The sequence below is a fragment of the Pseudomonas multiresinivorans genome, assembly GCF_012971725.1.
Classification (GTDB): Bacteria; Pseudomonadota; Gammaproteobacteria; order Pseudomonadales; family Pseudomonadaceae; genus Pseudomonas; species Pseudomonas multiresinivorans.
Map to the genome: position 1 here is coordinate 114,821 of NZ_CP048833.1, position 111,539 is coordinate 226,359.

108 protein-coding genes, 1 other RNA gene and 1 pseudogene (2 of these 110 running past the window's edge) are annotated in these 111,539 nt (G+C 66.2%); 56 read left to right on the top strand and 54 right to left on the bottom strand.

Features of this window, described 5'->3' with window-relative positions; translation table 11 throughout:
* Positions 1–590: the 5' end (the start) of a flavin monoamine oxidase family protein gene (locus G4G71_RS00510; RefSeq protein WP_169934985.1), read on the bottom strand. The gene continues 898 nt to the left of window position 1, outside the view; 590 of the gene's 1,488 nt are visible here — the first part of the coding sequence; the start codon lies at positions 588–590; the stop codon falls past the left edge of the window.
* Between the two features lie 191 nt (positions 591–781).
* On the opposite strand from G4G71_RS00510, the gene G4G71_RS00515 reads away from it, so the two are divergent.
* Positions 782–2,185 carry an adenosylmethionine--8-amino-7-oxononanoate transaminase gene (locus G4G71_RS00515; protein WP_169934986.1) on the top strand — a complete coding sequence of 468 codons (1,404 nt, stop codon included), beginning with the start codon at positions 782–784 and terminating at the stop codon, positions 2,183–2,185.
* A gap of 79 nt (positions 2,186–2,264) precedes the next feature.
* Positions 2,265–2,984, top strand: coding sequence for a 16S rRNA (uracil(1498)-N(3))-methyltransferase (locus G4G71_RS00520; RefSeq protein WP_169934987.1), 720 nt, complete (start codon positions 2,265–2,267; stop codon positions 2,982–2,984).
* A 161-nt stretch (positions 2,985–3,145) separates the two neighbouring features.
* On the opposite strand, the gene G4G71_RS00525 is transcribed toward G4G71_RS00520, so the two are convergent.
* The 10 genes from G4G71_RS00525 to pilG form a co-directional block, all read right to left on the bottom strand.
* A complete protein-coding gene (locus tag G4G71_RS00525; protein WP_169934988.1) occupies positions 3,146–3,757 on the bottom strand; it encodes a LysE family translocator in 612 nt (203 codons plus the stop codon).
* 74 nt (positions 3,758–3,831) lie between these two features.
* Complete coding sequence (locus G4G71_RS00530; RefSeq protein ID WP_169934989.1) at positions 3,832–4,632, bottom strand: AraC family transcriptional regulator; 801 nt, start codon at positions 4,630–4,632, stop codon at positions 3,832–3,834.
* Positions 4,633–4,639: 7 nt separating this feature from the next.
* Positions 4,640–5,125, bottom strand: coding sequence for a chemotaxis protein CheW (locus G4G71_RS00535; RefSeq protein ID WP_169934990.1), 486 nt, complete (start codon positions 5,123–5,125; stop codon positions 4,640–4,642).
* A gap of 11 nt (positions 5,126–5,136) precedes the next feature.
* Complete coding sequence (locus tag G4G71_RS00540; RefSeq protein WP_054907836.1) at positions 5,137–6,171, bottom strand: chemotaxis protein CheB; 1,035 nt, start codon at positions 6,169–6,171, stop codon at positions 5,137–5,139.
* Positions 6,164–14,593 (bottom strand): Hpt domain-containing protein, encoded by an 8,430-nt coding sequence (locus G4G71_RS00545; protein WP_169942443.1) that lies wholly within the window; start codon positions 14,591–14,593, stop codon positions 6,164–6,166. The genes G4G71_RS00540 and G4G71_RS00545 overlap by 8 nt, the downstream gene beginning before the upstream one ends.
* A gap of 24 nt (positions 14,594–14,617) precedes the next feature.
* Positions 14,618–15,481 (bottom strand): CheR family methyltransferase, encoded by an 864-nt coding sequence (locus tag G4G71_RS00550; protein WP_169942445.1) that lies wholly within the window; start codon positions 15,479–15,481, stop codon positions 14,618–14,620.
* A 62-nt stretch (positions 15,482–15,543) separates the two neighbouring features.
* A complete protein-coding gene (locus G4G71_RS00555) occupies positions 15,544–17,592 on the bottom strand; it encodes a methyl-accepting chemotaxis protein (RefSeq protein WP_054907828.1) in 2,049 nt (682 codons plus the stop codon).
* An 83-nt stretch (positions 17,593–17,675) separates the two neighbouring features.
* Positions 17,676–18,212 carry a chemotaxis protein CheW gene (locus G4G71_RS00560; RefSeq protein WP_169934991.1) on the bottom strand — a complete coding sequence of 179 codons (537 nt, stop codon included), beginning with the start codon at positions 18,210–18,212 and terminating at the stop codon, positions 17,676–17,678.
* Positions 18,213–18,266: 54 nt separating this feature from the next.
* Positions 18,267–18,632 carry a twitching motility response regulator PilH gene (gene pilH / locus G4G71_RS00565; RefSeq protein WP_024766237.1) on the bottom strand — a complete coding sequence of 122 codons (366 nt, stop codon included), beginning with the start codon at positions 18,630–18,632 and terminating at the stop codon, positions 18,267–18,269.
* A 46-nt stretch (positions 18,633–18,678) separates the two neighbouring features.
* Positions 18,679–19,086 (bottom strand): twitching motility response regulator PilG, encoded by a 408-nt coding sequence (gene pilG, locus G4G71_RS00570; RefSeq protein WP_015475142.1) that lies wholly within the window; start codon positions 19,084–19,086, stop codon positions 18,679–18,681.
* A 282-nt stretch (positions 19,087–19,368) separates the two neighbouring features.
* On the opposite strand from pilG, the gene gshB reads away from it, so the two are divergent.
* From gshB to G4G71_RS00605, 7 genes are all read left to right on the top strand, one after another.
* Positions 19,369–20,331, top strand: coding sequence for a glutathione synthase (gshB, locus tag G4G71_RS00575; RefSeq protein ID WP_054907827.1), 963 nt, complete (start codon positions 19,369–19,371; stop codon positions 20,329–20,331).
* 56 nt (positions 20,332–20,387) lie between these two features.
* Positions 20,388–21,281, top strand: a complete 894-nt coding sequence (locus G4G71_RS00580; RefSeq protein WP_169934992.1) for an energy transducer TonB — start codon at positions 20,388–20,390, stop codon at positions 21,279–21,281.
* Positions 21,282–21,356: 75 nt separating this feature from the next.
* Positions 21,357–21,926, top strand: a complete 570-nt coding sequence (locus G4G71_RS00585) for a YqgE/AlgH family protein (protein WP_169934993.1) — start codon at positions 21,357–21,359, stop codon at positions 21,924–21,926.
* The gene (ruvX, locus tag G4G71_RS00590) at positions 21,923–22,360 is read left to right on the top strand and encodes a Holliday junction resolvase RuvX (RefSeq protein ID WP_169942447.1); all 438 of its coding nucleotides are present in this window, start codon (positions 21,923–21,925) and stop codon (positions 22,358–22,360) included. Before G4G71_RS00585 ends, ruvX begins: the two co-directional genes overlap by 4 nt.
* Positions 22,361–22,511: 151 nt before the next feature.
* A complete protein-coding gene (gene pyrR, locus G4G71_RS00595; protein WP_024766241.1) occupies positions 22,512–23,024 on the top strand; it encodes a bifunctional pyr operon transcriptional regulator/uracil phosphoribosyltransferase PyrR in 513 nt (170 codons plus the stop codon).
* A 45-nt stretch (positions 23,025–23,069) separates the two neighbouring features.
* Positions 23,070–24,074 carry an aspartate carbamoyltransferase catalytic subunit gene (locus G4G71_RS00600; protein WP_037013504.1) on the top strand — a complete coding sequence of 335 codons (1,005 nt, stop codon included), beginning with the start codon at positions 23,070–23,072 and terminating at the stop codon, positions 24,072–24,074.
* Complete coding sequence (locus tag G4G71_RS00605) at positions 24,071–25,342, top strand: dihydroorotase (RefSeq protein ID WP_169934994.1); 1,272 nt, start codon at positions 24,071–24,073, stop codon at positions 25,340–25,342. The genes G4G71_RS00600 and G4G71_RS00605 overlap by 4 nt, the downstream gene beginning before the upstream one ends.
* A gap of 267 nt (positions 25,343–25,609) precedes the next feature.
* Here the strand turns inward: G4G71_RS00605 and G4G71_RS00610 are convergent, their stop codons facing one another.
* From G4G71_RS00610 to pilT, 5 genes are all read right to left on the bottom strand, one after another.
* On the bottom strand, positions 25,610–26,779 hold the full coding sequence (locus G4G71_RS00610) for a trans-sulfuration enzyme family protein (protein ID WP_169934995.1): 1,170 nt from the start codon (positions 26,777–26,779) through the stop codon (positions 25,610–25,612).
* Entirely contained in the window at positions 26,776–28,149 is a 1,374-nt protein-coding gene (locus G4G71_RS00615; protein WP_169934996.1) for a pyridoxal-phosphate dependent enzyme, read from the bottom strand. The genes G4G71_RS00610 and G4G71_RS00615 overlap by 4 nt, the downstream gene beginning before the upstream one ends.
* Before the next feature lie 206 nt (positions 28,150–28,355).
* A complete protein-coding gene (locus G4G71_RS00620; RefSeq protein ID WP_024766756.1) occupies positions 28,356–28,760 on the bottom strand; it encodes an NINE protein in 405 nt (134 codons plus the stop codon).
* A 69-nt stretch (positions 28,761–28,829) separates the two neighbouring features.
* On the bottom strand, positions 28,830–29,975 hold the full coding sequence (pilU, locus tag G4G71_RS00625; RefSeq protein WP_024766757.1) for a type IV pilus ATPase PilU: 1,146 nt from the start codon (positions 29,973–29,975) through the stop codon (positions 28,830–28,832).
* A gap of 104 nt (positions 29,976–30,079) precedes the next feature.
* Positions 30,080–31,114, bottom strand: a complete 1,035-nt coding sequence (pilT, locus tag G4G71_RS00630) for a type IV pilus twitching motility protein PilT (protein ID WP_024766758.1) — start codon at positions 31,112–31,114, stop codon at positions 30,080–30,082.
* A gap of 73 nt (positions 31,115–31,187) precedes the next feature.
* On the opposite strand from pilT, the gene G4G71_RS00635 reads away from it, so the two are divergent.
* The 13 genes from G4G71_RS00635 (at position 31,188) to G4G71_RS00695 (ending at position 41,385) form a co-directional block, all read left to right on the top strand.
* Positions 31,188–31,877: a YggS family pyridoxal phosphate-dependent enzyme gene (locus tag G4G71_RS00635; RefSeq protein ID WP_169934997.1), complete on the top strand. Its 690-nt coding sequence runs from the start codon at positions 31,188–31,190 to the stop codon at positions 31,875–31,877.
* 17 nt (positions 31,878–31,894) lie between these two features.
* The gene (gene proC, locus G4G71_RS00640; RefSeq protein WP_169934998.1) at positions 31,895–32,725 is read left to right on the top strand and encodes a pyrroline-5-carboxylate reductase; all 831 of its coding nucleotides are present in this window, start codon (positions 31,895–31,897) and stop codon (positions 32,723–32,725) included.
* Positions 32,726–32,738: 13 nt separating this feature from the next.
* On the top strand, positions 32,739–33,332 hold the full coding sequence (locus G4G71_RS00645) for a YggT family protein (RefSeq protein WP_169934999.1): 594 nt from the start codon (positions 32,739–32,741) through the stop codon (positions 33,330–33,332).
* Positions 33,333–33,382: 50 nt separating this feature from the next.
* Positions 33,383–33,673 (top strand): DUF167 domain-containing protein, encoded by a 291-nt coding sequence (locus G4G71_RS00650; protein WP_169935000.1) that lies wholly within the window; start codon positions 33,383–33,385, stop codon positions 33,671–33,673.
* Between the two features lie 118 nt (positions 33,674–33,791).
* A complete protein-coding gene (locus G4G71_RS00655) occupies positions 33,792–35,759 on the top strand; it encodes a dynamin-like GTPase family protein (protein WP_169935001.1) in 1,968 nt (655 codons plus the stop codon).
* A gap of 98 nt (positions 35,760–35,857) precedes the next feature.
* The gene (metX, locus tag G4G71_RS00660; protein ID WP_054907817.1) at positions 35,858–36,997 is read left to right on the top strand and encodes a homoserine O-succinyltransferase MetX; all 1,140 of its coding nucleotides are present in this window, start codon (positions 35,858–35,860) and stop codon (positions 36,995–36,997) included.
* Between the two features lie 10 nt (positions 36,998–37,007).
* A complete protein-coding gene (metW, locus tag G4G71_RS00665; RefSeq protein WP_024766763.1) occupies positions 37,008–37,628 on the top strand; it encodes a methionine biosynthesis protein MetW in 621 nt (206 codons plus the stop codon).
* Positions 37,629–37,662: 34 nt separating this feature from the next.
* Positions 37,663–38,085 carry a DUF4426 domain-containing protein gene (locus G4G71_RS00670; protein ID WP_054907816.1) on the top strand — a complete coding sequence of 141 codons (423 nt, stop codon included), beginning with the start codon at positions 37,663–37,665 and terminating at the stop codon, positions 38,083–38,085.
* Complete coding sequence (gene rdgB / locus G4G71_RS00675; protein WP_169935002.1) at positions 38,082–38,675, top strand: RdgB/HAM1 family non-canonical purine NTP pyrophosphatase; 594 nt, start codon at positions 38,082–38,084, stop codon at positions 38,673–38,675. The genes G4G71_RS00670 and rdgB overlap by 4 nt, the downstream gene beginning before the upstream one ends.
* Positions 38,672–39,862 (top strand): radical SAM family heme chaperone HemW, encoded by a 1,191-nt coding sequence (hemW, locus tag G4G71_RS00680; protein ID WP_169935003.1) that lies wholly within the window; start codon positions 38,672–38,674, stop codon positions 39,860–39,862. The genes rdgB and hemW overlap by 4 nt, the downstream gene beginning before the upstream one ends.
* A gap of 5 nt (positions 39,863–39,867) precedes the next feature.
* A complete protein-coding gene (locus G4G71_RS00685) occupies positions 39,868–40,707 on the top strand; it encodes a glycosyltransferase (protein ID WP_169935004.1) in 840 nt (279 codons plus the stop codon).
* 57 nt (positions 40,708–40,764) lie between these two features.
* On the top strand, positions 40,765–41,088 hold the full coding sequence (locus G4G71_RS00690) for a DUF3392 domain-containing protein (protein ID WP_017520106.1): 324 nt from the start codon (positions 40,765–40,767) through the stop codon (positions 41,086–41,088).
* Between the two features lie 42 nt (positions 41,089–41,130).
* Positions 41,131–41,385, top strand: a complete 255-nt coding sequence (locus G4G71_RS00695; RefSeq protein WP_017520105.1) for a hypothetical protein — start codon at positions 41,131–41,133, stop codon at positions 41,383–41,385.
* A 183-nt stretch (positions 41,386–41,568) separates the two neighbouring features.
* Here the strand turns inward: G4G71_RS00695 and G4G71_RS00700 are convergent, their stop codons facing one another.
* From G4G71_RS00700 to G4G71_RS00720, 5 genes are all read right to left on the bottom strand, one after another.
* Positions 41,569–42,915 carry a DUF1329 domain-containing protein gene (locus tag G4G71_RS00700; protein WP_169935005.1) on the bottom strand — a complete coding sequence of 449 codons (1,347 nt, stop codon included), beginning with the start codon at positions 42,913–42,915 and terminating at the stop codon, positions 41,569–41,571.
* A 168-nt stretch (positions 42,916–43,083) separates the two neighbouring features.
* Positions 43,084–43,755 (bottom strand): tRNA (guanosine(46)-N7)-methyltransferase TrmB, encoded by a 672-nt coding sequence (gene trmB / locus G4G71_RS00705; RefSeq protein ID WP_240964990.1) that lies wholly within the window; start codon positions 43,753–43,755, stop codon positions 43,084–43,086.
* Between the two features lie 134 nt (positions 43,756–43,889).
* Positions 43,890–44,696, bottom strand: coding sequence for a thiazole synthase (locus tag G4G71_RS00710; RefSeq protein WP_037013526.1), 807 nt, complete (start codon positions 44,694–44,696; stop codon positions 43,890–43,892).
* Positions 44,697–44,756: 60 nt separating this feature from the next.
* Complete coding sequence (gene thiS, locus G4G71_RS00715; protein ID WP_024766770.1) at positions 44,757–44,957, bottom strand: sulfur carrier protein ThiS; 201 nt, start codon at positions 44,955–44,957, stop codon at positions 44,757–44,759.
* Positions 44,958–45,057: 100 nt separating this feature from the next.
* A complete protein-coding gene (locus tag G4G71_RS00720; RefSeq protein ID WP_169935007.1) occupies positions 45,058–45,426 on the bottom strand; it encodes a DUF423 domain-containing protein in 369 nt (122 codons plus the stop codon).
* Between the two features lie 32 nt (positions 45,427–45,458).
* On the opposite strand from G4G71_RS00720, the pseudogene mtgA reads away from it, so the two are divergent.
* A pseudogene (mtgA, locus tag G4G71_RS00725) lies at positions 45,459–46,182 on the top strand (monofunctional biosynthetic peptidoglycan transglycosylase).
* On the opposite strand, the gene G4G71_RS00730 reads toward mtgA, so the two are convergent.
* The 5 genes from G4G71_RS00730 to ftsY all read right to left on the bottom strand — a co-directional run bounded on the left by G4G71_RS00730 (position 46,179) and on the right by ftsY (position 50,943).
* Positions 46,179–46,793: a hypothetical protein gene (locus tag G4G71_RS00730; protein WP_169935008.1), complete on the bottom strand. Its 615-nt coding sequence runs from the start codon at positions 46,791–46,793 to the stop codon at positions 46,179–46,181. The pseudogene mtgA and the gene G4G71_RS00730 sit on opposite strands and share 4 nt — an antisense overlap.
* A 94-nt stretch (positions 46,794–46,887) precedes the next feature.
* On the bottom strand, positions 46,888–47,742 hold the full coding sequence (rpoH, locus tag G4G71_RS00735; protein WP_045213023.1) for an RNA polymerase sigma factor RpoH: 855 nt from the start codon (positions 47,740–47,742) through the stop codon (positions 46,888–46,890).
* A 110-nt stretch (positions 47,743–47,852) separates the two neighbouring features.
* Positions 47,853–48,863 (bottom strand): permease-like cell division protein FtsX, encoded by a 1,011-nt coding sequence (gene ftsX, locus G4G71_RS00740; protein ID WP_169935009.1) that lies wholly within the window; start codon positions 48,861–48,863, stop codon positions 47,853–47,855.
* Positions 48,863–49,534, bottom strand: coding sequence for a cell division ATP-binding protein FtsE (ftsE, locus tag G4G71_RS00745; protein WP_017520095.1), 672 nt, complete (start codon positions 49,532–49,534; stop codon positions 48,863–48,865). Before ftsE ends, ftsX begins: the two co-directional genes overlap by 1 nt.
* Positions 49,531–50,943, bottom strand: coding sequence for a signal recognition particle-docking protein FtsY (gene ftsY, locus G4G71_RS00750; protein ID WP_169935010.1), 1,413 nt, complete (start codon positions 50,941–50,943; stop codon positions 49,531–49,533). The genes ftsE and ftsY overlap by 4 nt, the downstream gene beginning before the upstream one ends.
* A gap of 192 nt (positions 50,944–51,135) precedes the next feature.
* Between ftsY and G4G71_RS00755 the strand changes: the two genes are divergently transcribed.
* From G4G71_RS00755 to G4G71_RS00770, 4 genes are read left to right on the top strand one after another with little or no spacing between them, the layout of a single operon-like run.
* Positions 51,136–52,506 (top strand): M16 family metallopeptidase, encoded by a 1,371-nt coding sequence (locus tag G4G71_RS00755; RefSeq protein WP_169935011.1) that lies wholly within the window; start codon positions 51,136–51,138, stop codon positions 52,504–52,506.
* Positions 52,499–54,016: a M16 family metallopeptidase gene (locus G4G71_RS00760; RefSeq protein WP_169935012.1), complete on the top strand. Its 1,518-nt coding sequence runs from the start codon at positions 52,499–52,501 to the stop codon at positions 54,014–54,016. Before G4G71_RS00755 ends, G4G71_RS00760 begins: the two co-directional genes overlap by 8 nt.
* Positions 54,016–54,624 carry a 16S rRNA (guanine(966)-N(2))-methyltransferase RsmD gene (rsmD, locus tag G4G71_RS00765; protein WP_169935013.1) on the top strand — a complete coding sequence of 203 codons (609 nt, stop codon included), beginning with the start codon at positions 54,016–54,018 and terminating at the stop codon, positions 54,622–54,624. Before G4G71_RS00760 ends, rsmD begins: the two co-directional genes overlap by 1 nt.
* A 3-nt stretch (positions 54,625–54,627) precedes the next feature.
* The gene (locus G4G71_RS00770) at positions 54,628–55,182 is read left to right on the top strand and encodes a hypothetical protein (RefSeq protein ID WP_169935014.1); all 555 of its coding nucleotides are present in this window, start codon (positions 54,628–54,630) and stop codon (positions 55,180–55,182) included.
* Between the two features lie 5 nt (positions 55,183–55,187).
* Here G4G71_RS00770 and G4G71_RS00775 read toward each other — a convergent pair whose 3' ends face one another.
* Positions 55,188–56,183 carry a tetratricopeptide repeat protein gene (locus G4G71_RS00775; RefSeq protein WP_169935015.1) on the bottom strand — a complete coding sequence of 332 codons (996 nt, stop codon included), beginning with the start codon at positions 56,181–56,183 and terminating at the stop codon, positions 55,188–55,190.
* 76 nt (positions 56,184–56,259) lie between these two features.
* Positions 56,260–56,613, bottom strand: coding sequence for a hypothetical protein (locus G4G71_RS00780; protein WP_169935016.1), 354 nt, complete (start codon positions 56,611–56,613; stop codon positions 56,260–56,262).
* Between the two features lie 108 nt (positions 56,614–56,721).
* Between G4G71_RS00780 and G4G71_RS00785 the strand changes: the two genes are divergently transcribed.
* Positions 56,722–57,717, top strand: coding sequence for a hydrolase (locus G4G71_RS00785; RefSeq protein ID WP_169935017.1), 996 nt, complete (start codon positions 56,722–56,724; stop codon positions 57,715–57,717).
* 82 nt (positions 57,718–57,799) lie between these two features.
* Positions 57,800–58,216 carry a GNAT family N-acetyltransferase gene (locus tag G4G71_RS00790; protein WP_169935018.1) on the top strand — a complete coding sequence of 139 codons (417 nt, stop codon included), beginning with the start codon at positions 57,800–57,802 and terminating at the stop codon, positions 58,214–58,216.
* A gap of 105 nt (positions 58,217–58,321) precedes the next feature.
* On the opposite strand, the gene G4G71_RS00795 is transcribed toward G4G71_RS00790, so the two are convergent.
* Complete coding sequence (locus G4G71_RS00795) at positions 58,322–58,975, bottom strand: TetR/AcrR family transcriptional regulator (protein ID WP_169935019.1); 654 nt, start codon at positions 58,973–58,975, stop codon at positions 58,322–58,324.
* Between the two features lie 245 nt (positions 58,976–59,220).
* Between G4G71_RS00795 and G4G71_RS00800 the strand changes: the two genes are divergently transcribed.
* The 6 genes from G4G71_RS00800 to ggt all read left to right on the top strand — a co-directional run bounded on the left by G4G71_RS00800 (position 59,221) and on the right by ggt (position 65,923).
* Complete coding sequence (locus G4G71_RS00800) at positions 59,221–60,651, top strand: coniferyl aldehyde dehydrogenase (protein WP_169935020.1); 1,431 nt, start codon at positions 59,221–59,223, stop codon at positions 60,649–60,651.
* A 35-nt stretch (positions 60,652–60,686) separates the two neighbouring features.
* Positions 60,687–61,232, top strand: coding sequence for a twin-arginine translocation pathway signal protein (locus G4G71_RS00805; protein ID WP_169935021.1), 546 nt, complete (start codon positions 60,687–60,689; stop codon positions 61,230–61,232).
* Between the two features lie 39 nt (positions 61,233–61,271).
* On the top strand, positions 61,272–62,867 hold the full coding sequence (locus tag G4G71_RS00810) for a GMC family oxidoreductase (RefSeq protein WP_169935022.1): 1,596 nt from the start codon (positions 61,272–61,274) through the stop codon (positions 62,865–62,867).
* Between the two features lie 350 nt (positions 62,868–63,217).
* A complete protein-coding gene (gene coaD, locus G4G71_RS00815) occupies positions 63,218–63,697 on the top strand; it encodes a pantetheine-phosphate adenylyltransferase (RefSeq protein WP_024767001.1) in 480 nt (159 codons plus the stop codon).
* 147 nt (positions 63,698–63,844) lie between these two features.
* Complete coding sequence (locus G4G71_RS00820; protein ID WP_017521427.1) at positions 63,845–64,096, top strand: YfhL family 4Fe-4S dicluster ferredoxin; 252 nt, start codon at positions 63,845–63,847, stop codon at positions 64,094–64,096.
* Between the two features lie 123 nt (positions 64,097–64,219).
* Entirely contained in the window at positions 64,220–65,923 is a 1,704-nt protein-coding gene (ggt, locus tag G4G71_RS00825; RefSeq protein ID WP_169935023.1) for a gamma-glutamyltransferase, read from the top strand.
* A gap of 11 nt (positions 65,924–65,934) precedes the next feature.
* Here the strand turns inward: ggt and G4G71_RS00830 are convergent, their stop codons facing one another.
* From G4G71_RS00830 to nudE, 6 genes are all read right to left on the bottom strand, one after another.
* Positions 65,935–67,782, bottom strand: a complete 1,848-nt coding sequence (locus G4G71_RS00830; RefSeq protein WP_169935024.1) for a Na/Pi cotransporter family protein — start codon at positions 67,780–67,782, stop codon at positions 65,935–65,937.
* A gap of 70 nt (positions 67,783–67,852) precedes the next feature.
* The gene (locus G4G71_RS00835; protein ID WP_169935025.1) at positions 67,853–68,191 is read right to left on the bottom strand and encodes a multidrug transporter; all 339 of its coding nucleotides are present in this window, start codon (positions 68,189–68,191) and stop codon (positions 67,853–67,855) included.
* A gap of 83 nt (positions 68,192–68,274) precedes the next feature.
* Positions 68,275–68,853 (bottom strand): lysophospholipid acyltransferase family protein, encoded by a 579-nt coding sequence (locus G4G71_RS00840; protein ID WP_169935026.1) that lies wholly within the window; start codon positions 68,851–68,853, stop codon positions 68,275–68,277.
* A 95-nt stretch (positions 68,854–68,948) separates the two neighbouring features.
* On the bottom strand, positions 68,949–69,761 hold the full coding sequence (mutM, locus tag G4G71_RS00845; protein ID WP_169935027.1) for a bifunctional DNA-formamidopyrimidine glycosylase/DNA-(apurinic or apyrimidinic site) lyase: 813 nt from the start codon (positions 69,759–69,761) through the stop codon (positions 68,949–68,951).
* Positions 69,762–69,878: 117 nt separating this feature from the next.
* A complete protein-coding gene (cysQ, locus tag G4G71_RS00850; protein WP_169935028.1) occupies positions 69,879–70,697 on the bottom strand; it encodes a 3'(2'),5'-bisphosphate nucleotidase CysQ in 819 nt (272 codons plus the stop codon).
* Complete coding sequence (gene nudE / locus G4G71_RS00855; RefSeq protein WP_169935029.1) at positions 70,697–71,263, bottom strand: ADP compounds hydrolase NudE; 567 nt, start codon at positions 71,261–71,263, stop codon at positions 70,697–70,699. Before nudE ends, cysQ begins: the two co-directional genes overlap by 1 nt.
* A 126-nt stretch (positions 71,264–71,389) precedes the next feature.
* On the opposite strand from nudE, the gene yrfG reads away from it, so the two are divergent.
* Positions 71,390–72,052 carry a GMP/IMP nucleotidase gene (yrfG, locus tag G4G71_RS00860; protein ID WP_169935030.1) on the top strand — a complete coding sequence of 221 codons (663 nt, stop codon included), beginning with the start codon at positions 71,390–71,392 and terminating at the stop codon, positions 72,050–72,052.
* Positions 72,053–72,098: 46 nt separating this feature from the next.
* Here yrfG and lysM read toward each other — a convergent pair whose 3' ends face one another.
* Positions 72,099–72,536: a peptidoglycan-binding protein LysM gene (lysM, locus tag G4G71_RS00865; protein WP_037018714.1), complete on the bottom strand. Its 438-nt coding sequence runs from the start codon at positions 72,534–72,536 to the stop codon at positions 72,099–72,101.
* Between the two features lie 149 nt (positions 72,537–72,685).
* Between lysM and G4G71_RS00870 the strand changes: the two genes are divergently transcribed.
* The 5 genes from G4G71_RS00870 (at position 72,686) to G4G71_RS00890 (ending at position 78,373) form a co-directional block, all read left to right on the top strand.
* Entirely contained in the window at positions 72,686–73,585 is a 900-nt protein-coding gene (locus G4G71_RS00870) for a LysR family transcriptional regulator (RefSeq protein WP_169935031.1), read from the top strand.
* A gap of 93 nt (positions 73,586–73,678) precedes the next feature.
* Positions 73,679–74,515, top strand: coding sequence for a formate dehydrogenase accessory sulfurtransferase FdhD (gene fdhD, locus G4G71_RS00875; protein ID WP_169935032.1), 837 nt, complete (start codon positions 73,679–73,681; stop codon positions 74,513–74,515).
* A gap of 29 nt (positions 74,516–74,544) precedes the next feature.
* On the top strand, positions 74,545–76,866 hold the full coding sequence (locus G4G71_RS00880) for an FdhF/YdeP family oxidoreductase (RefSeq protein WP_169935033.1): 2,322 nt from the start codon (positions 74,545–74,547) through the stop codon (positions 76,864–76,866).
* Positions 76,867–77,306: 440 nt separating this feature from the next.
* A complete protein-coding gene (locus G4G71_RS00885; RefSeq protein WP_038803491.1) occupies positions 77,307–77,813 on the top strand; it encodes a hypothetical protein in 507 nt (168 codons plus the stop codon).
* A gap of 122 nt (positions 77,814–77,935) precedes the next feature.
* Positions 77,936–78,373 carry a glycine zipper domain-containing protein gene (locus G4G71_RS00890; protein ID WP_169935034.1) on the top strand — a complete coding sequence of 146 codons (438 nt, stop codon included), beginning with the start codon at positions 77,936–77,938 and terminating at the stop codon, positions 78,371–78,373.
* 59 nt (positions 78,374–78,432) lie between these two features.
* Here the strand turns inward: G4G71_RS00890 and G4G71_RS00895 are convergent, their stop codons facing one another.
* Positions 78,433–78,972 (bottom strand): DUF2087 domain-containing protein, encoded by a 540-nt coding sequence (locus tag G4G71_RS00895; protein ID WP_240964859.1) that lies wholly within the window; start codon positions 78,970–78,972, stop codon positions 78,433–78,435.
* A 276-nt stretch (positions 78,973–79,248) separates the two neighbouring features.
* Between G4G71_RS00895 and G4G71_RS00900 the strand changes: the two genes are divergently transcribed.
* Entirely contained in the window at positions 79,249–79,614 is a 366-nt protein-coding gene (locus tag G4G71_RS00900) for a hypothetical protein (RefSeq protein WP_169935035.1), read from the top strand.
* Between the two features lie 99 nt (positions 79,615–79,713).
* Here the strand turns inward: G4G71_RS00900 and G4G71_RS00905 are convergent, their stop codons facing one another.
* The 3 genes from G4G71_RS00905 to G4G71_RS00915 all read right to left on the bottom strand — a co-directional run bounded on the left by G4G71_RS00905 (position 79,714) and on the right by G4G71_RS00915 (position 82,418).
* Positions 79,714–80,148: an acyl-CoA thioesterase gene (locus G4G71_RS00905; protein ID WP_169935036.1), complete on the bottom strand. Its 435-nt coding sequence runs from the start codon at positions 80,146–80,148 to the stop codon at positions 79,714–79,716.
* A 7-nt stretch (positions 80,149–80,155) separates the two neighbouring features.
* A complete protein-coding gene (locus G4G71_RS00910) occupies positions 80,156–81,313 on the bottom strand; it encodes an iron-containing alcohol dehydrogenase (RefSeq protein ID WP_169935037.1) in 1,158 nt (385 codons plus the stop codon).
* 310 nt (positions 81,314–81,623) lie between these two features.
* Positions 81,624–82,418 (bottom strand): thymidylate synthase, encoded by a 795-nt coding sequence (locus tag G4G71_RS00915; protein ID WP_169935038.1) that lies wholly within the window; start codon positions 82,416–82,418, stop codon positions 81,624–81,626.
* A 210-nt stretch (positions 82,419–82,628) separates the two neighbouring features.
* Between G4G71_RS00915 and G4G71_RS00920 the strand changes: the two genes are divergently transcribed.
* From G4G71_RS00920 to G4G71_RS00950, 7 genes are all read left to right on the top strand, one after another.
* Positions 82,629–83,135 (top strand): sugar dehydrogenase complex small subunit, encoded by a 507-nt coding sequence (locus tag G4G71_RS00920; RefSeq protein ID WP_169935039.1) that lies wholly within the window; start codon positions 82,629–82,631, stop codon positions 83,133–83,135.
* Between the two features lie 2 nt (positions 83,136–83,137).
* On the top strand, positions 83,138–84,727 hold the full coding sequence (locus tag G4G71_RS00925) for a GMC family oxidoreductase (RefSeq protein ID WP_169935040.1): 1,590 nt from the start codon (positions 83,138–83,140) through the stop codon (positions 84,725–84,727).
* The gene (locus G4G71_RS00930; RefSeq protein ID WP_169935041.1) at positions 84,724–86,004 is read left to right on the top strand and encodes a cytochrome c; all 1,281 of its coding nucleotides are present in this window, start codon (positions 84,724–84,726) and stop codon (positions 86,002–86,004) included. The genes G4G71_RS00925 and G4G71_RS00930 overlap by 4 nt, the downstream gene beginning before the upstream one ends.
* Before the next feature lie 122 nt (positions 86,005–86,126).
* The gene (locus G4G71_RS00935) at positions 86,127–88,514 is read left to right on the top strand and encodes a tetratricopeptide repeat protein (protein WP_169935042.1); all 2,388 of its coding nucleotides are present in this window, start codon (positions 86,127–86,129) and stop codon (positions 88,512–88,514) included.
* A gap of 74 nt (positions 88,515–88,588) precedes the next feature.
* A complete protein-coding gene (locus G4G71_RS00940; RefSeq protein ID WP_169935043.1) occupies positions 88,589–88,906 on the top strand; it encodes a DUF2388 domain-containing protein in 318 nt (105 codons plus the stop codon).
* A 111-nt stretch (positions 88,907–89,017) separates the two neighbouring features.
* Complete coding sequence (locus tag G4G71_RS00945; protein ID WP_024765733.1) at positions 89,018–89,344, top strand: DUF2388 domain-containing protein; 327 nt, start codon at positions 89,018–89,020, stop codon at positions 89,342–89,344.
* A 95-nt stretch (positions 89,345–89,439) separates the two neighbouring features.
* Positions 89,440–89,661: a hypothetical protein gene (locus tag G4G71_RS00950; RefSeq protein ID WP_169935044.1), complete on the top strand. Its 222-nt coding sequence runs from the start codon at positions 89,440–89,442 to the stop codon at positions 89,659–89,661.
* A gap of 188 nt (positions 89,662–89,849) precedes the next feature.
* Here G4G71_RS00950 and gcvP read toward each other — a convergent pair whose 3' ends face one another.
* From gcvP to G4G71_RS00970, 4 genes are all read right to left on the bottom strand, one after another.
* Positions 89,850–92,726 carry an aminomethyl-transferring glycine dehydrogenase gene (gcvP, locus tag G4G71_RS00955; RefSeq protein ID WP_169935045.1) on the bottom strand — a complete coding sequence of 959 codons (2,877 nt, stop codon included), beginning with the start codon at positions 92,724–92,726 and terminating at the stop codon, positions 89,850–89,852.
* Positions 92,727–92,801: 75 nt separating this feature from the next.
* Positions 92,802–93,191, bottom strand: a complete 390-nt coding sequence (gene gcvH / locus G4G71_RS00960; RefSeq protein WP_024765736.1) for a glycine cleavage system protein GcvH — start codon at positions 93,189–93,191, stop codon at positions 92,802–92,804.
* 66 nt (positions 93,192–93,257) lie between these two features.
* The gene (gcvT, locus tag G4G71_RS00965; protein WP_054907775.1) at positions 93,258–94,340 is read right to left on the bottom strand and encodes a glycine cleavage system aminomethyltransferase GcvT; all 1,083 of its coding nucleotides are present in this window, start codon (positions 94,338–94,340) and stop codon (positions 93,258–93,260) included.
* 112 nt (positions 94,341–94,452) lie between these two features.
* Positions 94,453–96,072: an ABC transporter permease gene (locus tag G4G71_RS00970; RefSeq protein ID WP_169935046.1), complete on the bottom strand. Its 1,620-nt coding sequence runs from the start codon at positions 96,070–96,072 to the stop codon at positions 94,453–94,455.
* A gap of 176 nt (positions 96,073–96,248) precedes the next feature.
* Here G4G71_RS00970 and G4G71_RS00975 point away from each other — a divergent pair, with 176 nt between their 5' ends.
* The gene (locus G4G71_RS00975; protein ID WP_024765738.1) at positions 96,249–96,587 is read left to right on the top strand and encodes a hypothetical protein; all 339 of its coding nucleotides are present in this window, start codon (positions 96,249–96,251) and stop codon (positions 96,585–96,587) included.
* Positions 96,588–96,603: 16 nt separating this feature from the next.
* Here G4G71_RS00975 and G4G71_RS00980 read toward each other — a convergent pair whose 3' ends face one another.
* From G4G71_RS00980 to G4G71_RS01005, 6 genes are all read right to left on the bottom strand, one after another.
* On the bottom strand, positions 96,604–97,605 hold the full coding sequence (locus tag G4G71_RS00980) for an extracellular solute-binding protein (RefSeq protein ID WP_169935047.1): 1,002 nt from the start codon (positions 97,603–97,605) through the stop codon (positions 96,604–96,606).
* Between the two features lie 290 nt (positions 97,606–97,895).
* Entirely contained in the window at positions 97,896–99,113 is a 1,218-nt protein-coding gene (locus G4G71_RS00985) for a 2-octaprenyl-3-methyl-6-methoxy-1,4-benzoquinol hydroxylase (protein WP_169935048.1), read from the bottom strand.
* A 50-nt stretch (positions 99,114–99,163) separates the two neighbouring features.
* Complete coding sequence (locus G4G71_RS00990) at positions 99,164–99,646, bottom strand: DUF4442 domain-containing protein (RefSeq protein WP_169935049.1); 483 nt, start codon at positions 99,644–99,646, stop codon at positions 99,164–99,166.
* Positions 99,647–99,650: 4 nt separating this feature from the next.
* Positions 99,651–100,835, bottom strand: coding sequence for a 2-octaprenyl-6-methoxyphenyl hydroxylase (ubiH, locus tag G4G71_RS00995; protein ID WP_169935050.1), 1,185 nt, complete (start codon positions 100,833–100,835; stop codon positions 99,651–99,653).
* A 1-nt stretch (position 100,836) separates the two neighbouring features.
* Positions 100,837–102,171, bottom strand: coding sequence for a Xaa-Pro aminopeptidase (gene pepP / locus G4G71_RS01000; RefSeq protein WP_169935051.1), 1,335 nt, complete (start codon positions 102,169–102,171; stop codon positions 100,837–100,839).
* 8 nt (positions 102,172–102,179) lie between these two features.
* On the bottom strand, positions 102,180–102,734 hold the full coding sequence (locus G4G71_RS01005; protein ID WP_169935052.1) for a UPF0149 family protein: 555 nt from the start codon (positions 102,732–102,734) through the stop codon (positions 102,180–102,182).
* A gap of 182 nt (positions 102,735–102,916) precedes the next feature.
* Between G4G71_RS01005 and G4G71_RS01010 the strand changes: the two genes are divergently transcribed.
* The 4 genes from G4G71_RS01010 (at position 102,917) to G4G71_RS01025 (ending at position 104,301) form a co-directional block, all read left to right on the top strand.
* Positions 102,917–103,126: a TIGR02449 family protein gene (locus G4G71_RS01010; RefSeq protein WP_017521390.1), complete on the top strand. Its 210-nt coding sequence runs from the start codon at positions 102,917–102,919 to the stop codon at positions 103,124–103,126.
* Positions 103,123–103,452, top strand: a complete 330-nt coding sequence (locus G4G71_RS01015) for a cell division protein ZapA (protein WP_169935053.1) — start codon at positions 103,123–103,125, stop codon at positions 103,450–103,452. The genes G4G71_RS01010 and G4G71_RS01015 overlap by 4 nt, the downstream gene beginning before the upstream one ends.
* Positions 103,453–103,483: 31 nt before the next feature.
* Positions 103,484–103,662: non-coding RNA, 6S RNA (gene ssrS, locus G4G71_RS01020), on the top strand.
* Positions 103,663–103,671: 9 nt separating this feature from the next.
* On the top strand, positions 103,672–104,301 hold the full coding sequence (locus tag G4G71_RS01025; protein ID WP_169942452.1) for a 5-formyltetrahydrofolate cyclo-ligase: 630 nt from the start codon (positions 103,672–103,674) through the stop codon (positions 104,299–104,301).
* 24 nt (positions 104,302–104,325) lie between these two features.
* On the opposite strand, the gene G4G71_RS30020 is transcribed toward G4G71_RS01025, so the two are convergent.
* On the bottom strand, positions 104,326–104,460 hold the full coding sequence (locus G4G71_RS30020; RefSeq protein ID WP_128082560.1) for a hypothetical protein: 135 nt from the start codon (positions 104,458–104,460) through the stop codon (positions 104,326–104,328).
* 308 nt (positions 104,461–104,768) lie between these two features.
* Here G4G71_RS30020 and G4G71_RS01030 point away from each other — a divergent pair, with 308 nt between their 5' ends.
* Together G4G71_RS01030 and G4G71_RS01035 are read left to right on the top strand one after the other, a co-directional pair.
* Positions 104,769–105,230 (top strand): EVE domain-containing protein, encoded by a 462-nt coding sequence (locus G4G71_RS01030; protein ID WP_169935054.1) that lies wholly within the window; start codon positions 104,769–104,771, stop codon positions 105,228–105,230.
* A 44-nt stretch (positions 105,231–105,274) separates the two neighbouring features.
* Positions 105,275–107,113, top strand: a complete 1,839-nt coding sequence (locus G4G71_RS01035) for a sensor domain-containing diguanylate cyclase (protein WP_169935055.1) — start codon at positions 105,275–105,277, stop codon at positions 107,111–107,113.
* 113 nt (positions 107,114–107,226) lie between these two features.
* Here G4G71_RS01035 and G4G71_RS01040 read toward each other — a convergent pair whose 3' ends face one another.
* The 3 genes in view from G4G71_RS01040 to G4G71_RS01050 are tightly spaced (at most 3 nt apart) and all read right to left on the bottom strand, a layout consistent with a single transcriptional unit that may run on beyond the window.
* Complete coding sequence (locus tag G4G71_RS01040) at positions 107,227–108,351, bottom strand: ABC transporter permease (RefSeq protein WP_169935056.1); 1,125 nt, start codon at positions 108,349–108,351, stop codon at positions 107,227–107,229.
* Between the two features lie 3 nt (positions 108,352–108,354).
* Complete coding sequence (rbbA, locus tag G4G71_RS01045) at positions 108,355–111,090, bottom strand: ribosome-associated ATPase/putative transporter RbbA (RefSeq protein ID WP_169935057.1); 2,736 nt, start codon at positions 111,088–111,090, stop codon at positions 108,355–108,357.
* On the bottom strand, positions 111,087–111,539 hold the 3' portion of the coding sequence (locus G4G71_RS01050; protein ID WP_169935058.1) for an HlyD family secretion protein. The gene runs 621 nt beyond the window's last position; only the last 453 of its 1,074 coding nucleotides appear in the window; the start codon falls outside the window, past its right edge; the stop codon is at positions 111,087–111,089. The genes rbbA and G4G71_RS01050 overlap by 4 nt, the downstream gene beginning before the upstream one ends.

Here is a 111,539-nt window from a genome sequence, read left to right on the forward strand (position 1 = left end):
AGCAGCGACAGGCGCGACGGCTCGTCGTAATGCGAACGGATGCGCTGGTTGACCAGCAGGCGCGCGGTCGGCGACAGGTTCAGCTTGTCCAGCCAGCGCGCGGCGGTGAGCTGGTCGAGGGCGAACAGGGTCTTGTTCGCCAGCGGGTTGAGCGGGTCGTCGATGGAGGCGGACAAATCGTTCAGCGACTTCTCGAAGCGCTCAAGGTCGGCGGCAACGGCCGGCATCTTGGTCTTCAGGTCTGCGCTGGTGTAGTAGAGACCGTCGATCAGGTAACTCGGGGTACGGACGAACTCCGGTGCCGGCACCGAGTTCACTTTCAGGGTGTCCAGGTAGCCGTTGAGGGTCGGCTGGGCCTTCTTGTTGCCGATCCACTCGCTGGTGGCCAGGCCCGAGCGGCCGCCCACCTGCGGCTTGGCTTCCAGCAGGGTCACCTGCCAGCCTGCCTGCTGCAGCTCGTACGCCGCGGAGAGGCCGGCGAGTCCGCCGCCCACCACGATGGCGGTCGGTTGTTTGTCCTTGCCCAGCGCCACTACGCTGAACACGCCCAGAGCGAGCAGCGCGGCAGCGCGCAGCCATCCCATTTTCATCGCCAGACTTCCCCGAATTGGTGCAAAGGCGCGAAGCATACGTGAGCGCCCGAATGCCGAATAGCTGTCTTGGTCGGCTGCCTACAACATGTGTCGTAGGACGTGTCCTTGTTCATCTCAGGAGCATTGAATAGGCTTGCCGACCAGAGCGAGCCGACCGTCAGAAGAGCCATCAATTTAAGGAGCCGGCCATGGGCCTGAATGCCGAGTGGATGCAGCGCGATCTCGAGGTGCTGTGGCACCCCTGCACCCAGATGAAAGACCACGAGCGCCTGCCGGTGATCCCGATCCGCCGCGGCGAGGGCATCTGGCTGGAGGACTTCGAAGGCAAGCGCTACCTCGATGCGGTCAGCTCCTGGTGGGTCAACGTCTTCGGCCACGCCAACCCGCGCATCAACCAGCGCATCAAGGACCAGGTCGACCAGCTGGAGCACGTGATCCTCGCCGGCTTCAGCCACCAACCGGTGATCGAACTCTCCGAGCGCCTGCTGCGCCTGGCGCCGGCCGGCTTCTCCCGGGTGTTCTATGCCGACAGCGGCTCGGCCGGCATCGAAGTGGCGCTGAAGATGAGCTACCACTACTGGCAAAACCTCGGCCAGCCGGAGAAAAAGCGCTTCATCACCCTGACCAACAGCTACCACGGCGAGACCGTGGCGGCGATGTCGGTGGGCGACGTGGCACTGTTCACCGAGACCTACAAGTCGCTGCTGATGGACACCATCAAGGTACCGACCCCCGACTGCTACCTGCGCCCCGAGGGCGTGAGCTGGGAAGAGCACTCGCGGACGATGTTTGCCGCGATGGAGCAGGCGCTGGAGCAACACCACAAGGAAGTCGCGGCGGTGATCGTCGAGCCGCTCGTGCAGGGCGCCGGCGGCATGCGCATGTACCACCCGGTCTACCTCAAGCTGCTGCGCGAGGCCTGCGACCGCTACGGCGTGCACCTGATCCACGACGAGATCGCCGTCGGCTTCGGCCGCACCGGCACGATGTTCGCCTGCGAACAGGCTGGCATCACCCCGGACTTCCTCGTCCTCTCCAAGGCGCTGACCGGCGGTTACCTGGCGATGAGCGCCGTGCTCACCACCGACAAGGTCTACCAGGCGTTCTACGACGACTACAGCACCCTGCGCGCCTTCCTCCATTCGCACACCTACACCGGCAACCCGCTGGCCTGCGCCGCCGCCCTGGCGACCCTGGACATCTTCGAGCAGGACAACGTCATCGAGGCCAACAAGGCCCTGGCGACGAAGATGGCCAGCGCCACCGCGCACCTGGCCGACCACCCGCACGTTTCGGAAATCCGCCAGACCGGCATGATCCTCGCCATCGAGATGGTCCAGGACAAGGCGACGAAAACCGCCTATCCCTGGCAGGAGCGCCGCGGCCTGCAGGTCTTCCAGCACGGCCTGGAACGCGGCGCGCTGCTGCGCCCGCTGGGCAGCGTGGTGTATTTCCTGCCGCCGTACATCATCACCCCTGAGCAGATCGACTTCCTCGCCGAGGTCGCCAGCGAAGGCATCGACATCGCCACCCGCGACAGCGTGAGCGTGGCGGTCAGCGAACGCTTCCCCGATCACCGCGATCCGGGCTGAAAGCAGCGGCAGACTTCAGGCGACAGGCTGCAGGCGATACACTAGTGCGCCTTTAGCCTGCCGCCTGTAGCCCTGAAAAATGCGCCTCTCCCGCTTCTTCATCGACGCCCCGCTCTCCCTCGGCCAGCACGAGCTGCCCGAAGCCCAGGCCCATTACATCGGTCGCGTGCTGCGCCACAGCGCTGGCGATGCCGTGCAGCTGTTCGACGGTTCGGGCCAGGAATACCTGGGCGAGCTGATCGAAGTGGGCAAGAAGAACGTCCGCGTGGAGCTGCGCGAAGCGTTCGCCGGCCAGGCCGAGTCGCCGCTGCGCGTGCACCTCGGCCAGGGCCTGTCCCGTGGCGAGCGCATGGACTGGGCGATCCAGAAAGCCACCGAACTGGGCGCCAGCGAAATCACCCCGATCGTCAGCGAGCGCTGCGAAGTACGACTGAAGGACGAACGCGCCGACAAGCGCATGGCCCACTGGCGCCAGGTGGCGATCAGCGCCTGCGAACAATGTGGCCGCTCGGTGCTGCCGGTGCTCAATGCACCGGTCACCCTCGCCGAATGGCTGGAGAGCTGCGAAGCGCAGCTCAAGCTGGTGCTGCACCCGGTGGCCGAACCGCTGACCAGCCATGACAAGCCAGCGAGCCTGGCCTTCCTGATCGGCCCGGAAGGTGGGTTGAGCGATGCGGAAGTGGAGCAGGCGAAGTCGGCTGGATTCCATGCCGCGCGACTGGGGCCGCGTGTGCTGCGGACCGAGACCGCTCCGGTGGTAGCGCTGAGTGTGGCGCAGCAGTTGTGGGGCGACTTCTAGGTCGAGGCTCCGCGCCGGCCCGCTCTCGAAGAGAGAGGGTAAGCCGGCAACTTCGATGCCATGCGGGTTCGCGAGCAAGCTCGCTCCTACAGGCGCCGGTAAGCAGGCTGTGCTCTTCGTAGGAGCGAGCTTGCTCGCGAACAGCCCAGACTCCCAGCGACTCAGATTCCCCGCAACGCCAATCCCGCCAGCACCAGCAACACCACACCACAAAGCGCATGGCTCACCCGGTGCCAGCGCGGCGAGGCATTGCGCCGCAACCAGTCGACCAGCCCCGCGCAGAGGAAGCAGCAGAGCACCGAGGCAGTCATGAAGCCGGCGAAGAACACCAGCGAATCCGCCAGCAAAGGCACTCCATCGACCAATCCGGCCATGGCGCCGCCCAACGCGCCCCAGTAGACGATGTTCTTCGGGTTGGACAGCGACAGCATGGCTCCGGACGCGAAAGCCCCGGCGTGGTGCTCGCCAGTGTCCCCCTCCTCTACCACGCCGACCTCGCGTGCATCACGCAGGCTCTGCACACCCAGCCAGGCCAGGTACGCGGCGCTGGCCAGGGTCAGCGGCAGGCGCAAGGTTTCATGGCCAAACAACAGCGCCAGCCCGGTCAGGCCGATCAGCGCCCACACCGCGTCGCCGATCAGCGAGCCGAACTGCACCAGCAGCGCCGGGCGAAAGCCGCCCTTCAGGCCACGGCGCAGGGTTTCGGCGAGCACGGCGCCAGGAGACAGGCAGAAGACGATGCCGAACAGCAGCGCGGCGAAGAACAGGGTCATGGATCAGCTCTCGAACAGGGTGACGTTGAGGCAAGTTTGCCTGGGCACAGGCCCTCGCACTTGAACCGGATTGCTCAGCGCAGGGCGCGCTGGAAGCTGCCCGGCGCCACGCCATAGGCCGCGCGGAAGTGCCGGTTCAGGTGGCTCTGGTCGGCAAAGCCCAGCTCGTGGGCCACCTCGGTGGCCGGCAGGCCGGCGCGCAACAAGGCCTGGGCGCGGCGGGTGCGCAGTTGCATTGCCCACTGCCGGGGGCTCAGGCCGACCTGCTTCTGGAAGCTGCGCAGCAGGTGGAAACGCGACAGGCCGATGTAGTTCGCCATCTCGTCGAGGCTGGGTTGCCGCGCCAGGTCAGCCGCCAGCCAGCCCTGCAGGTCCGCGATCCGCCCACCGTTCTCGACAGCAGGCTGCGGCAGGCGCACACCCATGGCACGGGCGATCTCGGCGAGCAGCAGCGTCAGGCGTTCCTCACCGCGCTGGCGAATGAAGGTGTCGTCGCCCAGCGCCCGCTCCACCGCATCGGCCATGGCGCCGGCCAGGGCCGGCAGGCGCCCGGTGGGGCGTTCGAACTCCAGGCGCTGCAGGCCGAGCATCGCCGCCAACTGATCCGGGGCCACATAGAGGCTGACAAATTGCCAGGGCTGGCCTTCGGCAACGCCGCCGCCCTGGATCTGGCCGGGGTTGTAGCAGGTGACGCAACCGGGGCCGGCGTCGAAGGTGCGGCCATCCAGCCAGACGCTTTCCTCGCCGCGCAGGTTGGCGCTGATGACGAATTCGTCGTGGCTGTGGCGCTCGAAACGGTGACCGCCAAGGGTGGCGCCGGCGACCTCGAAGCCGGGTTGATCCCCCAGCTGGGCAAGGCGCAGGCCACCGTTCATGGCCGGCTCAGATCAGGCCGGAGTCGGCCAGCTTCTGCTCCAGCGCGGCCAGGTCGGGGATGCGCGCCTGGGCGTCGCCCAGGTCAACGGCGTCCAGCTCCAGCGGCGCCAGCGGCACGTCGAGACGCTTGAGGTCGCTGCCGACCTTCAGCGAACGCGGGATGCCCTGCACCAGCAGCGCGAAGAACTTCACATTGGCTCGGCCGCCCAGGGCGTTGACCACGATCACCCGCGCGCCGGAGCCGACTTCGGCCTGGCCGTCGGAGGCCGCCTCGAAGGACAGCAGCGGCAGGCGCAGGTCGCGCCAGGCCACCTGCCCCAGGTACCAGGACGGCAGGCCGTCCACCGGGTGCGGGGCGCGGTAGGTGATCAGCTCGGCCACGGCCACGTTGGGCAGCAGCAGGTTGCGGTCGGCCAGCGGCACCAGCAGGCCGGTCAGGCTGCTGGGGGCGGCATTGGCAACGCCGGCATTGGCGACGGGGAGATCACTCATCGGGCCTTATCTCACTGCGTGACTGCGCCGACGCATTGCTCGGCGAGGTGATTGACCAGCGCCGCCGCGAGTTCGCGCGGGTCGCCGGAGAGAGTGCTGTAGCCGCCTTCGCGCAGGCTGTCGGGCATGCTGGAGCAGGCGCAGCTGTCGGCGCGCTGGGTCCAGATCGGCGCGCCCTGGCGGCGCACGTAGGCCGCGGCGGCGCTGCCGTCGCTGCACATGCCGCTGAACACGATCACGCCGCAGCGCTCACCGTATTGCTGCGCGAGATTGAGCATCATCTGGTCGATGGACGGGCTGTAGGGTTCCGGCCAGCTGCGGTCCTGCACGTGCATGCGCGCCGAATCGTCGAAGCCCAGCTCGCGGGAAATCGGCACCACCACCACTTCGCCGCAGCGCACCGGATCGCCATCGCGCACGCTGTTGACGTGCCACTGGCTGTGGCGGCCGACGGCTTGGGGCAGGTTCGCTTCGAACGAGGCATCGATGTGCTGGGCATACAGGAAGCCCACCGGCAGGCCGCCGGGCAGCGCATCGAGGAAGGTCTTCACCGCGGCCGGGCCGCCCAGCGAGGCGGCGAGCAGCCAGACCTGCGCGGCGGGCTCACCAGCCTTGAGCGGCGAAGCGGCGAGGTCATCGGGCAGCGTCACGCGGGTGGGCCGCTGCGCTTCGTCGAGCAGCGCTGCGAGGCTGCGGCCCACGCCGGCGCTGGGGTCACCCACCAGCTTGCGCAACTTGGACACCAGTCGGCGTTCCCAGCGCGGGTAATGTTCGGAATGCCGCTCCGGCGCGTGGCCTTCGCCGAACAGCACGGGTACGCGCGACTGCTCCAGCAGGTTGTCCACCAGCGGCGAGTCTTCCTGCTGCGCCAGGTCCACCAGCCACAGGTCGGTCTCGCAGGCGTCCAGCTGGTCGCTCTCAAGGCGCGCCGGATCGGCGTTGAGCACCACCTGGTAACCGTGGCCGGCCAACGCCTGTGCCAGCACGTGGCGCTGCAGCGAGGTGTCGGCGATCACCGCAATGCGCGGCGTGCTCTGCTCAGACATGGGCCTTCACCAGCTTGTGGATATTCTCCAGCAGCTCGGATTCCTGGTACGGCTTGCCCAGGTACTGGTTGACGCCGATGGCCAGGGCACGGTCGCGGTGCTTCTCGCCGGTACGGGAGGTAATCATGATGATCGGCAGGTCCTTCAGCTGTTCATCGTGGCGCACCAGCGTGGCCACCTCGAAGCCGTCCATGCGCGGCATCTCGATGTCCAGCAGCATGATGTCGGGCTTGTGGTCCTGCAGCTGGGCGATGGCGTCCACCCCGTCCTTGGCGGTGAGCACGTTCATGCCGTTGCGCTCCAGCAGGCGGCTGGTGACCTTGCGCACGGTGACCGAGTCGTCCACCACCATGACCAGGGTCGGGCGCTGGTGCTCGATTTCCGCCACGCTCGGGCCTGCCAGCTGGCGGCGCGGCGCGTGCTGGATGAGCTGAGCGTGGAGCACACGGATGGTCGCCAGCAGGTCGAGAATCACCACCACGCGACCGTCACCGAGGATGGTCGCACCGGAGATGCCACTGACGCCGGCGAATTGCGCACCGAGGCTCTTCACCACGATCTCGCGCGAGCCGGCCAGGGCGTCCACCTGCACTGCCACGGCGTGGTCCGCCGAGCGCACCAGGATCACCGGCAGCGGCAGCGACTGACCGACCAGCTTGGGATGCTGGCCGTTGTTGAGCAGGTCGCCGAGGTATTTCAGTTCATAGCTCTGGCCGGCGTATTCGAAGCTCGGCGCGGCGCCGGACTCGTCGGCGGCGGCCTGTTCGTAGAGTGCCTCCAGCTCGTACGGGGAGACCCGCACAATGCCTTCGATGGTGTTCAGCGGCAGGGCGTAGAGGTCCTCGCCGGAAAGCACCATCAGCGCGCGGTTCACCGACACGGTGAACGGCAGGCGGATATCGAACTTCGTCCCCTCGCCAACGCTGGACTGGATGCTCATGGAGCCACCGAGCTGTTTCACCTCGGAGTTCACCACATCCATGCCCACGCCCCGGCCGGAAATCTGCGTGACCTTCTCGGCGGTGCTGAAGCCGGCCTCGAGGATGAACTGCAGCACCTCGTGGTCATTCAGCTCGCTGTCGTCGGTCATCAGGCCGCGCTCGATGGCCTTGCGGCGCACCGCTTCCAGGCGGATGCCGGCGCCGTCGTCGGCCAGGGTCAGGAGGATGTCGCCACCCTCGCGGCCCAAGGTCAGGCGGATGGTGCCCTGCTCCGACTTGCCGGCCATGCGGCGTGCTTCGCCGGACTCGATGCCGTGGTCGACCGCGTTGCGCAGCATGTGCTCCAGCGGCGCGACGATGCGTTCAAGCACGGTACGGTCCATCTCGCCTTCGGCGTTGCTGACCACGAACTCGACCTGCTTGCCCAGCTCGCTCGCCACCTGGCGGACGATCCGCCGCAGGCGCGGCACCAGGCGGTCGAACGGCACCATGCGGGTGCGCATCAGGCCTTCCTGCAGCTCCGTGTTGACCCGCGCCTGTTGCAGCAGCAGGGTCTCGGCGTCGCGGTTCTTCGCGGCCAGGGTTTCCTTGAGGTCGAACAGGTCGGAAGCGGACTCGAACAGCGCGCGGGAGAGCTGTTGCAGCTGCGAGTAGCGGTCCATTTCCAGCGGGTCGAAATCTTCATAGCCGGCGCGCTCGGCGTCGGCCTGGTGGCGCGAGAGGATCTGCGCCTGGGTTTCGGTATCCAGGCGCCGCAACTGGTCACGAACCCGCTCGATGGTCGCGTCCATTTCGCCCAGGGTCGAACCGACGTCGCTCACCTGCTGCTCGACGCGGCCGCGGAAGATGGAGGTCTCACCGGCGAGGTTGACCAGCCCTTCGAGCAGTTGCGCGGGTACCTTCACCAGTTCCTGCGGCGCACGGCGCGCAGCGGCTTCCTGGGCGGCTTCCTGGGCACGGCGAACGAAGGGCAGCACCACCGGCGCATCGAGGCGCTGCGGTACGGCAGCGGCCATGATGGCTTCCGGCAGCACCGGCAGGTTCACCGGGGCCGGCTGTTCGGCGAGCGGTTCTTCGTCGATGGATTCCTCGAACTGGCTTTCGGCGCTCTCGACCTCACCCAGGTGCAGGCGCAACTGGTCGACCTCGGCCTGCAGGCCTTCGAAGCCGGACTGCACGTCCAGCAGCAGGCTTTCCGGCCAGGGCGCGCCCTGCTGCTGGGCTTCGCCCAGGTGCTGTTCGAGGTCGTGGGCCAGGTCGCCGAGGCTGGTCTGGCCGGCCAGGCGCGCACCACCCTTGAGGGTATGCAGAATGCGCAGCAGCTCATCCAGCGCACCGTTCTCGCGCTCGGCGTCCCAACGTCCCAGCGCCTGCTCCATGCCTTCGAGCAGGTCGTCGGCCTCTTCCAGGAAGATATCCAGGATGTCGGCTTCCGGGCCTTCGGGCGCGGCGTGCTGGGAGCTGATCGCGTGCAGGCTGACGCTGCTGGGGATGCTCAGCTGTTCTTCGGGGTTGGCACGAAATCGGTGGATCGCGTCAATCAGCGATTCACCTCCCGGCACCCGGCGGTGCTGTTGGACGGCCTCGAGCATCTCGGCGAGACGGTCGTGGCAACGCTGCAGCAATTCGAAGAGCGTCGGGCTGGCGCGCAGGCGCCCGCCGCAGAGGCCCTCGTAGAGGAATTCCAGTTCGTGGGAGAGGTCGCCGATGGGGCGAATCTCGGCCATCCGCGCACCGCCCTTGAGGGTGTGCAGGTCGCGTTGCAGCGCTTCCAGCTCGACACTGTTGTCGGGGTTGGCCATCCAGCGCGTCAGTGCGCCGGAGGAGCTTTCGAGGATGTCGAAGCCTTCCTCGAGGAAGATTTCCACCAGTTCCTGGTCGCGGTCCGGGTCAAGCTCGTACTCGCTGTCCTGCACGCCTGTCGCCTCGAGGGCAGGCGCCGCGGCAGCGATGACAGGCTCGATGGCAGCCGGCTCCTCGGCGATCCCGGCTTCGGCCTCTTCGAGGAAGCTCTGCAGGTCGATCTCTTCGGGCGCAGCGGCCGATTCCGGCTCGGCTTCGGATTGAAGCTCGGTGCTTTCGAGATCGATGCTCTCAAGATCGGTGCTTTCGAGATCGGTCGCTTGGAGCTCCTCGGCGCTAGCGGCCAACGGCTCGGCCTCGGCGGGCAGTTCCAGTTCGATATCGGCATCGTTCGGGGCAGTAGTTTCCAGTAGCCCCTCGGCCTCGCTCTCATCCGCCGCAGCGTCCAGCTGCGGTTGCGCGGCCAGCGCCTGCGGTGCATCCAGGCCGGCGGCCGGATTCTGGCGGAAGGTGCGGATGGTCTGCACCAGGTCCGCCGGGTCGGTCAGCGCCTGGCCGGCCTGCAGCTGATCGAGCTGGGTCGCCAGGCGGTCGTGGCAGGTGCGCAGCAGGTCGCCCAGCGGCTGGCTGTGCTGGAAGCGATGGTCCAGCAGGCCTTCATAGAGTGATTCGAGTTCGTGGGACAGATCGCCGATCTCGCGGATTTCCGCCATGCGCGCGCCGCCCTTGAGGGTGTGCAGGTCGCGTTGCAGGGTCGAAAGCGCAGCGAGGCCCTCGGGCGAGGCCAGCCATTGGTCCAGCGCCTGGCCGGCGTTGTCGAGGATGTCGACCGCCTCTTCGAGGAAGATCGCCACCATTTCCTCATCCAGCGCGCGCGGCGGTTGCTGCGGGGCGGGATGGGCGTGCGGGGTTTCGGCGGTGATGACGTCATCGTCATCGTCGTCGGCGGCGCCACGCGGGGCACCGTCGTTATCGCTGCGCGGCGACCAGCTCAGGCCGTCGGGCAGGTTGTCGTCGTCCACCGGACGGCTGTCGACGAGGAATTCCTCGTCTTCGGCGGGGAAGTCATCGGCGGTCAGGCTTTCCAGGTCGACGAACTCGACTTCCGGGGCGTCTTCCGATGGCTCGTCCTGGACGGCGGGCACCGGTGCGTCCAGCAGGCGATGCAGCGCTTCGACCTGTTCCGGGCGGGCGCTGACCTGCAGCGCCGCAGCCACCTGATCCATCATGCCGATCAGCGCCTCATGGGCGGCCTCGGCGGCGGAGAAGAAGGCGTCGCCGGTTTCCAGGCGACCCTGGCGCACGGCGCCATAGACTGCCAGCAGCGCATCGGCGAGTTCCGCCATCTGCGGCAGCTCGGCCATCTGCGCACCACGGCTGAGGGTTTCCAGCTCGTCGTAGAGGGCGCCCAGTTCGTGGCGCTCCTGCGGGTGCTCGCGCCAGCGGCGCAGCAGGTCCTCGGCGTCGAGCAGGATGTCCATGCCCTCGGCGAGGAACATGCCGATCAATTGCGGATCGTTGCCGCTGCCTTCGCCGCTTTCACCGCGGCGCTTGGCTTCGGCAGCCTCCAGGCGCTCCTGGTGAACCTGCGCGATGCGCGCCAGCAGTTCCGGGCTGCCTTCGATGGGCGCCAGCGGGCGACCTTCGACGAGCTGGTCGAGGCCGACGCGGAACAGGCCTTCGGCGGCGTGCAGCAACTCGGCCTCGCGCAGGTCGACCTGCAGCAGGTTGGTCTTGAATTCCTTCACCAGCCGCTCCAGCGGCGTGGCAATTTCGGCGATCGGCAGGATGCCGGCCATGTGCGCGCTGCCCTTGAGGGTGTGCAGGGCGCGTTGCAGGTCGTCGGTCACTGGTTGCGGCAGCTGCTGCGCGCAATCGGCGAGGAAGCCGACCAGGGTTTCCAGGTGGGCTTCGGCTTCGTTGCGGAATATCTCCAGCAACTGCGGATCGAGGCTCTCGTCGAGCCCTTCGTTGGCCGCCTGGGCAGCGATCTCCTCGACCTCTGCCAGCTCGGGGGTGATGTCCTCGACCTGCGGCGCCGACTCCGGCAGCCCGCCACCGGGCGGCGGCACCGGCTGCCCCTTGGCCAGGGCGTGGGCGGTAGCGGCCAGGCGGTCGACGTCGTCGCGCTGGCGCTGGGTGCTGGCGGCGTATTCCTCGACCAGTTCGGGCATCAGCGCGACCACGTCCTGGACCACCTGCAGCACGGCTGGCGAGGCGGCAATGCTGCGGTCGAGCACGCGGTTGAGCAGGTTCTCGATGGACCAGGCCAGCTCGCCGATCACCAGCGCGCGGACCATCCGACCACTGCCCTTGAGGGTGTGGAAGGCGCGGCGAATCTCGGTCAGCGAGTCGCGGTCGTCAGTGTTGGCCAGCCAGGTCGGCAGGTGCTCGCCGATGGTTTCCAGCACTTCGCCGGCTTCTTCGATGAAGACTTCGCGCAGCTCTTCGTCGATGGGCTCTTCGTCGGCGGGCGGCGGCAGCAGGCTGGGCGGCACGTCCTGGGCCGGCGGGTTGATCGCCGAGACCGGGGCAGCCATGACTTCGGCCAGGGACAGCGGTTTTTCCGGAGCTTCGGCAACCGGCTCGGGCTCGGCCGGCGGGCTGGGCAGCTCGACTTCCGGCAGGTCCAGCTCGGCGATGTTCTCGTCGCTCCAGGCTTCGGCCTGGACGGCGGGCGCCTGGGGCTCGACCAGCGGTTCCAGCGCTTCCAGCTCAAGTGGCGCGTCGAGGCTGAAGTCGACGCCAGCGTCCAGCGCGGTCGGTTCGCTCAGCTCGCCCAGGGTCCAGTTGTCATCGCTGGCCAGCGAGGTTTCGGCGCTGGACGGTTCATCGGTGGCAGGCTGGGCGTCGAAGCTCAGGTCGTCCAGGGTCGCCAGCGGTGCGGGTTCGACCGCTTCCAGGCTGGCGAAGCTTTCGTCCAGCTCCAGCGACGGTGCGGGCGACTCGGCAGTCGGCTGGCTCAGGTCGATGCTGAACCAGTCTTCCTCGGCGGGCTTGTCGCCGGCCGGGGTCAGCGACTCCATGTCCCAGGTCAGCTCGTCCACCGGAGCCGGAGTGGCCTCCAGCGTCGGCAGGCGGGCGAAGTCGTCGAGCAGTTCCGGAGTGGCCGGGGCTTCGCTCGGGGTGCCGGACAGGTCCAGCGATTCCCAGGATTGTTCGGTCGTTGCGGGTTCCGCCTGCACGGGCTCGTCGAATCGCGGCGTCTCGGTCAGCGGGAGGGCATCATCCAGGCTCCAGCTCAGCTCATCGGCCAGCGGTTGCGCGGGCGCCTCTTCCAGCGTTTCGAGAGTGAACTCGATGCTGTCGGCCTTGTGGCTGTCGTCCAGCGACCAGCCTTCATCGGCCAGGGTGGTGTCGGTGATCGGTGCGGCCGGCTCCAGTTCGATATCCCAGCTGAGGCTTTCCGGCTCCAGGGTCGCGCCGGGCAGTTCAGCCGAGGCAGCCAGCGGTGTAGCCTCGTCAAGGGTCCAGCCGCCCGGTTCGGCGCTGGGCTCGGTGGCGGGCAGGCCGGAGTCCAGCTCCAGGGGTTCGAAGGTGAAGCTCGCTTCGGCTTCGCCAGCAGGCTGGGCTTCGAGTTCGGCCGGGAGGTCGAAGTCGGCCGGCAGTGCGGGTTGCTCCCCGGCGACAGGCTCGACAACGGGCTCCAGCGATTCGAAGGTGAAGCTTTCTTCACTGTCCGCAACAGGTTGGGGCGTATCGAGGTCGGCAAGGTCCAGGACCGGTTCGTCCACCGGAGCCAGCTCTTCTGTCGGGGCAAGCTCGGCAGGCTGTTCGAACGCCGGCTCCTCGGTCGGGGCGACGTCGAAGCTCGCGGGCTCGAAGCTGTCGGCGATTTCCACCGGCGCGGCCAACTCAGGGACTTCTTCCACCGGGACCGCTTCGCTCGGCTCGGCCAGCGGCTGCGCGGCCAGGACGTCGATCTCGTCGAGCGGGTTGTCCAGGGGCGCAGGGATATGGGCGCTCGGCTCGGCGTCGAGGATCGACGGGCGCGGCTTGAGCGAATAGCCCAGGCTGTCCAGGCTCTCCTCGGCGACGTCGAGGATCATGTCGCCCTGGGTGTTGTGGTCTTCCGACAGGCGCTCTAGGTAGTACTCGACGCTGGTGATGGCGTCGGCCAGGGTATCGAGGCTGTGCCAGTCCGGCACGGCCTGACGCACCAGCAGTTGTTCCTGGATGTAGCGATTGCAGTTTTCCAGCAGTTTCGCCGCACGTTCCTGGGAGATCATCGCCAGTCCGCCGCGAACCTGGGTCAGCAGCTCCGGCACGCGGGCCAGGTGCTCGTGGTTCCATTGCGAGGCGATGAACTCGATGATCGCGTCCTTGGCCAGTTCCAGGCCATTGCGCGCTTCCTTGATCACCACCTGGTGGATCTGCTCGACGTCGGTGGTCGGCAGGACGTTTTCTTCGCTGCCCGGCTCCTCGCTCGGGCCGACCATGCCAGCCAGGGTCGCTTCGACATACAGCAGCGCACCGGCGACATCCATCAGGGTGGCGTCGTTGGGTTGGCGCTGGCCGTGGGCGAGCGCGCTGACTACCTCGATCTGGTCGAGGATGACCTTGCGCGGCTGGCCGAAGCCCAGCACGGCAAGGGTGTCGGCAATCTGCTTGAGCGGCGCCAGCAGGCTACCCAGCTCATTCACGCCACTGCGGTCGCTGCGCACGAAGAGGTCGAGGCTGTCCTTGACCCGCACCAACTCCTCGCACAGAGCGCCGACGACCGAGCGCATGGCGTCGCGGTCCGGGCCGGCGAGACGGGCGCGTTCCTCGTCCACCAGGGCCGCGCCCGGCAGGGCGTCGTCGAGGCGGTACTCATCCTTCACCGCCCGCACGCGCGGCGACTGGTCGGAGGCCTTGGCGACGTAGAACAGCAGGTTCTTGATCAGTTCTTCCGGCGCCGCCTGGTTCATGGCGTCGGCGCCCTGGTCGACCAGGCGCTTGAACTCGCGGTCGACCTGGCGCAGCAGGTTACGCACCGAGGTGCCGTTGGCGATGCTGCCATTGGCCAGGCCTTCGATCATCGCCGAAGCGATCACCCACAGGCGGCCCAGCGGGGCGTCCTTGCACAGCGATTCCAGGCGGGCGAACACGCGCGCCAGATAGCCCAGGTTGGTCGGCAGGTCCTGGTTGCGGATGACGCCGACCAGGGCGACCTGCAGCATCTGCCGCAGCTTGCGCAGCAGCGCCGGCAGTTCGGCGGTACGCAGGCGCGCCAGGGCGTCCACCGGCAGCACCGGCGAGGACTGGGAAAGGTCGGGGGAGAACAGGCTGGTTTCCGACAGCAGCTTCTCGCCGCGGGCGGTGCGCAGGTCGTTGAGCAGCGGCAGCACGACCAGCGGCAGGTCGCGGCGGGCGCTCTGGATACGTTCCAGGTACGCCGGCAACTGCAGGATCGCCTGCATCAGCACTTCCAGCGCTTCGCTCTGGCTGGATGTCTTGCCGTCGATCAGCGCCTGGGTCAGGTACTCCATTTCCTCGGCGAGCAGGGCCGCGCCGTAGAATTCCACCATCTGCAGAGTGCCGCGCACCTGGTGGATATAGGCCAGGCAAAAGCCCATCCGCGTCGGGTCCTGGGGATTCTCGACGTAGGATTCGAGGGCTTGCCGCGCCTGCTTGAGCGTTTCGGCAATCTCGCCTTTTACCCATTCCAGGGCGACATAATCGTGCCGATCACCCATAGCCACTCCACTCATGTGTCTGTGTCATCCCTTCCGGGTAAAGGCCAGAACGCGCTCATCGGCGACCGGTTCGAGCAGCGGGTGGTGCCAATCGGCCACCTCGCCCACTCCGATCACCAGCAGTCCCCCAGGCGCCAGCCGCTCGGCCAGGCGATTGAGGATGTCCCGCCGCCGCCAGCGGCGGAAATAGATCAGCAGGTTCTGGCAAAAAATCACGTCCATGCCGGACATTGGCGCCTTGGCCAGTTCCAGCACATTCAGCCGGGCGCAACAGACGCGCTCGGCGAGATCGGGTATCACTGCGTATCGACCGTCATCCTGCGCGCTGAAGTAGCGCGTGGCCAGTTCCGGGTCGATATCCTCCAGCTTGCGTGCCGCGTAGCGCGCCTCGCGCGCCCGGTTCAGGGCATTGAGGCTGATGTCGGTGCCGGTCACGCCGAACAGCGGCGCCAGACCTGCGTCTTCGAGTACCTTGGCGGCCACCATGGCGAGGGAATAAGGCTCCTCGCCACTGGAACAGCCGACGCTCCACAAGGCCAGCGGCCGGCTCGGGCCGACCTGTTCGAGGCGCTGGCGGAGGAAGCCTTCCAGCACTTCGAATGAAGCCTTGTGACGAAAGAAACGGGTTTCCTGAACGGTGAGGCGGTCCAGCAGGTTCGACCACTCGACGGCGCCGCGCGGGCCATCGGTGACCTGTCGGTAGTAGGTGCCGTAGTCGGCGATGCCCAGTTCGCGCATCCGCGCGCCCAGGCTGGTCTGCAGGAAGGCGCGGCGTTGTTCGTTGACGACGACACCGGTCCGGTCTTCCAACAGTGCCTGCCAGTCGCGGAAGTCCGCGGCCGACATGTCGGCCAACGGCTGCAACGACCAGACGCCACTTGCCTGCATGTCGCGCCCCTCGCTCAAGACTGTCATGCGCTACCCGGTGAAGAGCAGCGCACCTCCTCTGCTCAGGCCTGTTCGGCGGTGTCCGGCAGTTTGAAGCCGGATACGGAGTGACGCATCTCGCCGGCCATCTTGGCCAGGTTGCCAATGCTGCGCGCGGTGGCGGTGGTACCGGCGGAGGTCTGCGAGGTGATCTCCTGGATCACGTTCATGGTGTTGGAAATGTGGCCGGCGGATGAGGCCTGCTGACGGGCGGCGTTGGAAATGTTCTGGATCAACGCTGCCAGGGTCTTGGATACCTTCTCGATCTCTTCCAGCGACACACCGGCGTCCTGCGCCAGGCGGGCACCGCGTACCACCTCGGAGGTGGTCTGTTCCATCGAGATCACCGCTTCGTTGGTGTCGGTCTGAATGGTCTTCACCAGCGCTTCGATCTGCTTGGTCGCCGCGGAGGAACGTTCCGCCAGTCGCTGTACTTCGTCCGCTACCACGGCGAAGCCGCGGCCCGCGTCGCCCGCCATGGACGCCTGGATCGCGGCGTTCAGTGCGAGGATGTTGGTCTGGTCGGCAATGTCGTTGATCAGGCTTACGATGTCACCGATCTCCTGGGACGATTCACCGAGGCGCTTGATCCGCTTCGAGGTGTCCTGGATCTGCTCACGGATGTTGTCCATGCCGGTGATGGTGTTGTGCACCACTTCGTTGCCCTTGTTGGCGATGGCTACGGAACGTTCCGCTACCGCCGAGGACTCGGAGGCGTTCGCCGATACCTGGTCAATGGACACGGCCATTTCGTTGATCGCGGCGGAGGCGCCGGCGATTTCCTGGGCCTGGTGCTCGGAAGCCTCGGCCAGGTGCATGGCGGTGGCCTGGGTTTCCTGGGCGGCGGCGGCCACCTGCACGGCTGTCAGGTTGATGGTTTCCACCAGCTCGCGGAGCTGGTCGATGGAGTAGTTGATGGAGTCCGCGATCGCACCGGTGAAGTCCTCGGTCACGGTCGCGGCTACCGTCAGGTCACCGTCGGCGAGGTCGGCGATTTCGTCGAGCAGTCGCAGAATCGCCGCCTGGTTACGTTCGTTCTTCTCGGCGGTCTCGGCCAGTCGGCGGTTGGTTTCACGCACCATCACCAGGCCGATGAGGATGATCGCGCCCAGGGCGAGGATGCCCAGCGCAACGCTGGCGACCTGGTTGAACACACGGCCTTCGGCCAGGTTCTCGAAGCCGTTGGCCAGGTTGGAGGCCTTGTCGAGCAGGGTCTGCGAACCGCCGAAGATGGTGTTGGCAGCCTCACGGACCTGGAACAGTTCCGGGGAGGTCTCGAGGATCTCGTCCACCGAGCCGGAAACGAATTCGAAGAGTTCGGCAATCTCGTTGAGGCGGTCAACGGCCTCGGCGTTGGTCACCTTGGAGATGCTCATCGCCGCGTTGCCTTCCTTCATGCCCTTGAGTACGCGGCCGAAGAGGCTGGCGTCACGGCCGAAGCTGTCGGCGGCCTGCACGGAGTTCTCGTCACCGGCCAGCACCTTGTTCACCGAGCCGAGGATACGTTCGGCCAGCAGCGACTGGCGCTGGGCTACCGCGACCTGGTCGGCCGGGGCGCCGTTCTCCAGGAGGATGTCGACGACCTCTTCGTACTCCACCTGCAGCTGCGGGATGGTTTCGGCGAGGGTTGCGGCCACCTGGTGCAGGGACAGTACGGTCTGTTCGCTGGCGAGGATGGAGTCGGCGTTCTTGCGCAGGGTGTCCCAGTCCTTCTGCACATCCGCCATCTGCGGTTGTACCGAATCCGGGCTCGGCGGCAGGCCGGTGCTTTCGTCACCCTTGGAAAGGATGTTCCAGCGCTTCTCGAAGTCGTTGCGTGCTTCCTTGAGCAGCTTGAACGCCTCGCCCTTGCCCGCCGCGGCTTCCGTGGCGTTCTTGGCGATACGCTGGGACAGCACGCGCAGTTCGCCGGCATGGCCGATGTACTGCTTGTCGTGGTCCGCCTGCTTGTTCAGGTAAGCGAAGTTGGCGAACAGCAAGACGATCGCCACGATCAGGACCACGAAGAGTCCGAGGATCAGCGAGCTGCTACGCGCCCCCGAGAAAAGACTGCCTGCCTTTATATTTTTCATATTCGGCCCCCGCCTGGACCCACCACGATTACGGTTTCCATGTCACAACAAGGGCCGGCAATGCCGGCCCAACCGGTCAAACTCTAGCTGGCGACATCCAGGAACCCCGGGTGCTCAGCCAGCGCATGCGGACTGAACACGAGCCAGGGTTGCTCCCGATGGAAGACGCCATGAATAAAGGGCTGCAGGACCGCTTCGAGGGGCGGCAACTGCTCGGAGAAGGTATCCACCGGGAAGTGCTGCATGCCGAACACCTCATCGACGATGAGGCCGGCGAAGACTTCCTGGTGTTCCACGACGAGCACGCGCCGCTGCTTGCGCAGAGGCGACAGCTCCGCGCCGAGGAAGCCGCACAGGTCCATGATCGGCAGCAGGCGGCCGCGCACGTTGGCGACCCCCTTCACCCAGTCACGGACGCCGGGCAGCAGTGTGTAGCGCGGCTCGTGAAGAACCTCGCCGACCTCCCCCATGGGCGCGACGAACAGGCGCCCAGCCATGCGAAAGCCGATGCCGTTCCAGCTCTGCACCACCTCGCGCTGGGCGGGCAGGCCCGCAGCCAGCTGCCGACAGCGCTGATCGATCTGGACGAGAACCTCGAAAGGACTCTGGACTTCCGCCATGCCGGCCCTGGCCTTCTCTAATAATTATGTTCGGTACGTGCAGGTACGGCTGTATCAGCCGGCCAGCACCGAATTGATGGTCTTGAGCAGTGTCTCTTCGTCCACCGGCTTGGTCAGGTAGTCGCGAGCGCCCTGGCGCTTGCCCCAGACCTTGTCGGTCTCCTGATCCTTGGTGGTGACGATGATCACCGGAATGGCGCTGGTTTCCGGGTCCTTGGACAGCTGACGGGTCGCCTGGAAGCCGTTCAGGCCGGGCATGACGATGTCCATCAGGACGACGTCGGGCTTTTCCTGGCGAGCCAGGGCCACGCCATCGGCGCCATTTTCGGCCTTGAGTACCTGGTGCGAGTGCTTTTCCAGCATCGCGGTCAGCTTGTACATCTCGGTCGGCGAGTCATCAACAATCAGAATTCGAGCCATTGTGGTCCCCATACGGAATAGGCGTCACCGGCGCTCGCGCCGGACTTCAGGAAGCGTGCTCCACCGGGGTGAAGTCGGGCACATGGGTCTTGATCGCGCCGAGCAGTTCTTCCTTGCTGAAGGGCTTGGTGAGGTACTGATCGGAACCGACGATGCGACCCTTGGCCTTGTCGAACAGACCGTCCTTGGAGGACAGCATGATCACCGGCGTGGATTTGAAGGCACTATTGTTCTTGATCAGGGCGCAGGTCTGATAGCCATCCAGGCGCGGCATCATGATGTCGACGAAGATGATGCTGGGATGGGTATCGGCGATCTTGGCCAGCGCGTCGAAGCCGTCGATGGCTGTAATGACATCGCAGCCGACCTTCTTCAGCAGGGTTTCAGCCGTGCGACGAATCGTCTTGGAATCGTCGATCACCATTACTTTCAAACCGTCGGAATGCTGTTCCATGTTCGCCCTTACCATCTCGGTGAGTCGTTTTTTCCGCTTTTTATTTCAGTGCGCTAGCGCCCTGCCACCGTCGGGCTGCGACCCAATCGTGGGAACCTTTTACCACAATCGTCAGAATCTTTACCACGCCCAGCAAATTCAGGCCATAAGACCCGGAACAAGCAGGCTTTTTCCTTGACCGAGCGCACATCCAGCGCCACCCTGAGCGTCCATTTTCAGCCTTTTCGGCGCGGCTCTGCGTCGCAGCCCCAAGCCCAACAGACTCCCCCAGGAGGACATCCCATGAGCGTACGCCTCGGGATCGTGATGGACCCCATCGCGCAGATCAGTTTCAAGAAGGACAGCTCGCTGGCCATGCTGCTGGCTGCCCAAGCCCGTGGTTGGCAGCTGTTCTATATGGAACAGCAGGATCTTTACCAGAAAGAGAACGTCGCCCGCGGCCGCATGCGCCCGCTCAAGGTGTTCTACGATCCGGCCCACTGGTTCGAACTGGAAGAGGAAGTCGACCAGCCGCTGTCGGAGCTGGACGTGATCCTGATGCGCAAGGACCCGCCCTTCGACAACGAGTTCGTCTACTCCACCTACCTGCTGGAACAGGCCGAAGCCGCCGGCACGCTCGTGGTCAACAAGCCGCAGAGCCTGCGCGACTGCAACGAGAAATACTTCGCCACCCTCTTCCCGCAGTGCGCGCCGCCGACGGTGGTGAGCCGCCGGTCCGACATTCTGCGCGAGTTTGCATCACAGCATCGTGACATCATTCTCAAACCCCTGGACGGCATGGGCGGATCGATGATCTTCCGCCACCGCGAAGGCGACCCGAACCTCTCGGTGATCCTCGAGACCCTGACCCGCCACGGCCAGGAACAGGTCATGGCGCAGCGCTACCTGCCGGCCATCAAGGACGGCGACAAGCGCATCCTGATGATCGACGGCGAGCCGGTGGAATATTGCCTGGCGCGCATCCCCGCCCAGGGCGAGACCCGCGGCAACCTGGCCGCCGGCGGCCGCGGCGTAGCCCAGCCGCTGACCGAGCGCGACCGCTGGATCGCCGGGGAGGTCGGCCCGGAGCTGCGCAAGCGCGGCCTGCTGTTCGTCGGCCTGGACGTGATCGGCGAGAACCTCACCGAGATCAACGTCACCAGCCCGACCTGCATCCGCGAGATCGATGCGGCCTACGACACGCGCATCGGTGAGAGACTGATGGCAGTCATCGACGAAAAGCTCAAGGCGCGCAGTGCGTCATAGACTTTTATAAGCCTCGTCGGCAGACTTCCGCCCCACCCTGGCCTACGCGACCCGCAATGAACGCTGCAACCCACCAAGACTTCCCCGTGTCTTCCGGCGTCCGTCCGGCGGACCGTCTGGGTTTCACCCTGTTCGTTGCGGCCATCGTGCACGTGGCCGTGCTGCTGGGCGTCGGCTTCACCATGCCCTCGCCCAGCCAGCTGAGCAAAACCCTGGAAATCACCCTGGCCAGCTTCAAGAGCGACAAGGCGCCGGAAAAGGCCGACTACCTTGCCCAGATGAACCAGCAGGGCAGCGGCACCCTGGAACACAAGGCGATCCCCAAGACCACCGAGCAGGCGCCGTTCCAGGACACCGAAGTCAAGAAGGTCGCCCCGCCAGCCACCCCGCGCCAGGCCAAGAGCCCGGAAGCGCCCAAGGCCGCCGTCGCCACCCGCACCCCGCGCCCGGACAAGGTGCAGACCAAACAGCAGACGCCCAAGGCCGAGACCGTCGCCAAGCCGGCGCCGCAGTTCGATTCCAGCCAGCTCTCGGCGGAAATCTCCAGCCTCGAAGCCGACCTCGCCCGCGAGCAGCAGGCCTACGCCAAGCGCCCGCGCATCCACCGCCTGAGCGCGGCCTCGACCATGCGCGACAAAGGCGCCTGGTATAAAGAGGAATGGCGCAAGAAGATCGAGCGCATCGGCAACCTCAACTACCCGGACGAGGCCCGCCGCCAGCGCATCTACGGCAGCCTGCGCCTGCTGGTGTCGATCAACCGCGACGGCTCCCTGTATGAAGTGCAGGTGCTGGAGTCCTCCGGCCAGCCCACCCTGGACCAGGCCGCCCAGCGCATCGTGCGCCTGGCCGCGCCCTTCGCGCCCTTCTCCGGCGATCTGAACGACATCGACCGCCTGGAAATCATCCGCACCTGGCGCTTCGAGCGCGGCGATCGCCTGTCCAGCAACTGATCCGACGCGCCCGCCGACCTCAGCCGGCGCTTTCAAGTCTTGTCCCTTTGGCCCCCAGGCCTGAAACTAGCCGGCATGAAAAGCACAGCCGCCAGCTACCTCAAGCACCATTTCCTCATCGCCATGCCGCACATGGCGGACTCCAACTTCGCCCAGACGGTCACCTACCTCGTGGAACACAACGAGCAGGGCGCCATGGGCCTGGTCATCAATCGCCCCAGCGGCCTGAGCCTCGCCGACGTGCTCGAACAGCTGCGCCCGGACGAACTGCCGCCGGTGCGCTGCCAGGGCATGACCATCTATACCGGCGGGCCGGTACAGACCGATCGCGGCTTCGTCCTGCACCCCGCCGGACGCAGCTACCAGGCCACCCTGGAACTGGGCGAGCTGTCGCTGTCCACTTCCCAGGACGTGCTGTTCGCCATCGCCGACGGCAGCGGCCCGGCCCAGCACCTGATCACCCTCGGTTACGCAGGCTGGGAAGCAGGCCAGCTGGAAGCCGAACTGGCCGACAATGCCTGGCTAACCTGCCCGGCAGACCCTGCGGTGCTCTTCGAGGTCCCGGCCGAGCAGCGCCTGTCGGCGGCCGCCGAGCGCCTGGGGGTCAACCTCAGCCTGCTCACCGCCCAGGCCGGGCACGCCTGATGAGCAGCAAACCGCTACGCCTGCTCCTGGGCTTCGACTACGGCACCAAGCAGATCGGCGTCGCCGTCGGCCAGGCCATCACCGGCCAGGCCCGCGAGCTGTGCGTGCTCAAGGCACAGAACGGCGTGCCGGACTGGAACCGCGTGGAAGCCCTGATCAAGGAATGGCAGCCCGACGCCATCGTCGTCGGCCTGCCGCTGAACATGGATGGCACCCCCAGCGACATGAGCGAGCGCGCCGAGAAGTTCGCCCGCCGCCTGAACGGCCGCTACAACCTGCCGGTGCACACCCACGACGAACGCCTGACCACCTACGCCGCCAAGGGCGAACGCCTGGCCCAGGGCCAGCGCGATGGCTACCGTGAGCGCCCGGTGGACGCCCTGGCCGCCGCCCTGCTGCTGGAGGGCTGGCTCGCTGAGAACACCCCTGCTTGACCTGCGGCCTGATCTGAAAAATTACGCCCTTGACCTATGGCAGCGTCCAGGGAGCCAAAGCCGCTAAGCTTGCCGGACCACTCCTTCCCGGAACGGTCCGCCCCGATGGCCGCCCGTGCCGGGTGGCCTCGCCAACCGAACCGGAGACGTCATGACCCTGCCAAGCCCCGCCGAACTCATTCCCCGCATGGCCACCGACCTGCGCAACTACCTCGCGCAGCGCGGCATCGACTCGCCACGCTTCGTCGGCATCCATACCGGCGGCATCTGGGTCGCCCAGGAACTGCTCAAGGCACTGGGCAGCGACGAGATCCTCGGCATCCTCGACGTCTCCTTCTACCGCGACGACTTCACCCGCAGCGGCCTGCACCCGCAGGTCCGTCCGTCGGAACTGCCCTTCGAGATCGACGGCCAGCACCTGATCCTGGTGGACGACGTGCTGATGAGCGGCCGGACCATCCGCGCCGCGCTGAACGAGCTGTTCGACTACGGCCGCCCGGCCAGCGTGACCCTGGTCAGCCTGGTGGACCTGAACAAGCGCGAACTGCCGATTCGCCCGGATGTCGTCGGCGAAACCCTGTCATTGGCACCCAACGAGCGGGTAAAATTGCGCGGTCCCGCACCACTCGTCCTCGAGCGCACGCTTCTCAGCCCCGCGCTGTAACTCCGCGCGCCCGGACATCCACCCCCAACTTTCAGGGCCTGCCACATGCCGACCGACGCCAAGCGCCCGCTGCAGCTCAACGACCTGGGCCAGCTGCGCCACTTCCTCTCGCTCGACGGGTTGTCCCGCGAACTGCTGACTGAAATCCTCGATACTGCCGACTCCTTCCTCGAAGTCGGCGCCCGCGCGGTGAAGAAGGTCCCGCTGCTGCGCGGCAAGACCGTGTGCAACGTGTTCTTCGAGAACTCCACACGCACCCGCACCACCTTCGAGCTGGCCGCGCAGCGCCTGTCCGCCGACGTCATCTCGCTGAACGTGTCGACCTCATCGACCAGCAAGGGCGAGACGCTCACCGACACCCTGCGCAACCTCGAGGCCATGGCCGCCGACATGTTCGTCGTGCGCCACAGCGACTCGGGCGCTGCACATTTCATCGCCGAGCACGTCAGCCCCAACGTCGCCGTGATCAACGGTGGCGACGGCCGCCACGGCCACCCGACGCAAGGCATGCTCGACATGCTCACCATCCGCCGCCACAAGGGAGACTTCGAAAACCTTTCGGTGGCCATCGTCGGCGACATCCTGCATTCGCGGGTGGCGCGCTCCGACATGCTGGCGCTGAAGACCCTCGGCTGCCCGGACATCCGCGTCATCGCCCCGCGCACCCTGTTGCCAGTAGGTCTGGAAGAACAGTACGGCGTGAAAGTCTTCACCAACGCCGACGAAGGCCTGAAGGACGTCGACGTGGTGATCATGCTGCGCCTGCAGCGCGAGCGCATGGCCGGCGGCCTGCTGCCCAGCGAAGGCGAATTCTTCAAGCTCTACGGCCTGACCCAGAAGCGCCTGAAGCTGGCCAAGCCCGACGCCATCGTCATGCACCCCGGCCCGATCAACCGCGGCGTGGAGATCGACTCCGCCGTGGCCGACGGTGAACAGTCGGTGATCCTCAACCAGGTCACTTACGGCATCGCCATCCGCATGGCCGTGCTGTCCATGGCCATGAGCGGCCAGAACGCCCAACGCCAGCTGGAACAGGAGGACGCGCAATGACCGTCAGTATTCGTGGCGCCCACCTGATCGACCCAGCCAGCGGCCTGGACAAGGTCTGCGACCTGCACATCGAGGCCGGCCGCATCATCGCCATCGGCGACGCCCCCGAAGGCTTCCACGCCGCCCAGGAAATCGACGCCGCCGGCCTGATCGCCGCACCCGGCCTGGTGGACCTGAGCGTCGCCCTGCGCGAGCCGGGCTACAGCCGCAAGGGCAGCATCGAGAGCGAAACCCGCGCCGCCGCCGCCGGAGGCGTCACCAGCCTGTGCTTCCCGCCGCAGACCAAACCGGTGCTGGACACCTCCGCCGTCGCCGAGCTGATCCTCGACCGCGCCCGCGAGGCCGGCAATGCCAAGGTCTTCCCCATCGGCGCCCTGACCAGGGGCCTGGGTGGCGAACAGCTGTCCGAGCTGGTCGCCCTGAGCGACGCCGGCTGCGTGGCCTTCACCAACGGCCTGGCGCCGATGGCGAGCAACCGCGTGCTGCTGCGCTCGCTGGAATACGCGGCGACCTTCGACCTCACGGTGATTTTCACCTCCCAGGACCAGGACCTGGCCGAAGGCGGCATCGCCCACGAAGGCCCGACCGCCAGCTTCCGCGGCCTGGCCGGCATCCCGGAAACCGCCGAAACCGTGGCCCTGGCGCGCAACCTGCTGCTGGTGGAACAGTCCGGAGTACGCGCGCACTTCAGCCAGCTGACCAGCGCCCGCGGCGTCGAGCTGATCGCCCAGGCCCAGGCCCGCGGCCTGCCGGTGACCGCCGACGTGGCGCTGTACCAGTTGATCCTGACCGACGAAGCACTGGCGGACTTCTCCAGCCTCTACCACGTGCAGCCGCCGCTGCGCTCGCACAAGGACCGCGAGGCCCTTCGCGAAGCGGTGAAGAGCGGCGTGATCCAGGCCATCGCCAGCCACCACCAGCCCCACGAGCAGGACGCGAAGAACGCCCCGTTCGCCGCAACCGATCCGGGCATCAGCAGCGTCGAACTGCTGCTGCCGCTGGCCATGACCCTGGTACAGGACGGCCTGCTCGACCTGCCGACCCTGCTGGCGCGCCTGTCCAGCGGCCCGGCCGCTGCCCTGCGCCTGCCGGCCGGCAAGCTGGCGATCGGCGCGGCCGCCGACGTGGTGCTGTTCGAAGCCGACGGCCAGACCCTGGCGGGCGAAACTTGGCATTCCCGCGGCCAGAACTGCCCGTTCCTCGGCCACTGCCTGCCGGGCGTGGTGCGCTGCACCCTGGTGGACGGGCATATCGTCCACGCGGTCTGACGCCTCACCGCCCCATGAAAAAGCCCGCCGATTGGCGGGCTTTTTCATGGAGGAGCTCGAACGTAGGATGGGTGGAGCGCAGCGATACCCATGCTGCCGGTGCCGAAAATGATGGGTATCGCTTCGCTCCACCCATCCTACGAAGGCGCAGGCTTACGCGGCTTCGCGCCCTTGTAGGAGCGAGCTTGCTCGCGAACATTCCGGGCACTGAAGCTGGGCGGTTCGCGAGCAAGCTCGCTCCTACGAAAAGCGGTCCGGTGCGGGGCGTCAGATCATCGCCAGGGCCTTGGCCAGGTCGGCGCGCAGGTCTTCCACGTCTTCCACACCCACCGATAGCCGAATCAGCGAATCACCGATCCCCAGCGCCGCGCGGTTCTCCGCCGGGATGCTGGCGTGGGTCATGATCGCCGGGTGCTCGATCAGGCTTTCCACGCCGCCCAGGCTTTCCGCCAGGGCGAACAGCTGGACGTTCTCCAGGAAGCGCCGCGAGCCGGCCAGGTCGGTATCCAGGTCCAGCGAGATCATTCCGCCGAAACCCTTCATCTGCCGGCGCGCCAGCTCATGCTGCGGGTGCGAGGCCAGTCCGGGGTAGTAGACGCGCTTCACCTGCGGCTGCTGTTCCAGCCACTTCGCCAGGTCGAGGGCATTGGCGCAGTGCCGCTCCATGCGCAGCGCCAGGGTCTTCACGCCGCGCAGGGTGAGGAAGGCATCGAACGGCCCGGCGATGGCACCGACGGAGTTCTGCAGGAAGCCCACGCGCTCGGCGAGGTCGGGGTTGTCGCCGACGATGGCGATCCCGCCGATCACGTCCGAATGGCCATTGAGGTACTTGGTGGTGGAGTGCACCACGATGTCGAAGCCCAGTTCCAGCGGCCGCTGGATCCACGGACTGGCGAAGGTATTGTCGGCCACGCAGAGGATGCCGCGTTCGCGGCAGGTGCGGGCGATGGCGGCCAGATCGGTCAGGCGCAGCAGCGGGTTGCTCGGGGTTTCCACCCAGACCATGCGCGTATTGTCGGTGAGCGCCGCCTCCAGCGCGCCGGGCTGGGACAGGTCGGCGAAGTGGAAATCGTGCCCGGCGCTGCGCCGCCGTACCCGCTCGAACAGGCGGAAGGTGCCGCCATACAGGTCATTGCCGGAGACGATATGCGAGCCGGCGTCGAGCAGTTCCAGCACCGCCGAGATGGCCGCCAGCCCCGAGGCGAAGGCGAACGCCTTGCTGCCACCTTCCAGATCCGCCACGCAGCGCTCCAGCGCCCAGCGCGTGGGGTTGTGCGAGCGCCCGTAGTCCAGCCCCTTGTGCACGCCGGGGCTGTCCTGGCGGTAGGTGGAGTTGGCGTAGATCGGCGGCATGATCGCCCCGGTGGAAGGGTCTGGCTCCTGCCCGGCGTGGATCACGCGGGTGGCGAAACCGAGGCGGTCGTCGTGCTGGCTCATGCGAGGGTCCTCCGTAGATGGTTGAGCAGGTCGAAGCGGGTGATCAGGCCGTGGAAGCCCGAGGCGTCGGCGATGATCGCCACCAGCCCGCGCGCCAGCACGGCTTCGAGTTCCTTGAGGCTGGCGCCGGGCGCGAGGGTTTCCGGGGCGGTGCTCATGGCGCTGGCGACGTCGCAGCGGAAATGTGCCGGGTCGTCATGCACGCCCAGCAGGATGTCGGACTCGTCGATGACGCCGACCAGCCGCTGGCCGTCGAGCACGGGGAGCTGTGAGATGTCTGCCAGGCGCATGCGCTGGAAGGCGGTGAGCAGGGTGTCTTTGGGGCCGACGGCAACCACCCTGCCCTCCTCGAAGCGCCGCGCGACGATGTCGCGCAGGTCGCCGTAGCGCTTGCGCTGCAGCAACCCCTGGTCGGTCATCCACTGGTCGTTGTAGATCTTCGAGAGGTAGCGCGTGCCGGTGTCGCAGACCAGGCTGACCACGCGCTTGGGCTCCTTCTGCTCGCGACAGAAACGCAGTGCAGCGGCCAGCAGCGTGCCGGTGGACGAACCGGCGGCAATGCCTTCATTGCGCAGCAGCTCGCGGGCGGTGCTGAAGCTCTCTTCGTCGCTGATGGAGTAGGCGTGGCGCACGCTGGAGAGGTCGGCGATCGAGGGCACGAAGTCTTCGCCTATGCCTTCCACCGCCCAGGAACCGGGCGTGCCGATGGCGCCGGAGCGCGAGTACTCGGCCATGATCGAGCCCACCGGGTCGGCCAGGACCATTTCCAGGTCAGGCTGGACCTTCTGGAAGAACCGGGTCAGGCCGGTCAGGGTGCCGGCGGAGCCGACGCCGACCACCACGGCGTCGAGGTCGTGACCGGTCTGCGCCCAGATTTCCGGGGCGGTACCGGTTTCGTGGGCCAGCGGGTTGGCGGGGTTGTTGAACTGGTCGGCGAAGAAGGCGTTCGGCAGGTCTTTCGCCAGGCGCGCGGCAACGTCCTGGTAGTACTCGGGGTGGCCCTTGCCGACGTCGGATCGGGTGATGTGCACCTCGGCACCCATGGCGCGCAGGTGCAGGACCTTCTCGGTGGACATCTTGTCCGGCACCACCAGCACCACCCGGTAGCCCTTGGCGCGGCCCACCAGCGCCAGGCCCAGGCCGGTGTTGCCGGCGGTGGCTTCGACTATCACGCCGCCGGGCTTGAGCCGGCCGTCGCGCTCGGCAGCCTCGATCATGGCGACGCCGATGCGGTCCTTGATGGAGCCGCCGGGGTTCTGCGATTCGAGCTTGAGGAACAGCGTGCAGAGTCCGGTATCGAAGCGCGTGACGCGGACCATGGGGGTATTGCCGATCAGGTCGAGTACGGCGGGGCGGGATTCGTTGCTCATGGCAGCCACTCCTTCTGGGCGCCATGGGGATCGCCCGGCGGCGCCTGCTACTGTCTTCCTGACCTTAGGCGGAGGGCACAGCTCGCGCCAGGCGGCGCGACGAAAGACGGCGAAGTCTGTAGGAGCGAGCTTGCTCGCGAACTGCCTCAGCGCCGGAGCTGCCGAGTAGCACGTTCGCGAGCAAGCTCGCTCCTACAAAAGAAGGATCAGATCCGTTGCGGCCCGTTGCGCTCGGAAATCTGGCTGTTCAGCGTCCAGAAGTCGTACAGCACGCCGACCAGGAACAGGCCGCCGGTGAACAGGTAGATGATCCCGGTGATCCACTTGCCCATGTACATGCGGTGCACGCCGAACACGCCGAGGAAGGTCAGCAGGATCCAGGCGACGTTGTAGTCGATGCCGCCGGCGCGGTAGCGCTGGTCCGCCGCATCATCCATGGAAGGAATGAGGAACAGGTCGATGATCCAGCCGATGAAGAACAGGCCGAGGGTGAAGAACCAGATGGTGCCGGTGATCGGCCGGCCATAGTAGAAGCGGTGCGAGCCGGTGAAGCCGAAGATCCACAGCAGGTAGCCGATGACCTTGCTGTGGGTATCAGGGTTGGCGGACATGCCTTTCTCCCGTTGTTTTGCGTGACAGCCAGAATAAACGAAAAGCCCGCACTAGGCGGGCTCTTCAGGTCAGCGGAAGCGGCGATTGGGATCGTCGTCGCTCATCTCCAGGGTCAGGCCCTGGGTCATGGTGGTCAGGTGGTCGGCGTCGGTTTCCGAGCCCAGCTTGATCATCAGGCGCAGGTCGTTCGCCGAGTCGGCGTAGGCCAGCGCATCTTCGTAGGTGATCTCGCCCTGGGTGTAGAGCTGGTACAGCGCCTGGTCGAAGGTCTGCATGCCCTGCTCGGTAGAGCGCTTCATCAGCGGCTTGAGTTCGTGGACCTCGCCCTTGCGGATCAGGTCGGCGGCCAGCGGGGTGTTCAGCAGCACCTCGATCACCGCGCGACGGCCCTTGCCGTCCGGGGTCGGCACCAGCTGCTGGGCGACGATGGCCTTGAGGTTGAGCGACAGGTCCATCCACACCTGGCCATGCCGGTCGGCGGGGAAGAAGTGGATGATCCGCTCCAGCGCCTGGTTGGCGTTGTTGGCGTGCAGGGTCGCCAGGCACAGGTGGCCGGTTTCGGCGAAGGCCACGGCGTGGTCCATGGTCTCGCGCGAGCGCACCTCGCCGATCATGATCACATCCGGCGCCTGGCGCAGGGTGTTCTTCAGGGCGACTTCGAAGGTATCGGTATCCAGGCCCACTTCGCGCTGGGTGACGATGCAGCCCTGGTGCTGGTGGATGTACTCGATGGGGTCTTCGATGGAGATGATGTGGCCAGTGGAGTTCTTGTTCCGGTAGCCGATCATGGCCGCCAGCGAGGTCGACTTGCCGGTACCGGTGGCGCCGACGAAGATCACCAGGCCGCGCTTGGTCATCGCCAGCTTCTTGAGAATTTCCGGCAGCTTCAGGTCATCGATGGTCGGGATGTTGGTCTCGATGCGACGCAGCACCATGCCCACCAGGTTGCGCTGGTAGAAGGCGCTGACGCGGAAACGACCGACGCCACGGGCGCTGATGGCGAAGTTGCACTCGTGGTTCTCGGCGAAGTCGCGACGCTGCTGCTCGTTCATCACCGACAGCACGGTTTCGCGGGTTTGCTCCGGCGACAGCGCGGTCTTGGTCACCGGCAGCACCTTGCCATTGACCTTCATCGACGGTGGCACGCCCGCCGTGATGAACAGGTCGGAGGCTCCCTTTTCCACCATGAGGCGCAACAGCTTCTCGAATTCCATGATCTTTCTCGCCAGGTTCACGCTGACTGCGACGGGGCTGTCGGATCACGAAGCGGGTGCGTGTGGCGCGCTCCGTGCGCCGGGCCGGGAACGGCCCGGTGGGATTAGAAGTTTTCCGGGATCTTGGCTTTTTCTTTCGCCGAATCGCGGGTGACCAGGCCCTTGGCGACCAGGCCTTTCAGGCACATGTCGAGGGTCTGCATGCCGAGCGCACCGCCGGTCTGGATGGCGGAGTACATCTGCGCGACCTTGTCCTCGCGGATCAGGTTACGGATCGCCGGGGTGCCGATCATGATCTCGTGGGCCGCGACACGGCCGCCGCCGATCTTCTTCAGCAGGGTCTGGGAAATCACCGCCTGCAGCGATTCGGAGAGCATGGAGCGGACCATGGACTTCTCCTCGGCAGGGAACACGTCGACGATACGGTCGATGGTCTTGGCCGCGGAGGTGGTGTGCAGGGTGCCGAAGACCAGGTGGCCGGTTTCCGCCGCGGTCAGCGCCAGGCGGATGGTCTCCAGGTCGCGCATCTCGCCCACCAGGATGATGTCCGGGTCTTCCCGCAGGGCCGAGCGCAATGCCTCGTTGAAGCCCAGGGTGTCGCGGTGCACCTCACGCTGGTTGACCAGGCACTTCTTCGACTCGTGGACGAATTCGATCGGGTCTTCGACGGTGAGGATGTGGCTGTACTTGGTGTTGTTCAGGTAGTCGAGCATCGCCGCCAGCGAGGTGGACTTGCCCGAACCGGTCGGGCCGGTGACCAGCACCAGCCCGCGCGGCACGTCTGAAACACGTTTGAACACTTCTCCCATTCCCAGGTCCTCCATCGTCAGTACCTTGGAGGGAATGGTCCGGAACACGGCGCCGGCGCCGCGGTTCTGGTTGAAGGCGTTGACCCGGAAGCGCGCCACGCCCGGCACTTCGAAGGAGAAGTCGGTTTCCAGGAACTCTTCGTAATCCTTGCGCTGCTTGTCGTTCATGATGTCGTAGATCAGCGCGTGAACCTGCTTGTGCTCGAGCGGCGGCAGGTTGATGCGGCGAACATCGCCGTCAACGCGGATCATCGGCGGCAGGCCGGCCGAGAGGTGCAGGTCCGAAGCGCCCTGCTTGGCGCTGAAGGCGAGCAGCTCGGTAATATCCATGGGACTCCCCAATCAAGAGCAAGCAGGTAGAATGCCGCAGAACTCGCAGCAGCCGGGCGGAAAAGCGACGGTAATGTCCACGATAGCAGAGAATATTGCAAAGGTTCGCGTACGAATCCGTGAGGCGGAACAAGCGAAAAATCGCACGCCTGGCTCGGTGCAGTTGCTCGCCGTGAGCAAGACCAAACCCGCCGCCGCCATCCGCGAAGCGTATGCCGAAGGCCTGGCCGATTTCGGCGAAAACTACCTGCAGGAAGCGCTGCTCAAGCAGATCGAGCTGGCCGACCTGCCGCTGACCTGGCACTTCATCGGCCCTATCCAGTCGAACAAGACCCGGCCCATCGCCGAGCACTTCCACTGGGTGCATTCGGTGGACCGCCTGAAGGTCGCCCAGCGCCTTTCCGAACAGCGCCCGGCGAACCTGCCGCCGCTGAACGTGCTGCTGCAGGTGAATGTCAGCGGCGAAGACAGCAAATCCGGCTGTTCTCCCGAAGAGCTGCCAGCCCTTGCCCAGGCAATTTCGCAACTGCCCCACTTGAAACTGCGCGGTCTGATGGCCATACCTGAGCCAACCGAAGACGTTGCCGCGCAGCACGCTGCATTTGCCCGCCTGCGCGAGCTGATGCACGCCCTGAACCTCGGCCTGGACACCCTGTCCATGGGCATGAGCCACGACCTCGAAGCCGCCATCGGCGAAGGCGCCACCTGGGTACGGATCGGTACCGCCCTGTTCGGCGCCCGCGACTACGGCGCCTCGCACTGAATAAAGGAAGAGACGTAATGAGCACCCGCATTTCCTTCATCGGCGCCGGCAACATGGCCGCCAGTCTCATCGGCGGCCTGCGCGCCAAGGGCGTCGCCGCGGGCGACATCCGCGCCAGCGATCCGGGCGCCGAGCAGCGCGCGAAGATCGCTGCCGAACACGGCATCGAAGTAGTCGGCGACAACGCCAGCGCCGTGGCCGGCGCCGACGTGGTGGTCCTGGCGGTCAAGCCGCAGGTGATGAAGGACGTCTGCCTGGCGCTGGCGCCGTCGCTGTCCGATAGCGCATTGATCGTCTCCATCGCCGCCGGCATCCCCTGTGCCAGCCTCGAACGCTGGCTGGGCGCCGTGAACGGCCAGCCGCGCGCCATCGTCCGCTGCATGCCCAACACCCCGGCGCTGGTCGGCCTGGGTGCCAGCGGCCTGTACCCCAATGCGAGCGTCAGTGCCGCCCAGCGCGAGCAGGCGCAACAACTGCTGAGCGCCGTGGGCATCGCCCTGTGGCTGGACGAAGAGCGGCAGATCGACGCGGTCACTGCCGTTTCCGGCAGCGGCCCGGCTTATTTCTTCCTGCTGATGGAAGCCATGACCGCCGCTGGCGAGAAGCTCGGCCTGTCCCGCGAGGTCGCCGGGCAACTGGCCCGCCAGACCGCCCTGGGCGCTGCGCAGATGGCCATCACCAGCGATGTCGATCCCACCGAACTGCGCCGCCGCGTGACTTCGCCCAAGGGCACCACCGAAGCGGCCATCACTACTTTCCAGGCCAACGGTTTCGAGGCGCTGGTGGAGAAGGCGGTAGGCGCCGCCGACCACCGCTCCGCCGAGCTGGCCGAACAACTGGGTCAATGACGAGGAGCCCTCAATGACCGGAATTTCCACCGCTGCCATTTACGTCATCCAGACGCTGGGCAGCCTGTACCTGCTGATCGTCCTGCTGCGCTTCATCCTGCAACTGGTCCGCGCCGACTTCTACAACCCGCTCAGCCAGTTCATCGTGCGCGCCACCAAGCCGCTGCTGAACCCGCTGCGCCGCGTCATCCCCGGCTTCGGCGGTATCGACTTCGCCTCGCTGGTGCTGGCCATCCTGGTCCAGCTGCTGCTGATGGTCATCACCCTGACCCTGATGGGTTATGGCGTCGGCGGCTACGTCCTGCAGCTGCTGGTGTGGTCGATCATCGCGGTGACCTCGCTGTTCCTGAAGATCTTCTTCTTCGCCCTGATCATCAGCGTGATCCTCTCCTGGGTCGCCCCGGGCAGCTACAACCCCGGCGCCCAGCTGGTGAACCAGATCTGCGAGCCGTTCCTGGCGCCCTTCCGCAAGCTCCTGCCGAACCTCGGCGGCCTGGATATCTCGCCGATCTTCGCCTTCATCGCGCTGAAGCTGATCGACATGCTGGTGATCGGCAACCTGGCCGCGATGACCGGGATGCCGCAGATCCTCAGCCCCTTCATGTAAATGACCAGGGAGCTCGCCCGCGCGGCGAGCTCCGACAGTCCGCAAGACGAATGAGCTTCTATTTCTGGGACGGCGAGGACCTGGTCCTCGACTGCCACCTGCAACCCAAGGCGAGCCGTGACGAATTCGCCGGGCTGTATGGCGAGCGCCTGAAGATCCGCCTCACTGCGCCGCCGGTGGAAGGCAAGGCCAATGCCCACCTGCTGGCATTCCTCGGCAAGGCCTTCGGCGTGCCGAAAAGCACGGTGAAGCTGGAGAGCGGCGAACTGAATCGCCAGAAGCGCGTGCGCATTCCCCGCCCGACGAAATTTCCGACAGAACTCGGGATAGCCGCTCGGTAACCTTGGCCGACCTTACGTGTAGGAATGTGCTGTAGGCCAATTGCTATTCCTACACTCCGTCGCATAATCCACGCCATCCATTCCCCGCGCAGGACGCGCCAGCCCAAGGAACGCCCGGATGAGCATGGAACGTCTCAGTCAGCAGATCGATGCCTATGTCACCTGGAAGCGCGAGCTGGTCCGTGAGATCACCCGCTATCGCAGCTGGCTGGAGCGCGCCCGGCTGAATACCCCGGAAATCGAGAACCGCCTCGAGCGGACCCTGCGCCTGCTGCGCGTCGACCACATCACCCTGGCCTTCGTCGGCGAGTACTCGCGCGGCAAGACCGAGCTGATCAACAGCCTGTTCTTCGCCGGATTCGGCCGCCGTATGCTGCCATCCCAGGCTGGCCGCACCACCATGTGCCCGACCGAGCTGTTCTTCGACCCGCGCTCGGAACGCCCCTACATCCGCCTGCTGCCCATCGAGACCCGCGTCGCCGATGCCAGCGTGGCGCAGTTCAAACGCATCCCGCGACACTGGGTGAACATCCCGCTGGATACCTCGGACCCGGCGAACATGGCCGAGGCCTTCGCCCAGGTCGCCAAGACCAAGCCGCTGCCGGTGGAGCAGGCGATCCAGCTGGGCTTCCACCCGGACATGCTCGAAGCCACGGACAAGCCCGGCATCGTACTGGTGCCGGCGTGGCGCCACGCGCTGGTCAACTTCGACCACCCGCTGCTGCGCCAGGGCCTGCGCATCCTCGACACACCCGGCCTGAATGCCCTGGGCAGCGAGCCGGAACTGACCCTGTCGATGCTGCCCAGCGCGCAATCGATCCTCTTCCTGCTGGCGGCCGATACCGGCGTGACCGCCTCCGACATGGCCATCTGGCGGGACCACGTGCGCCAGCTCGGCGAGGACGGCCACACCAGCCTCTACGCGGTGCTGAACAAGATCGACGTGCTGTGGGACGACCTGGCCGGCGAAGTCTTCGTGCAGAACGCCATCCATCATATCCAGGACACCACCGCGCGCCAGCTGGGCATCGCCCGCGAGGACGTGCTGCCGCTGTCGGCCAAGCAGGCGCTGCTGGCCAAGGTGCGCGGCGACCGCGACCTGCTCGCACGCAGCCAGATGGAATCCCTGGAAGAGTTGCTCTGCGAGCGCATCGTCGCGCAGAAGGAGCGCCTGCTGGAGACGGCCGTGGTCGGCCAGGTGCTGGCGCTGGTCAACAACAGCCAGCACAGCCTGCGCGTGCGCCTGGACAAGGTGAAAGAGCAGCAGGCCCTGCTCAATGACCAGCAGCAGGACAGCGGCCAGCTGCTGTTCGAGCTGACCGCGCGGACCAAGGACGACCACAACCTGCACCACAAGCGCCTGCTCAGCCTGAAGACCAACCAGCGGCTGTTGCGCCACCAGGGTGAACAGCTGCGCGACGCCGTGCGCCCGGAACGGTTGGAGCAGCACCTGAAGAAGGTCCACGAAAAGCTGCGCGGCAGCTGGACCACGGTCGGCATCCACCAGGCCATCCTGCAGTTCTTCCGCACCGTGGAGACCGACCTGGTCGGCCTGATGCACGAGTCGGAGACGGCCAACCGCATGGTCGCGGCCATCTACCAGCGGCACAACGAGGAAAACCCGCTCAACGCCCTGGACGCCCCGCAGTTCCGCGTCCAGCGCTACCTGCGCGATCTCGCCAAGCTGCAGGAGAAGGCCGACCGCTTCCGCCTGCACCTCAAGACCCTGCTCACCGAGCAGCGCCTGCTGACTCGACGCTTCTTCGCCACCGTCGCCCAGGAAGTCATCGGCCTCCACCAGCGCCTGCGCGAAGAGGCTGAGCAATGGGCCGCCGACGCCCTGATGCCGCTGATGCAGTACAGCCTCGAGCACAAGCAGATGCTGGAAACCCACATGCTGCGCCTCAAGGCCCTGGCCCAGGAAACCCAGCAGGCACGGCAGCGCTCGCTGCTGCTGGGGCGCTATACCGAGGAGCTGGAACAGCAGCTCGCCGAGGCCACCGACATCCTCCGCCAGCTGCGCCGCCCGGCACCGCTGCAGCGCCAGGCCAAGGTCGTCACCCTGCCCACTTCGCAGCGCGCCTGAAACCCGCGCCACGCCCGCGCCGCCCCTTCCGAGTGCGCTTGCCGCGGGGGGCGGCGCTCTTTAGACTGGCCGTCCTTTTTTATTCATGAGCTGGGTCGATGCCAACAGTCTTCCCCGAAGATTCCGTCGGTCTGGTTTCCCCCCAGACGCTGCAGTTCAACGAACCGCTGCCCCTGGCCTGCGGCAAGACCCTGCCCGAATACCAGCTGGTGATCGAGACCTACGGCGAGCTGAACGCCACGGCGAGCAACGCCGTGCTGATCTGCCACGCCCTCTCCGGCCACCACCACGCCGCCGGCTACCACAGCGAGGATGAGCGCAAGCCGGGCTGGTGGGACAGCTGCATCGGCCCGGGAAAGCCCATCGATACCCGCAAGTTCTTCGTCGTCGCGCTGAACAACCTCGGCGGCTGCAACGGCTCCACCGGCCCGACCAGCCCGAACCCCGCCACCGGCAAGGCCTACGGCGCGGACTTCCCGGTCGTCACCGTGGAAGACTGGGTCAACAGCCAGGCACGCCTGGCCGATCGCCTCGGCATCCAGAGCTGGGCCGCCATTGTCGGCGGCAGCCTGGGCGGCATGCAGGCGCTGCAGTGGACCATCAGCTACCCCGAGCGCGTGCGCCACTGCCTGTGCATCGCCAGTGCGCCCAAGCTGTCGGCGCAGAACATCGCCTTCAACGAAGTCGCACGCCAGGCGATCCTTTCCGACCCTGAATTCTTCGGCGGCCATTTCCAGGAACACGACGTGATTCCCAAGCGCGGCCTGCGCCTGGCGCGGATGGTCGGCCATATCACCTACCTCTCCGATGACGCCATGGGCGCCAAGTTCGGCCGCGACATGAAGTCGGAGAAGCTCAACTACGACCTGCACAGCGTCGAGTTCCAGGTGGAAAGCTACCTGCGCTACCAGGGCGAGGAGTTCTCCACCCGCTTCGACGCCAACACCTACCTGCTGATGACCAAGGCGCTGGACTACTTCGATCCGGCCGCCGCCCACGGCGACGACCTGGCGCGTACCCTCGCCGGGGTGAAAGCGGACTTCTGCCTGATGTCCTTCACCACCGACTGGCGCTTCTCCCCGGCGCGTTCGCGGGAGATCGTCGACGCCCTGCTGGCGGCGAAGAAGAACGTCAGCTACCTGGAAATCGACGCCCCGCAAGGCCATGACGCCTTCCTGATGCCGATTCCGCGCTACCTGCAAGCCTTCAGCGGTTACATGCACCGCATCAGCGTATAAAAGGACACCCATGCGCGCCGACCTGGAAATCATCCAAGACTGGATCCCCGCCGGCAGCCGCGTGCTCGACCTGGGCTGCGGCGACGGCGAGCTGCTCGCCTGGCTGCGCGACCACAAGCAGGTGGGCGGCTACGGCCTGGAGATCGACCCCGACAAGATCGCCAAGTGCATCGAACGTGGGGTCAACGTCATCGAACAGGACCTCGATAAGGGCCTGGGCAACTTCGCCAGCAACAGCTTCGACGTGGTGGTGATGACCCAGTCGCTGCAGGCCCTGCGCTACCCGGACAAGGTGCTGGCGGAAATGCTGCGCGTGGGCAGGACCTGCATCATCACCTTCCCCAACTTCGGCCACTGGCGCTGCCGCTGGTACCTCGCGCGCAATGGCCGCATGCCGGTGTCGGACTTCCTTCCGTACACTTGGTACAACACGCCGAACATCCACTTCTGCACCTTCCGCGACTTCGAGGCGCTCTGCCACGAGCAACACGCGAGGGTGCTGGACCGTCTGGCGGTGGACCACGAGCACCAGCATGGCTGGGCCTCGCGAATCTGGCCTAATCTGTTGGGTGAGATCGGCATCTACCGGATCAGCGGCGCTGGCGTGCAAGACCACCGCATCGCCGTCTGATCGCGGCTATCTGATAGAGCCCGGGAGAAACATCATGCGCCGCCTGCTTACCTTCTTCGCCTGCCTGGTCCTCGCCGTCCCCGCCTTCGCCGAACAGGTGAAGCGCCTGGGTGACCTGCAGGTGCACTACAGTGTGTTCAACTCCAGCTTCCTCCAACCCAACGTCGCGCAAGCCGTGGGCGTGGTGCGCAGCAAGGCCCAGGGCGTGATCAACATCGTGCCGCTGGACGCCAGCGGCAAACCGGCCAACGCCACCGTCGCCGGCTCCGCCAAGAACCTGATGGGCCAGACCATTCCCCTGACCTTCAAGCGCGTGGTCGAGGAAGGCGCCGTGTACAACCTGGCGCAGTTCCCCATCGAAGGCCGCGAAACCCTGACCTTCTCCATCCAGGTCCAGTCCGGAAGCGAAGCCCCGCAAAGCTTCGACTTCATGCAGGAAATCTTCCCCGACGAATGATCAAGCTCGAACAACTGGTGCTGGCCAGTCACAACGCCGGCAAGCTCAAGGAACTCCAGGCCATGCTCGGAGCGCACGTGAAGGTGCGCTCCATCGGCGAGTTCAGCGACGTGGAGCCGGAAGAGACCGGCCTGTCCTTCGTCGAGAACGCCATCCTCAAGGCCCGCAATGCCGCACGCATCTCCGGCCTGCCGGCGCTGGCCGACGACTCCGGCCTGGCGGTGGACTTCCTCGGCGGTGCGCCGGGCATCTATTCCGCCCGCTACGCCGACGGCAAGGGTGACGCGGCGAACAACGCCAAGCTGCTCGATGCCATGAAGGACGTGCCGGACGAGGCCCGCGGCGCCCAGTTCGTCAGCGTGCTGGCCCTGGTCCGCCACGCCGACGACCCGCTGCCGATCCTCTGCGAAGGCCTCTGGCACGGCAGTATCCTGCGCGAAGCCCGCGGCGAGCACGGCTTCGGCTACGACCCGCTGTTCTGGGTGCCGGAAGCCGAGTGCTCCAGCGCCGAGCTGCCGCCCGAGCAGAAGAACCAGCTCAGCCACCGCGCCCGCGCCATGGCCCTGCTGAAGCAACGGCTGGGTCTATGAGCCAGGCAGGACGCCACGGGCTCGACGCCGGGCCGGTGGTTTCCGGCTTCCGCCTGCCACCGCTGTCTGCGTACGTCCACATCCCCTGGTGCGTGCGCAAATGTCCCTATTGCGACTTCAATTCCCACGCCGCCGGGCCGGAGCTGCCGGAAGACGCCTACGTCGAGGCGCTGCTGGCTGACTTGGCCGCCGACCGTGGGTACGTCCACGGCCGCAAGCTGACGTCGATCTTCTTCGGCGGCGGCACGCCCAGCCTGTTTTCCGCCAAGGCGCTGGGCCGCATCCTCGAAGGGCTGGAAAAACAGGTAGGCTTCGAAAGCGACATCGAGATCACCCTGGAAGCCAACCCCGGCACCTTCGAGCAGGCGAAGTTCGCCGATTACCGCAAGCTGGGGATCAATCGCCTGTCCATCGGCATCCAGAGCTTCCAGGCCGAAAAGCTCAAGGCGCTGGGCCGCATCCACGATGGCGACGAGGCGGTACGAGCCGCCGAAATGGCGCGCCGCGCCGGTTTCGACAACTTCAACCTGGACCTGATGCATGGCCTGCCGGACCAGAGCGTCGTCGACGCGCTGAGCGACCTGCAGCAGGCCATCGACCTGGCGCCGACGCACCTGTCCTGGTACCAGCTGACCATGGAGCCGAACACGGTGTTCTGGAGCCAGCCGCCGGAGCTGCCCGAAGACGACCAGTTGTGGGAAATCCAGGAAGCCGGCCAGGCGCTGCTCGCCCAGGCGGGCTACCTGCAGTACGAAACCTCCGCCTATGCCCGCGACGGCAAGCGCGCGCGGCACAACTTGAACTACTGGACCTTCGGCGATTTCCTCGGCATCGGCGCCGGCGCCCATGCCAAGCTGAGCACCCCGGAAGGGCGCATCCTGCGCACCTGGAAGACCCGCCTGCCGAAGGACTACCTGAACCCGGAGAAGCCCTTCCAGGCCGGCGAACGCGACCTGGAAGCGGGCGACCTGCCCTTCGAGTTCATGATGAACGCCCTGCGCCTGACCGAAGGTGTACCGGCGGCCACCTTCGCCGAGCGCACCGGCCTGCCGCTCGCAGCCATCGAGGAGGCCTGCCTCCTGGCGCGCAAGGATGGCCTGCTGGTGGAGGACCCGCATCGCCTGGCGCCGACCGAGCGCGGCCAACTGTTCCTCAACGACCTGCTGCAGCGCTTCCTGCCCGAATGATGCCGATGACGAAGATGCGGGCGACCATCGTTCTGGTGATCTACAAGCAATCCCTGGCCGACTCCGAGAGTTTTCGCAGCCTGCAGGACAACCTGGTGTGGCTGGCCAACCAGGACGTCGAGCTGATCCTCCACGACAACAGCCCGGCCCCCCAGCCACGGCCGTCGTTGGATGAGGGCCTTGCAGTTCGCTACCACCACGATGCCAGCAACCCGGGGCTCGCCGCCGCCTATAACCTCGCGCTGCGCTCGGCCTGCGAACGCGGCAGCGACTGGCTTCTGCTGCTGGATCAGGACACCCGCCTGGATGCGAACTACTTTGCCGAGCTGACGCGAGCGACAGAAGACCTAGATGCCCGCTGCGTCTGCCTGGTGCCACGGGTCAGCGATGGGCAGCGGCAGGTCTCCCCCATGGACTGCAGCAAGGTCAGGGCCCTGGCGTACAACCACTCCGGCAGCACCAGCGAACCGATCACGGCGATCAATTCCGGCGCCTGCTGGCGAGTTTCCTGGCTGGCGGCGTCTGGCGGGTTCAATCCGGAGTTCCCCCTGGATTATCTGGACCACTGGGCATTCCACCATGCGAGAAACCAGGGCCGGCAGCTCTGCGTGATGGCCAGCGAAATCCGCCAGAACCTCTCGATCAGCGAGCGCAACCGAGTGTCCAGGTCGCGCTACGAAAGCATCTACGAGTCGGAGTACCGCTTCTACAGCCGCTATCGTACCGACCTCTTCGCCAGCTACCGGCGGCACTTGCCGCTTCGCCTGATCAAGCAGTTGCTGCTGTTCCGCGACAAGGCGATAGCCCTGACAACCCTGAGGCTCATGCTGCGCAAGCCCGACTGACCCAAGGCGGCGCACTCAAGTACACTCCCCCGCGACACTCGATCCCAAGGAGCCCCAATGGACTTCGCGCTCGACCTGATTGCCAACGTCTCCCGCTGGTGCCGCGGCCACCTGTCCGACATCGCCCTGGCGATCATGGCCACCGTGCTGGTGCTGTTCGGCCCGGCGATCAACGCCTGGGTGCAGCAGCGCATCGGCAGCCTGAACTTCGTCTTCCGCACCCTGCTGTTCGTACTGATCTGCGCCGTGGGCTACGGCCTGGCGATGGTCTTCGTCACCCCGTGGCTGGCCAAGGGCCTGGGTTATTTCAACAACTACACCCTGGCGCCCGTGCTGCTGCTAGTGTTCTTCGTGATTGGCATGATCGCCGACCGCAGCTGACCTGCGGGCCTCCGGCGGTTGGCCACCAACGCCGGAGGACACATGAAGCCGATCAAGCATCTCTACCTGCACTTCTCCGATGGCCAGCGCCTGGCGCTGCGCTTCCCGCAACAGAGCGACGACCCCGCCGAAGTGGCCCGCGGCATCCGCAAGCAGATGGAATCGCCGGTCATCAGCATCGAGGTGGACGGCGACCTGCTGATCATCCCGCGCACCAGCATCAAGTACCTGCAGATCAGCCCGGCGCCCATGCGCATGCCGGAAACCACAGTGCTGGGTGCCGAGCTGATCGAGTAACGCGCGCCGCTTGGGCTGGGACAACGACAAGGGCATGGTTTTTGTAGGAGCGAGCTTGCTCGCGAACCGCCTCGACACCGGCGTTACCGGATGGCACGTTCGCGAGCAAGCTCGCTCCTACAGGTGTTTCCCACCCCATTGCGCAGACAGACAAAGGCCGCCTCGCGGCGGCCTCTGCTGGACTCAGTTACCCTCGCGGCGCAGGGCCTGCGGAGTGAAGTCACGCGGCCCCAGCGGGACCTTGAAGTCGTACATCGGCTCGTTGTTGTCCAGGCCGTCGACGAAATAGCGCTTGCCTTCGAAGTCGTACAGCGCCTCCAGGGTGCTGAGCACCATGGGCACGTCGTAGTAGTTGATCGGGTGCACTTCCTGGGCGCGGATCAGCTTGCCGTCGGCGTTGTAGATATCCGAGGCGAGGATCTGCCAGCTGTCTTCATCCAGGTAGAAGCGGCGCTTGGAGAACGGATGGCCCATGCCCTTGCGCAGGGTCGCCTCGACCACCCAGACGCGGTGCGGCTCGTAGCGCAGCAGTTCGGGGTTGAGGCTCTTGGTGCGCAGGATATCGGAGTAGGGAATGCCCTTCTGGTGCACGGCATAGCTGTTGTACGGCACCAGCATCTCGCGCTTGCCCAGCAGCTGCCACTCGTAGTGGTCCGGCGCGCCGTTGTAGACGTCCACGGTGTCGGCGGTGGCCAGGCCGTTGGTGTCCGGCTGCAGGGTGTCGTAGGCCAGGCTCGGCAGGCGGCGCACGCGGCGCTCGCCGCTGTTGAAGCGCCAGGCCTTGCGGATCGACAGCACCTGGTCGATGGTCTCCTGCACCACCAGCGCAGAGCCGGCGAGCTTGGCCGGGGCGACGATGTTGTACTTGTAGTAGAACAGCGTGTTGTTCAGGTCCTGGGGGGTCATGCCCTCGCGGCCGTAGTTGAAGTACACGTAGCGGTCGAGCTTGAGCAGGTTGTAGCTGCCGCTGGCGAGTACGGCGGCCTGGTTGGTCACCATGTGAATCTGCTCGCCGCGGTAGCGCATGATGTGGTTCCAGATCGCTTCCAGGCCGATCTTCGGCATCGGGAACGGCACGCCGGCAGCAGCGCCCTGGACGCCGTTGCCGTCGGCGATCAGCTCGGCGTTTTCGGCGTTGAAGCGAGTGGCGTCATAGATGCGCTGGGGCAAGGAAGCGCTGCGGCGGCTGGGGAAGACGCGCAGGTAGTAGTCCGGGTTCTCCTGCAGCAGCGCCTGGGTGCCGGGCGTGAGCAGCGCCTGGTACTGCGCCAGGTTCTTGCTGTCGATCTTGTACTGCACGGCGTCGCCAGCGTACGGATCGAGGTGATGGCTGCCGGGCTGGTAGCCTGCCGGCGCGGTGGTGATGCCGCCGGTCCAGGCGGGGATGGTGCCACTGGCATTGCCGGCCATTTCCGCCCCCATCGGCGTCAGGTCGCGGCCCAGTCGAGCGGCCTCGGTGGCATCGACTTTCGCCTGCGCCGGCAGGGCCCACGCCCCTGCCATCAGCAGTACAGCAAGTTTCTTCAACACAGCAGACTCCTTTGCGACGGACTCCTGTCCGTCACTCTTATTTTCGTCCGCGGCGGATGCCGCTTTTTATTCAGGAGGTGAGGGTGGCCCTGGGGCCTGCCGGGTGGTCCCGGTCTGTAGGGTGTTCTTTGCGTGAAAAAGGCCCGCTGTGCAGGCCTTTTCGGTGGATCAGTCGACGCGCTCGAACTTCAGGTCCCAGACGCCATGGCCGAGTCGCTCCCCGCGACGTTCGAACTTGGTGACCGGGCGCTCTTCCGGGCGCGGCACGTAGGTATTGTCCGCCGAAAGGTTGCGATAGCCGGGTGCGGCATTCATCACTTCCAGCATGTGCTCGGCATATTGTTCCCAGTCGGTGGCCATGTGCAGCACGCCGCCGACCTTCAATTTCTGCCGCACCAGCTCGGCCCAGGCCGGCTGCACGATGCGACGCTTGTGGTGACGCGACTTGTGCCACGGGTCCGGGAAGAACAGCAGCAGGCGGTCGAGGCTGGCGTCGGCAACGCAGTCGCGCAGCACTTCGATGGCATCGCAGCTGTAGACGCGGATGTTGGTGAGATCCTGGGTCAGCATGCCGTTGAGCAGCGCGCCGACGCCCGGACGGTGCACTTCCACGCCGATGAAATCCTGCTCCGGCGCGGCCGCAGCCATCTCGAGGGTGGCGTGACCCATGCCGAAGCCGATCTCGAAGGTACGCGGCGCCTTGCGCCCGAACACTTCATCGAAGTCCCGCGCACCGTCGGCCAGCTCCAGGCCGAATTTCGGCCAGCCCTGATCGAGACCACGCTGCTGGCCCTCGGTCATGCGGCCGGCACGCATCACGAAGCTCTTGATGGCGCGCATCGGACGGTTTTCGGCGTCGGGCTGGTTCTCGGGCTGATTTTCGGGAATGTCACTCATGACTCGGACCTTGCGGGTAAATGCACACGCGGGCCGGTTGCTTCTGGCAAACCGGCCCGCGCGTCGAAGTGGAAACGTTAGTTGATCAGGCCCGTCATCGGCGACGACGCGCTCGCGTAGAGCTTGCGCGGCATGCGGCCGGCCAGGTAGGCCAGGCGGCCGGCGACGATGGCGTGCTTCATGGCCTCGGCCATCATCACCGGGTTCTGCGCGTGGGCGATGGCGGTGTTCATCAGCACGGCCTCGCAGCCCAGCTCCATGGCGATGGTGGCATCCGACGCAGTGCCCACGCCGGCATCCACCAGCACCGGAACGGTGGCTTCTTCGAGGATGATGCGCAGGTTGTACGGGTTGCAGATGCCCAGGCCCGAGCCGATCAGACCGGCCAGCGGCATCACCGCGATGCAGCCGATCTCGGCCAGCTGGCGGGCGATGATCGGGTCATCGCTGGTGTACACCATGACGTCGAAGCCGTCCTTGACCAGCACTTCGGCGGCCTTGAGGGTTTCAACGACGTTGGGGAAGAGGGTCTTCTGGTCAGCCAGGACTTCCAGCTTGACCAGGTTGTGGCCATCAAGCAGCTCGCGGGCCAGGCGGCAGGTGCGCACGGCCTCGACGGCGTCATAGCAGCCAGCGGTGTTCGGCAGGATGGTGTAGCGATCCGGCGGGATCACGTCCAGCAGGTTGGGCTCGCCCGGGTTCTGGCCGATGTTGGTACGGCGCACCGCCACGGTGACGATCTCGGCGCCCGAGGCCTCGATGGCCACGCGGGTCTCTTCGAGGTCCTTGTACTTGCCGGTGCCGACCAGCAGGCGCGAATTGTAGGTACGGCCAGCCAGGGTGAAGGGCTTGTCGACCGGCAGATTGGAGGAAGCTTGGCTCATCGGATCACTCCTCAGGAAATGTGAAAGCTTTGCGGGGCCTGAAAGATGTAGCGACGGGCTCTAGCCGCCGCCGATGGCATGCACCACTTCCACCTGGTCGCCTTCGCTCAGGGCGGTGGCGGCGTGCTGGCTGCGCGGCACGATGTCCTGGTTGAGCTCGACCGCGACACGCTTGCCGGTGAGGTCGAGACGCTCGAGCAGGTTGGCGACGGTCTGGCCGGCGGGCAGCTCGAAGGGTTCGCCATTCAACTGAATACGCATGGGCGGGACGGTCGTTGCTGGAGGGGGTCGCATTCTAGCCCGATCGCGGCGGATGACCAAGGTATCCGGGCGTCGCACTCGGGCTTTTCTGACATCCGGGTCAACCCAGCTGGAAGGCCGCCACCAGCAGCAGCGCCCAGCCGATGAGGAAGAACAGTCCGCCGATCGGCGTGATGATGCCCACGCCCAGGCCCGCCAGGGTCAACAGGTAGAGGCTTCCGGAGAACAGCAGGATACCGACGGTGAATGCCCAGCCGGCGAGGCTGATGAGGGTGCCACCGATGTGCGCGGTGAGCAGCGCCACACCGAACAGCGCCAGGGCGTGCAGCATCTGGTAGTGCACGCCGGTCTGGAATACCGCCAGGTACTCGGGCGTGAGCTTGTTCTTCAGACCGTGGGCGGCGAAGGCGCCAAGGGCGACCCCGGTGAAACCGAAGAACGCGGCGAGCATCAGGAAAGTGCGCAACATGGGACAGCTCCAGACAGGTGAGTATCGCTATAATGGCCCGCTCATCCGCCCAGGCAAAGCCTCCGCATGCGCAACGCCCTCCGCCGCCTGTCAAAGATCGCGCTCTGGTTCGTCGCCATCAGCGTGGCGCTGGTCATCGTCCTGCGCTGGGTGCCGCCGCCGGGGACCATGGTGATGGTAGAGCGCAAGGTCGAGTCCTGGTTCAACGGCAAGCCCATCGACCTGCAGCGCAGCTGGCGCTCCTGGGACGAGCTGCCCGACAGCCTCAAGCTCGCGGTAATTGCCGGCGAGGACCAGAAGTTCGCCGAGCACCACGGCTTCGACCTGCCGGCGATCCAGAAGGCGCTGGCGCACAACGAGCAGGGCGGCAAGGTCCGCGGCGGCAGCACCATCAGCCAGCAGGTGGCGAAGAACGTCTTCCTCTGGACCGGCCGCAGCTGGGTGCGCAAGGGCTTCGAGGCCTGGTTCACCCTGCTGATCGAGACCTTCTGGTCCAAGCAGCGGATTCTCGAGGTCTACCTCAACAGCGTGGAATGGGATGCCGGCGTGTTCGGCGCCCAGGCCGCCGCTCAGCACCACTTCGGCGTGGACGCCAAGCGCCTGTCGCAACAGCAGGCCAGCCTGCTGGCCGCCGTGCTGCCCAACCCGCGCAAGTGGAGCGCCGGAAAGCCCGGCCCCTACGTGCGCCAGCGCGCCTCGTGGATTCGCCAGCAGATGTGGCAGTTGGGCGGCAGCGAGTATCTCGGGCGCCTTTAAGGCGCCTCCGACACCTTGAGGGTGTTGCGCGGAACCACGCGAATCCACTGCAGCGTGCCGTCGCGGTGCAGAACGGTCATGCCTTTCTCCGGGTAGACCCAGGCCTCGCCGCCATCCACCTGCAGGCGCAGGCGCGGGTCGCCCAGGCTCACCGCCAGACGCCCGACTGCCAGGTCTTCCTGCGGCGCCAGCGCCAGTTCGGAGACCGGTTTATTGCCCAGCTGACTCATCAGCTCGGCGCTCAGCGGCTGATCCTTGCTGGTCGGCTGCATGCCGGTGGCCTTGGCCAGGCTGGCATGCTCGGCGTCGCTCAACGCCAGCTCCGCCTCGACATGCCAGGGCCCTTCGTCCGTCACCAGTCGGCCGCGGTAATGCAGTTGCGGACCGTCCTGGCTGGCAGTCAGCCACAGCTCGCCGGGCTGCTGACCCTGCAGATCGCTCAGGCTCAGGCGATCATCAGCCAGCGGCTCGAAGACCTTTTCCTTCCAGTCATTGAACCACTGCGGCGGCTTGGGCGGCGCCGACGTGCGGGCGACCCAGGTGCCCAGGCCGAAAGCCAGCAGGGCGATGACCAGGAAAAACATCCCGTGGACGGGACGCAGGCGCGGCATGGGACTCTCCAGACTCTGGACAGAGAATGACCGGACAGAAAAAAACCGCACCAGGGTGCGGTTCTCGATCTCAACGGGAGCGCATCGAAGCCGGTCAGGCTTCGATGCGGCCCTTGAGTTTGTTCATCGCGTTCTTTTCCAACTGGCGAATACGCTCGGCGGACACGTTGTACTTGGCCGCCAGGTCGTGCAGCGTCGCCTTTTCCTCGGCCAGCCAGCGCTGGTAGAGAATGTCGCGGCTGCGGTCGTCCAGGCCTTCCAGCGCCTCGTGCAGGCTGGCGGTGGAGCTGTCGCTCCAGTCCGCTTCCTCCAGCTGGCGCGCCGGGTCGTAGCGATGGTCTTCCAGGTAATGCGCCGGGGACTGGTAGGCGCTCTCGTCGTCGGCGTCCGCCGCCGGGTCGAAGGCCATGTCCTGCCCGGTGAGACGGCTTTCCATCTCGCGGACTTCGCGGGCCTCGACACCGAGGGTTTCCGCGACGCGGTGCACTTCGTCATTGCTCAGCCAGGCCAGTTTCTTCTTCTGGCTGCGCAGGTTGAAGAACAGCTTGCGCTGCGCCTTGGTGGTCGCGACTTTCACGATCCGCCAGTTGCGCAGGATGAACTCGTGGATTTCCGCCTTGATCCAGTGAACGGCGAACGACACCAGGCGCACACCCATTTCCGGGTTGAAGCGCTTCACGGCCTTCATCAGGCCGACGTTGCCTTCCTGGATCAGATCGGCCTGGGCCAGGCCGTACCCGGAATAACTCCGGGCGATATGCACAACAAAGCGCAGGTGCGCCAGAACCATTTGCCGTGCCGCTTCCAGATCTTGCTGGTAGAAGAGGCGTTCGGCCAGTTCGCGCTCCTGCTCCGGCGTCAGCAGCGGAATGCTGTTCACCGAGTGCACATAGGCTTCCAGGTTCGCACCGGGAGCCAGGGCATAAACAGGTTGCAGAGAAGTGGTCATGCGAATCCTCCGATTCACGAAACTCGCGCAGTGTAGCACTGCGAAATCTGACTGCAAGCGGGTGTAAAAGTTCCTTTACACCCGCTTAACCCCAGCAAAATCAGGGGGTTTCAGCGCGGCGCCAGCTCACGCAGGTGGCGCGCCACGGCCAGCCAGGCGCCGATCCAGCCCAGCAGCACCGCGCCCACGGTCAGCGACAGGCCATCGTCGACCGGCACGCCGGCCAGGCCGAAATCGCTGCCGTACAGCCCAGCCAGGTTGACCACCGAGCTGTTCAGCCAGTCCAGCCCGAAGGCCAGCAGGGCCCAGGACAGGATGCCCGCGCCCAGGCCATAAAGCGCGCCCATATAAAGGAAGGGGCGACGCACATAGCCGTCCGTCCCGCCGACCAGCTTGATGACTTCAATTTCGTTACGGCGATTTTCGATGTGCAGGCGGATGGTGTTGCCGATCACCAGCAACAGCGTCAGCACCAGCAGGATGGTCAGGCCGAAGACGAAGCGGTCACCCAGCTTGAGGATCGCCGACAGCCGCTCGACCCAGACCAGGTCCAGCTGCGCCTGTTGTACACCCGGCAGTTCCGACAACCGTTGACGCAAGGCATCCAGCTGGGCCTTGTCGATCTGTTTGGGCGTCACCGAGATGACCGCCGGCAGCGGGTTTTCGGGCAGTTCCTTGAGCGCCTCGCCGAGCCCGGACTGTTCCTGCAACTCCTTCAGCGCATCGTCACGACTGATCAGTTGCGCCTCGATCACGTCGGGCATCTTCTCGATCTGCTCGCGCAGATCCTGGCCCTGGGCCTCGCTGGCCTTCAGGTCGAGGAACAGGGAAATCTGTGCGGCGCGCTGCCAGGAGCCGCCGAGGCGCTCGACGTTGTTGAGCAGCAGCGACAGGCCCATGGGCAGGCTCAGGGTGATGCCCATCACCAGGCAGGTGAAGAAACTGCCGAAGGGATGGCTGACCAGGCGATGCAGACTGTCCATCAGGCTGGCGCGGTGGTTTTCCGCGTAGGCCGAAAGCGAGGCGCTGTTGTCCTGGTGCTCGTTGTCGTCCGGGCGCTCGCGCGTATTGCGCGTCGGGGTGCCTTCTTCGTCGCCGCGGGGCAGGTCATTGGCGCTCATCAGGCGTTCTCCTCACGGTCGGCGATGATGCGGCCGCGCTGCAGGGTGATCATCCGGTGGCGCATGCGCGCGATCAGCGCCAGGTCGTGGCTGGCGATCAGCACGGTGGTGCCCAGGCGGTTGATGTCTTCGAACACGGACATGATTTCCGAAGCCAGGCGCGGGTCGAGGTTACCGGTCGGCTCATCCGCGAGCAGCAGCGCCGGGCGGTGCACCACCGCGCGGGCGATGCCGACGCGCTGCTGCTGGCCGGTGGAGAGGTCGGACGGACGGTCTTCAGCCTTCTCCTTCAGATTTACCCGGTCCAGCGCCGCTTCTACGCGGTAGGCGATATCCGCCTTGGGCAGGCCGAGGATCTGCATCGGCAGGGCAACGTTCTCGAACACGCTGCGATCATCGAGCAACTGGTGGTTCTGGAACACCACGCCGATCTGCCGGCGCAGGAAGGGAATCTGCGCGGTGGAGATGCGCGAAACGTCCTGCCCGCCGAGCAGCAGCTTGCCGGAAGTCGGCCGCTCCATCGCCAGGATCAAGCGCAGCAGGGTGCTCTTGCCTGCGCCGGAGTGGCCGGTGACGAACATGATCTCGCCGCGCGGCACGCGGAACGAAATCTCGTGCAGGCCGACATGGCCGTTGGGGTAGCGCTTGCCAACCTGCTCGAAACGGATCATGCGATTTCCCGGGTCTCGAAGAGTGCACGGACGAAAGCATCGGCTTCGAAGGTTCGAAGATCGTCGATCCCTTCGCCGACGCCGATGTAGCGGATCGGCAGCTCGAACTGCTTGGCCAGGGCGAAGATCACCCCGCCCTTGGCGGTGCCGTCCAGTTTGGTCAGGGCCAGGCCAGTCAGCGCCACGGCGTTGTTGAACTGCTTGGCCTGGTTGATGGCGTTCTGCCCGGTGCCGGCATCCAGCACCAGCAGGACTTCATGGGGAGCCGTCTCGTCCAGCTTGCCGATCACGCGGCGAACCTTCTTCAGCTCTTCCATCAGGTTGTCCTTGGTGTGCAGGCGGCCGGCGGTGTCGGCGATCAGCACGTCCACGCCACGAGCCTTGGCGGCCTGCACGGCGTCGAAGATCACCGAGGCGGAATCCGCGCCGGTGTGCTGGGCGATCACGGCGATGTTGTTGCGCTCGCCCCAGACCTGCAGCTGCTCGACGGCGGCGGCGCGGAAGGTGTCGCCGGCGGCCAGCATGACTTTCTTGCCATCCAGTTGCAGCGTCTTGGCCAGCTTGCCGATGGTGGTGGTCTTGCCAACGCCGTTCACGCCGACGACCAGAATCACGTAGGGCTGTTTGTCCGCCGTGATGGTCAGCGGCTGCTCGACCGGGCGCAGCAGGGTGGCCAGCTCTTCCTGCAGGGCCTTGTAGAGCGCCTCGCTATCGGCCAGCTCCTTGCGCGCCACGCGCTTGGTCAGGTTCTGCACGATGGCAGTGGTGGCCTCGACGCCGACGTCGGCGGTCAGCAGGCGGGTTTCGATTTCGTCCAGCAGGTCGTCGTCGATGGCCTTCTTGCCCAGGAACAGGCTGGCCATGCCTTCGCCGAGGCTGGCGCTGGTCTTCGACAGGCCCTGTTTGAGGCGGGCGAAGAAGCCCAGCTTGGAAGACTCGCCGGCGGCAGGTCTGGCTTGCGGCTCGGGCTCGAGCTCGGGCTGTGGGGCGACCTCGGGTTCCGGCTGGGCGACCACAACGGGCGCTTCGGCCACGGGCTCGGGCTGAACGGGCGCGGCAACGGGCACCGGCTCGACCGGCAGGACAGCCGGCTGCGGCGCTTCGGCAACGATCGGCTGCGGCTCAGGCTGCGGAGCGGGCTGCACCAGCGGCTCGACCGGCACGGCGACCGGCACTACGTCGATAACCGGTTCGGGAGTCGGCTCGGCGCGCGGCGCGACCGGCTCAGCTTGTGCAGCAGGAGCTTGTTCGGGCGCAGGAGCGGGCTCGGCGACAACCGGTTGTTCTACCGGCTGCTCGGTTTCGGCGGCAGGTTGCTCCGCGGCCTGCGGCTTCTTGCGCAGCCAGCCGAACAGACCCTTCTTCTCCCCGGCTGGCGGGGCCTTCTTGTCGTCGTTGGAACCAAACATGTAGGGATCGAATCTCTAGGGGACGCCACGAAAGACAGGCAGTAAAAAAGCCTCGAAACAGCTTCGAGAAGCCCTGAACGTGGCCGCCCGGAAAACGGATGGGTATCCTAGCATCTCCTCGCCCGCCGGGGTTAAGAGGCTGGTCGCCAGCCTGCATAGACCCCGCGGACAGCCCGAAAGGTTCAGTCCACGATGAAAACCCTCGCACGCCGCCACGCCGGCCTGCTGCTCGGTTCCCTGTTACTGCCGCTGATGGCGAGCGCCGCGGAACCACAGCCCACCCACGAATACACCCTGGACAATGGCCTGAAGGTCGTCGTCCGCGAAGACCACCGAGCCCCCGTGGTGGTCTCCCAGCTCTGGTACAAGGTCGGCTCCAGCTACGAGACGCCGGGCCTCACCGGCCTCTCCCACGCCCTGGAGCACATGATGTTCAAGGGCAGCCGCAAGCTCGGCCCCGGCCAGGCATCGCTGGTGCTGCGCGACCTGGGTGCGGAAGAGAATGCCTTCACCACCGACGACTACACCGCCTACTACCAGGTGCTGGCCCGCGACCGCCTGCCGGTGGCGCTGGAGCTGGAAGCCGACCGCATGGCGCACCTCGCCCTGCCGGCCGACCAGTTCAAGAGCGAGATCGAGGTGATCAAGGAGGAGCGCCGCCTGCGCACCGAGGACAAGCCCAGCGCGCTGGCCTTCGAGCGCTTCAAGGCCGCCGCCTACCCCGCCAGCGGCTACCGCACGCCGACCATCGGCTGGATGGCCGACCTGCAGCGCATGACCATCGACGACCTGCGCCACTGGTACCAGGCCTGGTACGCACCGAACAACGCCACCCTGGTGGTAGTCGGCGACGTCAGCGGCGACGAGGTGAAGGCCCTGGCCGAGAAGTACTTCGGCGAGATTCCGAAACGCGACCTGCCCGCCGCGCGCAAACCGCTGGAGCTGGCCGAGCCGGGTGAACGTCGTCTCAAATTGCACGTACGCACCCAGTTGCCCAGCCTGATCATGGGCTTCAACGTGCCGACCCTGGGCAGCAGTGACGACTCCCGGCAGATCAACGCCCTGCGCCTGATCTCGGCGATCCTCGACGGCGGCTACAGCGCCCGCCTGGCTTCGCGCCTGGAGCGCGGCGAGGAAATCGTCGCCGGCGCCTCGGCCTCCTACGACGCTTTCTCCCGCGGCGACGGCCTGTTCTTCCTCTCTGCAACGCCCAACGTGCAGACCGGCAAGACCCTCGACCAGGTCGAGGCCGCTCTGTGGAAGCAGCTGGAAGACCTCAAGCAGAACCCACCGAGCAAGGAAGAACTGGAGCGCGTCCGCGCCCAGGTCATCGCCGGGCTGGTCTACGAGCGTGACTCCATCGCCGGGCAAGCCAGCACCATCGGCGAGCTGGAAAGCGTCGGCCTCGGCTGGCAACTGGCGGACAAGGACCTGGAAGCCATCCAGGCCGTCACAGCCGAAGATATTCAGCAAGCCGCCCGCACCTATTTCACCCGCTCCCGCCTGACCCTCGCCCAGGTCCTGCCGGAAGTCGCCACCGACAAGGAGCCGAGCCATGAGTGAACGCAATGGCCTGCGCTACGGCCTGGTCGGGCTGATCGTCATCGCGCTGATCGCCGGACTGGTGCTGTTCGTTTCCCGTCCCGCCGCCGAGCCCGAAGCGGCCGCGCCGGCGCCCGCCCCTGCACAACCAGCTGCCGCCGAAAACGCCGCGCCCACCGGCCTGCAATCGCTGGCCGAAGCCGCCGGCAAGGCGCCCAGCCACCGCAAGCTGAACATCCAGCAATGGCAGACCGCCGAGGGCGCCCGCGTGCTCTTCGTCGAAGCCCATGAACTGCCGATGTTCGACCTGCGCCTGACGTTCGCCGCCGGCAGCAGCCAGGACGGCGACACCTACGGCCTGGCCATGCTGACCAACGCCATGCTCAACGAAGGCGTGCCCGGCAAGGACACCAGCGCGATTGCCGCCGGGTTCGACGACCTGGGCGCGAATTTCGGCAATGGCTCCTACCGCGACATGGCGGTAGCCAGCCTGCGCAGCCTGAGCGAGCCGGCCAAGCGCGACGCGGCGCTGGCACTGTTCGACCAGGTGATCGGCCAGCCGACCTTCCCCGAGGACGCCCTGGCGCGCATCAAGAACCAGGTCATGGCCGGCTTCGAGTACCAGAAGCAGAACCCCGGCAAGCTGGCGGGCCTGGAACTGTTCAAGCGGCTCTACGGCGATCATCCGTACGCCCACTCCAGCGACGGCAACGAGAAGTCGGTGCCCAAGATCAGCGTCGCCCAGCTGCGCGCCTTCCACCAGAAGGCCTACGCCGCTGGCAACGTGGTCATCGCGCTGGTCGGCGACCTGACCCGCGAGCAGGCCGAAGCCATCGCCGGCAGCGTCTCCAGGTCACTGCCCAAGGGCCCCGCCCTGCCCGCGCCGGGCGAGCCGCAGACACCCAAGGCCGGCGTCACCCACATCGAGTTCCCGTCCAAGCAGACCCAGCTGATGCTGGCGCAGCTGGGCATCACCCGTAACGATCCGGATTACGCCGCGCTCTACCTGGGCAACCAGATCCTCGGTGGCGGCGGCTTCGGCACGCGACTGATGGACCAGGTGCGCGAGAAGCGCGGCCTGACCTACGGCGTCTACTCCGGCTTCACCGGCATGCAGTCGCGCGGGCCGTTCACCATCGGCCTGCAGACCCGCGCCGAGATGAGCGAAGGCACCCTCAAGCTGGTGCAGGACATCGTCCGCGACTACCTCGACAAGGGCCCGACGCAGAAGGAACTGGACGACGCCAAGCGCGAGCTGGCCGGCAGCTTCCCGCTGTCCACCGCGAGCAACGCCGACATCGTCGGCCAGTTGGGCGCCATCGGCTTCTACAACCTGCCGCTGGATTACCTGGAGACTTTCCTCAGCCAGGTCCAGGGCCTGAGCGTGGAGCAGGTGAAGGAAGCGATGCGCCGCCACCTCGACCCGGACGCCTTCGTCATCGTCACCGCCGGCCCCACCGTGCCGCAGCAACCGCTGCCGCCGCCCACCGACAAACCCGCCGCGCAACCCGCCGGCGTACCGGAGCACTGATGAGCAAACGACCCGGCGGCGCCCCGCGCGCCGCACAGAAGCCCCACGGCGGCCAGGGCCAGCTGCGCATCATCGGCGGCGAATGGCGCAGCCGGCGCTTCGCCTTCCCCGACGGCCCGGGCCTGCGCCCGACGCCGGACCGGGTGCGCGAGACGCTGTTCAACTGGCTGGCGGCTTACGTCCCCGGCGCCCGTGTGCTCGACCCCTTCGCCGGCAGCGGTGCGCTGTTCCTCGAAGCGCTATCGCGCGGAGCCAGTTCGGGCCTGGCGCTGGATACCAACGGCGAAGCCGTGTCCGCGCTGCGCAGCACGCTCGACACGCTCAAGTGCGGCAACGGCCAACTGCTGATGACCGACTCGCTGCGCTACCTCGATACCCCGGCATCGCAAGCCTTCGACCTGGTCTTCCTCGACCCGCCCTTCCACCAGGACCTGCTACAGAACACCTGCCGCCTGCTGGAAGAGCGCGGCTGGCTGGCCAAGGACGCGTGGATCTACACCGAAAGCGAAGCCGTGCCCTCCAGCCTCGGCCTGCCGGGCAACTGGCGGCTGCATCGGGAAAAGACTGCGGGCTCGGTGCATTACGCGCTGTGGCAGCGGGAAAGTTGACGGATGCCGGACGCCCTCCGCGAACAACTGCTGGCGCTGGACGAACGCTGTTTCGTTCAACCTGCCAGCGACTGGGCCGGTGACATCGCCCTACCCGCCGAGCTGGAGCGCTTCTACGGCGAAGTCGGCCCCTGCGACTGCACGCTGGAGACCGCCGGCAATCCGTTCTTCATTCCCTCACTGGCGAAGCTGTGGGGACGGCAGGCCGGCTACCGCTGGCACGGCCTGACCGGCGAGCGGCTGGCAGGATGGGACGAGGGCTGGATCGTGGTGGCGGACCAGGGTGCCGATCCCTTCATCTTCGAGTGCTCCACCGGCCGCATCCTCTTCGACCAGCATGGTGGCCCGTGGGACCCCGCACCGATGTTCGATGATCTCTGGCAGATGACCGCTTGCCTCGCCACCTTCGCGCGGGTGTGGCGCAGCGCGGGCGAAGACATCTTCGCGCAGGACTACAGCGTCAACCCGGTCTTCCGCCGCGAACTGATCGGCGAGCTGGCAAAGCTGCTGGGCGACGCCCGCCGTGCGGAAGACCTGGCCAACGAGTTCGGCTGGTAGCGGGCCTACTGGCTCGCCGCCTCCGCCGCGTCGACGGCCTCGGCTGCATCGACTGCGCTGGCCTCCACGGCCTCCGGTTCAGGCGAGGCGCTCTCGACACCGCGATCGGCGTGCCGACGATCCGGGGCGCCCGAGCAGTCGGCGGTTCCGGACAACTCGCCATCCAGCGCGGCGTGGGCCCAGTTTTCCAGGCGGGTGTACCAGGCGGTGCCCTCGGCAGTCTTCAGCCAGGCGATGGCCTCCGCGTCCTGCTGCTGCGCGGCCTTTTCCAGCCAGAGCCGCGCCTGCAACTTGTTCATGCCCGCACCGGAGCCGTTCCAGTAGGCCTCGCCCACCTTGAACTGGGCACGGGAATCGCCACGGGTCGCAGCCTTGCAGAACCACTGGAAGGCCTTTTCCCGGCTGGCGGCATAGCGATCCTGCAGCGCTGCCTCTTCCTCGGAAGCAGCGTCGTAAATGCCCTGGGAGTCATCCAGATAGAACCATCCCAGGTTGGTTTCGGCGTCTTCGCTGCCGGCCTCGGCCGCGCGCTCGAACCAGGTGCCAGCCTGGACCCGGTCCTTGTCGACGCCTTCGCCGCCCCAGTAGAGGACGCCCATCTCGTTCTGCGCGCCAGCATCGCCCTGCTCCGCGGCTTTGCGGAACCAGCGTGCCGCTTCGGCCTTGTCCTGGGGGCCGCCATCACCCTGGCGATAGAGCATCGCCAGCTGGATCTGCGCGCGAGCCATCCCGGCCTCGGCAGCCTTGCCCCACCATTTGCGCGCGCCGGCGTAGTTTTGCTGCTGGTAGAAGTAGGCGCCTAAATCGAACAGGGCTTGCGGCTCGCCCGTCTCGGCGGCCAGGTGGAGGCGGGTGAATTCGGCGAACAGCTCTTCGCCGCGCGGATCACTCTGTTCGGCGCTGGGTGCGTCCTCGCTGAAGTCGGAAGAGGCGCCATCCGCCCAGGCGAAGCCGGGCAACGCTACGGTGAGAGCGGAGAGAAACAGCCAGCGGCTGAACATAGGGGACAATCCTCATGTCGGTTGAATTGGTCGGCCGTCCGGGCCGGCTCCTTGATGATACCGGTGCAGAGAGCCTTCAGATCGACTTGCCGACATCGACGGTGCTGGTGCGCACCAACTCAACGCCATCGACCACCATCTTCCACTGGTTGCCGTCCTGGTAGGGTGGTTTGGAAACCTTGAAGTGCGTGTCGAACGGGCCGAATCCAACGGTGAAACCGTCGGCTTCGTAGCGCTTGATCGGCGCCTCGATGGACTTTGAAGTACTGCCCGAAACTCGCTTGTAGGCGACGCGGCCATCCGCCGTGACCAGCAGACTCATCTGCGGCGCGGTCCACAAGCCCACGTAGGACTTGTGCTCCTGCGGGACCGGCTCGCCACACGCGGCCAGCCAGACGACCAGGCTCAACGCCGCGATTTTCTTCCACATTCCATCCCCTCCTTTGCGTGGGTTTTCCTGATGACGGATGCATGAGGCATCCATCGTGCGGCCGACTTGGCGTTACTATCACAACTCGTCGCCCCCACTCGATCCGTGATGACTATACCTTCCCCGTTCAAACCCGCCTGGTGGCTACCCGGCCCGCACCTGCAGACTCTCTACGGCTCGCTCCTGCGCAAGGCGCCGAGCCTCCAGCGCACCCGCGAGCGCCTGTGGCTGGAAGACGGTGACTTCATCGACCTCGACTGGCACGGCCCGCACGAGGCGGATGCGCCGCTGGTGCTGGCGCTGCATGGGCTGACCGGCTCGTCGTCCTCGCACTACATCCTCGGCCTGCAGCAGCAACTCGCCGCGCAGGGCTGGGCCAGCGTGGCGCTGAACTGGCGCGGCTGCTCGGGGGAATCGAACCTGTTGCCGCGCGGTTATCACTCCGGCGTCAGCGAGGATCTCGCCTCGGTAGTCGCCCATGTTCGTGCCAAGCGGCCGATGGCGCCGCTTTACGCGGTGGGTTACTCGCTGGGCGGCAATGTGCTGCTCAAGTACCTTGGCGAATCCTCGGATAGCTGCCCGCTGAAAGGCGCGGTGGCGGTGTCGGTGCCGTTCCGCCTCGACCAGTGTGCGGACCGCATCGGCATCGGCTTCTCCAGGGTCTACCAGGCGCACTTCATGCGCGAGCTGGTGGCCTACGTGCAGACCAAGCGCCAGGCCTTTGCCGCCGGCGGCCACGCAGAAAACCTCGCGGCGCTGGAGCGCCTCGGGCCGCTCGATGGCATGCGCACCTTCTGGGACTTCGACGACCGTGTGACCGCGCCGCTGCATGGTTTCGCCGATGTACACGATTACTACCGGCGCGCCTCCAGCCGCTATTACCTGGGCGGCATCCGGGTGCCGACGCTGGTCATCCAGTCCAGCGACGACCCGTTCATCCATGCCAACAGCGTGCCGCAGCTGGACGAGCTTTCCGCGTCGACGCAACTGGAGCTGCTGCCCCATGGCGGTCACGTAGGTTTCATCGGCGGCTCCCCCGGGCGCCCGGATTATTACCTGGAGCGCCGCATCCCGCAGTGGCTGCGCGAACGACGCGAAGCCTGACTGCGCTGGATCAGCCCAGCAGAACGGGAATGAGGCAGACTGAAACTGCACCAGGATGGAAACGCCAGAAAGGAGCGCCGCCATGCACGACACGCCGCTGACGATCCTGCAGAACCCGCCACTGAGCAACGCTCAGTGCGCGGCTATCGCCGCGCTTTACCGCGCCGTGGGCTGGGGCTCTCCCGGCACCACCGCGGAACTGCGCGATCTCTACGAATACTCCAGCTACTTCCTGCTGGCCCTGGACGGTGAACAGGTAGTCGGCCTGTTGCGCGCGGAAAGCGAGACGGCGCAGACCACCTGGCTGGCGGAAATCGCCGTGCTGCCGAGGCTCCAATTGCGTGGAACGGGCCTGGCTCTGATGGCGCGTTTCCTCGCCGATCATCCCGACCGCACGCTTTATACCGATGCCACCGAGGGTGTGGAGGAGTTCTTCCTGCGCCACGGCATCGCCCTGCGCCGGCCACGCGTACCGGGACCGCGCCAGGTGGATGCATGACCTTACAGCCCGAACATTCGGCGGATAACGCTGGCGCGTTATGCGCCCTACATGGGGGCTCGGCGTAGGGCGAATAACCGTTCACGGTTATCCGCCGATGGAATATCAGCCTTCCAACGGCACGTACAACCGATCGAACACCGCCGCTACCGCCTCGCGGAATGCCGGGGCGATGTGCCCGCTTTCCAGCGCCAGCACCTGGTAGATGCCGCGCCGCATCAGCGCTTCGCTGAGGTCGCTGGCCACCTCGCGGGTAGTGCACAGGTAGCGCACCCAGGAGGTGAGGATGATCCAGGCATTCAGGGTCAGCGCTTCGAGCTGCGGCTCGTCCATCTGCAGGATGCCGGCGTCGACGAAGCCCCGGTAGATCGCCTTGGCGTTGTCCATTGCGCGGCGGGCGAAGGCGCGGTAGGCGGCGGCCAGCTCCGGGTCGGAGTCCAGCAGGTGCTCGAGGTCGCGGTGCAGGAAGCGGTAGTGCCACATCGCGGCGAGCAGCGCCTCGAGGTAGAAGGTCTTGTCTTCCACCGTCAGCGCGCGCCCCTCGGGCAGGTGCAGGAACTGGTCGACGTGGCTTTCGTACTCGGCGAACAGCTGGGCGATGATCACCTGCTTGTTGCGGTAGTGGTAGTACAGGTTGCCCGGCGAGATGCCCAGGTGCGCGGCGATGTGGTTGGTGGTGACGCTGCGCTCGCCCTGGGCGTTGAACAGCTCGAGGCTGGCCTGGGCAATGCGGTCACGGGTATTGATGCGTGGTGCCATTCGCGAAACTCATCGAAGCGGATTGCGCGGACGCAAAGGTACACCGATTGCTACCACCTGACACAACTCCGGGATGCGCCCAACTTTTCGTTGGCTGGGCCTGGCGGTACGGAAACGGCATGCTGATTGACACTCTAGAGCAATTGCTCTAAAAAACCAGCGACAGCATAAAAACGCGAAGCATCCGAGATCCTTGTGTGAATCCCCGGAGAGCTTCCCCACCCGCTTCCGCCCAGGAGCCCGTCATGGTTGCCGATATCGCCTACCTGCAGCAGACCCAGCAGCAGATCAGCCAGCTGGAAACCCTTCTCGAACGCCAGCGCCAGGCCTATCGCGCGAACCCGATGCCGGACGCCGGCCAGCGCATCCAGTGGCTGAAGAGCCTCGCCAACCTGCTGGTGACCGAGCAGAAGGCGATCATCGACGCCATCAACGCCGACTTCAGTAACCGCTCCGCCGACGAAACCCTGCTCGCCGAAGTGCTGCCCAGCCTGCACGGCGTGCATTACGCCACCAAGCGTGTGAAGAAGTGGATGAAGCCGTCGCGTCGCAGCGTGGGCATGCAATTCATGCCGGCGTCGGCCAAGGTCATCTACCAGCCGCTGGGCGTGGTGGGCGTGATCGTGCCGTGGAACTACCCGCTGTTCCTCGCCATCGGCCCGCTGACCGGCGCGCTGGCCGCCGGTAACCGGGTGATGATCAAGATGAGCGAATCCACCCCGGAATCCGCCCGCGTGCTGAAGGAACTGCTGGCCAAGGTCTTCCCCGAGGATCTGGTCGCCGTGGTGCAGGGTGAAGTGGACGTCGGCGTGGCCTTCTCCAAGCTGCCCTTCGACCATCTGCTGTTCACCGGCGCCACCAGCGTCGGCAAGCACGTGATGCGCGCCGCCGCCGAGAACCTCACCCCGGTCACCCTGGAGCTGGGCGGCAAGTCGCCAGCGATCGTTTCCGCCAGCGTGCCGATGAAGGACGCCGCCGAGCGCATCGCCTTCGGCAAATCGCTCAACGCCGGGCAGACCTGCGTGGCACCGGACTACGTGCTGGTGCCGCAGAACCGCGTCGACGAGTTCGTCGAGAGCTACCGCCAGGTGGTCCAGGGCTTCTTCCCGAAACTGGAGAACAACCCGGACTACACCGCGATCATCAACGAGCGCCAGCTGTCGCGCCTGAACGGCTACCTCGCCGACGCCCAGGCCCGCGGCGCCACCGTCATCCCGCTGTTCCCGCAGGCCCAGGGCCGCCGCCTGCCGCAGGCGCTGGTGCTGAACGTGACCGACGAGATGAAGATCATGCAGGAAGAGATCTTCGGCCCGCTGCTGCCGGTGATCCCCTACCAGAACCTCGACCAGGCACTCAGCTACGTCAACGAGCGCGATCGCCCGCTGGCGCTCTACTTCTTCGGCTACGACAAGCGCGAGCAGGATCACGTACTGGCGCAGACCCATTCGGGCGGGGTGTGCCTCAACGACACCCTGCTGCACGTTGCCCAGGACGACATGCCCTTCGGCGGCGTCGGCCCGTCCGGCATGGGCCACTACCACGGCCACGAAGGCTTCCTGACCTTCTCCAAGGCCAAGGGCGTGTTCAGCAAGCCGCGCTTCAACGCTGCGCGGGTGATCTACCCGCCCTACGGTAAATCGCTGCAGAAGCTGGTCTACAAGCTGTTCATTCGCTGACCGGCACCCTCCAAGACACAGGTGAAAAAATAAGAATGACAGACACCTCCCTGAGCGCGCCGGGACTCTCCCGGCGCGGCGTGCTCAAGATCGGCCTGCTGGGCGGGGCCTTCCTCGCCACGGCGGGCGTTACCGCCAGCCTCAGCGGCTGTTCCGCCAGCACTCCGGCCAATGGCTTTGCCGTGCTGCGCGATTCCGACCTGCCGTTCCTGCGCGCGTTGATCCCGGTGATGCTGGCCGCCGCCGTGCCCGCCGAGAGAATGGCGGAGGCCGTGAAAGGCACCATCCAGAGTCTGGACAACAGCCTGAACCACCTCTCCCCGGAAATGCTCAAGCTCACCGTGCAGTTGTTCGACGTGCTCGCCTTGCCGATCACCCGCGGGCCGCTCACCGGCATCTGGGGCAGCTGGGACAACGCCAGCGCGCAGGATGTGCAGAACTTCCTGAACCGCTGGCAGAACAGCTTCATCTCCCTGCTGAAGATGGGCCACAGCTCGCTGCTGCAACTGGTGATGATGGCCTGGTACAGCCGCCCGGAATCCTGGGGCCACTGCGGCTACCCCGGCCCGCCGAAAATCTGATTTCGCCAGAACAACAAGAATTCGCCTGAGAGATTTCCGATGCCCGTACCCGATCTGTTCGCCGAGGGCCTGGCCCGCGGCTGGAAAGTCCACAACGGCTCGCGCCTGGACAAGGACCTGACCCTGGAGGCCGACGTCGTGATCGTCGGCACCGGCGCCGGCGGCGGCACCACAGCCGAAACCCTCAGCGCCGCCGGCTACAAGGTGCTGCTGGTGGAAGAAGGCCCGCTCAAGACCAGCAGCGACTTCAAGATGCAGGAGGCTGACGCCTACCCGAACCTGTATCAGGAAGGCATCGGCCGGATGAGCAAGGACGGCGCCATCACCATTCTCCAGGGCCGCGCCGTGGGCGGCACCACCCTGGTCAACTGGACCTCCAGCTTCCGCACCCCGGAGCCAACCCTGGAGCACTGGGCCAAGGAACACGGCGTGAAGGGCCACAGCGTCGCCGAGATGGCGCCCTGGTTCGAGAAGATGGAACAACGCCTGGGCGTCGCGCCCTGGATCATGCCGCCCAACGCCAACAACGACGTGATCCGCAACGGCTGCGAGAAGCTCGGCCTGCACTGGAAGGTCATCCCGCGCAACGTCCGCGGCTGCTGGAACATCGGCTACTGCGGGATGGGCTGCCCGACCAACGCCAAGCAATCGATGCTGGTCACCACCATTCCGGCCACCCTGGAGAAAGGCGGCGAACTGCTGTTCCTCGCCCGCGCCGAGCGCCTGCTGCTCGACGGCAACAAGGTCAGCGGCCTGGAATGCTCCGCCATGGACGAGCGCTGCGTCGCCCCCACCGGCCGCAAGATCACCATCAAGGCGCGCCACTACGTGCTCTCCGGCGGCGGCATCAATACCCCGGCGATCCTCCTGCGCTCCAAGGCGCCGGACCCGCACGGCCGCGTCGGCCAGCGCACCTTCCTGCACACGGTGAACTTCAGCGCCGCTCTGTTCGACGAGGTGATCAACCCCTTCTACGGCGCGCCGCAGTCGATCTATTCCGACCACTTCCAATGGGACGACGGCGCCACCGGGCGCATGTCCTACAAGCTCGAAGTGCCGCCGCTGCAACCGGCGCTCAGCGCCACCCTACTCGGCCGCTTCGGCGAAGACAACGCGCTGCGCATGGAGCAGTTGCCGCACACCAACGTGATCCTCGCGCTGATGCGCGACGGCTTCCATCCGGACAGCGCAGTGGGCTCCGTCAGCCTGCGCGGCGACGATACCCCGGTGCTCGACTACCAGATGACCGACTACACCTGGGACGGCATCCGCCGCGCCTTCCACACCATGGCCGACATCCAGTTCGCCGCCGGCGCCAAGGCCGTGCTGCCGCTGCACGCCGACGCCGGCTACGTGAAGACTGCCAAGGAAGCACACGAGCTGATCGACAGCCTGAGCCTGGAGCTGTACCGCACCCGCCTGGGCAGCGCCCACGTAATGGGCGGCTGCGCCATGGGCGAGGATCCGAAGCAGTCGGTGTGCGACAGCCTCGGCCGCCACCACCAGCTGGAGAACCTGTCGATCCACGACGGTTCGCTATTCCCCACCAGCATCGGCGCCAACCCGCAGCTCTCGGTCTACGGCCTCACCGCGCAACTGGCCGACGCCCTGGGCAAGCGGCTGGGCAAGGCCTGAAGCGACTCCCGGACCATCCGCGTGAGATGGTTCTTCGTAGGAGCGAGCTTGTGACCCACAGGGATGTGGGGAATGCCGTTATCCGTAGGGAATGGATTCGGCCTCGCGAACATTCTCCGCTGCGGGGCTGATTCGCGAGCAAGCTCGCTCCTACAGGGGTTCTCCTTGCAAAAGTCCGTGCGCAAGCTCTGGCACGCGGCCTGCGCGTGACTCATCGGTCTCTCGCCGGTTATCTCAGGTAGTCCGTTCACAGAAGCACTACCAAGGTCGCTTGGCCCCACGGACATGCTGCGTTACCATCCGCCCGCTATTGCACCAGCCTGCCAACAAGAGCCGACCAGGACGCCGCGATGAATCGAGTGTTGTACCCGGGTACCTTCGACCCCATCACCAAAGGCCATGCCGATCTGGTCGAACGCGCCTCGCGACTGTTCGACCAGGTGATCATTGCCGTCGCCGCCAGCCCCAAGAAGAATCCCCTGTTCCCGCTGGAACAGCGCGTCGAGCTGGCCCGCCAGGTCACCTCGCACCTGCCCAATGTAGAAGTCGTCGGCTTCTCCACGCTGCTCGCGCATTTCGCCAAGGAGCAGAATGCGAACATCCTGCTGCGCGGCCTGCGCGCGGTGTCGGACTTCGAGTACGAGTTCCAGCTGGCCAACATGAACCGCCAGCTCGCACCCGACCTGGAAAGCATGTTCCTCACGCCGTCGGAGAAGTACTCCTTCATCTCCTCCACCCTGGTGCGCGAGATCGCGGCCCTGGGCGGCGATATCACCAAATTCGTCCATCCCGCGGTGGCCAGCGCCCTGGCCGAGCGCTTCAAGCGCTGATCCGCCTGGCCGCCATGGATGGCGGCATCTCCCAAACTTCGTAGCGCCTCCGATCCCGCTTCGCGTGCACTCCGCGCGCCGATACGGCACAATTTCACCATTGTTGCTACCGATCGCCATGGCTGCCGTCATGGTTGGAGTTGTTCGATGTCCCTGAAAATCACTGACGATTGCATCAACTGCGACGTCTGCGAACCCGAGTGCCCCAATGCCGCGATCTCCCAGGGCGAGGAGATCTACGTCATCGACCCGAACCTGTGCACCGAATGCGTCGGTCACTATGACGAACCGCAGTGCCAGCAGGTCTGCCCGGTCGACTGCATCCCCCTCGACGAAAGCAACGTCGAGAGCAAGGATCAGCTGATGGAAAAGTACAAGAAGCTCACAGGCAAAGCCTGACTTCGCTCGTTTCGACACTTTTTCATTGAGTTCTCACAAACCCGGGGCGTTGTGGATTGTCTATCCTCCACCTTCGCCCCATTTGGTTTTCCAGCCGGCCATGCCGGCGGTTCGTGAGATGCCATGTCCCTGTTGAATTCCCGCTCCCGCGCCTCCCTGCTCGGCTTCTGCAGCCTCCTGCTGCTGAGCTTTGCCCTGCACGCCGCGGAGCATCCGGCCCAGGCCAGTGTCGCCACTGCACACCCCGCCGCCACTGTGGCGGGCCTGGAAACCCTCGCCGACGGCGGTAACGCCTTCGACGCCGCGGTGGCCATCAGCGCCGCGCTGGCGGTGGCCGAGCCCTACGGTTCCGGCCTGGGCGGCGGCGGCTTCTTCCTGCTGCGCAAGGCCGGCAGCCCGCCGACCTACCACTTCATCGACGCCCGCGAGCGCGCCCCCCTGGCCGCCCACGCGCGGATGTACGAGCGCAACGGCAAGGCCGACCCGCAACTGTCGCTCAATGGCCCGCTGGCCGCCGGCATTCCCGGCCTGCCCGCCGCCCTGGCGGACATCACCAGCCGCTACGGCCGCAAGACCCTGGCGAACAATCTCGTGCCGGCGATCCGCCTGGCGACCGATGGCGTGTCCATCGACCGCGTCTACATCGACCGTGCCTCCTGGCGCCTGGACGCCATGCGCCAGGACCGCGAGACCGCCCGCATCTTCCTCGACCAGGGCAACCTGCCCGAGGAATACAGCCTGATGCGCCAGCCGCAACTGGCCAACACCCTGGAGAAGATGGCGCGCTACGGCCGCAGCGGCTTCTACGAAGGCGAGACCGCGCAGAAGTTGGTGGAAGGCGTGCGCGCCGCCGGCGGCATCTGGAGCCTGGAAGACCTCGCCAGCTACCGCACCGTCGAGCGCCAGCCGCTGCGCTACCCGCTGGCCGACGGTAAGGAACTGATCAGCGCCCCGCCTCCCTCCGCCGGCGGCATCGCCCTGGCGCAGAGCCTGGGCATGCTGCAGCAACTGCCCTGGCAGAAAGCCGAGCCGGTACAGCGGGCGCATTACGTGGTGGAACTCCTGCGCCGCGCCTACCGCGACCGCGGCCTGCTGGGCGACCCGGACCGCGTCGCCAACCCGGTCAACCAGTTGCTCGCGCCGGACTACCTGAAGCGCCTGGCCGCCGGCATCGACCCGCAGCGCGCCACGCCCAGTTCCAGCCTGCCGCCGGCCCCCGCCTGGCGCGAAGGCGACCACACCACCCACTTCGTGGTGATGGACGCCGACGGCAACGCCGTAGCTGCCACCCTGTCGGTCAACCTGCCTTTCGGCGCAGCCTTCACCGTGCCCGGCACTGGCGTGCTGCTCAATGACGAGATGGACGACTTCGCCACCGACGTCAGCGGTGCCAACGCCTACCAACTGGCCGGCAGCCAGGCCAACGCGGTAGCCGCCGGCAAGCGCCCGCTGTCGAGCATGAGCCCGAGCTTCATCGAAAGCCCCACCGAGCTGGCCGCGTTCGGCACGCCCGGCGGCAGCCGGATTCCCAGCATGGTGCTGCTGGCGATGCTGGACTATCTGGACGGCAAGCCGGTGCAGCGCTGGGTCTCTTCACCGCGCTACCACCACCAGTACCTGCCTGACGTGATCGAGCACGAGCCGCGCGCCTTCAGCGCCCCCCAGATAGCCGACCTGCAGCGCCGCGGCTACACGCTCAAGAATGTAGGCCGCGCCTACGGCAACCAGCAGGTACTGCTGTGGAACAAGAAATCCGGCGAGGTGCAGTCCGCCAGCGATCCGCGGGGCATCGGCCTGGCCACCGAACTGGCGGCGCCGCTGCGCTGATCAGGGATTTCTCAGGGCAGGATGAGGCCGGGCGTCTCGTCCTCGCCCGGCTCGAACAGGCCATGCTCGGTGCCCAGTTGCAGCACATTGCGCAGGCTCTGGATGATGCGGCTGACGTAGCCCAAGTCGTTCATCAGCGAGCTCATCTGCAGACCATCCAGCTCATGACGGCGCACCGCGGCGAACAGCCGCTGGCGGAAGGCGCCGTCGAATTCGGCGGCACTTTCGTCGAGCAGTTGCAGGCGCGCCGCCAGTGCCTCTTGCGGCAGATCGCCGCCAATCAGCGACCCCAGCGCACGCACTTCCCGCAGCATCGCGATCAGGTGGCGACGCAGTTCGACATAGGTATCGCGCAGCACTGAAGGCTCGCCCTGCAGAGCCTGCCCGAGGTTCTTCTGCAGATGCTTGGCGTCCTTCACGGCATCCACCAGCTGCAGCGCCACCACCTGGCAGGACAGCCAGAAGCGCTGGTGTTCCTCGTCCAGAGGGACTTCGAGGCGCCCCATGAAGCTCAGCAGATCGCCATAAACTCCCTTGATATGGCGCTGGTAGAGCACTTCCGCGCCCAGCGCGTGACGATCGGGTGCCGCGCGCAGCTCGTTCTCGTCGATGCGCGGCTGGCTGAGCATGTCCACCGGCAGGTAGAGCGCGTGGCAGATCACCTCGATACTCAACCGGCCGAGATGTCGCAGTTCCTGAAGCACCGCACTGGCGGCGGCATCGGCGGAGTCCAGCGCGCGTTCGTTGAGGTAGCGCGCATGGGTGCGTTCGATGCTCGGCATGGCCGGCGCCATGTCGGTGATCAGCACGGCTGGCTCCTCCACTTCCGGCAGCCAGCGCACCAGGGCATTGGCCAGCGCGCCCTGCAACGGCCAGAACAACGCCACACCCATGCCGTTGAACAGCGTATGGAACAGCGCCAGCTGGATCATCGGGTTGTCCGCCAGGCCCAGCGGCGTTACCAGCCAGTGCACCAGCCAGGTCAACGGTGACAAAAGCAGGAAGGCCAGCACCCCGGTCACGACGTTGAACAGCACATGGGCCATCGCCAGCCGCTGCCCACTGCGGTTGCCGCCCAGGGAGCCGACGAAGGCCGTGGTGACGCTGCTGCCGACGTTCGAGCCGATGGCGATGGCCAGGCTCTGGCCCAGCTCCAGCTGGCCGCCGGCCAGGGCCGCCAGGGTCAGCATCAGCGTGGCGTGGCTGGATTGCAGGACCACGGTGATGAGCAGGCCGAAGGTGACGAACAGCAACGCGCCGAGCATGCCTTCGGCACGCAGCTCGCTCATGTCCATGGCGTCGCCGAAGCTCTGGAAGCCTTCCTTGATCTGGTCGATGCCCAGGAAGATGAAGGCGATCCCCAGCAGGATGCGTCCGGCAGCCTTGCTCTTGGCGCCGTTGAAACCCAGCAGGATGCCGAACACCAGCAATGGCAGCGCCAGCGGGCTCAGGCTGAGGTTCTGCCCGGCCAGCGCCAGCAGCCAGATACCGCTGGTGGCACCCAGGTTGGCGCCGAACAGGATGGCGATACCACCCGCCAGCTGGATCAGCCCGGTGCTGATGAAGGCGATGGTGAGCAGGGAAACCAGCGTGGAGGATTGCAGCAGGAAGGTGCCGAAGAGGCCGAACAGCAGGCTCTTGCCGCGCGTCGCGGTGCTTTTTTCCAGCCAGCGTTCGAGCTGGCTGCCGGCAAGATCGCGCAGCCCTTCTTCCAGGCACTGCATGCCGAACAGGAACAGCGCCAGGCCCGCTCCCAACTGCAGCAGGCCGGCACTGGACCAGAAGGTATAGCCCAGGACGATGGCGACCAGCAGCAGAAGCAGCGGACGCAGGTGCTTCTTCAGACCGGTCAGATTCATCGATTACCCGCAGGCTTTGCCCGGTGAACCGGGCTTTCGAGGCGGCACGGCCGCCCCGGATCAGGACCGATCAGTCCTTCTTGTAGCCGCTGGTGGTGCAGCCCAGGCAGCGCACGAAGGCGGCCTTGCCTGGATCCACCACCAGCGCCTGGCCTGCTTCCTTGACGTTGCCGCCTGCCGCGCTGAACGGCAGGGTCACCACGAAGGCGGCAGTGCCCACCACGGTGGCGGCGATCAGGAGCGGGCGGGCGAAGATCAGGTCACCCATCATCGCGTAGGCCGGCGGGGCCTCGACGGTGTAGGTCGGGTCGCCACTGACGTTGCTCACCGCGTCCTGAGCAACAGCTGGCAGCACCGAGAACGCACAGACCAGTGCCATTGCAGTGGCGGTGGTGCGGAACAGGTTCATGGAAGGAAGTCCTTTTTTGTGTAGTTGGGCAGGCAGACTGCCATAACTATAACAGCGCTCCATGACTTGTCGCGTGACAGCCTTCAATCACCGAAGAATGCGTATTCAGGCTTTTTCGGCACGAACGGCCGGTAGAAAGCCAGCATCCGGCGCAGGTCGGCGGACTCGTCGCCCGTGGGCCAGAACGGCTCGCCGATGACGATGCGTCGTCCGGGATAGTCCAGCGCCGCCAGCACGATGGGCACGCCCGCGCCGCGAGCAATGTGGTAGAAGCCCATTTTCCAGCGCTCGACCTTCCGCCGCGTCCCTTCCGGAGAGAGGATCAGCATCATCTCGCGGTTGTCGCGGAATGCCTGGATCGCCTGGTCCACCGTGTTCAGCTTGAGATGGCGCTGGATCGGGATGCCGCCCCAGCGGCGCATCAAAGCGCCGAAGGGCGCGCGGAAAATGGTGTGCTTGCCGAACCAGCGGGCGTTCAGGCGCAGCACGAACTTGACCGCGAGAAACAACACGAAATCCCAGTTGGAGGTGTGGTGCGCGCCGATCACCACGAACTTGTCCAGTGGCGGCAGCGCGCCTTCGATACGCCAGCCGGCCACGCGCAGCATGCTGTGGCCGAGCGCCTCGGCGAACGGGTTGCGGGGCAGATAGTTGCCGGACATGAATCACCTGTAGGCCCCTCGTCGGGGGCCATTGTTGTTATGGCAGAAGGTGGAGTGGCAGATCGGGGCGGCAGCTTAACGGCGGCCCCGCAGCCTCAGCGTTGGCAGCGCGGGCAGTAGACGCTGGCACGCTGGCCGAGGCGCACTTCGCGCAGGGTCGAGCCGCAGACCTTGCAGGGTTCACCTCCGCGCCCATAGGCGAAGAGCTCCTGCTGGAAGTAGCCCGGTTGGCCATCGCCGCCGACGAAATCGCGCAGCGTGGTACCGCCGCGCTCGATGGCAATGGCGAGGATGCGCTTGATCTCCTGCGCAAGCTTCACGTAGCGCGCCCGCGAGATGGTCCCCGCCTCGCGGCGCGGGTCGATGCCGGCGGCGAACAGCGCCTCGGTGGCGTAGATGTTGCCCACTCCGACCACCACCGCGTTATCCATGATGAAGGGTTTGACCGCCATGCTGCGGTTGCGCGACAGCTGGAACAGTCGCTCGCCTTCGAAGGCGTCGGTCAGCGGCTCCGGGCCCAGGTGGCGCAGCAGTTCATGCTCCAGCGGCGCAAGGCTCCAGAGCAGCGCGCCGAAGCGGCGCGGGTCGGTATAGCGCAGCGCCATGCCTGATTCCAGCTCGATATCCACATGCTCGTGGCGCGCTGCCGGCGTGCCGCACTCCACCAGGCGCAGGCTGCCCGACATGCCCAGGTGGCTGATCAGCGTCCCCACTTCGGCATTGAGCAACAGGTACTTGGCGCGCCGCTCCACCTGCACGATGCGCTGCCCGGACAGGCGAACGTCCAGGTCCTCGGGGATCGGCCAGCGCAAGCGGCGCTCACGGACGACCACGCGGCTGACGCGCTGGCCTTCGAGATGGGGCGCGATGCCCCGGCGGGTGGTTTCGACTTCAGGTAATTCAGGCATGGATCACTACTACGTAGGAGCTTTTCTGTAGGAGCGAGCTTGCTCGCGAACGAGTTAACCGGCAACACCCGTGTCAAGCGGGTTCGCGAGCAAGCTCGCTCCTACAACGGTATCGGGTCAGTCCAGCGCTCGCGCCAGCTGGATCAGTTGATCGCGCCAGGACGCAGCCTTGGGCAGCGCCAGGAAGGACGAATTGAGGAAACCTTCCCGCGCCTCATAGGTAAAAGGCTCGCCCTTGGTATCCAGGACTTCGCCGCCGGCGCCTTCCAGCACACCCTGGGCGGCTGCCGTGTCCCACTGGCTGGTCGGCGCCAGGCGCGGGTAGCAGTCCGCCGAGCCTTCGGCCAGCAGGCAGAACTTCAACGAACTGCCGATGTTGGCCAGGTTCAGGTCGCCGAAGCGCTGCGCGAGGCCAGACAGCAGGCTTTCCTGCTGCGGGCTGGAATGGCGCTTGCTGGCCACCACGGTAAAGACGTCTTCCGGGCTGCTGCGCACCTCGATGGCCTCGGGCTCGCCGCCACGCTCTTCGCGCCAGGCGCCCAGGCCGGTACCGCCGTAGTAGCAGCGACCGCTGGCGGGGATACCGACTACGCCGAAGATCACGCGCCCGTGCTCGATGAGCGCGACGTTGACGGTGAATTCGTCACTGCCGGAAATGAACTCCTTGGTACCGTCCAGCGGGTCCACCAGCCACCAGCGGCTCCACTGGGCCCGTTGCTCCAGGGGAATGTCGCAATCCTCCTCGGACAACACCGGCACATCCGGCGCCAGCGCGCGCAGGCCGTCGGCCAGCAAGCGGTGGGCGGCCAGGTCAGCGGCGGTTACCGGCGATTCGTCGGATTTGCTCTGGACGTCCAGGTCGCCTTGCCAGAACGGCAGGATCACATCGCCCGCCTTGTGCACCAGATCGATCACGGCAGGCAGAAAAGCATTCATCACGGCTGGAATTCCCCTCGTTGGGTCAGCAGGTCACGTACCAGGTAGAGCGCGGCCAGGGCCCGCCCTTCACTGAACTGGGCATTCTGCGCGAGGCTGGAAAGCTCGCGCAGACTGATCCTGTCCACGCCCATGGGCTCGGGCTCGTCGCCGGGCAGCGATTCCTCGTAGAGGTCACGGGCGAGCACCACCTGGATGCGCTGGCTCATGTAACCGGGCGACAGCGACAGCTCGGTAATGTGTTCGAGCTGACGGGCGCCATAACCGGCTTCTTCCTTCAGCTCGCGGTTGGCGGCATCGAGGATGTCCTCACCCGGCTCCACCAGGCCCTTGGGCAACGACAACTGGTATTCGTCGACCCCGGCGCAGTACTCCTCCACCAGCACGGCGTGCTCGGCGTCGAGCATGGCGATCACCATCACCGCACCGTAGCCCTGCCCCTTGCCCACCAGGCGCTCGTAGGTCCGTTCGACGCCATTGGAGAAGCGCAACTGCAGCTCCTCGACGGCGAAAAGCCGGCTTCTGGCAACGATCTCTCGGGCGAGGACCGTGGGTTTCTGACGCATGGGGCGACTCCTGGGGGTGGCCGGGTCGGCTATGATAACCCGCCTTTTCCGATTCTCCGTGTCAGATATCGCGCCGATTCCGTCCATCGGCGGCGCAATTGCGACACCCTTTTGCGAAAGCCCAGCATGCCACGCCTGCCCTGGAACCAGATCGACACCGTCCTGCTCGACATGGACGGCACCCTGCTCGATCTGCATTTCGACAACCACTTCTGGCTCGAACACCTGCCGCAACGGTACGCCGAGCACCACGGCATCAGCCGTGCCCAGGCCGATGCCGAACTGCTGCCGCTGTTCCGCGACAACGCCGGGCTGCTCAACTGGTATTGCCTGGATTTCTGGAGCCGCGAACTCAAGCTGTCGATCATGGACCTCAAGCGCGAGGTCGCCGACCTGATCGCCCTGCGTCCGGACGCCGATTTCTTCCTTGCGCAACTGCGCGAGCACGGCAGGCGCGCAGTGCTGATCACCAATGCGCACCGCGATTCACTGTCGCTGAAGATGCAACGGGTGGAGCTGTCGCCCTGGTTCGATCGGTTGATCAGCTCCCACGACTACGGTTTCCCCAAGGAAGACCAGCAGTTCTGGCAGGCGCTGCGTGCGGACGTCGACTTCGACCCGGCGCGCAGCCTGTTCATCGACGACAGCCTGCCGATCCTGCGCGCGGCGCGGACCTTCGGCATCGGCCATCTGCTTGCGGTACGCCAGCCCGACAGCCGCCAGGGACCGAAGGACACCGAGGAATTCGCTGCCCAGGAAGACTACCGGGCGCTGCTCGAAGGCTTGTGAGGGGCGCAGAAACAACGAGCCCGGCACTGGGCCGGGCTCGGGGACATCACTCCGGAATCCGCAGCACCTGGCCGGGATAGATCTTGTCCGGATGGCTGAGCATCGGCTTGTTCGCCTCGAAGATCTTGTTGTAGAGATTGGCGTTGCCGTACTCCGCCTTGGCGATGGCGCTAAGCGTATCGCCCTTCTTCACGGTGACGAAACGCGCCTCGGCAGCCGGCGTGGCGACGGTGATGTGGTCTTCCACACCCGACACCCCAGCGACGTTGCCCAGCGCCAGCAGAATCTTCTCCTTCTCTTCCTGGCTGGCCACCTCACCGGTGGCGATCACCTTGTCGCCCTCGACGCTGACCTGGATGTTCGGGTTGCCCAGGCCCACCTTGGCGATGTGGTCCTTGAGCGATTCGGCGGCCTGCGCCTCCTGGCCCACGATGCTTTCCCACAGCTTTTCGCCGGCTTCCTTCACGAACGCAAAAATGCCCATTTCCAACCTCCCTACGGTTACAGTGACAGGCGGCCGGCATTGGGCAGACCGCGCGCCCCTGGAGTCTAGTCGCCGACTTCCGCGGCGCCTGACGGAATACTCCTAATCCCGCCTTAACCCGACAGAACGCCCCCGGAGCCTCCCCGCCGATGGACATCAAGCAGCTGAAATTCCTCTGCGCGCTGGACGAGACACGGCACTTCGGCCAGGCGGCGGCGCGCTGCCATGTCACCCAGCCAACGCTGTCGATGCGGGTTCGCGGCCTGGAGGAAGAACTGGGCCTTGAACTGGTGCGCCGTGGGCAGCGCTTCGAGGGTTTCACCGAGGCCGGCGAGCGCGTGCTCGCCTGGGCCCGCAGCCTGCTGGCAGCGCATGACGGGCTCTACGCAGAAGCGGCGGCGTGTCGCGGCCAACTGGTCGGTACCCTGCGCCTGGGCGTGGTGCCACTGGCAGGCTTTGACCCCATGCAACTGATCGAGCTGTTCGCCCAGCGCCACCCGGAACTGCGCTTCCAGTTGTTCGCCCTGAGTTCGGAGAACATCCTCGAAGGCCTCGGCCGCAACCAGCTGGACCTAGGCCTGTCGTACCTCGACCGCCTCGACCGCGAACATTTCGAAAGCCTCGAACTGGCCGCTACCCGCATGGGCCTGCTGCACGACCGCCGGCACTTCCAGATCGACAGCCCGAGCCTAAGCTGGGACGCACTGGCGGAGCTGCCGCTGGGCCTGCTCTCGGCCGGCATGCACTTCCGCCAGTCCATCGACCACGGCTTCCGCAGCCGTGGCCTGACGCCCCGGGCACGCCTGGAAACCGACGCCGTGCACCAGTTGGTGCAAGCCGTCGAGCGCGGGCTGTGCTGCGCGATCATGCCGCTGGGCAGCGGGCTGGACGCCCAGGGTGAACACTTCGTGCTGACCCCGATCGACGACGCGCGCACCCTTTCGCCACTCGGGCTGATCCTGCGCCGCAGCGAACCGCGCTCGGCTCTGGCCGAAGCCTGCTTCCGCGAAGCAGGGGCCTTGCTGGGCAGCGACTCCCCCGACCGATAAACCACATCTATCACAACATCGACAGCAGCCATTAGACGCTGCCCCGGCATCGGCATAGGCTGGTTGCATTACTAGAACCACAGGGCTCAGCCCATGCCTTGCCTGATCACCCGCCCGGCCAGCGCCGCGGTCCGGGATGCCGTCGTGCCTGCCGACGGCTACAGCTACGTCGAACTCACTCCGCAAGGTGCCGGCGGCCGCGCCGCATTGGCCGGGGAAAGCGCCCTGGCCATCGCCTACAACGGCCTCAGCCAGGCCGTGATGATGGTCTCGCCGAACGACCTGGAAGACTTCGTCCACGGTTTCAGCCTCGGCGCCGGCCTCATCGAGTCCATCGACGACATCTATGACGTGAGGCTGACGGCACATGGCGAGGCCATTACCGCCGAGGTGCAGGTCAGCAATCGCGCCTTCTGGGCCCTCAAGGACCAGCGCCGGCAACTGGCCGGCAACACCGGCTGCGGCCTGTGCGGCGTCGAGGCCCTGGACCAGGCGCTGCCCGGCCTGCCGGTATTGCCGCGCGCTCCCCTGCCATCCGCCGCCCATTTCGACCACCTGCGCGAGCGGGTCAACGCCGTGCAGGAGATCGGCCGCCGCAGCGGCGCGCTGCATGCCGCGCTGTTCGTCGATGCCGCCGGCGAGATCCGCCTGTGCCGCGAGGACATCGGCCGCCACAACGCCCTCGACAAACTGGTCGGCGCACTCAAGCGCCAGCGCCTGGAGCTGGCCGGCGGCTTCGCCGTGGTGACCAGCCGCTGCAGCCTGGAACTGATCCACAAGGCCGTGCGCGCCGGGCTCCCCACCCTGGTCAGCCTGTCCGCTCCCACCGCGCTCACCGTGCAGTGGGCCCGCGAGCACAACCTGAACCTGATCCACCTGCCCCATCGCAGCGCGCCCCGGATCTACAGCCCGGCGCCACCAGCCGCCTGAACGCCCCCTTTTTCAAAGAAAGAGACTCCATGAGCCTGCAGCAAGAAAATCCCCGCTACCAACCCTACAAGGGCGCCGCCGCCGGCTGGGGCGCGCTGATCAGCGTCACGCGCTTCTGGCTGGACAGCAAACAGCCGTTCAAGAACCTGCGCGCCCTGCTCAAGACCAACCAGAACGGTGGCTTCGACTGCCCTGGCTGCGCCTGGGGCGACTCCCCCGAAGACGGGCGGGTGAAGTTCTGCGAGAACGGCGCCAAGGCAGTGAACTGGGAGGCCACCAAGCGCCGCGTAGACCCGGCCTTCTTCGCCCGTCACAGCGTCACTTCGCTGCGCGAGCAGAGCGATTACTGGCTCGAATACCAGGGCCGCCTGACCGACCCGATGCGCTACGACCCGGCCACCGACCGCTACCAGCCGATCGCCTGGGACGACGCCTTCGCGTTGATTGCCCAGCATCTGAACGCGCTGGAAAACCCCAACCAGGCCGAGTTCTACACCTCCGGCCGGGCCAGCAACGAGGCGGCCTTCCTCTACCAGCTGTTCGTCCGCGCCTTCGGCACCAACAACTTCCCCGACTGCTCGAACATGTGCCACGAGGCCAGCGGCGTAGCCCTGGGCCAGAGCGTTGGCATCGGCAAGGGCACCGTGACCTTCGATGACTTCGAGCACGCCGATGCGATCTTCGTCTTCGGCCAGAACCCCGGCACCAACCATCCGCGCATGCTCGAACCGCTGCGCGAAGCGGTGAAGCGTGGCGCCCAGGTGGTCGCCTTCAACCCGCTCAAGGAGCGCGGCCTGGAGCGCTTCCAACACCCGCAGCATGCGCTGGAGATGCTCACCAATGGCTCCGAGCCGCTGAACACCGCCTTCTTCCGCCCGGCACTGGGTGGCGACATGGCCGCCGTGCGCGGCATGGCCAAATTCCTCCTGCAGTGGGAGCGCGAAGCCCAGGCCCAGGGCGAGCCGGCCGTGTTCGACCACGCCTTCATCGCCGAACACACTCAGGGCGTCGACGCCTACCTGGCGGTGCTGGATGACACCAGCTGGGACCACATCGTGCAGCAGTCGGGCCTGAGCCTCGCGGAAATCGAGCAGGCGGCGATCATGTACCGCCGCGCCGAGCGCGTGATCGTCTGCTGGGCCATGGGCATCACCCAGCACCATCACTCGGTGCCGACCATTCAGGAACTGGTCAGCCTGCAACTGCTGCGCGGCAACGTCGGCCGGCCCGGCGCCGGCCTGTGCCCGGTGCGCGGCCACAGTAATGTGCAGGGCGACCGCACCATGGGCATCAACGACCGACCGCCGGCCGCGCTGCTCGATGCCATCGAACGGCGCTTCCAGTTCAAGGTGCCGCGCGAGAACGGACACAACACCGTCGAGGCGATCAACGCCATGCTCGACGGCCAGGCCAGGGTCTTCATCGGCCTGGGCGGCAACTTCGCCCAGGCGACCCCGGACAGCCCGCGCACTCATCAATCCCTGCGCAATTGCGCGCTGACCGTGCAGATCAGCACCAAGCTCAACCGCAGCCACCTCACCGTGGGCGGCGACGCGCTGATCCTGCCGTGCCTGGGACGCACCGACATCGACCGGCAGGCTGACGGCCCGCAGGCAGTGACTGTGGAAGATTCCTTCAGCATGATCCACGCGTCCTTCGGACAGCTGGAACCGTCGTCGAAGCAGATGCGCTCCGAGCCCGCGATCATTGCCGGCATTGCCAAGGCCACCCTGGGCAACCACCCGGTGGACTGGGACGCGATGATCGCCAACTACGACCGCATCCGCGACCTGATCGCCGACACCATCCCCGGCTTTAGCGATTTCAATCGCCGCGTGGCCAACCCCGGCGGCTTCCACCTGGGCAACTCGGCGGGTTCGCGGCGCTGGAACACCGCCAGCGGCAAGGCCAACTTCCATCGCCACCCGCTGCCGGCGGACCTAGTCCACGCGAAGATCCGCGAGACCGGTCAGGAGCCGCATCTGATCCTGCAGACGCTGCGCTCCCACGACCAGTACAACACCACCATCTATGGCCTGGACGACCGCTACCGCGGCGTGCGCGGCCATCGCGAGGTGGTGTTCGCCAACGAGGCCGACATCCGCCGCCTGGGCTTCGAGCCCGGGGAGAAGGTGGACATGGTTTCGCTCTGGTCCGACGGCGTGGATCGCCGCGTCAGCGACTTCATTCTGCTGGCCTACGACATCCCCGCCGGCCAGGCCGCGGCCTACTACCCCGAGACCAACCCGCTGGTGCCGCTGGACAGCCACGGCGTGGGCAGCCACACGCCGACGTCGAAGTTCGTCGCCATCCGCTTCGAGAAGGCACGGCCGAGCCAGCGCATCGCGTGATGCCCTTCACGGCGCTCCTACCGGAGCGCCGTCCAACCCCCGCTCGCGAGCAAGCTCGCTCCTACAGCCAGTCGGCCAATCGGGTCCGCTCTTTGTAGGAGCGAGCTTGCTCGCGAAGCTTTTCAGACACGCGCGAACGTAACGACCTACGAAAAATCCGCACGACTCGAATAACGTCAGAAAGGGATGAAAGGTAAACTCGGAAGGGCCAGGAGCTATTTCGTGAAAAGCCATCATTTCAATGGCATTTTGTGAGAAAAGCACATCAAAAGCGGAACCCTGGAATAACACTCAGACCGCCCGAAATCGAAAAAGTTCTGACCATAAATCAAATACTTGCATTATTTGATGAAAGTCGTGTTACTCGTCGGAACCCCCTTGTCAGAGCCTTCGCACGAACCGAGGATCGCTTCCAACATCCCCACAGAGAGATCCTCTCTATGAAGTACTCCTCGATGCTCCTGTTGTCTCTTGCGCTGGTTGGTGGCACCGCCTTCGCGGACGGCGACACCCGTGCCGGCGTCGGTGGCGCCCTGGGCGGGGTATTGGGCACTGCGGTCGGCCAGGCGGTCGGCGGCAGCACCGGCGCCGCCATTGGTGGTGGCCTTGGCGGTGCAGCAGGCGGCGCCATGGGCGCGCGCCACGGTAACAAGACCGAAGCCGCCATCGGCGGCGGCCTGGGCGCAGCCGGCGGCCAGGTGCTGGGCAACAAGATGGGTGGCACCACCGGCGGCCTGATCGGTGCGGCCCTGGGTGGCGGCGCCGGTGGCGCACTGGGTAACCACTACGCCGACAGCAACCGCGACGACGATGATGACTACGATGGTCGCCGCGGGTACCGTCACGCCCGCTACGATGATCGCCGCTACGATCGCCATTGGCATGACAATGGTCGCCACCGCGGCTGGTACAAGCACAAGCACAAACACCATCGCGACTGGGATTGATCCGCGGCAGTACTTACCGCGATCAGTCCACGGAAACGACGACTGACAGCCGGGCCTGATTGCCCGGCTGTTTTGTGTGCGGGACAATTCTCCCGATAATTCCTACCTTCAGGTTTCGCAACATGCGTAAGACTCTCTCTGTTCTGGCACTGGCCCTTCTGGCCAGCCATGCCGTGGCCGACGACACCAAATCCGCCATTGGCGGCGGTGTCGGTGGCGCACTCGGCAACGTGGTGGGCGGCGCCCTGGGCGGCTCCACCGGCGCGGCCATCGGTGCCGGCGTAGGCGGTGCGGCTGGCGGCGCGATGGGCGCGAAGAATGGCAACAAGACCGAAGCTGCCATTGGTGGTGGCCTGGGTGCAGCCGGCGGCTCGGTCATCGGCAACAAGGTCGGCGGCTCCACCGGTGGCGCCATTGGCGCCGGCCTGGGCGGCGCGGCCGGCGGTGCGCTGGGCAACCACCTGGCCGATGACAACGACGATGATCACCACAGCAGCAACAAGAGCCACCACAAGGGCAAAGGCCACTACAAGCACAAACACAAGCATCACGACGACTGACAGATGCCTGTATGAAAAAGCCCGCCAATCGGCGGGCTTTTTCATTCAAGGCCTACAGATCAAGCGCAGGCCGGAAGGCAGGACAACAAGGCACCCAGCTCCGCCGGTGGGCGTCGCTCGATGCGCCGGTACTCGCCACCGTCATCGGTACGTGCGAGCCAACCGCCATCCACCAGCGACCGCCGCAGCAACAGGTGGTCGCCGAGGCTCTCCTGGGCACGCAGTCGTTCGTTGATTTCCTTCTCGCTCCAGCGCTGGCGTGCCGGCAGCCTTGACCACAGCACCCAGAGGCAGGCCTCGCGGTGGCTGTGTTTCTTCGGCCAGCGCTGCAGGCAGCCGGAGTCGTCGAAATAGCGCCGCCAATGTTCGACGCGGCGGAAATCCACCACCGCCTCGGGCTCGGCTACGCGCGACAGGCGCGCTTCGGCCTGCTGGCTCGCGCGCAAGGCCTGGTAGTTACGGAAGCCAATCGCGCGGGCCAGCAGGTTGAGCATCTCGACGTGGCCGGGCCGTTCGGACGTTTCGTCCAGCTGGCGGGCCAGCGATTTCGCCAGGGCGGAGATGTCGGGTGCGTGATAGGGCAAGCGTTGCCTGGACACAGTGCAATCCTCGTTGCGTGCCAAGACCTCGCAGAGGAGGTAATCGGGGGTCGCCGTATTCCGATGCGGCACTGAAGAAAGTGTGTCGGATCGTCTGAGGTGCGGGGAACCGCGCGGCAGGTTTAGCGTTCTCCTTACGGAGACGGCGACGCCTGGGTGAACTGCCGACCGATGGCCAGCATAGGCCGGACGCGCCACCCGGGACAAGCCCCATGTCATCCGGCCAGCCTCGTATAGGCTTGTCGGGAAGGGATCACTGGCCACAAGGAGTCATTCGTGAAAGCGCTTGCTGCCGCCGGTCTGCTGCTGTCGCTTGGCGCCGTGCAGACCGCGCACGCTGGGGACTGGCAGGTCTGCCAGATGGAAGTGGAGATCATCGGGGCGCTCAAACTGCCCGTGCGGGGCCTGGAGGGCCGCGTGGAATCGGTCAAGCCACGGGCCGCCGGCGCGGATTGCCCGGACCGGGGCGCACTGATCGCCTTCGAGCCGGAAAGCGCCGACTGGCAAAGCATGATCCCGCGCAAGCACTGGCCAGCGCCAGGGCAGCGGGTGTGGATGCGCTACCAGTATCTCGATGGCATCTGCAAGGGCGATGGCAACAGCCGGCCATGCCGGATCGAGCACTATCCAATGGGCTGGTGACGCAACCGCTGTAGGAGCGAGCCTGCTCGCGAACAATCCCTGCATCGAGAGCTGCCGGGAAATCCGTTCGCGAACAAGCTCGCTCCTACGAAGAGCAGGTCAGACTCGCACCAGTACGTCCATCGCCTCCCGCAACGGCCCCGGAATCGACACCGGCCGGTTGCTGGCCCGATCTACGAATACATGCACGAACTTGCCCGCCGCACAGGCCAGGTCCTCGCCCTCGCGGAAGATCGCCAGTTCGTACTGCACGGAGCTGTTGCCCAGCTTGCCGACCCGCAGACCGACCTCGATGCGTTCGGGGAAGGCCACCGGCGCGAAATAATCACAGCTGGAGCTGACCACGAAACCCACCACCTCGCCGCCGTGGATATCCAGGCCGCCGCGCTCGATCAGGTAGGTGTTCACCGCCGTGTCGAAGAAGCCGTAGTAGGTCACGTTGTTCACGTGACCATAGATGTCGTTGTCGTGCCAGCGGGTAGTGATCGGCTGGAAGTGCGCGTAGTCAGTGCGGCTGGGGTGCTGTTCGCTCATCGGGTTCTCAGAAGGCGGCTCGGTAGATGGCCAGCGCGTCACTCTCGCTGACTTCTCGGGGATTATTCACCAGCAGGCGCTGCTGCAACATCGCATCGGCGGCCAGGCGCGGCAGGCTGGCTTCCGGCACGCCGGCATCGCGCAGGCGCGACGGCAGGCCGCTGCGCGGGCTGAGGTCGGCCAGCTCGGCGATGAACTGCTCGGTGCGGTCGGCATCGCTGCGCAGGCGCTCGCCCAGCAGCAGCGGCGCCAACTCGGCGTAGAGCGGCGCGGCGTTGCACGCATTGAAGCGGATCACCTCCGGCAGCACCAGCGCATTGCTCAGGCCGTGGGGGATATGGAAGTGCCCGCCCAGCGGATAGGCCAGCGCGTGCACGGCGGCCACCGGAGCGTTGGCGAAGGCCTGGCCGGCCAGGCAGGCGCCCAGCAGCATGGCCTGGCGCGCCTCGCGGTTGCCGCCGTTGTGCACGGCTTCGTCGAGGTTCAGCGCCAGCAGGCGCAGGGCTTCGCGGGCCAGCAGGTCAGACAGCGGGTTTTTCTTCAGCTTGCTGGTGTAGGCCTCGATGGCGTGGACCATGGCGTCGATGCCGGTGGCGGCGGTGACCGCCGGCGGCAGGCCGAGGGTGAGGTCGGCGTCGAGCACGGCCAGGTCCGGCAGCAAGTGCGGACTGACTACGCCCATCTTGGTGGTCTCGCCGGTGGTGACGATGGCGATGGGCGTCACTTCCGAACCGGTACCCGCGGTGGTCGGCACCTGGATCAGTGGCAGGCGCGGGCCGCGGGCGTTGCCGACGCCGAAGATGTCCTTCAGCCCCTGGGATGCCGACGGATGCGCCAGCAGCGCCACCAGCTTGGCAACGTCCAGCGAGCTGCCGCCGCCATAGCCGATCACCAGTTGCGCAGCCATCCTGCGAGCCTGCTCGGCGGCTTCCAGCACGACGCTTTCCGGCGGGTCGGCCACTACCTGATCGAAGACTTCCACCGCCACGCCGGCCTGGGCGAAGCCGGGCAGTACGCCGTCGAGCATGTTCAGGCGGGTGATGCCGGGGTCGGTGACGATAAGCACGCGCTGGGCGCCGCGCTCGCGGCAGAGTTCGCCCAGGCGGGCGGCGGAGCCACTCTCGCAGAGGATCTGCGCGGTGGTGGCGAAGCTGAAAGGCTGCATGACGGTCCCCGGTCTTGTCGTTGTAGTGCGGAAAATCCGTAGGCCACCGCTCGGTGGCCAGCCGGGGAAGCATAGCAACGCAATACAGCATCCCGAAACCCTGTACCGCCAGGCGAAACACTCATTCACCAGATGAATGGGAGGGTACGTTTCACCCGGGAGCGTAGGAGCGGACTTTGTCCGCGATCGCTTTCCGGCTGATCCGAGCAAGCCGGTTGCACATCGCGGACAAAGTCCGCTCCTACGCAATCAGCCCCGCAGAAACGAAAAAGGCCGGCATTGCGCCGGCCTTTTCCTCATCGAGGGCAAGTCAGACAGCGACCGGCGCCTTGATGTGCGGGTGGGCTTCGTAGCCGACCAGTTCGAAGTCCTCGAAGCGGAAGTCGAACAGGTCCTTCACCTCGGGGTTGATCTTCATGGTGGGCAGCGGCAGCGGCTCACGGGTCAACTGCAGGTCGGTCTGTTCCAGGTGGTTGGCGTACAGGTGGCAGTCGCCGCCGGTCCAGATGAACTCGCCCGGCTCGAAGCCCGCGACCTGCGCGACCATCAGGGTCAGCAACGCGTAGCTGGCGATGTTGAAGGGCACGCCGAGGAAGATGTCGGCCGAGCGCTGGTACAGCTGGCAGCTGAGCTTGCCGTCGGCGACATAGAACTGGAACAGCGCGTGGCAAGGCGGCAGGGCCATTTCGTCGATCAGCGCGGGGTTCCACGCGGAGACGATCAGCCGGCGCGAATCCGGGTTCTTCTTCAGCATCTCCATCAGGTTGGCGATCTGGTCGATATGGCGGCCGTCCGGCGCCGGCCAGGAGCGCCACTGGTAGCCGTAGACCGGGCCCAGGTCGCCATTCTCGTCGGCCCATTCGTCCCAGATCGAGACGCCGTTTTCCTTCAGGTAGGCGATGTTGGTCGAACCTTTGAGGAACCACAGCAGCTCATGGACGATCGATTTGAGGTGGCACTTCTTGGTGGTCACCAGCGGGAAGCCTTCGGCGAGGTCAAAGCGCATCTGGTGGCCGAACACACTGTAGGTGCCGGTGCCGGTGCGATCGCTCTTGAAGGAGCCGTGTTCGCGCACGTGGCGCATGAGGTCGAGGTACTGTTTCATCGCTGCGGTTTCACCCAAAAGCCGGTCGGTGAGGCTCTGCGGCGCGGCTCCGGGGTGGGCCGCCGGCAGAACGATTCGCCCGGCAGAATCTGAACAAGCGGCAATACTAAGGGCCTGGGCCCGGTCTCGCCACCCTGGCCGACCAACACCCGATTCAAGCGGCGCCAGACCGCGCTCCCCAACCGTTCGTCTGTTGCAAGAGAGGTCGTCATGTCCGAGGCACAGCTGCCCGCCTTTCCCTTTTCGCGCCGTCGCCTGCTGGCAGTGGCGTGCGCCAGCGCCGCTCTGGGCAGTGTACTGCTCAGCCCGGCCGCACGTACCTGGGCCGCGCTGACGCCCCAGGCGGCGACAGAGCTGGACGAGTTCATGACCCTGTCCCAGCGCCTGACCGGCCGCAGCAACCTCGACCCGCGCATCGGCGAACGCCTGTTCGGCGTCCTGGCCCAGCGCGACACGGCGCTGCGGCAGAGTCTCGCGGAACTGCTGGATCGCCTGGGCGACGCGCCGGCTACCTGGAACGAGCGCCAGCAGTGGCTGGCCCGGCAGATTCTCGGTGGCTGGTACCTGGGCCAGATCGGCGATGACACCAGCGCCACGGTGGTCACCTACGAACAGGCGCTGATGTTCCGCGCCGTGGACGACGTGCTGGTGATCCGCAGCTATTGCCCGAACAAGCCCGGCTTCTGGGCGGCGCAACCGACCGAGCGGGGGGCCTGAGCATGGCCGATACGCAACGCGCCGATTTCGTGGTGGTCGGCTCCGGCGTCGCCGGCGCGCTGGTCGCCCATCAGCTGGCGCTGGCCGGCAAGGATGTGCTGATCCTCGAAGCCGGCCCGCGCATGGGCCGCTGGGAGATCGTCGAGCGCTTCCGCAACCAGGCGGACAAGTCCGATAACCAGGCGCCCTACCCGTCCAGCCCGTACGCGCCGCATCCGCAGTTCAAGCCGGACAACCATTACCTGATCCAGAAAGGCGAGCACCCCTACGACGTGCAGTACATTCGCGCCGTGGGCGGGACCACCTGGCACTGGGCGGCGTCGGCCTGGCGCTTCCTGCCCAATGATTTCAAGCTGCTCAGCCTCTATGGCGTGGGCCGCGACTGGCCCATCGAGTACTCGGAGCTGGAGCCCTGGTACCAGCGCGCCGAAGAAGAACTGGGTGTCTGGGGACCGGGTGACGAAGAGCTCGATTCGCCGCGCAGCCAGCCCTACCCGATGCCGCCGTTGCCACTGTCGTGGAACGAGCAGCGCATAAAGACCCTGCTCAACGCCAACGGCTACCGCGTGGTCACCGAACCGGTGGCGCGCAACAGCCGTCCCTACGACGGCCGGCCGACCTGCTGCGGCAACAACAACTGCATGCCCATCTGCCCCATCGGCGCGATGTACAACGGCATCGTCCACGTCGAGAAGGCCGAGGCCGCCGGCGCGCGGCTGATCGAGAACGCCGTGGTGTTCAAGTTGGAAAAGGACGACGGCGGCAAGATAGTCGCGGCGCTGTACAAGGACCCGCAGGGCAACGAGGTGCGCGTCGAGGGCGACACCTTCATCCTCGCTGCCAATGGCATCGAGACGCCCAAGCTGATGCTGATGTCCGACGTCGGCAACAGCTCCGACATGGTCGGCCGCAACCTCATGGACCACCCTGGCACCGCCGTGCAGTTCTATGCCGATGAGAAGCTCTGGCCGGGCCGCGGCCCGCAGGAGATGACCTCCATGGTGGGCTTCCGCGACGGCGCCTTCCGCAGCGAATACGCGTCGAAGAAGATCCACCTGTCCAACCTCTCGCGCACCGATCAGGTGGCCGCCGAGCTGATCCGCCACGGACCACTGCTGCTGGGCCACGACCTGGAAGCGAAGATCCGCGACCGCGCGGCGCGCTTCGTGCGCTTCGACAGCTTCCACGAAATCCTCCCGCACCCGGAGAACCGTATCGTGCCCAGTACCACCGAGCGCGATGCGGCGGGCATTCCCAAGCCCGAGTTCACCTATGCGATGGACGACTACGTGCGCAAGAGCGCGGTGCATACCCGCGAGGTCTACGCCCATGCGGCGAAACTGCTGGGGGGCGAGGAGGTGAAGTTCGATGACAGCTTCGCCAACAACAACCACATCACCGGCACCGTGCTGATGGGCGCCGACCCGAAGGACTCGGTGGTGGATGCGCAGTGCCGCTGCCACGACCATCCCAACCTGTTCATCGCCAGCAGCGGCGTGATGCCCACCGTCGGCTCGGTGAACTGCACCCTGACCATCGCCGCCCTGGCCCTGCGCCTGGCCGAACAGCTGAAGCGGGAGGCCAAGGCATGAAGCGTCTGATCCTGCTCGCCCTGCTCGCCGCGCCCCTGGCCTCGCACGCCGCCAAGGCTCTCGATCCCGCCCCGCAGGAGCTGCTGCAACGCGGCGAATACCTGGCCCGCGCCGGCGACTGCGCCGCCTGCCACACCGCGCCGGGCGGCAAGCCCTTCGCCGGCGGCCTGCCGCTGGCCACGCCGCTGGGCGCGGTGTATTCCACCAACATCACCCCCGACCCGAAGACCGGCATCGGCAGCTACAGCTATGACGACTTCGCCCGCGCCCTGCGCGACGGCGTGGCCAAGGGCGGCACCCGCCTCTACCCGGCAATGCCCTACACCGCCTACGCGAAGATCACCGACGAGGACATGAAGGCGCTCTACGCCTGGTTCCTCGAAGGCGGCGTGCAGGCCGTCGCGCAGCCCAACCAGGACTCCGACATCGCCTGGCCGCTGAACATGCGCTGGCCGCTGGCGATCTGGAACCTGCTGTTTCACCAGGATTCGGTCTACCAGCCCAACCCGAAGCAGAGCCCGGCCTGGAACCGCGGCGCCTACCTGGTCCAGGGCCTGGCGCATTGCGGCACCTGCCACACGCCGCGCGGCATGGCCTTCCAGGAGAAGGCCGTGGACGAGCGCACTACCGGCTTCCTCTCCGGCGCCGCGCTGGGCGGCTGGTACGCCTTCAACATCACCCCCGACACCCACAGCGGCATCGGCGGCTGGAGCGACGCGGAGATCGCCCAGTACCTGAAGACCGGTCGCGTGCCGGGCAAGGCACAGGCAGCCGGGCCCATGGCCGAAGCGGTGCAGCACAGTTTCCAGTACATGACCGACGCCGACCTGCTGGCCATCGCCAGCTACCTGCGCAGCGTGCCGGAGGTCAGCGATGGCGAACGCAAGGCACGCTTTGCCTGGGGCGAGCCGGCGGACGACGTGGTCACCTTGCGCGGCCAGGACTTCGCCGCACAAAAGCATGACGATGGTGCGCGCCTGTACCTGGGCAATTGCGCCAGCTGCCACTCCTGGAGCGGCGAAGGGGTGAAGGACGGCTACTACCCGATGCTGCTGAAGAACAGCGCCGTGGGCGCCCTGCAGCCGGACAACCTGGTGCAGGTGGTCCTGGGCGGCGTGCACCGCAAGGTCGGCGACGAGGAGATGTTCATGCCCGGCTTCGCCGGCACGCTCAATGACGAGCAGATCGCCACGCTGGTGAACTATCTCACGGCACAGTTCGGCAATCCGGAGGTAAAGGTCGACAGCGCGCGGGTCGCCGAAATCCGCCAGCCTTGAGCAGGGTTGGCGCCCTGCACCGAAGGGATCACGGGCCGGCCTGATTCGCGTTGACAGGCCGGCGCCCCCTCGTCGAAGCTGCGCCGATTCGTGGAGTTGTCCAGAAGAACAATGGAAGTCGAATGACCAAGCCGAAGAAGCCTGCTCCACGCCCCGCGAGCGCGCCGCGCAAACCCTATCGCGGATGGCTGCTGGCCGCCTGTGCCGGCCTGTTGCTGGTGGCCACCATCGGCCTGTGGTGGTGGGTGCAGAGCAGCAACCCCAGGCTGCCGGTATCTGCCAGTGCGCCAGCCAAAGCCCCGGCATCGACTCCTGCTCCGCCGGCAGTACCGGCGGCACCCACCACGACGATGGTCGACGAACAGCAATGCCAGGGCTGCCACCAGGCGCAGTTCAAGAGCTGGCAGGGCTCCCACCACCAGCAGGCGATGAAGCCGGCTGCCGAAGGCAATGTGCTGGGCGACTTCGACAACGTCACCTTCAAGGGCGAGACCGAGACCACCCGTTTCTTCCGCAAGGACGGCGAGTACTGGGTCAATACCCCCGGCGCCGACGGCAAGCCGGCGGACTTCAAGGTTGCCTACACCTTTGGTTTCGAACCGCTGCAGCAATACCTGATCGACTATCCCGGCGGTCGCCTGCAAGCCCTCGGCGTGGCCTGGGATAGCGGCAAGCACCAGTGGTTCCAGCTGATGCCCGGCCAGGGTATCGACCACAAGGACGAACTGCACTGGACCCGCCCGGCGCAGAACGCCAACTTCATGTGCATCGAATGCCATACCACCGGTTTCAAGCGCAATTACGACACCAGGACCGACAGCTTCGCCAGCCACTGGAACAGCCTCGGCGTCGGCTGCCAGGCCTGCCATGGCCCGGCATCCAGGCACCTGGAATGGGCGCAGAAGCCCGATAGCAGCGCGGACAAGGGCTTCGAAGTGCCGCTGCAGAACGCCAGCCAGGCGACTATCGTCGAGACCTGCGCACGCTGCCACGCGCGCCGCGCACCGCTGGCCGACGGCTTCCAGAACAAGCATCGTTTCATGGACGACTACCTGCCCAGCACGCTGACCCGCGAGCTGTACGAGATCGACGGCAAGATTAAGGACGAAGTCTTCGAATGGGGTTCCTTCACCCAGAGCAAGATGTTCGCCAAAGGGGTCCAGTGCACCGATTGCCACAACCCCCACAGCGGCGAGCTGAAGGCGCCGGGCAATGGCGTCTGCCTGCAATGCCACAACACGGCGGCCAGGCCGGTGCGCCCGCAGATCGACGGCAAGGGCCTGCAGGCGAAGAACTACGACTCGCCCGAGCACACACATCACCAACCCGGCACACCGGGCGCGCAATGCACCGCCTGCCACATGCCGGGGCGTTACTACATGGTCAACGACTACCGCCACGACCATGGTTTCACCCTGCCGGATCCCGCCCATGCCCGTCGCATCGGCGCGCCGGATGCCTGCCAGGCCTGCCACCGCGACATGCCCGGCAAGCAGCTCGGCGCGAAGTTCCGCGAGTGGTTCTCCAGCGAGCTACCGGCCAAACCCAATGCCTCCAGCAACCCCGCGCCGCGCTATGACGACACCCTGTGGAAAGCGCGCAATGGCAAGCCCGGCGCCTCCCGCGCGCTGCACCTGCTGCTGGCGACGACCGACCTGCCGGCGATCCGCCGTGCGACCCTGCTCGCCGAGTTGCCCAGCTACCCCAGCCAGCGCTCGCTGGAGTTGGTGGCCCTGGGCCTGAAGGACGCCGACCCGCTGGTACGCAACGCCGCCATCGAGGCTCTGCCGGCGCTTGCGGGCGCCCCACAGCAGGCCATGCTGCTGGCGCCGTTGCTCAATGACCCGATCCGCGCCGTGCGCATCGCCGCGGCCTGGCAACTGGCCCAGCTCCCGCCACCGGTTCGCGCCAGCATCGGAGCGGCCTTGGGCAAGGGTCTCGAAGAGTACGAACAGGTCCAGCACGACCTCGCCGAGCGCGCCGAGGCCAATCTCAACCTCGCCATGCTCTACCAGCAGACCGATCGGGGCGATCAGGTGGAACCGGCGCTGCGCGTCGCCCTCCAGCGCAACCCCGACTTCCTGCCCGCACGGGTCACGCTGATCCAGTGGCTGGAGGGCAATGGCCGGGCAGCCGAAGCCAGGCAAACGCTGGATGAAGGCTTGCGCCTGTTCCCCACCTCCGGCCTGCTGCACCACGTCAATGGCCTCGGTCTGGTGCGCCAGGGACAACGTACCCAGGCGATCAAGGAACTGCGCGAAGCGGTGCGCCTGAGCCCGGAAGACGACCAGTTCCGCTTCGTCCTGGCGATCGCCCTGCATGACACCGGCGACAGCGACGGCGCCTGCCACGAGCTGGAACAACTGCTGCAGCGCCACCCTGCCAACCGGACGGCGCGCCTGGCGCTGATCGACTACCTGCGCGAAACCGGGCAGTTCCAGAAGGTGCAGCAGTTCACCGCGGAACTGGAGCAGCAGAATCCGGACGATCCCGCGCTAAAACGTGAGTGAAAATTCCGACGACAGGCCGGAACCGCTGAAGCCTCCAAGGCTCTGATTGGCGCGCAATCATCCAAGGAGACACCATGCGTCGCCGTTTCGCCCCTGTCGTCGTAGCCCTCACCCTTCTCCCCCTCGCCTCGGCCATGGCCGAGGACCGCAGCTTCTGGCGCGGCGTCCTCACCTCCGGCGCCACCACCGCTTCGAGCTACCTGACCAGCCGTGACGATCACAAGCTGATCGGCCCGGCCCAGGACGATGCCGCCAGCTTCATCGCCACCGATGGCGCCATTCGCGGCCCCTACCTGGAAGCCACGTTGCAGCAAATGCGCAGCGCCGACCCGGCCCTGGCGCAAGCCAGCGACGCGGATCTGGCCTCGGCAATCCTGGCCGCCCAGCGCTGACCCACGCGAGGTGCGCGGGCAACCGCTCGCGCACCTCGTCCGGATAATCTTGGAACTCCCGCCAGCCGCTGCGCCTCTCACCTGTACACGGACCTTCCGGAGGTGGAACCGATGCGTACAGCGAAACTGGCCACTGCCTTTGCCCTTCTCGCCCTGCCCGTTGCCTCGGCCATGGCCGACGGCGACTTCTGGCGCGACGTCATCTCATCCGGCGCCACAACCGCGTCGACCTACCTGACCTTCAAGCACGACAAGCTGATCGTCGCCGCCCAGGACGATGCGAGCGCCTTCGTAGCCAGTGACGGTGCGATCCGCGGCCCGTACCTGGAAGCGGCCCTCACCCGCCTGCGCAGCGACGACGCCGCGCTGCAGGACCGCAGCGACATGGAACTGGCCAACGCCATTCTCGTCCGCCGAGATGACGCACCCGCCCAGTGATACCCACCGGCGCGGCCCGTGGCGCTCGCCGCGGGCCAAGCCGGCGGGTCGCGGCTGTGTTCTACTGACACTCCAATTCCGACACGGAGTGTCCCATGAACGATCCCATCCAGCCGCTGAAGATCACCCTGATCCTGCTGATCGTCAGTGAAGGCTTCTGGCTGCTCAGCCGCCTGCTCAGCGTGGTCGGCATAGAGGTCTATTCGCTGCTGCCCTCGTCGCTCTACAACCTGATCGGCATGCTCAGCAATGTGCTGATGATCCTGCTGTTCGTGTTCCTGATCCGCCTGATCGGGCGGTTGCAGCTCAAGCCCTGAGGTCCTCTGCCGGGCCAAGCCGATCGCGGACGGAGTCCGCTCCTACGCCGGAACGAACCTGTAGGAGCGAGCTTGCTCGCGAACCCTCCCAGCTCCGGCGCCGCCAGAAAATCCGTTCACGAGCAAGCTCGCTCCTACGAAAAACAAAAAAGCCGCCCGAAGGCGGCTTTTTCAGTTCAACGCACCGCTCACTCGCGGTAATCGTCCACCGGAACGCAGGCGCAGAACAGGTTGCGGTCGCCGTAGACGTTGTCCACGCGGTTCACTGCCGGCCAGTACTTGAAGGCACGGGTGTGCTCGGTCGGCGTCACCGCTTCGGCGATCTGGTAGGGGCGTTCCCACAGCCCGGCCACATCCGCCAGGGTGTGCGGCGCGCCCTTGAGCGGGTTGGCTTCGGCCGGCCATTCGCCGGTCTCGACCTTGGCGATCTCCGCGCGGATCGACAGCATCGCCTCGATGAAGCGGTCCAGCTCGTGCTTGGACTCGCTCTCGGTAGGCTCGATCATCAGCGTGCCCGGCACCGGGAAGGACATGGTCGGGGCGTGGAAGCCGTAGTCCATCAGGCGCTTGGCAACGTCCTCCTCGCTGATCCCGGTCTGGGCCTTGAGCGGGCGCAGGTCGAGGATGCACTCGTGGGCGACGCGCTCGTTGCGGCCACGGTAGAGCACCGGGAAGGCGCCATCGAGCTGCTGGGCCAGGTAGTTGGCGTTGAGGATCGCCACCTCGGTGGCGTCGGCCAGTTGCGGGCCCATCATGGCGATGTACATCCAGCTGATCGGCAGGATGCTGGCGCTGCCCCAGGGCGCGGCGCTGACCGCGCCGTTGAGCGGGTTCGGGCCTTCGATGCGGATCACCGGGTGGTTGGCGACGAAGGGCGCGAGGTGCTTCTTCACGCCGATCGGGCCCATGCCCGGGCCGCCGCCGCCGTGGGGAATGCAGAAGGTCTTGTGCAGGTTCATGTGTGACACGTCGGCGCCGATGTCCGCCGGACGCGCCAGGCCGACCTGGGCGTTGAGGTTGGCGCCGTCCATGTAGACCTGGCCGCCGTGGCCGTGGATGACCTCGCAGATTTCGCAGATGCCTTCCTCGTACACCCCGTGGGTGGACGGGTAGGTGATCATCAGGCAGGACAGCTGCTCGCCGGCTTCGGCCGCCTTGCGCTTGAGGTCCTCCATGTCGACGTTGCCGCCCTTGTCGCACTCGACGATGACCACGCGCATGCTCGCCATGATCGCCGAGGCCGGGTTGGTGCCGTGGGCCGAGGACGGGATCAGGCAGATATTGCGGTGCGCGTCGCCACGGCTCTCGTGGTACTTGCGGATCGCCAGCAGGCCGGCGTACTCGCCCTGGGCGCCGGAGTTGGGCTGCATGCAGATGGCGTCGAAGCCGGTGATCGCGCAGAGCCAGCTTTCCAGCTCCTCGATCATCAGGCGGTAGCCCTCGGCCTGCTCGCGCGGCACGAAGGGGTGCAGCGTGGCGAATTCCGGCCAGGTGATCGGGATCATCTCGCTGGTGGCGTTGAGCTTCATGGTGCAGGAGCCCAGCGGGATCATCGCCTGGTTCAGCGCCAGGTCCTTGCCCTCGAGCTGGCGCAGGTAGCGCAGCATCTCGGTTTCGCTGTGATGACGGTTGAACACCGGGTGGCTCAGGTAGCCGCTGCTGCGCTGCAGGGCTGCGGGAATACCCTCGGCGACCTGGCCGGCATCGAGTTGGGCGACGTCCAGGCCGTGGCCGGCCCCCAGCAGGATGTCGAACAGCGTGGCGAGGGTCTCGGCGCTGGTGGTTTCGTCCAGGCTCACGCCCAGGCGGTCCTCACCGACGATGCGCAGGTTGACGCGGGCGGCGCGGGCGCGCTCGACGATGGCCTGCTGCTGCGCGCCGACGTCGAAGGTCAGGGTATCGAAAAAGTGCTGGTTGACCGGCTTCAGGCCCTTGGCGGCGAGGCCGGCGGCCAGCACGGAAGTCAGGCGGTGCACGCGCTGGGCGATGCGCTTGAGGCCCTGCGGGCCGTGGTACACGGCGTACAGGCTGGCGATGTTGGCCAGCAGCACCTGCGAGGTGCAGACGTTGGAGTTGGCCTTCTCGCGGCGGATGTGCTGCTCGCGGGTCTGCAACGCCATGCGCAGCGCGGTGTTGCCACGGGCATCCTTGGACACGCCGATGATCCGGCCCGGCATGGCGCGCTTGTACTCATCGCGGCAAGCGAAGAAGGCTGCGTGCGGGCCGCCGTAGCCCATCGGCACGCCGAAGCGCTGGGCGCTGCCCAGGACCACGTCGGCGCCCAGCTCGCCCGGCGGGGTGAGCAGCAGCAGCGCAAGCAGGTCACTGGCGACGCAGGCGATCGCCTGCTGGGCGTGCAGGGCGTCGATCAGCGGGCGCAGGTCACGCACCTCGCCACGGGTATCCGGGTACTGCAGCAGCGCGCCGAACACCTGGTGTTGACCGAGGTTGTCCACCTCGTCGACCACCACGTCGAAGCCGAAGGCTTCGGCGCGGGTCTGCACCACGGAGATGGTCTGCGGATGGCAGTGGGTGTCGACGAAGAACAGGTTGCTCTTCGCCTTGGCCACGCGCTTGGCCAGCGCCATGGCCTCGGCGGCGGCGGTGGCTTCGTCCAGCAGCGAGGCGCTGGCGAGATCGAGGCCGGTGAGGTCGATGGTCATCTGCTGGAAGTTCAGCAGCGATTCGAGACGGCCCTGGGCGATCTCCGGCTGGTACGGGGTATAGGCGGTGTACCAGCCCGGGTTCTCCAGCACGTTGCGCAGGATGACGGTCGGCGTCAGGGTGCCGTAGTAGCCGGTGCCGATCAGGCTGGTCCACAGCTCGTTCTTCAGCGCGTAGCCCTTCAGCTTGGCCAGTGCACCCTGCTCGTCGAGGGCGGTCGGCAGGTCCAGCGGCCGATTCAGGCGGATGGCCGGCGGTACCGTCTGCACGATCAGGTCGTCGCGGTTTTTCAGGCCCAGGGTGTCGAGCATCGCTTGCTGCTCGGCGGCGTCGGGGCCCAGGTGGCGGGCGAGGAAGGCATCAGGCTGGTGCAGCTGGGAAAGCGAAGGGGTGTTCGACATGGCCACGGTCTCGAAAGGGCGTTCCCTGAAAAGAACAGGCCCCGACGAATCGAGGCCTGTGTGTACAGCAGTGTCTTACGCGTCGGCGTCGCTGGCAGCGCGGTAGCCGGCGGCGTCGAGCAGCTTGTCCAGCTCGGCCGGGTTGCTCGGCTTGAGCTTGAAGAACCAGGAACCGTACGGATCGTTGTTCACTTCTTCGGGGGTGTCGGCCAGCACGTCGTTGACGGCGATGACTTCGCCGCTCACAGGGGCGTAGATGTCCGAGGCGGCCTTCACCGACTCGACCACACCGGCTTCCTGGCCGGCGGCGAGGGTCTTGCCCACTTCCGGCAGTTCGACGAAGACCACGTCGCCCAGGGCTTCCTGGGCGTGGTCGGAGATGCCCACGGTGACGGTACCGTCAGCTTCCAGGCGCGCCCACTCGTGGCTGGCGGCGTAACGCAGGTCGGCGGGGATATTGCTCATCTTGTTTTTCCTCGAGGACTGGACGACGGGCGGCGACGCCGCACCATGCAAGTTAGATCATGCAATTTAGATCAGGGCTTTGCCATGACGCACGAAATTCGGTTGAACGACGCGGACCGGGTACCACTTGCCGCGGATTTCCACTTCGGCGCGGTCACCGGTGGCCGCCGGCACACGGGCCAGGGCGATGGATTTGCCGAGCGTCGGGGAGAAGCTGCCGCTGGTGATCTCGCCTTCGCCGACGCCGGCGACGCGGACCACCTGGTGGGCGCGCAGTACGCCGCGCTCTTCCAGCACCAGGCCGACCAGCTTGGGCGCATCGCCGGCGGCTTTCTGCGCTTCCAGGGCCTTGCGGCCGATGAAGTCGCGGCCTTCGGGTTCCCAGGCGATGGTCCAGCCCATGTTGGCGGCCAGCGGGGTGACGTCTTCGTCCATGTCCTGGCCGTAGAGGTTCATCCCGGCTTCCAGGCGCAGGGTATCGCGCGCGCCCAGGCCCGCCGGGGAAATTCCGGCACCGACCAGGTCGTTGAGGAAGCCTTGCGCCTCGACGGCCGGCAGCATGATTTCCAGGCCGTCCTCGCCGGTGTAGCCGGTGCGGGCGATGAACCAGTCACCGTCGGCCTTGCCCTGGAAGGGCTTGAGTTCACGGATCAGCGCGGCGCGGGCGGGAGTGACCAGCTCGGCGGTCTTCTCACGGGCGTTGGGGCCCTGGACGGCCAGCATCGCGAGGTCGGGACGTTCGGTCAGGGTGACGTCGAAGCCCTCGGTATGCGCCTGCATCCAGGCCATGTCCTTGTCGCGGGTCGAGGCATTGACCACCACGCGGTAGCCGTACACGCCGAGGTAGACGATCAGGTCGTCGACCACGCCGCCACGCTCGTTGAGCATGCCGCTGTACAGCGCCTTGCCCGGAACCTGCAGTCGTTCGACATCGTTGGCCAGGAGTCGCTGCAGGTATTCCTTGGCCTGCGGACCGGTGACGTCGACCACGGTCATGTGGGAAACGTCGAACACGCCGCAATCGCGACGTACCTGGTGGTGCTCTTCGACTTGCGAACCGTAGTGCAACGGCATGTCCCAACCGCCGAAATCGACGATCTTGGCGCCGAGGGCGACGTGCAAATCATAGAGCGGCGTGCGCTGTCCCATGGGTGTTCTCCTTCCGGGCGAGGCGGGTGCGGAGCGCGAGTACGGCCCGCACGAAACGCGCGCATTGTAGTCGCATGACCGGACTCTGGACAGCTTGTCCGACGGCCGATTCTCAGGGCCGCACAGAACCGGTCGGTCGCGCCGAGCGACGGATCAGCCCGATCACCGGGAACAGTCCCACCAGCACCAGCGTCAGCGCCGGCAGCGCGGCGCGCGCCCACTCGCCTTCGCTGGTCATCTCGAAGACGCGCACGGCCAGGGTGTCCCAGCCGAATGGACGCATCAGCAGGGTCGCGGGCATTTCCTTGAGCACGTCGACGAACACCAGCAGCGCGGCGCTCAAGGCTCCCGGCACCAGTAGCGGCAGGTAGACGCGGAAGAACAACCCGGCTCCGCCGACGCCCAGGCTGCGGGAAGCTTCCGGTAGCGAAGGTCGAATTCTCGCCAGCGCACCCTCCAACGGGTTGTAGGCCACCGCCATGAAACGGATCAGGTAAGCCACCAGCAGCGCCCCGAGGCTGCCCAGCAGCAAGGGCTTGCCGGCGCCGCCGAGGGCGCTGGACAGCGGAATCACTGCATGGTTATCCAGCCAGCTGAAGGCCAGCATGATCGCCACCGCCAGCACCGAGCCGGGCAGCGCATAGCCGAGGTTGGAAATACCTACCGCCGAGCGCACCGCGGTTGTTGGCGACAGCCGCCGGGCGAAGGCCAGCAACAGCGCGACGGCCACCGTGATCAGCGCCGCGAAGCCGCCCAGGTACAGGCTGTGGAGGATCAGTCCCCAGTAGCGCTCGTCGAGGTCGAAACGCCCCTTCTGCCAGACCCACACCACCAGTTGCAGCACCGGGATGACGAAGGCGCAGGCGAATACCAGCAGGCACCAGGCGCTGGCGGCGAAGGCCTTCCAGCCACGCAGCCGATACAGCGCGGCGCCACGCGGGCGCTCGTTCGGCACACCACTGCGGCCACGGCTGTAGCGCTCGCCCAGCAGCACCAGCATGACGAACAGCAACAGCAGGCTGGCCAGCTGGGTAGCGCTTGAGAGACTGTAGAAGCCGTACCAGGTCTTGTAGACAGCGGTGGTGAAGGTATCGAAGTTGAACACCGAGACGGTGCCGAAATCCGCCAAGGTTTCCATGATCGCCAGCGCCAGCCCGGCGCCGATGGCCGGTCGCGCCATCGGCAGGGCAACGCGCCAGAAGGCGGCCAGGGGAGACAGGCCGAGTACCCGCGCCGCTTCGGTCAGACCGCGACCCTGGGCAAGGAAGGCGGTGCGCGCGAGCAGATAGACATAGGGATAGAAGACCAGCACCAGCACCGTGATCACGCCGCCGGTGGAGCGCACGCGCGGCAGCCGCAGGCCGCTGCCGAACCACTCGCGCAGCAGCGTCTGCACGGGGCCGGAGAAATCCAGCAGGCCGACGAAGACGAACGCCAGCACATAGGCCGGCACCGCGAAGGGCAGCATCAGCGCCCAGTCCAGCCAGCGCCGGCCGGGGAATTCGCAGAGGCTGGTGAGCCAGGCAAGGCTGACGCCCAGCACGGTCACGCCCACGCCCACGCCGGTTACCAGCACCAGGGTATTGCCCAGCAGGCGCGCCATCTGGGTTTCCCACAGGTGCGACCAGATTTCGCGGTCGATTTCCGCCCAGCTCAGCAGCAGGACACTGATGGGCAGCAAAACCAGGGCGGCGACGGCAAAGGTGATGGGGGTCCAGCGGTGGGTGCGCATGCGTTGCGTTATTCCAGGAGATCAGCCGGTGTTCGCAGGAAATATCGCCGATGAATTGACGGAAACTTCCCTCATTGATATCGAATTCGCCTGATCCTCATGCGACAGGGATAAAGCTCAAGCTGGTGCGGTCGAATCCGCCACTTTGCCATTCCAACCTGCCAAGGAAAAAGCCCATGTCCTCCCCTCGCTCTCTCTGCGGACTGCTGCTTCTGACACTGTGCGGCGCCGTTCAGGCCGACGAGCCCACTCCCATGGAAGCCTGCCTGCAAATGGCAATGACGCTCCTGGCCGAGAATCCGCAAGTACAGGAGCGCTGGCAGCAGACCTGGGTGGAGCCATCGTCGATCCGCGAGGAAGCCTACGACGGCGAGGTGGACGGCCAGCACGCCAGCAAGCGCCTGACCGCCCAACTGCGCCGCGGCGATCAGTCGGACGGCCAGTTCATCTGCCTGCTGGCGGAGAACGGCAAGGCGCTTTCAGTGGATCACAAGGGCGACGCCGACAGCCAGTAAGGCGCCGGCGCTTCCATCAGTTCCAACCGGCGCGGTCCATCAGCTTGATCGCTTCGGCCTGGCGCTTACCGGCGATCTCCACCGGAATGCTGTCGGCCTTGAATTCACCCCAGGCGGCCACTTCCTGCGACGGCGCCACCTTCGGGTTGGCCGGGAACTCCTGGTTGATGCCGGCGAACAGCGCCTGGGCGTCCGCGCCGGTCATCCATTCCACCAGCTTCTTGGCCTGTTCCGGGTGCGGCGCGTACTTGGTCAGGCCGATGCCCGACAGGTTGACGTGCACGCCCCGGTCGCCCTGGTTCGGCCAGAACAGCTTCACCGGCAGCTGCGGATTGTCCTTGTGCATGCGCCCGTAGTAGTAGGTGTTGACGATACCGACGTCGCACTGCCCGGCGGCGATGGCCTGGAGCAGCGCGTTATCATCGGAGAACACGTCGGTAGCCAGGTTGTTCACCCAGCCCTTGAGGATTTCCTCAGTCTTCTCGGCGCCATGGGTCTCGATCAGGGTGGCGGTCAGCGACTGGTTGTAGACCTTCTTCGCGGTGCGCAGGCACAGGCGGCCTTCCCATTTCGCATCGGCCAGTTCCTCATAGGTCGACAGTTCCTCGGGCTTCACCCGCTGGGTCGAATAGGCGATGGTCCGTGCGCGCAGCGACAGGCCGGTCCAACTGTCGGTGCCGGAGCGGTACTGCGGCGGGATGTTCGCGTCCAGGGTCGGCGAATCGAAGGGCTGCAGGATGCCCATCTTCTCGGCCTGCCAGAGGTTGCCGGCATCCACGGTGAGTAGCAGGTCGGCCGGGGTGTTGGCGCCTTCGGCCTTGATCCGCGCCATCAGCGGCGCTTCCTTGTCGGTGATGAACTTGATCTTCACCCCGGTGGCCTGGGTGTAGGCGTCGAAGACGGGTTTGATCAGCTCGTCGATACGCGAGGAATAGACCACCACTTCGTCGGCGGCCTGGGCGGTGCTACCGAGGGCGGCCAGCAGGAGGGTGGCGATAAGACCTTTGCGCGCGAGCATGAGCGTGTCCTTTGCGGAGAAGAAATCCCGCAAATGATAAGGAACCTCATTTGCTATCGAGTCGTGTGTTTGTGTCGAGGTGTTTCGGGAAGCTGCGGTTTTAGGTCGCGGGGCGATCTGGGCGCAAGGCAAGAGCCCCTCACCCCAGCCCTCTCCCAAAGGGAGAAGGAGCCGTTCGGCGTCGATAGGTATTACGGAGTCAGCCGGCGATCTCTGAACGATCAGCGCACGCTGATCAGTCCCCTCTCCCTCCGGGAGAGAGTTAGGGTGAGGGGACCGAAGGCTACCCTCTACACTCGCGCCAGATTGGGCAGATCCCCGGAAAGCCCAAGCGCCTGCCGCACGAACACGCCCTTCGCTTCGTGATGCTTATCCACCAGCCGCAGCCCGGCGTTACGCAGCCAGCGCACCGCCAGCGGGTCGGCCTGGAACAGGCGCTGGAAACCTTCCATCGCCGCCATCATGGCCAGGTTGTGCGGCATGCGACGACGTTCGAAGCGGCTCAGCACGCGCTCCTCGGCGATGTTCTCGCCACGGGCGTGGGCGTGCTCGATCACCTCGGCGAGCACCGCGGCATCCAGGAAACCCAGGTTCACGCCCTGCCCAGCCAGCGGGTGGATGGTGTGCGCGGCATCGCCGATCAGCGCCAGCCCCGGCTCCACATAGCGTTTCGCGTGGCGCTGGCGCAGCGGGATGCACAGCCGGCGATCGGCGTGTTCGATGACGCCCAGGCGGTGTTCGAAGGCGAGCCCGAGCGCCTTGCAGAAGCCTTCGTCGTCCAGCGCCATGAGCTTCTCGGCCTGCTCGGGAGTAGTCGACCAGACGATCGAACACCAGTGCGCGTCGCCCTCTTTCGCCAGCGGCAGGAAGGCCAGCGGGCCGTCGTCGGTGAAGCGCTGCCAGGCGGTGGCCTGGTGGGGTTTCTCGACGCGCACGCTGGTGACGATGGCGTGGTGCAGGTAATCCCATTCGCGGGTGGCGCAGCCGGCCAGGCGGCGCACGGCGGAATTCGCGCCGTCGGCGGCGACCACCAGCGGCGTGCGGATTTCCCGGCCATCGGCAAGGCTCAGCAGCCAGTTGTCGCCGGAGTGGCGCAGTTGTTCCAGGCGCGCGTTGGGCAGCAGGCCGAGGGCGGAGTCATGCAGCCGTTCCAGCAGGGCATCCTGCACCACGCGGTTCTCGACGATATGGCCGAGCATCTCGGCATGCACGCTGGCAGCGCTGAAGTGGATCTGCCCGGTGCCGGAGCCGTCCCACACCTGCATCTCGCGGTAAGGTTCGGCGCGGCGCGCGGCGATGCCGTCCCAGGCGTGCAGGCGCTGGAGAATCCGCCGGCTGGCCTCGGACAGCGCACTGACGCGCGGCTCGAAAGGTGCTTCGCGGTCGAACGGCTTGACGCTCAGCGGCGAGCCGTCCAGCAGCAGGATATCCAGCCCGCTGCCTTCCAGGGCCAGGGCCAGGGCACTGCCGACCATTCCCGCCCCGACGATTACCAGATCCGCGTGCATGTGCGTTCCTTCTTCAGCGGCCCGCGCAGCGTCGGCGCGGGCATCGAAATTCAAGCGGCCTGCCGCGCGCGCGGCTTGAGCCGGACGTACAGGGTCTTCTGCACCCGCGCCACCAGGGTGCCTTCGCCATCACGCACTTCGGCGTGCAGGCGCGGCAGGTACTTCGCGCCGCTGGCGGTGTGCTCGCGGATTTCATCGAGCAGGTGCTGGTCGATACGGAACTCGGCGTACACCGGGCCCTTGCCGGGGCTGACGAATTCGATGTTGGCGGCCTTGTCCCAGACGATGTACTCGCGCCCCAGGTTCTCCATCAGCATCAGCATGAAGAAGGGATCGGTCATGCTGTACAGGCTGCCGCCGAACTGGGTGCCGACGTAATTGCGGTTGAACAGGTTCAGGCCCATCTTCACCCGCACCTCGCGAAAATCCGCGCTGATGTGGCGCACCCGCACCCCGGCGCCGAGATACGGCGGGTAGAGGTTCAGGCCGAAACGCAGCAGGCGGGCGCGGCGGGAGCTTTTGCGAGAATCCATCGAATCAGACCGGCCGGGCGCCCAGGCCCATGGCCTGGCGGGCGAACCAGCGCTTGGCCGGCGGCAGCAGGTCAAGGCCGAGCAGGCCGATGTTGCGGCCGGTGGCCAGCAGCGGCTGGTCGTTGGAGAACAGGCGGGTGACGCGGTCGGAGAAGCCGACGGTCATCTGCTGGTCGAGACGCTGGCCGTCCAGGTAACGCTGCAGTACGGCGAAATCGCCCGGCGCAGCGTCTTCCTGCAGCAGGCGGTCGCCCAGCGCCTTGGCATCGCGCAGCGACAGGTTGAAGCCCTGCCCGGCAATGGGGTGCAGGCTGTGGGCAGCGTTGCCCAGCACCACGAGGTGCGGGCGAATCTGTTCGTCGGCCTCGGTCAGGCTCAGCGGGTAGCCATGGCGCACGCCGACCTGGCGCAGGGTGCCCAGGCGGTAGCCGAAGGCGTCCTGCAATTCGGCGAGGAAGGCCGCGTCGGGTAGCTCGCGCAGGCGCTCGGCGTCACTGCCATTGCGGGTCCAGACCAGCGCGCAACGGTTTTCCGGCAGCGGCAGCAGGGCCAGCGGGCCGTTTTCGGTGAAGCGTTCAAAAGCCTGCCCGCGATGGGCCTCGGACGGGCTGATGTTGGCGATCAACGCGGTCTGGCCATAGGACGAGGAACGCACGTTGATGCCCAGTTGCTCGCGCAGGCCGGAACGGCCGCCATCGGCCAGCACGGCGAGGTCGCAATCCAGCTGCGAGTCGTCGTCCAGGGTCAGTCGGTAGCCATCGCCCAGGGCGTCCATCCGGCGGACTTCGGCCGGGCAGCGCCAGCTCACCACTTCCGGGTCCAGCGCATGCCACAGGCACTGGCCGAGCCAGGCGTTTTCCACCACGTAGCCCAGCGCCGGAACGCCCTCTTCCACCGCCGTCAGGCGCGCGGCGCCGAAGCGGCCGCGGTCGGACACGTGGATCTGGGTGATGGGTTCGGCGCGCTGGGATATCTGCTGCCAGAGCCCCAGGCGCTCGTAGATCTGCCGGCTGCCGAAGGACAGCGCCGAGGAGCGCGCGTCATAGCTGGGCTGGTAGGCATCACCGGGGGCGAAGGGCTCGACCAGCACGATCTGCCAGCCGCGCGCACGGGCGCCGGCCTGGAGAATCAGCGCAAGGCTTGCACCGACGAGCCCGCCACCAATGATGGCCAGTTGCGTACGTTGCATGTCAGGCGGCCTGGGCCTTGGCTTCGGCCATCAGCGCTTCGATCTCGGCAACGGTTTTCGGCACGCCGTTGGTCAGCACTTCGCAACCCGTCTTGGTGACGACCACGTCGTCCTCGATGCGCACGCCGATGCCGCGCCACTTCTTCGGCACATCGGTGTTGTCCGGCGAAATGTAGATACCCGGCTCGACGGTCATCGACATGCCCGGCTCAAGCACGCGCCATTCGCCGCCGACGCGGTATTCGCCGACGTCGTGCACGTCCATCCCCAGCCAGTGGCCGGCGCGGTGCATGTAGAAGGCCTTGTAGGCTTCGCGCTCGATCAGTTCGTCGACTTCGCCCTTGAGCAGGCCCAGTTCCACCAGGCCGGCGGTGATGACCCGCACGGTGGCCTCGTGGGCTTCGTTCCAGTGGCGGCCCGGGGCGATGTAGTCGAACGCGGCCATGTTCGCGTCCAGCACCAACTGGTAGATGGCCTTCTGTTCGGGGCTGAAGGTGCCGCTGGCGGGGAAGGTGCGGGTGATGTCGCTGGCGTAGCAATCGATCTCGCAGCCGGCGTCGATCAGGATCAGGTCGCCGTCCTTGATCTGCGCGTCGTTCTCCCGGTAGTGCAGGATGCAGGCGTTGCGCCCGGTGGCGACGATGGAGCCGTAGGCCGGCATCTTTGCGCCGCCCAGGCGGAAGGCATATTCCAGTTCGGCTTCCAGGTGGAATTCATAGAGTCCCGGACGGCAGGCCTGCATGGCGCGGATGTGCGCGCCGGTGGAAACTTCCGCGGCGTAGCGCATCACCTTCACCTCACCGGCGCTCTTGTACAGGCGCTGGTCGTGCAGCAGGTGGTCGAGGGCGACGAACTCGTTCGGCGGCTGCGCGCCCTGGCGCGCCTTGGAGCGGATCACGTTGATCCACTCCATCAGCCGGCGGTCGAATTCCTGGTTGGCGCCCAGCGCGTAGTACACGCGGTCGCGGCCCTCGATCAGGCCCGGCAGGATGTCGTCGATATCGCCGATGGGGAAGGCATCGTCGGCGCCGAAGGTGCTGATGGCACCGTCCTGGCCGGCGCGCAGGCCGTCCCAGAGTTCACGCTCCGGATCGCGCTCGCGGCAGAACAGCACGTACTCGCCGTGCTCGCGACCGGGGATCAGCGCCACCACCGCTTCCGGCTCGGGGAAGCCGGTGAGGTACTGGAAGTCGCTGTCCTGCCGGTAGACGTGCTCGACGTCGCGGTTGCGGATGTACATCGGCGCCGCCGGGAGAATGGCGATGCTGTTGGGTTCCATCTGCGCCATCAGCGCCTTGCGACGACGGGCGTATTCCGACTTGGCGATACGGATCATGCGCGACCTCAATGCAGGGAGGGTTTCTCGGCCGGTGCCGGCACCTTGCCGAATTCGGAGAACAGCAGCAGCGGGGCCACGCGCAGGTATTCCTGCACTTCCATGTAGTCAGCCTCGCCGTCTTCGGATTCTTCCAGCTGGCCACCGACCTGGGCGATGGCGGCGATGTCCTGCAGCACTTCGTCGGCTTCGTCCGACAGGCTGGGGGCACGCAGTGCCAGGCCGAAGCCGGCGAGGAAGCCCTGGCACCACTGGCCGAGGGCCACGGCGCGCTCGCCCAGCGGCGCGTCGTCGTTGGGCAGCATCAGCACCACGGCCATCTCGCCCTGGCTGAAGTCCTGCTGGACCATGCCCAGCAGGCCGCCGAGAGCCGCGCCCAGGCGCTCGCCGGGCTCACCGCCGAGCAGGTCGCCGGCGGCCTGCAGCCATTCCGCCTGGTCGAAGCCACTGCCGGCGCAGACGCGACCGAGCAGGTGGCCGTGCAGTTCGGCAGGGGAAATGGGCAGGGCGGCCTCGGCAAGCAGGGCGGCGAAAGCGGTGTAGGCGGAGCTGGAAGTGGACATGATCGAACCCGGATGACGGCTAGGCGCCATCAGGCGCCGCGCATAGAATATGGTCCGTTATCCTAGCACCGGCGCACACCGCAAGACCATGTGACGACTCGACGGGCCGCCGTGCGTTGACCCACCCCCACGGCAGTCCTATATAGTTCTCGATTACTTAAGCAACTCCCAAGCGAGAGCCCATGGAAGACGCCGACCTGCACGCGCTGATCGCCAAGTTCGACCTGCTGCTCCAGCGCCTGGAACAGCTCAAGGCCGAGAACCGGCTGCTGCGGGCGAACGAGAAAAGCTGGCGGGAAGAACGCGCCCATCTGATCGAGAAGAACGATTTGGCTCGGCAGAAGGTCGAAGCGATGATTTTGCGTCTTAAAGCCCTGGAGCAGGACTCATGAGCCAGTCGAACACCCTGAACGTCCAAATCCTCGACAAGGAGTACTGCATCGCCTGCCCTCCGGACGAGCGCGTCAACCTGGAAAGCGCGGCGCGCTATCTGGACAGCAAGATGCGCGAGATCCGCTCCAGCGGCAAAGTGATCGGTGCCGACCGCGTTGCGGTGATGGCCGCCCTGAACATCACCCACGACCTGCTGCACAAGCAGGAGCGCGTGGAGCAGGACAGCGGCTCCACCCGCGAGCGCGTGCGTGAACTGCTCGAGCGCGTGGACCGCGCACTGACCACCGATCCCCTTATCACTGATAAGGATCAGGGTGAAGTCTGACCAGGGAAATTTCCTTGGGGTATAATTGCCTCGCTCCCTGGTGTGTTGGCCAGTCGGTGATGTCCCTGAGCCGATAATTGCAACAACGGGGGTTGCCAGTTGGGCTGGTGTGCATGTCCGCACGACGGAAAGCCTTAAAGCCTACTGCAACCACCACCTTGAACTCTCGGGTTCAAGGGCTAACCCGACAGCGGCATGTCCGGGGAGCTTTACCCTTCCATGATCCACGCAGATTCCCTCTCCCGCCCTGCCCTGCGCCGCCAACTGCGCCAGGCCAGACGCGCACTCACGCCCCTCCAGCAACGCCTCGCCGCACAAGCCCTGTACCGCCAACTCGCGCAACATCCACTGTTTCGCCGGGCGAAGCACATTGCGTTGTATTTGCCGGCTGACGGCGAGATCGACCCGCGTCCCTTGATGAAGGCTGCGCAGCAGCGCGGCAAGGCAACCTACCTGCCGGTGCTCTCGGACTGGCCGCGCACGCACATGACCTTCCAGCAGGTCGGCATCGGCGAGCGCTGGGTACGCAATCGCTTCAACATCGCCGAACCGCTGGCCGACCGTCGGCGCCAGCGCCCGGCCTGGGCGCTGGACCTGCTGTTGCTGCCACTGGTGGGCTTCGATCCACAGGGCGGCCGGCTGGGCATGGGCAAGGGGTTCTATGACCGGACCCTGGCCTACCTGGGAATGCGCAAAAATTGGCAGAAACCGACGCTTTTGGGCCTGGCGCATGAATGCCAGAAGGTCGATAAGCTGGAGCTGGCGAGCTGGGATGTGCCGCTGATGGGCATTGTGACGGATGGCGGCTGGTATGGCCGTCTCGCTACGGCATCGCGGTCCTTGCGATAGCCGTCTCGATAGCACCCCGGCGAATCAGGGCTGCTGGGTGACCTGCACCGGGGCGTTGCCCTGGCGTTGTTCCCACAGGCTCTGGGTGTAACCGGTCGTGACGACACCCAGGCCGAAAAGTATTACCAACACCCACAAAAGATCAGGCTTGCGCTTCATCGATTGCCTCCCCCTTCCAGGCAATTGTTCATGACGGCCGGCGGTGGTTTTTGATCCGTCCGGCAGGCCAAGCTAAAAACGGCGGCATTCTCCGACAATGCAGGGCGTCTCGCAATTCTGGCGCCAACCGGTCGTCGGAGGATCGGCCGCCCCCGAAACTCCCGGCACTTTCAGGCAATGTTCATGCCGATATTCCTACATATTCTTCCTACATTCTGTTCCCGGCGAGCCGGCAGCTTGTCGCAGGGAACCACCTATCTTTAATAAAAAACGGTCACGACCCGCCACGCACAAGGAGACCCTCGCGGATGGCACGCGCTTACTGGCTGATGAAATCCGAGCCCGACGAACTTTCGATCCACGACCTCCAGCGCCTGAAGACCGCGCGCTGGGACGGCGTGCGCAACTACCAGGCACGCAACTTCATGCGAAGCATGCAGCCGGGAGACCTGTTCTTCTTCTATCACTCCAGCTGCCCGGAGCCGGGCATTGCCGGCATTGCCGAAATAAGGGGCGAGGCCTACCCGGACCCGACCGCGCTGGACCCGAAAAGCCACTACCACGACCCCAAGGCCAGCGCAGAGAAGAACCCCTGGACGGCCCGCGACGTCGGTTTCGTCGAGGCCTTCCGCTCGGTGCTGCCGCTGGGCACGCTCAAGGCCCAGGCCGGGCTGGAGGAGATGCCCCTGGTACAGAAGGGCAGCCGCCTGTCGGTCATGCCGGTCACCGCTGAACAATGGGCGATTGTCGTCGGCCTGGCGCACAAATAGAGGCACTGTGCTATTAGGTTACTGAAGCTCCCGGAATTCACCGCATGCACCGCCTTCAGTCCTCACTAGCTACCTACCTCGGGCTTGGCGGTCTGCTCTGCGTGCTCCTGCTCGCTAGCGCCTGGCTCGGCGAGGAGCTGGCAGGCAGTGAACGGCAGCGCGTGCAGGAGCGCCTGACCTACCAGGGGCGCAGCCTGGCACACCAGCTGGAAGCCAACCTCCACGAGCAGGTCCAGGGCCTGGACCTGCTCGCCCAACTGTGGACCCACCACGGCCGCATGCCCCGCGCCGAATGGGAGCTGGACGCACGCTTCTACGTGCGCAGCTTCCCCGGCTACCAGTCGATCCAGTGGTCAGGGCCGGACCTGCGCATCCGCTGGCTGGAGCCCTTGCAGGGCAACGAGGCGGCGCTGAACTTCCACCTCACCGACCATCACCCCAACTACGCCACCGCCATCGCCGCCCGCGACAGCGGCAAGCCGCGCCTGAGCGACAGCGTGGAGCTGCTCCAGGGCGGCCGCGGCTTCGTCCTGTATACGCCGGTGTTCATCCGTGGCGCGGACAATGAGCTGCAATTCGACGGGTTCATGCAGGGCGTGTTCCGCGTCGGCAACCTGATGGACAACCTGCTGCAACAGCTCGACAACCAGCTGTTCACCGTCCGCCTGCTGGAGCACGGGCGCCCGCTTTACGTGCGCGAGCAGCCCGATAGCGATGCCGACCAGACCCTGCGCGTGCCGCTGCGCCTGCTCAACAACCACAGCTTCGAACTGGAGCTCAGCCCGACGGCGCAACTGGTCAGATCACTGTCCTCGCCGTTGCCGCTGGTGGTCTTTGGCGGCGGCGTCGCGATCAGCCTCCTGCTGGTGGCAGCGCTGTTCCTCGCCCGAGAGAACGCCCGCCGTGCCACCGCCCTGAGCGCCAGCAACCAGTTGCTCAACCAGGAGGCTGAACAGCGCCAGTCCGTCGAGGCCACCCTGCACGAGAGCCGCGAACGCCTGCAGCTCGCGCTGGACCTCACCGACTCCAGCCGCGACGCGCTGTTCATCTTCGACCTGCAGCACCGCGAGCTGCTGCACATGAATCGCGCCACCTACAATGCCCTGGGCTACAGCGCCGAGGACTTCCGCCACCTGCTGCGCGATGACCCCGAACGGCTGATTCCCGGCTTCCATGCCTGGATCCAGCTGGTACAGCAGGCGCACCGACTGAACCTGTCGATGATCTTCCAGCGCGAGATGCAGCGCCGCGACGGCAGCCTGCAGCCTGCCGAGATCAATACCCAGCTGATCCACCAGGGCGACCGCGACTACCTGATCGCCGTGGCCCGCGACAACAGCGAGCGCCTGCAACTGGAGGCGCAATTGCAGAAGCTGTCGCAACAGGACGGGCTGACCGGCTTGTACAACCGCCGCTACTTCGACCGCCAGCTACAGAGCGAATGGCGCCGCCTGCGCCGGGCCGACGCGCCGCTGGCGGTGCTGATGCTCGACGTCGACCACTTCAAGCGCTTCAACGACTGTCTCGGGCACCTCGCTGGCGACGATGCCCTGCGGCGTGTTGCCAGTTGCCTGCAGGAGTGCCTGCAACGCGAGGGCGACGTGGCCTGCCGCTTTGGCGGCGAAGAGTTCGTGATCATCCTCACCGACACCGGTGCCGAGGGCGCCGGGCACGTCGCAGCGCGCATCCACCAGCACGTGGCGGAACTCGCCATCGCCCATCCGGCGGCGGAACTGGGACGGTTGACGGTCAGCATCGGCCTGGCCATTGCCACGCACGGCCAGGACGCCGAGCCGGACCAGCTGATCGCGCAGGCCGACCGTGCGCTGTATGCGGCGAAGCACAAGGGGCGGAATCAGACGTGTGTGTGGCCGGTGGAGTAACAGTTCCCCTGTAGGAGCGAGTTTGCTCGCGAACGGATTGACCGGCAGCGTCGGCGTCGGGCGGGTTCGCGAGCAAGAACTAGGCGTCCCCCTCGCTCCTACGAAAAGCCGGCCTAGGCCATCTGCCCGATGGTCCGACGGAAGCGCCACAGCGCGCCGCTGAAGAACGCCGCACCGATTCCGACGATGGCCAGCAGCTGCGGCCAGACGATGGACAGGTCGGCCCCACGATAAAGAATCGCCTGGGCCAGGCTGACGAAATGCGTGGTCGGCGCCGCCAGCATGATGTATTGCACCAGCTCCGGCATGCTCTCGCGCGGCGTGGTGCCGCCGGAAAGAATCTGCAGTGGCATCAGCGTGAGGATCACCAGCAGCCCCAGCTGCGGCATCGAGCGCGCCACGGTGCCGAGGAAGATGCCCATCGATGTGGTGGCGAACAGGTGCAGCGCCGCGCCCAGCAGGAACAACCCCACCGAGCCGCTGATCGGCACGTCCAGCCAACCGCGCACCACCAGTTGCAGCGAGATCGCTGCCGCCACCAGCACCACGGTGCCCATCGACCAGACCTTGGCCATCATGATCTCGAAGGCGGTCAGCGGCATCACCAGCAGGTGCTCCACCGTGCCGTGCTCGCGCTCGCGGATCAGCGCGGCGCCGGTGAGGATGATCGACAGCATGGTGATCTGGTTGATCACCTCCATCACCGCGCCGAACCAGGCCTGCGTCAGGTTCGGGTTGAACTCCATGCGCACCGCCAGCTCCGCCGGCATCGCCGACTCGGCACGGTAGCGGCTGACGAACTCGCGCACCTCGGTGCCGACGATGTTCTGGATGTACCCGGCGCCGGAGAAGGCCTGGCCGGTCTGCGTCGCATCGACGTTGACCTGGATCGCCGGCTGCCGCCCGGCCAGCACGTCGCGCTGGAAGTCCGGCGGGATGTCCAGGGTGAAGGTGTACAGGCCGACGTCCATGCCACGGTCCATCTCCGCGTGGCCGATCATCTCCGGTGTACGGAAATACGGCGGCTGGAAGGCGTTGACGATGCGCGAGGAGAGCTGCGACTGGTCCTCGTCGACGATGGCGATGGGCGCGTGGTGCAAGGTTTCCGGCACGCCGGTGGCGGAGCTGTAGACACCCAGGGTGAAGGCCCAGGCGATCAGGATCAGCATCGCGTAGTCGCGGCCCAGGCTGCGGAATTCCTTGATGCCAAGGTTGAAGATGTTCGCCAGCTTCTTCATGGCTCAGTCCTCCTGCTTCTTCAGGCAGGCCACGCTGAGCAGCGTCAGCACCACGATCATCGCCGCCAGCGGCAGGTAGTAGACCCACAGGTCGGGGAAGCCCAGCGCCTTGGAGAAGGCGCCACGGCTGATGATGAGGAAGTGCGAGGTCGGGTAGAGCTGGCCGATGAAGGCCGCCGCGCCTTCCAGCGACGACACCGGGTGGATCAACCCGGAGAACTGGATCGCCGGGATCATGGTGGCGATGGCGGTACCGAACACCGCGGCGATCTGGCTCTTCATGAAGGTCGAGAGCAGCAGGCCGAGCCCGGTGCTGGTCACCACGTAGAGGAACGCACCGACCAGCAGCGCGAGGAAGCTGCCCTTGAGCGGCACCTGGAACAGCAGCACGGCCATGGCCAGCATCAGCACGAAGTTGATCATGCCCATGCCGATGTAGGGCAGCTGCTTGCCCAGCAGGAATTCCAGGCGCGTGACCGGCGTGACGTAGAGGTTGGTGATCGAGCCCAGCTCCTTCTCCCGCACCACGCCCAGGGCGGTGAGCATCGCCGGGATCATGATCAGCAGCAGCGGGATCACCGCCGGCACCATGGCTTTCAGGCTCTCCACGTCCGGGTTGTAGCGGTAGCGCACCTCGGTGCTGGCCGCCGCGCTGGCAGCAGCGCTGCCGTTCTGCCGGGCGAGGTCGGCGAGGTAACTGGCGTGCAGCCCCTGCACGTAGCCGAGCACGGTGTTGGCGCGGGTCGGCATGGCGCCGTCGATCCACACGCCAATGGCCGGGTCGGCGCCACGCTTGAGGTCGCGGCCGAAGTTCGGCGGGATCTCCACCGCCAGGCTGATGTCGCCGCTGCGCAGGCGCCGCTCCAGGTCATCCGGATCCTGGATCGCCTGCTTCTCGATGAAGTAGCGCGAGCCGGCGATGTTCAGCGCGTAGGCCTGGCTGGTGGTGGTCTGGTCGCGGTCGAGCACGGCGTAGGTGAGGTCCTCGACATCCATGTTGATGCCGTAGCCGATGATGAACATCAGCAGCGCAGTGCCGACCAGCGCCAGGGTCAGGCGGATCGGGTCGCGGCGCAGCTCCATGGCCTCGCGCCGCGCGTAGCTGAACAGGCGCAGCCAGCTGAAGCGATCGCTGCCCTTGTAGCGCGTGGATTCAGTGGTTGGTTCCGGCGCAGGGGCCGTTTCCGGCACTGGCGCGCTGCCAGCGGCTTCTTCCAGGTAGGCGATGAAGGTGGCTTCCAGCGTCGGCAGGCCGCGCTTGTCGATCAGCCCCTGCGGTGTGTCGCTGTCGAGCACCTTGCCGGCGTGCATCAGCGAGATGCGGTCGCAGCGCTCGGCCTCGTTCATGAAGTGGGTGGAGATGAAGATGGTCACGCCATCGTTGCGCGACAGCTCCACCATCAGCTCCCAGAAGCCGTCGCGGGCTACCGGGTCGACGCCCGAGGTGGGCTCGTCGAGGATCAGGATTTCCGGCTTGTGGATCACTGCCACGGCCAGCGACAGGCGCTGGCGAATGCCCAGCGGCAGGCTGTCGGGCAGTTCGTTGCGGACCTTGCCGAGGTCGAAGCGCTGGAGCATTTCCTCCACGCGCGGACCGATCTGTTCAGGCGGCAGGTGGAAGAGTTTCGCGTGCAGTTCGAGGTTCTGCAGCACCGTCAGCTCGGCGTACAGCGAGAACGCCTGGGACATGTAGCCCACGCGGCGGCGAGTCTCCATGTCGTTGGCGTTGACCGGCTGGCCGAACAGCGCGCAGGTGCCTTCGCTGGCCGGCAACAGGCCGGTGAGCATCTTCATGGTGGTGGACTTGCCGCAGCCGTTGGAACCGAGGAAGCCGAAGATTTCCCCGCGCTCGATGCGGAAGCTCACATGGTCCACCGCGACGAAATCGCCGAAGCGACAGGTCAGCCCCTCGGCTTCGATGGCGATCTGCGGTGCACCGTCATTCTGCAGACGCGGGGGAATGACCAGCTTGTGGTGGCCGGCACGCTTGCTCTCGGGCAGCAGCGCAATGAACGCCTCCTCGAGGTTCTGCGTCGATGTCTGCTCGCGCAACTCGGCGGGTGTCCCGGTGGCGAGCACCTTGCCCTCGTCCATCGCCACCAGCCAGTCGAAGCGCTCGGCCTCCTCCATGTAAGCGGTGGCCACCAGCACGCTCATACCTTCGCGACCGGCGCGGATACGGCCGATCAATTCCCAGAACTGGTTGCGCGACAGCGGATCGACGCCGGTGGTGGGTTCGTCGAGTATCAGCAGGTCGGGGTCATGGATCAGCGCGCAGCACAGCCCGAGCTTCTGCTTCATGCCACCGGACAGCTTGCCCGCCGGCCGCTCGGCGAAAGGCGCGAGCCCGGTGCTCTGCAACAGGTCGGCGATGCGCCGCTCGCGCTCGGCCTTGTCATGGCCGAACAGGCGACCGAAGAAATCGACGTTCTCGAACACCGAGAGCGTCGGGTAGAGGTTCTTGCCCAGGCCTTGCGGCATATAGGCAATCCGCGGGCACACGGCGCGGCGATGGCGTACATCGCGCATGTCGCCGCCGAGCACCTGGATTTCACCGTCCTGCATCTTCCGCGCGCCGGCCAGCAGCGCCAGCAGGCTGGACTTGCCGACGCCATCCGGACCGATCAGGCCGACCATGCGGTTGGCCGGGATTGCCAGGCTGACGTCGTCCACCGCGCGGGTCTCGCCGTAGCGCAGCGAGACGCCGGTGAGATGCGCCACGCAGCCGGCGCCGCTCATTGCGGGACCTTGATCTGCAGGTCAGCCGGCCATTCCACCTGCGGGTCGAGGCGCATATAGGCCATGCCCGGCACGCCGGTCTTCACGTAGGTGATGTATTTCTCCAGCAGGCCCGGATCGAGGCGCGCCTTGACGCGGAACATCAGCTTCTCGCGCTCGTTGGCGGTCTCCACGGTCTTGGGCGTGAACTGCGCGACGCTGGCGACATAGGACACTTTCGCCGGGATCACGTACTCCGGCACCGCATCGATCACCAGGTGCACTTCCTGGCCCAGCTCGACCTTGCCGGCCTGGCCCGAGGGCAGGAAGAAGGTCATGTAGACATCGGCCAGGTCGACCATGTTGAGCAGCTTGCCGCCGGCCGGCAGGACCTCGCCCGGCTGCGCCACGCGGTACTGCACGCGGCCGTTGCGCGGGGCCTTGAGGTCGCTGTCGTCGATGTCGGCCTG

Bases quoted from the DNA above. Each gene is read 5' to 3' on its own strand.
- G4G71_RS30020 (WP_128082560.1), bottom strand. From the start codon at position 104,460: ATGAAGCGCAAGCCTGATCTTTTGTGGGTGTTGGTAATACTTTTCGGC.
- G4G71_RS00970 (WP_169935046.1), bottom strand. From the start codon at position 96,072: ATGCGCACCCACCGCTGGACCCCCATCACCTTTGCCGTCGCCGCCCTG.
- G4G71_RS00710 (WP_037013526.1), bottom strand. From the start codon at position 44,696: ATGAGCCAAGCTTCCTCCAATCTGCCGGTCGACAAGCCCTTCACCCTG.
- metX (WP_054907817.1), top strand. From the start codon at position 35,858: ATGCCAACAGTCTTCCCCGAAGATTCCGTCGGTCTGGTTTCCCCCCAG.
- rsmD (WP_169935013.1), top strand. From the start codon at position 54,016: ATGAGCAAACGACCCGGCGGCGCCCCGCGCGCCGCACAGAAGCCCCAC.
- G4G71_RS00580 (WP_169934992.1), top strand. From the start codon at position 20,388: ATGAACGCTGCAACCCACCAAGACTTCCCCGTGTCTTCCGGCGTCCGT.
- G4G71_RS00935 (WP_169935042.1), top strand. From the start codon at position 86,127: ATGACCAAGCCGAAGAAGCCTGCTCCACGCCCCGCGAGCGCGCCGCGC.
- lysM (WP_037018714.1), bottom strand. From the start codon at position 72,536: ATGGGCATTTTTGCGTTCGTGAAGGAAGCCGGCGAAAAGCTGTGGGAA.
- G4G71_RS00530 (WP_169934989.1), bottom strand. From the start codon at position 4,632: ATGAACGGTGGCCTGCGCCTTGCCCAGCTGGGGGATCAACCCGGCTTC.
- G4G71_RS00685 (WP_169935004.1), top strand. From the start codon at position 39,868: ATGACGAAGATGCGGGCGACCATCGTTCTGGTGATCTACAAGCAATCC.
- G4G71_RS00755 (WP_169935011.1), top strand. From the start codon at position 51,136: ATGAAAACCCTCGCACGCCGCCACGCCGGCCTGCTGCTCGGTTCCCTG.
- G4G71_RS00880 (WP_169935033.1), top strand. From the start codon at position 74,545: ATGAGCCTGCAGCAAGAAAATCCCCGCTACCAACCCTACAAGGGCGCC.
- G4G71_RS00720 (WP_169935007.1), bottom strand. From the start codon at position 45,426: ATGTTGCGCACTTTCCTGATGCTCGCCGCGTTCTTCGGTTTCACCGGG.
- G4G71_RS00785 (WP_169935017.1), top strand. From the start codon at position 56,722: ATGACTATACCTTCCCCGTTCAAACCCGCCTGGTGGCTACCCGGCCCG.
- fdhD (WP_169935032.1), top strand. From the start codon at position 73,679: ATGCCTTGCCTGATCACCCGCCCGGCCAGCGCCGCGGTCCGGGATGCC.
- G4G71_RS00940 (WP_169935043.1), top strand. From the start codon at position 88,589: ATGCGTCGCCGTTTCGCCCCTGTCGTCGTAGCCCTCACCCTTCTCCCC.
- trmB (WP_240964990.1), bottom strand. From the start codon at position 43,755: ATGCGCGCCATCAAGAGCTTCGTGATGCGTGCCGGCCGCATGACCGAG.
- gcvP (WP_169935045.1), bottom strand. From the start codon at position 92,726: ATGTCGAACACCCCTTCGCTTTCCCAGCTGCACCAGCCTGATGCCTTC.
- ftsY (WP_169935010.1), bottom strand. From the start codon at position 50,943: ATGTTTGGTTCCAACGACGACAAGAAGGCCCCGCCAGCCGGGGAGAAG.
- G4G71_RS00905 (WP_169935036.1), bottom strand. From the start codon at position 80,148: ATGAGCGAACAGCACCCCAGCCGCACTGACTACGCGCACTTCCAGCCG.
- G4G71_RS00610 (WP_169934995.1), bottom strand. From the start codon at position 26,779: ATGAGCCAGCACGACGACCGCCTCGGTTTCGCCACCCGCGTGATCCAC.
- G4G71_RS00820 (WP_017521427.1), top strand. From the start codon at position 63,845: ATGTCCCTGAAAATCACTGACGATTGCATCAACTGCGACGTCTGCGAA.
- yrfG (WP_169935030.1), top strand. From the start codon at position 71,390: ATGCCACGCCTGCCCTGGAACCAGATCGACACCGTCCTGCTCGACATG.
- G4G71_RS00930 (WP_169935041.1), top strand. From the start codon at position 84,724: ATGAAGCGTCTGATCCTGCTCGCCCTGCTCGCCGCGCCCCTGGCCTCG.
- G4G71_RS00620 (WP_024766756.1), bottom strand. From the start codon at position 28,760: ATGTCCGCCAACCCTGATACCCACAGCAAGGTCATCGGCTACCTGCTG.
- G4G71_RS01035 (WP_169935055.1), top strand. From the start codon at position 105,275: ATGCACCGCCTTCAGTCCTCACTAGCTACCTACCTCGGGCTTGGCGGT.
- ftsE (WP_017520095.1), bottom strand. From the start codon at position 49,534: ATGATCCGTTTCGAGCAGGTTGGCAAGCGCTACCCCAACGGCCATGTC.
- ggt (WP_169935023.1), top strand. From the start codon at position 64,220: ATGTCCCTGTTGAATTCCCGCTCCCGCGCCTCCCTGCTCGGCTTCTGC.
- G4G71_RS00790 (WP_169935018.1), top strand. From the start codon at position 57,800: ATGCACGACACGCCGCTGACGATCCTGCAGAACCCGCCACTGAGCAAC.
- G4G71_RS00870 (WP_169935031.1), top strand. From the start codon at position 72,686: ATGGACATCAAGCAGCTGAAATTCCTCTGCGCGCTGGACGAGACACGG.
- G4G71_RS01025 (WP_169942452.1), top strand. From the start codon at position 103,672: ATGATCCACGCAGATTCCCTCTCCCGCCCTGCCCTGCGCCGCCAACTG.
- G4G71_RS00925 (WP_169935040.1), top strand. From the start codon at position 83,138: ATGGCCGATACGCAACGCGCCGATTTCGTGGTGGTCGGCTCCGGCGTC.
- ubiH (WP_169935050.1), bottom strand. From the start codon at position 100,835: ATGCAACGTACGCAACTGGCCATCATTGGTGGCGGGCTCGTCGGTGCA.
- metW (WP_024766763.1), top strand. From the start codon at position 37,008: ATGCGCGCCGACCTGGAAATCATCCAAGACTGGATCCCCGCCGGCAGC.
- pilT (WP_024766758.1), bottom strand. From the start codon at position 31,114: ATGGATATTACCGAGCTGCTCGCCTTCAGCGCCAAGCAGGGCGCTTCG.
- G4G71_RS00830 (WP_169935024.1), bottom strand. From the start codon at position 67,782: ATGAATCTGACCGGTCTGAAGAAGCACCTGCGTCCGCTGCTTCTGCTG.
- G4G71_RS00775 (WP_169935015.1), bottom strand. From the start codon at position 56,183: ATGTTCAGCCGCTGGCTGTTTCTCTCCGCTCTCACCGTAGCGTTGCCC.
- G4G71_RS00655 (WP_169935001.1), top strand. From the start codon at position 33,792: ATGAGCATGGAACGTCTCAGTCAGCAGATCGATGCCTATGTCACCTGG.
- coaD (WP_024767001.1), top strand. From the start codon at position 63,218: ATGAATCGAGTGTTGTACCCGGGTACCTTCGACCCCATCACCAAAGGC.
- G4G71_RS00890 (WP_169935034.1), top strand. From the start codon at position 77,936: ATGCGTAAGACTCTCTCTGTTCTGGCACTGGCCCTTCTGGCCAGCCAT.
- nudE (WP_169935029.1), bottom strand. From the start codon at position 71,263: ATGCGTCAGAAACCCACGGTCCTCGCCCGAGAGATCGTTGCCAGAAGC.
- G4G71_RS01005 (WP_169935052.1), bottom strand. From the start codon at position 102,734: ATGTCCACTTCCAGCTCCGCCTACACCGCTTTCGCCGCCCTGCTTGCC.
- G4G71_RS01010 (WP_017521390.1), top strand. From the start codon at position 102,917: ATGGAAGACGCCGACCTGCACGCGCTGATCGCCAAGTTCGACCTGCTG.
- mutM (WP_169935027.1), bottom strand. From the start codon at position 69,761: ATGCCTGAATTACCTGAAGTCGAAACCACCCGCCGGGGCATCGCGCCC.
- gshB (WP_054907827.1), top strand. From the start codon at position 19,369: ATGAGCGTACGCCTCGGGATCGTGATGGACCCCATCGCGCAGATCAGT.
- G4G71_RS00535 (WP_169934990.1), bottom strand. From the start codon at position 5,125: ATGAGTGATCTCCCCGTCGCCAATGCCGGCGTTGCCAATGCCGCCCCC.
- G4G71_RS00600 (WP_037013504.1), top strand. From the start codon at position 23,070: ATGCCGACCGACGCCAAGCGCCCGCTGCAGCTCAACGACCTGGGCCAG.
- G4G71_RS00525 (WP_169934988.1), bottom strand. From the start codon at position 3,757: ATGACCCTGTTCTTCGCCGCGCTGCTGTTCGGCATCGTCTTCTGCCTG.
- G4G71_RS00555 (WP_054907828.1), bottom strand. From the start codon at position 17,592: ATGAAAAATATAAAGGCAGGCAGTCTTTTCTCGGGGGCGCGTAGCAGC.
- G4G71_RS00585 (WP_169934993.1), top strand. From the start codon at position 21,357: ATGAAAAGCACAGCCGCCAGCTACCTCAAGCACCATTTCCTCATCGCC.
- G4G71_RS01030 (WP_169935054.1), top strand. From the start codon at position 104,769: ATGGCACGCGCTTACTGGCTGATGAAATCCGAGCCCGACGAACTTTCG.
- G4G71_RS00795 (WP_169935019.1), bottom strand. From the start codon at position 58,975: ATGGCACCACGCATCAATACCCGTGACCGCATTGCCCAGGCCAGCCTC.
- gcvH (WP_024765736.1), bottom strand. From the start codon at position 93,191: ATGAGCAATATCCCCGCCGACCTGCGTTACGCCGCCAGCCACGAGTGG.
- G4G71_RS00840 (WP_169935026.1), bottom strand. From the start codon at position 68,853: ATGTCCGGCAACTATCTGCCCCGCAACCCGTTCGCCGAGGCGCTCGGC.
- G4G71_RS00770 (WP_169935014.1), top strand. From the start codon at position 54,628: ATGCCGGACGCCCTCCGCGAACAACTGCTGGCGCTGGACGAACGCTGT.
- rdgB (WP_169935002.1), top strand. From the start codon at position 38,082: ATGATCAAGCTCGAACAACTGGTGCTGGCCAGTCACAACGCCGGCAAG.
- G4G71_RS00910 (WP_169935037.1), bottom strand. From the start codon at position 81,313: ATGCAGCCTTTCAGCTTCGCCACCACCGCGCAGATCCTCTGCGAGAGT.
- G4G71_RS00980 (WP_169935047.1), bottom strand. From the start codon at position 97,605: ATGCTCGCGCGCAAAGGTCTTATCGCCACCCTCCTGCTGGCCGCCCTC.
- G4G71_RS00985 (WP_169935048.1), bottom strand. From the start codon at position 99,113: ATGCACGCGGATCTGGTAATCGTCGGGGCGGGAATGGTCGGCAGTGCC.
- G4G71_RS00550 (WP_169942445.1), bottom strand. From the start codon at position 15,481: ATGCAGGCAAGTGGCGTCTGGTCGTTGCAGCCGTTGGCCGACATGTCG.
- G4G71_RS00945 (WP_024765733.1), top strand. From the start codon at position 89,018: ATGCGTACAGCGAAACTGGCCACTGCCTTTGCCCTTCTCGCCCTGCCC.
- ftsX (WP_169935009.1), bottom strand. From the start codon at position 48,863: ATGAGCGCCAATGACCTGCCCCGCGGCGACGAAGAAGGCACCCCGACG.
- G4G71_RS00545 (WP_169942443.1), bottom strand. From the start codon at position 14,593: ATGGGTGATCGGCACGATTATGTCGCCCTGGAATGGGTAAAAGGCGAG.
- G4G71_RS00730 (WP_169935008.1), bottom strand. From the start codon at position 46,793: ATGCCGCGCCTGCGTCCCGTCCACGGGATGTTTTTCCTGGTCATCGCC.
- G4G71_RS00560 (WP_169934991.1), bottom strand. From the start codon at position 18,212: ATGGCGGAAGTCCAGAGTCCTTTCGAGGTTCTCGTCCAGATCGATCAG.
- G4G71_RS00975 (WP_024765738.1), top strand. From the start codon at position 96,249: ATGTCCTCCCCTCGCTCTCTCTGCGGACTGCTGCTTCTGACACTGTGC.
- rpoH (WP_045213023.1), bottom strand. From the start codon at position 47,742: ATGACCACTTCTCTGCAACCTGTTTATGCCCTGGCTCCCGGTGCGAAC.
- G4G71_RS00885 (WP_038803491.1), top strand. From the start codon at position 77,307: ATGAAGTACTCCTCGATGCTCCTGTTGTCTCTTGCGCTGGTTGGTGGC.
- pilG (WP_015475142.1), bottom strand. From the start codon at position 19,086: ATGGAACAGCATTCCGACGGTTTGAAAGTAATGGTGATCGACGATTCC.
- G4G71_RS00520 (WP_169934987.1), top strand. From the start codon at position 2,265: ATGCGCCTCTCCCGCTTCTTCATCGACGCCCCGCTCTCCCTCGGCCAG.
- G4G71_RS01015 (WP_169935053.1), top strand. From the start codon at position 103,123: ATGAGCCAGTCGAACACCCTGAACGTCCAAATCCTCGACAAGGAGTAC.
- G4G71_RS00670 (WP_054907816.1), top strand. From the start codon at position 37,663: ATGCGCCGCCTGCTTACCTTCTTCGCCTGCCTGGTCCTCGCCGTCCCC.
- G4G71_RS00540 (WP_054907836.1), bottom strand. From the start codon at position 6,171: ATGTCTGAGCAGAGCACGCCGCGCATTGCGGTGATCGCCGACACCTCG.
- G4G71_RS00800 (WP_169935020.1), top strand. From the start codon at position 59,221: ATGGTTGCCGATATCGCCTACCTGCAGCAGACCCAGCAGCAGATCAGC.
- pilH (WP_024766237.1), bottom strand. From the start codon at position 18,632: ATGGCTCGAATTCTGATTGTTGATGACTCGCCGACCGAGATGTACAAG.
- G4G71_RS00650 (WP_169935000.1), top strand. From the start codon at position 33,383: ATGAGCTTCTATTTCTGGGACGGCGAGGACCTGGTCCTCGACTGCCAC.
- G4G71_RS00835 (WP_169935025.1), bottom strand. From the start codon at position 68,191: ATGAACCTGTTCCGCACCACCGCCACTGCAATGGCACTGGTCTGTGCG.
- G4G71_RS00645 (WP_169934999.1), top strand. From the start codon at position 32,739: ATGACCGGAATTTCCACCGCTGCCATTTACGTCATCCAGACGCTGGGC.
- G4G71_RS00810 (WP_169935022.1), top strand. From the start codon at position 61,272: ATGCCCGTACCCGATCTGTTCGCCGAGGGCCTGGCCCGCGGCTGGAAA.
- proC (WP_169934998.1), top strand. From the start codon at position 31,895: ATGAGCACCCGCATTTCCTTCATCGGCGCCGGCAACATGGCCGCCAGT.
- G4G71_RS00920 (WP_169935039.1), top strand. From the start codon at position 82,629: ATGTCCGAGGCACAGCTGCCCGCCTTTCCCTTTTCGCGCCGTCGCCTG.
- pepP (WP_169935051.1), bottom strand. From the start codon at position 102,171: ATGATCCGTATCGCCAAGTCGGAATACGCCCGTCGTCGCAAGGCGCTG.
- G4G71_RS01040 (WP_169935056.1), bottom strand. From the start codon at position 108,351: ATGAAGAAGCTGGCGAACATCTTCAACCTTGGCATCAAGGAATTCCGC.
- rbbA (WP_169935057.1), bottom strand. From the start codon at position 111,090: ATGAGCGGCGCCGGCTGCGTGGCGCATCTCACCGGCGTCTCGCTGCGC.
- G4G71_RS00805 (WP_169935021.1), top strand. From the start codon at position 60,687: ATGACAGACACCTCCCTGAGCGCGCCGGGACTCTCCCGGCGCGGCGTG.
- G4G71_RS00990 (WP_169935049.1), bottom strand. From the start codon at position 99,646: ATGGATTCTCGCAAAAGCTCCCGCCGCGCCCGCCTGCTGCGTTTCGGC.
- G4G71_RS00760 (WP_169935012.1), top strand. From the start codon at position 52,499: ATGAGTGAACGCAATGGCCTGCGCTACGGCCTGGTCGGGCTGATCGTC.
- G4G71_RS00615 (WP_169934996.1), bottom strand. From the start codon at position 28,149: ATGAGCAACGAATCCCGCCCCGCCGTACTCGACCTGATCGGCAATACC.
- pilU (WP_024766757.1), bottom strand. From the start codon at position 29,975: ATGGAATTCGAGAAGCTGTTGCGCCTCATGGTGGAAAAGGGAGCCTCC.
- G4G71_RS00950 (WP_169935044.1), top strand. From the start codon at position 89,440: ATGAACGATCCCATCCAGCCGCTGAAGATCACCCTGATCCTGCTGATC.
- G4G71_RS00605 (WP_169934994.1), top strand. From the start codon at position 24,071: ATGACCGTCAGTATTCGTGGCGCCCACCTGATCGACCCAGCCAGCGGC.
- G4G71_RS00690 (WP_017520106.1), top strand. From the start codon at position 40,765: ATGGACTTCGCGCTCGACCTGATTGCCAACGTCTCCCGCTGGTGCCGC.
- gcvT (WP_054907775.1), bottom strand. From the start codon at position 94,340: ATGGGACAGCGCACGCCGCTCTATGATTTGCACGTCGCCCTCGGCGCC.
- thiS (WP_024766770.1), bottom strand. From the start codon at position 44,957: ATGCGTATTCAGTTGAATGGCGAACCCTTCGAGCTGCCCGCCGGCCAG.
- G4G71_RS00780 (WP_169935016.1), bottom strand. From the start codon at position 56,613: ATGTGGAAGAAAATCGCGGCGTTGAGCCTGGTCGTCTGGCTGGCCGCG.
- hemW (WP_169935003.1), top strand. From the start codon at position 38,672: ATGAGCCAGGCAGGACGCCACGGGCTCGACGCCGGGCCGGTGGTTTCC.
- G4G71_RS00635 (WP_169934997.1), top strand. From the start codon at position 31,188: ATGTCCACGATAGCAGAGAATATTGCAAAGGTTCGCGTACGAATCCGT.
- cysQ (WP_169935028.1), bottom strand. From the start codon at position 70,697: ATGAATGCTTTTCTGCCTGCCGTGATCGATCTGGTGCACAAGGCGGGC.
- G4G71_RS00695 (WP_017520105.1), top strand. From the start codon at position 41,131: ATGAAGCCGATCAAGCATCTCTACCTGCACTTCTCCGATGGCCAGCGC.
- G4G71_RS00915 (WP_169935038.1), bottom strand. From the start codon at position 82,418: ATGAAACAGTACCTCGACCTCATGCGCCACGTGCGCGAACACGGCTCC.
- pyrR (WP_024766241.1), top strand. From the start codon at position 22,512: ATGACCCTGCCAAGCCCCGCCGAACTCATTCCCCGCATGGCCACCGAC.
- G4G71_RS00515 (WP_169934986.1), top strand. From the start codon at position 782: ATGGGCCTGAATGCCGAGTGGATGCAGCGCGATCTCGAGGTGCTGTGG.